We start from the raw sequence: 115,343 nt of genomic DNA on the forward strand, positions 1-115,343 counted from the left end.
GGGTGGCGCTGGATAACTGATCCACGCTGGCTGCACTGAAAAGGCCGCGTCCTGAGAGGGGGCGCGGCCTTGTTTGTTGCCTGGGCCGGCCCTTTCGCGGGCATGCCCGCTCCCACCAGGGGCGGCGTTGCCCTCGGGCTTGTGCTTGACCTGTGGGAGCGGGCGAGCCCGCGAAGAGGCCGGTACAGGCTACATGGCCCTGTCAGCCAAACTGTTTTTGCTGCTGCTTGGCCACCAGCTCGGAGGCCGCTACATAGGCCGCCTGGAACTCATCGCTCTCCAGCCAGGCCATGGTCGCCTCTTCATCGGCGCCGTCGAGCCACGCGCGGTAGGCGGTGAACACCAGCACGATATAGTCGGTGGCGTGTTCTTCCTTGTGCCCCTTGAGAACCAGCGCCAGAAGCGGGTCTACCAGGAATACCGAAATCATCGGCACCAGGCCGCCGCTCTCCTGTGCTTCCTTCATTTTGGTGAACATGGCGTCGTAGCTGCCCGACTCCATCGCCTTGTTGTACACCTGCTCGACGCTGGCGCTGTCACCGGCACTGGCCTTGACCGCCTGCCCGCTGCGTACCATGCGGTTCTGCTTGGCCTTGCTGGCGGCACGCTTGGCGCGTTTTTGTTGCTTGGTAGGGGTGGCCATGAGGGCTTGAATCCTTGGGTGTGTTCGGTAGGTGCGCGTATTGAAGCGCAGTTGCCCAGGAAACCCAAGTGCAGCTGCTGGAGGGGGCAGGGCAGGGCCCCCCGCACAAACAGTTTGAAACAGCTACACATTGTCTGTAGTGTGAACTGTGGTTTACATTTCCTTCATTCATACATTAATCCAGACCGAAACCTACCGAAGGTGGTTCGTAGCACTGCGGGATCCGTGGGCGAAAGCTCGCATAAACGCCCGGTTGCGGCGGTTGGAGCTCGGAGTGAAGGGTGACTGTAAGCCAGTTGCTGATGGGGTGTCCGAGCTTCGGGTCGATTATGGTCCGGGCTATCGGGTGTATTTCGTTCAGCGAGGTTATGAAGTGATCATCCTTCTGGCAGGTGGCGACAAATCTAGCCAAGCCAGGGATATCAAATCTGCGCTCAAGCTGGCTCGTGACCTCTAGGAGACCATCATGACAAACATCAAACTGACCAAATGGGACGCTGTGGACCATTTGAAAACTGAAGAGGACATGGCCTTGTACCTTGAGGCCTGTCTGGAGGAAAACGACCCTGCACTGCTCGCTGCTGCCTTGGGTGATATCGCTCGCGCTCGTGGTATGGCTCAGTTGGCACGTGATACTGGGCTCACGCGGGAAGGGTTGTACAAGGCCTTGTCTGCTGAAGGTAATCCGAGCCTGGCGACCATCATGAAGGTAATGGCGGCGCTTGGCGTTCGGCTCCATGCCGAAGTGCTGCCACGCTCAGTGGGGTAAAGCTTATGGGGCCTTGGCGGCGAAATGCTTTAGCTGCCAAAGCTTGAGCAAAAACCGCAGACAACAAAAAACCCGCACTTGGCGGGTTTCTTGTTGTCGCTTCGGGTAACTTTGCAACCACCAGAAGCTTGAAGGTGGTGCCCAGAGACGGAGTCGAACCGCCGACACGAGGATTTTCAATCCTCTGCTCTACCGACTGAGCTATCTGGGCGACGAGGTGAATTAAATAGATTTTCTCCCGGGCCGTCAACGACTTTTTCAAAAAATTTTAAATTAATTCCGTCGCTTACGGTTCGTGGGGTCATTCCGAGGGTGGCACGTAGCCTTCCGCCTGGGCGTATTCCTCACCGGCGAAAAACTTGTCCATTTCAGCCTGGAGGAATTTGCGGTCCTCGGCGTTCATCATGTTCAGGCGCTTCTCGTTGATCAGCATGGTCTGGTGCTTCTGCCAGTCGGCCCAGGCTTTCTGCGAGATGTGTTCGAAGATGTCCTGGCCCTTGGCGCCGGGGTAGGGCGGGCGTTCCAGGCCTGGCAGTTCTTCTTGGTATTTGCGGCACATCACGGTGCGGGTCATCAGGCATCTCCTGCAATCAGTTCGTCGGCCGCGCGCTTAAGCAGTTTTTTCACCGGGGCGGCAAGGCCCAGGCGCGGCGGGGTGGCGAGGTTATACCAGAGCCAGTCAGCCTCGGCCACGTGCTCGCCAAGCGGCGCGACACGTACCAGCCAGGGCTCGATCGCCAGCTGGAAGTGGCTGAAGGTGTGGGTCAGGCCATCCATGGCCTGGCTGCCGGCCAGGCGCAAACCGTGCTGGTAGGCCAGGTCGTCGAGTTGGGCGATGTCGTCCAGCTCTGGCAGGCTCCACAAGCCACCCCACAGGCCGCTGGACGGGCGCCGATAAAGCAGAATGGCGCCCTCGTGGTTGGCCAGCAGTGGCATCAGCGTGCGGCGCTGCGGCAGCGCCTTGCGCGGTTTGGGTTCGGGGTAGCGGGTTTCTTCACCGTGCAGGTGGGCTTCGCAGCCACGTTGCAGCGGGCAGATCAGGCAGCTGGGCTTGCTGCGCGTGCACAGCGTGGCACCCATGTCCATCATGGCCTGGGTGTAGTGGTTGGCGCGCTGCTGCGGGGTAAAACGCTCGGCCGTGGCCCACAGCTGGTTGGCCACCTTCGGTTCGCCCGGGTAGCCGCCCTGGGCGGTGAAGCGGGCCAGCACGCGCTTGACGTTGCCGTCGAGGATCGGCGCGCGAATGCCCATGCTGATGCTGGCGATGGCACCGGCCGTGGAGCGGCCGATACCGGGCAGCTCGGTGAGCTGCTCGACACTGCGCGGGAACTCGCCACCATGTTGCGCCACGACGATCTTCGCGGCTTTTTGCAGGTTGCGGGCGCGCGTGTAGTAACCCAGCCCGGTCCACAGGTGCAGCACTTCGTCTTCGGGCGCTTCGGCCAGCGCCTGCACGGTCGGCAGCGCCTGCATGAAACGGTCGAAGTAGTTCAGTACGGTGCTGACCTGGGTTTGCTGCAACATGATTTCCGACACCCACACCCGGTACGGGGTTATGCCCTGTTGCCAGGGCAGGTCGTGGCGGCCGTGTTCGTCGTACCAGTCCAGCACAGCGCTGGAGAACTGCTCTGGGGTCATCGCTTGAACAGCCCCTTGAGCGCGTCTTTCAATTCCGGGCTCACTTTGTCTCCGAGTTTTTCATCGAGTTTTTCGTCGATCTTGTCTTTGAGGCGGTCACCGGCCAGCTTGGCTGCGACCTTGCCCAGGCCGTTCTGGTCCAGGCGGCAGGCCTTGGCGCCCAGCTCCAGCGGGCCGCGGCAATGCAGCGGTACTTCAACCCCCACATAGCGCTCGTTGACCTGGCAGGCCGGGTCCGGCATGGCACGCTGGTCGCCTTCGACGATCACGCCGATGTTGTAGTCCATACCCAGTACACGCAGGTCGAGGTCGCCATGGCCGTTCACGGTCAGGCCCGGGATGCGTGCCTTGAGGTCCGGGTTGCTGGCAACGCCATTGCGCACCACCAGGCTGCCACGCAGTTCCTGGAACGGGGTGTCCTTGCCGCGTGGCTCACCGGTGAGGGTTTTGCGGTTGAGGGTGGCGATGGCCTGGCACAGTTGCTGCTCAAGGTTGGCATTGACCAGCACACCGTCGTTGATGGTGAAGTTTGCACTGCCATTGAGCGTGTCTACCAGTGCCTTCTGGCTGTTGCCGGTGGCGGTCAGATCACTGGTCAGGGTCAGCAGGCCCTTGACCGGTGGTGCCTGCTCCTTGCCGTCGGCCTTGATGAAGTGCTCCACCGGCACCCGTTGGATGCGGGTGCTGACCCCCAGCTGTGGCACGGCAGGGCGCACATCGACCGTGCCCTTGGCGTCGAAGGTGCCGTTGTACAGGCCGCCGCGCAGGGTTTGCAGGGTCAACAGGCCGCCCTGGCCGCTGGCCTTGAGCTGGGCGTCGACGATCGGCAGTTTGTCGAGGGTCAGCGAGCCAAAGGCCAGCTCGGCCTGCAGGTCCAGCGTACGCAGGCGGTCGACCGGCAGCAGCTTGTCATCGCTCCAGGCTACCTGGGTCGGTGCGTTGGGCAGCGGTGTGGTGCCGGCACCGGCAACCGCGCTGGCTTCCTGTTGCTTGACCTCGGCCTGGCGCGCCGCCGTGGCGCCTTTGGCTTGTTCGCTCTTGGCTGGCAGGTAGCGGTCGGCGTCGAAGCTGTCGCCTTTCAGCTGCAGGCGCAGGGCTTGCTTGGCGAAGTCTTCGATGGCGACGCGGCCGCTGAACGAGCTGTCGTCCAGCTTCACCGCCAGGTCATCCAGGCTCAGGCTGCTGGGTGTGCCTTGCAGGCGGGTCACCAGCTCCAGCTTGCCGAAGGCTGCCGGGTCGTTGGTTGCCGGCAGCGGGTGGCCGATGCCGTCCAGGAAGGTGCGCAGGTCGAACTGGGCAATGGACAGGCCGCCGCTCAACTGGGGGGTCTTGTCCAGGTCGCGCAGGTTCAGTTCACCCAGGGCGCGCAGTTGGTTGGCCGAGACTTTCAGGCCGTTCCAGGAGGCGACATTGGCGGCCATGTCGACCAGCAGCTGGCCTTGGGCAACGAAGGCCACCGTTTTGCCGCCGGTCGGTTCACCCGAAGTTTCGCCCGACAGGCGCATGTCCTCGAAGTTGTAGCGCTTGAGCTTGCGGTCGAAACGCAGTTCGCCGGCCAGCTCGGTGCGTGCTTTGATATTCGGCTGGTTGGCACTGACAAAAGCACTGGCCTTGAGCGGGATGTTCGCGCCTTCATGCACGGGGCCGGTGCTCAGCTGGATGCTTTCAGCGCTGTAGCTCTGGCCGGTCTTGGCGTCGGTGTACTGCACCCGGGCGTTGTTGACGGTCAGGCTGTCGATGTCCAGCTTGACAGGGCGTTCGTTGCCGTCGGCGGCCGCGGGTTTCTGCTCGGAGGGGGCCTGGGCCGGCGCGTCGGTGGCAGTGCCAGGCTGCGCAGGCAGCGGCTTGCCAATGTCTTCCCAGTTGCCATGGCCTTGTTCGTCACGGGCCAGGGTCAGGTTCAGGCCCTCGACGCGCACGTCGCTCATTTGCACCTCGCGGCGCAGCAGCGGCAGTACCCGTACCGACAAGCCGAGCATCTGCAGGTCGGCGAACGGCTCTTTGGGTTTGGCCAGGGTGGCGATGCTGGCCTCGTGCAGCTCCAGGCCCAGCCATGGGAACAGGCTCCAGCCGATATCACCGTTGAGGGTCAGTTCGACATGTGCCTTGTCGCGCGCCAGTTGGCGAATCTCGTCTTTATAGTCGTTGGGATCGAATAGGTGGGTCAGGGCGAAGCCCAGCGCCACGATGATCAGCAGCAACCCGAGAAGCCCCAGTCCCAGGATTTTGCCGAACGCTTTCATGGGCGAATCCTTGTAGTCCGATTTTGAAATTCAAGCGGCTGAGTATAGCGCCGCCATGGATATCCCTGCGTATTCGACCAGAGATGCAGGATATTTCCTACGCTTTTAGTCGGTAGTACGGCTTCAAAAGGGGGACATGATCGATTCAGCCAAGCAAAAAAAACACGATATCAGATTGCTTTCACGCGACTCGATCCTGCTAACCTTGCGCCGCTTTGCCTGCCCTCACCCTATAAGAAAAGGATCACGTTCATGACCAGTACCGTCACGACGGGCGCCCCGGCGAGTACGCCAGGCTTCCTGTCGAAGGAGCGCATCATCGCCCGCCCGGGCTTCAACCGTTGGCTGGTTCCGCCAGCTGCCCTGGCCATTCACCTGTGTATCGGCATGGCCTATGGCTTCTCGGTGTTCTGGCTGCCACTGTCGCAAGCCCTGGGTATCACCGCCCCAGTGGCGTGCGCGGCCGACATGGGCTTCGTGGCCCGCCTGTTCAGCGCCGAATGCGACTGGCCGATTTCCATGCTGAGCTGGATCTACACCCTGTTCTTCGTCTTCCTGGGCTGCTCGGCGGCCGTGCTGGGTGGCTGGCTGGAGCACGCCGGCCCACGCAAGGCCGGCCTGGTATCGGCGCTGTGCTGGTGTGGCGGCATGCTGATTTCGGCCATTGGGGTCAAAACCCACCAACTGTGGCTGATGTGGCTGGGTTCTGGGGTGATCGGCGGTATCGGCCTGGGGCTGGGGTATATCTCGCCGGTGTCGACCCTGATCAAATGGTTCCCGGACAAGCGCGGCATGGCTACCGGCATGGCCATCATGGGCTTTGGCGGCGGCGCCATGGTCGGTGCGCCACTGGCCACCGCACTGATGGGCCACTTTGGCAACGCGCAGGAAGTGGGGGTGTGGCAGAGCTTCGTTGCCATGGCGGCGATCTACTTCGTGTTCATGACTGCCGGCGCCCTGGCCTACCGCGTGCCGCCCACCGGCTGGAAGCCTGAAGGCTGGACTGCGCCGCTGAAAAAAGCCGGCAACACCATGGTCACCGACCGCCACGTGCACGTCAGCGTGGCGTGGAAAACCCCGCAATTTGCGCTGATCTGGCTGGTGCTGTGCCTGAACGTGTCTGCCGGCATCGGTATCATCGGCATGGCTTCGCCGCTGCTGCAGGAAGTGTTCGCTGGCAAGCTGCTGGGCAACGAGCTCACCTTCAGCGAGCTGAACGCCGCGCAGCTGGCGCAGATCGCCGCGATCGCCGCCGGCTTCACCGGCCTGCTGAGCCTGTTCAACATCGGTGGCCGGTTCTTCTGGGCATCGTTCTCAGACTACATCGGGCGCAAGAACACCTACTTCGCTTTCTTTGCCTTGGGCGTGGGCTTGTACAGCCTGGTGCCGAACATGGGCCACCTGGGCAATGTGGCGCTGTTCGTGGCGGCGTTCTGCATCATCCTGTCGATGTATGGCGGTGGCTTCGCCACGGTGCCGGCGTACCTGGCCGACCTGTTCGGTACGCAGATGGTCGGTGCCATTCATGGGCGCCTGCTGACCGCCTGGGCGGCTGCAGGGGTGCTGGGGCCGGTGCTGATCACCTACCTGCGCGAGTCGCAGTTGGCAGCCGGGGTAGAACGCGCGGCAGCCTATGACATGACGCTGTATATCCTTGCCGGGCTGCTGGTGCTGGGCTTTATCTGCAACATGCTGGTGCGGCCGGTTGCCGACAAGCACTTCATGAGCGATGCCGAGCTGGCGGCCGAGCGGGCGTTGAGCCATGACAAGGGCGCCGATGGCGCACGCTCGCTGGAGTGGAAAGCCGCGCCGGGTAGCCTGCCACTGGTGCTGCTGGCCTGGGCAGTGGTGGTCGTGCCGTTGGCCTGGGGGGTGTGGATTACCCTGCAGAAGACGGCGGTACTGTTCCATTGATGAGTGATACAGCCGGCTGAATTTGCCGGCTGTACCGGCCCTATCGCCGGCAAGCCAGCTCCCACAGGCCCACCCTACGCTTTGAGCACGGTGTGGCCCTGTAGGAGCGGCCTTGTGTCGCGATGGACTGCAAAGCAGCCCCCTTCCCTCGGTTGTATAGACCTGTAGCGCTATCAACCCCCCGTCATTGCTCGCTTTGCCATATGTCATCCGCGTTTCAAGCTGGCGCGTTCTGGGCCTATAATGGCACCCTTTTCGCCCAATGATTTTGCGGAGCTGGTGATGGTCGAACGTAAGGCTTCCGTCGAGCGCAATACCCTGGAAACCCAGGTCAAGTGCTCGATCAACCTCGATGGCAGTGGCAAGGCCCGATTCGATATCGGTGTGCCTTTCCTGGAACACATGCTGGACCAGATCGCCCGCCACGGGCTGATCGATCTGGATATCGAGTGCAAGGGTGACACCCATATCGACGACCACCATACCGTCGAAGACGTTGGCATCACCCTGGGCATGGCATTCGCCCAGGCCATCGGTGACAAGAAGGGCATCTTCCGCTACGGCCACGCCTACGTGCCGCTGGACGAAGCGCTGTCGCGCGTGGTCATCGACTTCTCGGGCCGCCCAGGCCTGCAAATGCATGTGCCGTATACCCGGGCCAGCGTCGGCGGCTTCGATGTCGACCTGTTCCAGGAGTTCTTCCAGGGCTTCGTCAACCACGCCCTGGTTACCCTGCACATCGACAACCTGCGTGGCCACAACACTCACCACCAGATCGAAACCGTGTTCAAGGCGTTCGGCCGTGCCCTGCGCATGGCGGTCACCCTGGACGAGCGCATGGCCGGCCAGATGCCGTCCACCAAAGGGTGCCTGTAAATGCAGACGGTAGCCGTAATCGACTATGGCATGGGCAACCTGCACTCGGTGGCCAAGGCACTCGAGCACGTCGGTGCCGGTAAAGTGCTGGTTACCAGTGATGCGGCGGTCATCCGCGAGGCGGATCGCGTGGTGTTCCCTGGGGTAGGTGCGATTCGCGACTGCATGGCCGAAATCCGCCGCCTGGGCTTCGACAGCCTGGTGCGCGAAGTCAGCCAGGACCGACCGTTCCTGGGCATCTGCGTGGGTATGCAGGCACTGCTCGAACACAGCGAGGAGAACACCGGCGTCGACTGCATCGGTTTGTTCCCCGGCCAGGTGCGCTTCTTCGGCAAAGACCTGCAAGAAGACGGCGAGCACCTGAAGGTGCCGCACATGGGCTGGAACGAAGTCAGCCAGACCATCCACCACCCGCTGTGGCACGACATTCCGGACCGCGCACGTTTCTATTTCGTGCACAGCTACTACATCAATGCCGGCAAGCCTGGCCAGGTGGTCGGCCGTGGCCACTACGGCGTCGATTTCGCTGCCGCACTGGCCGATGGCTCGCGCTTCGCCGTGCAGTTCCACCCAGAGAAAAGCCATACCCATGGCCTGCAGCTGCTGCAGAATTTCGTCGCCTGGGACGGGCGTTGGTAAATGAGCAGGTCAAAGACCAAGGCCCCGATCATCACCCTGGCCCCTGAGCAGGAGCGCGACGCGCTCGCTACGCTCAAACGCTTCCTCGAAGACCGTTTCGAGCTGGAGCTGGGGTCTTTCGAGGTGGCTGAGGTCCTTGAGCTGTTCAGCAAAGAAATTGCACCCCATTACTACAACAGGGCGATTGCCGATGTTCAGCTGCACCTCAAGGAGCGGTTCGAGAGCATCGAAAGCGATCTGTGGGCGCTTGAAAAAAGCTGAAAGTTGCAAGCTTCAAGCTGCAAGCCGAAGCTGGATCGCCTATCGAATACACGACGCGCATTGCTTGCAGCTTGTCGCTTGCAGCTTGTCGCTTGCAACTTGCCGCTTGAATTGACGAAGGAAAGAGCATGCTGATTATCCCCGCTATCGATCTGAAGGACGGTGCCTGCGTGCGCCTGCGCCAGGGCCGTATGGAAGACTCCACGGTATTCTCCGACGACCCGGTGAGCATGGCCGCCAAGTGGGTCGAGGGTGGCTGCCGCCGCCTGCACCTGGTCGACCTCAACGGCGCCTTCGAAGGCCAGCCGGTCAACGGTGAAGTGGTCACTGCCATTGCCAAGCGCTACCCCACCCTGCCGATTCAGATCGGCGGCGGCATTCGTTCGCTGGAAACCATCGAGCACTACGTCAAGGCTGGCGTCAGCTATGTGATCATCGGCACCAAGGCGGTCAAGCAGCCAGCGTTCGTCGCCGAGGCGTGCAAGGCCTTCCCGGGCAAGGTCATCGTTGGCCTGGATGCCAAGGACGGCTTCGTCGCCACCGACGGCTGGGCCGAAGTCAGCTCGGTGCAGGTCATCGACCTGGCCAAGCGTTTCGAGGCCGATGGCGTTTCGGCGATCGTCTACACCGACATCGCCAAGGACGGCATGATGCAAGGCTGCAACGTGCCATTCACCAAGGCATTGGCCGAAGCCACCTCGATTCCGGTAATTGCCTCGGGCGGCATTCACAACCTGGGTGACATCAAGGCTCTGCTGGACGCCAAGGCCCCCGGCATCATCGGCGCCATCACCGGCCGTGCCATCTACGAAGGCACCCTCGACGTGGCCGAGGCCCAGGCCTTCTGCGACAACTATTGAATAGGAGCGGCAAGCTGCAAGCTGCAAGCTGCAAGAGAAAAGCCGGACCGCGTACTGCTTTATCTTGCAGCTTGCCGCTTGAAGCATGCAGCTGCCCCCAGGAGCTTCCATGGCTTTAGCTAAACGCATCATCCCTTGCCTGGACGTGGACAACGGCCGGGTGGTCAAGGGCGTCAAGTTCGAGAACATCCGTGATGCCGGCGACCCGGTGGAAATTGCCCGTCGCTACAACGAGCAGGGTGCCGACGAAATCACTTTCCTCGACATCACCGCCAGCGTCGATGGCCGCGATACCACCCTGCATACCGTCGAGCGCATGGCCAGCCAGGTGTTCATCCCGCTGACCGTGGGCGGTGGCGTGCGTACCGTGCAGGACATCCGCAACCTGCTCAATGCCGGGGCAGACAAGGTGTCGATCAACACCGCCGCGGTGTTCAACCCGGAGTTCGTGGGCGAGGCGGCAGACCGTTTTGGCTCGCAGTGCATTGTCGTGGCCATCGACGCCAAGAAGGTGTCCGGGCCGGGTGAAGAACCCCGCTGGGAAATCTTCACCCACGGTGGGCGCAAGCCGACCGGGCTGGATGCGGTGGCATGGGCGAAGAAGATGGAGGGCCTGGGTGCCGGCGAGATCCTGCTGACCAGCATGGACCAGGACGGCATGAAGAGCGGCTTCGACCTGGGTGTTACCCGGGCCATCAGCGATGCGCTGGGTATTCCAGTGATTGCCTCGGGCGGGGTGGGTAACCTGCAGCACCTGGCTGACGGTATTGTGCAAGGGCATGCCAGCGCGGTGCTGGCGGCCAGCATTTTCCACTTTGGCGAGTACACGGTGCCGGAGGCCAAGGCCTACATGGCAGCGCGCGGGATCGTCGTTCGCTGAAACATTGATTGGGGCTGCTTGGCAGCCCTTCGCGGGCACGCCCGCTCCTACACTGTGGGAGCGGGCGTGCCCGCGAAAGGGCCGCAACGCGGCCCCAATTGCATCACCCGTGGTTCTTGCCAAGCAGTGCGTGATAGAGCTCGGTATCCCCCAGAATCCCCACCAGTTTGTCGTTCTCCTGCAGCACCAGCTTGTTGCCGGTGTGGTAGCGAATCTGCAGCGCTTCACGCATGCCGATGTCCGCATGCACCAGCGTCGGCCGACGCCCCAGGCCTTCCACCGACTGCCCCGGCGCCCATTGCTGCATCTCCAGGCCGTTTTGCCCTTGGCGTGCGCGCTTGATCGAGTTGCCTTCGCCCAGGTCCAGCCACGAGTCGCCGCTCGGGTCGAGGCACACCGAACCATTGACCCGTTTGCAGTTGTCCAGGCTGCGCATCAGGCTGCGGCCGCAAAGTACGTTCAGCGGGTTGGTGTGGGCGACGAAGGTACGCACGTACTCGTCGGCCGGGTTTAGCACGATTTCTTCCGGCTTGCTGTACTGGATGATCCGGCCGTCTTTCATGATCGCGATACGGCTACCCAGCTTCAACGCCTCGTCCAGGTCATGGCTGACGAACACGATGGTCTTGCTCAGCTTGGCCTGCAGGCCCAGCAGTTCGTCCTGCAAGCCCTGGCGGATCAGCGGGTCCAGTGCCGAGAAGGGTTCGTCCATCAGCAGGATGTCGGCGTCCATCGCCAGCGCGCGGGCCAGGCCAACACGTTGCTGCATGCCGCCCGACAGTTCGTCCGGCTTCTTGTTGCGCCACTGGGTCAGGCCCACCAGCTCAAGCTTTTCGTCGACCAGCTTGCGCCGTTCCTTTTCCGGCCGGCCCTGCATTTCCAGGCCAAAGCTGATGTTCTCGCGTACCGTCAGCCAGGGCATCAGGGCGAACTTCTGGAACACCATGGCAATGCGCTTGGTGCGCATCATTTTCAGCTCGGCCGGGGTGCAGTGGGCGATGTCGATGTGCTTGCCTTCATGTTCGACAAACAGCTTGCCGCGGCTGACGGTGTTCAGGCCGTTGATGCAGCGCAGCAGGCTCGACTTGCCCGAACCGGACAGGCCCATCAACACGCAGATCTCGCCCTTCTGGATGTCCAGGTTGGCTTTTTCGACGCCCACCACCAGGCCGGTCTGCTTGAGGATCTGCTCGCGAGTCTGGCCTTTGTCCAGCAGTGCCAGCGCCTCGCGTGGCTTGTTGGAAAAAATGACGTCGACGTCTTCGAAACGAATGATGCTCATGCTTCACCCCTTACCGGCAGTTCCGGTTGCTTGCAGATACGGTCGAGCATGATCGCCAGCAGCACGATCGCCAGGCCCGCTTCGAAGCCCAGGGAAATATCGGCGGTGTTCAGTGCGTTGACCACAGGTTTGCCCAGGCCGTCAGCGCCGACCAGGGCGGCGATCACCACCATCGACAGCGACAACATGATGCACTGGGTAACGCCGGCGGCGATGCTGGGCATCGCATGCGGCAGTTCGATACGGGTGAGCAGTTGGCGGCGCGAGCAGCCAAACGCCTTGCCGGCGTCCATCAGCTCCTGCGGTACGTCGCAGATGCCCAGATAGGTGAGGCGGATAGGGGCGGCAATGGCGAACACCACGGTCGAGATCAGCCCTGGCACCACGCCCAGGCCGAACAGCGTCAGGGTGGGGATCAGGTACACGAAGGTGGGTACCGTTTGCATCAGGTCGAGCACCGGGCGCATGGCGGTGTAGAACATGGGTTTGTGCGCGGCAACGATGCCCAGCGGCACACCGATGGCCACGCACACCACAGTGGCGAAGGTCACTTGTGCCAGGGTTTCCATGGTTTCCTGCCAGTAACCCAGGTTGAAGATCAACAGGAACGACAGGGCGACGAATGCGGTCAGCGACCATTTACGCTGGATGAGGTGCGCCAGGGCGGCGAACAGGGCGGTGAGGACGAACGGGTTGAACCAGGTCAAGGCACTGGTGACGCCGTGGATCATGAACTCCAGGCCCTGTGCGATGGCGTCGAAGTAATTCGCGCCGTGCAGGGTCAGCCATTCAACGAACGAGGCGATGTACTGACCCAGCGGTATTTTCTGATCGATAAGCATGATAGCGAGCTTCCACCTGCATAGATTGAACTCAACCCGGGACAGGCACGGTCCTGCCCCGAGGTAGCGCTATGGCGAATTGCGTTATTGCGTCAGCTTGGCCTTGGCCGCCTCCAGGCCGGGTTTGCCATCCACGGTAGTCACGCCGGCCAGCCAGGTGTTCAGCTTGCCTGGGTTGTCCTTGAGCCATTTCTTGGCAGCGGCCTCGGGCTTCATCTTGTCGTCCAGGACGTAGCCCATCATGGTGCTTTCATCCTTGAGCTCGAACGACAGGTTCTTCAGCAGTTGGCCAACGTTGCTGCACTCCTGCACGTAGCCTTTGCGGGTGTTGGTGTATACGGTCGCCTTGCCGAAGTCGGGGCCGAAGTAATCGTCCCCGCCGGTCAGGTACTGCATCTTGAAGCGGGTGTTCATCGGGTGCGGTTCCCAGCCCAGGAACACCATGGCTTCGCCACGCTTCTGCGCCCGGTCGACCTGCGACAGCATGCCGGCCTCGCTGGACTGCACCAGCTTGAAGCCGGCGTCTTTCAGGCCGAAGGCGTTCTTGTCGATCATGCTCTGGATGGTGCGGTTGCCATCGTTGCCGGGTTCGATGCCGTAGATCTTGCCGCCCAGCTCCTGCTTGAACTTGGCAATGTCGCTGAAATCCTTCAGGCCCTTGTCATACAGCGCCTGGGGCACGGCCAGGGTGTACTTGGCGTTTTCCAGGTTGGCGCGCACGGTGTCCACAGTGCCGGCGTCGCGGTACTGCTTGATATCGTTTTCCATGGTCGGCATCCAGTTGCCGAGAAACACGTCCAGGTCCTTGCCGGTAGCCAGCGACTTGTAGGTCACCGGTACCGAGATCATGGTGGTGTGGGTTTTGTAACCCAGTGCTTCGAGCACAACGCTGGTGGTCGCAGTGGTGACCGTGATGTCGGTCCAGCCGACATCGGAGAAACGGACCGTCTGGCACTGCTCGGGCTCGGCGGCCTGAGCCAGCAACGGTGCGGACAGCAACGCAACCAGCAACAGCGAGGGTGTACCTTTCATGGGTGGACTCCTGAGATTTTGTCTTCGGGTTCGCGTGGGTCGCCGAACGTTCTGACGGTCCGGTCGACCAGGCCTGCAGAGGGCAGGATGCGTGGCCGTGCTTTACGAGTCGCTTTCGATAATCCTCCACCGCCGGGCAATCGCCTACTGGTAGGGTCGTATCCAGTACGGAACGGGTCGTATCCAGTATGGGCGATGTCGCTTATGGATTTTTCCAACCCCTCGCCCGCATTTTTGCGTCACCAGGCCGATGGAAAACGGCGTGCCGGGCCCATTCCCCCGGTAAAACCGGTGCGGCGCTGCTGGACAAAATGGCGTCGGTTGCAGACGGCGAGGCGGCCGGTAAAAGCCCGATGATGCTGGCAATTCAAGGCGGCCCTGCTTGAGCCTAGCAGCTACCCCGCCGTGCGCATGGCGCGCACAGACAAGCCCAGCAAGAGGTGATTCGGTAATGGCCATCAGCGTGTTCGACCTGTTCAAGATCGGTGTCGGGCCTTCCAGCTCCCACACCGTCGGCCCCATGCGTGCTGGCGCCCTGTTTGTCCAAGGGCTGCGCGAGCGCGGCGAGTTGGAACGGGTACGGCGGGTCGAGGTGCGCCTGTATGGCTCGCTGTCGGCCACCGGCGTCGGCCACGGCACCGACAACGCCACCATCATGGGGCTGATGGGCGAGTGGCCAGACGCCATTGACCCGACCCAGATCGTGCCGCGCATCGCCGACCTGCGCGAAACCAATACCCTCAAGCTGGACGGGCGCCTGCCTGTCGAGTTCGTGTGGGCGCGCGACATGCTGTTGCTGGACGAGAACCTGCCCTACCACCCCAACGCCATGACCTTGATTGCCGAAGGCGAGCAGGGCGAGTTACACCGAGACACCTATTACTCGGTGGGTGGCGGCTTTGTGGTGGATGCCGCGCAGGCCGCCAGTGGTGTGCTGGATGCCGACCAGACGGTGCTGCCGTACGATTTCAACAGCGCCGCCGAGCTGCTGCAGCTATGCAAGCAAAACGACCTCAGCGTGTCGCAATTGATGATGGCCAACGAAAAGGTCTGGCGCAGTGAAGAAGAGATTCACGCCGGCTTGCGCAAGCTCTGGCAAGCCATGCAGGAATGCGTCAACAACGGCCTGAAATACGAGGGCACGTTGCCCGGTGGGCTCAATGTGCGCCGCCGCGCCGCCAAACTGCACCGCAGCCTGCAGGAAATCGGCAAGCCTAACGTGATCGGCTCGACCATGAGCGCCATGGAGTGGGTCAACCTGTTCGCCCTGGCTGTCAACGAAGAGAACGCTGCAGGCGGGCGCATGGTGACGGCGCCTACCAACGGCGCGGCGGGCATCATCCCGGCGGTGTTGCACTACTACATGCGCTTCAGCGATGAGGTGGACGAGTCCAGTGTTACCGATTTCTTCCTGGGCGCTGCGGCGGTCGGCATCCTGTGCAAGAAGAACGCCTCCATCTCCGGCGCCGAAGTAGGCTGCCAGGGCGAGGTCGGCTCTGCCTGCGCCATGGCCGCGGCCGGCCTTGCGCAAGTGTTGGGCGCGACCCCGGCGCAGCTGGAAAACGCCGCGGAAATTGCCCTGGAGCACAACCTGGGGCTCACCTGCGACCCGGTGGGCGGGTTGGTGCAGGTGCCGTGCATCGAGCGCAACGCGATTGCTGCGGTAAAAGCCATCAACGCGGTGCAAATGGCCCTGCGTGGCGATGGCGAGCACTTCATTTCCCTCGACCAGGTGATCCGTACCATGCGCGACACCGGGGCCGACATGCACGACAAGTACAAGGAAACCTCCCGCGGTGGCCTGGCGGTCAGTGCCATCGAGTGCTGATGTTTCAGTAGGTACCCAGGGCCTCTTGGCGGTTGAACCCGGCAAGAGGCCTTCGAGTTTCAAGGCAGCGCAAAATGCCTGCCAATGCTCCTTTATGGTGCACTCGAATCTGCCAATTGCCGGATGTCGTAATCAGTGTGGGGCTTGTCGGTGACACTAAACAGTGTCGTTTCTGGGCAACTGCCCCATGGCGTGTCACCAAACTGCTCAGCCGTTACCCGCACGGCGCCTAGCACGGCTGTTTGAGACAACTTGGCCAGCACATCCAAAGCCTATGATTTGCCTGACAAAGGGGTCGTTTTCAGGTTTTTTTGGATGGCCATTCAATTTCAGGCACGGCGTTTGCGTAGGTAATGGTCACCCACCCCCCGGCATGTGGCGGGGGCAATAACAAGAAAATGAGTGCCCGCCTGAGGCACATCCAGCATTTGTGTGAGGAGAAACCGCGATGACGTCCTACACCTCCGGGACCCCGTCCCAGAACCGCACAGCACCCCAGTCCATCGGGTTTCTTCTATTGGACAATTTCACCCTGATTTCCCTGGCTTCGGCTGTGGAGCCCCTGCGCATGGCCAACCAGCTGTCCGGCCGCGAACTGTACCGCTGGCACACGCTGACGGTCGATGGCGGCCAAGTGTGGGCCAGCGATGGTTTGCAGATTACCCCGGACGCGGCCATGCACAGCGCCCCTGCGATCGACACCGTTATTGTCTGCGGTGGTGTAGGCATTCAGCGCACCGTTACCCGCGAGCACGTGACCTGGCTGCAAGCGCAGGCGCGTCAGTCGCGGCGCCTGGGTGCCGTGTGCACGGGCAGCTGGGCCTTGGCCTGCGCCGGCCTGCTCGACGGCTTTGATTGCAGCGTGCACTGGGAATGCCTGGCCGCCATGCAGGAGGCCTACCCGCGGGTCAACATGAGTACCCGCCTGTTCACCCTCGACCGCAACCGCTTCACCAGCTCTGGCGGCACCGCGCCGCTGGACATGATGCTGCACCTGATCAGCCGCGACCACGGCCGCGAGCTGTCGGCGGCCATTTCCGAAATGTTCGTCTACGAGCGCATTCGCAATGAGCAGGATCACCAGCGCGTGCCGCTCAAGCACATGCTCGGCACCAACCAGCCGAAACTGCAGGAAATCGTCGCGCTGATGGAAGCCAACCTGGAAGAGCCGATCGACCTGGACGAGTTGGCGGTGTATGTGTCGGTGTCGCGGCGCCAGCTCGAGCGGTTGTTCCAGAAGTACCTGCACTGCTCGCCGTCGCGCTACTACCTGAAGCTGCGCCTGATCCGTGCCCGGCAGCTGCTCAAACAGACACCCATGTCGATCATCGAAGTGGCATCGGTGTGCGGTTTCGTCTCCACGCCGCACTTCTCCAAATGCTACCGCGAGTACTTCGGCATTCCGCCGCGTGATGAGCGCGTGGGCTCCAACACCACGCAGCAGGTGGCAATGATGCCGATTCCGCAGGCCATGACCTTGTCGCCGCACAGCGGGCCGATGGCTGCCCTGAGCCAGGCGCGTAACGAATCGACCTTTGCCAGCGTAAGGCTCTGAAACGGCACTGGCCTTATCGCCGGCAACAACTGCTTGTCGATGGCCTGGCGTACCGCCGGCAGAATCGTCGCGCTACCGGTATACATCTGTTCCACCATTCCCTTCAGGGCCCGTGCATTGGGCTCGGTCAGCCCGCGCACCACTGCCTCGCAGGCCTGCTCGGCAGTGGCCCCGGCTGGAATGTCGAACCCACGCGCCCGCAGGTGGCCTGCCAGGTCGTCCTGATCAATCAAATCCGCATGCATCATGGCTGTTGTCCCTTTTATCGCGAAGAGAGTGCTGCTGTGATTTACGACCGATTCTGTGACGCGGGCGACAGACCCGCAACAACAGAATGCCGGCATGGCTGCCATGGCTAAGAACAGGTCGTTTACGGCTAAATCCAGCGCCTTCCCAGGCCCCACACTGAGGCCATTCACGGTACCAGGGGGTTTGGTCACCCTCGTTCATGCACAGTGGATGTTGCTCGCTCTTGGCCCCGGATGCTCACGGCTTTCCGGGGTTATTTTTTGTTTTAAACCAACTGCGTGTTCCTGCACATCCATCCACCTGGCATTTTTGTCAGGTGACAGTAAAGCTGCGCTAGTGATCTGCTGAGGGTGATGAGTATCCTCAGGAGCGGCAATGTGAAAACGGCAATCTGGAACAGGATCCTGCTGGCTTCAACGGTGATGTTTTTTGGGGGATGTTCGTCCTCTGGCCCCACCGTGACTGCAGCCACAAGTACCCCAGCCCAACTGTTCACCCTTGAACCCACCCCTACGCGCAAAGGCCTGCTAGACACGGCTAGCGGCAACCTGGCCACATTGCTGGCCGACCCTGCGAACGCAGAGGTTACGCTGGTGAAGATCAACCCGGCTCTTATCAGCCAGCAAACGCAGGATTTGGCGGTGAGCTTACCGGACGGTAAAACCGCGCAGTTTCATTTACGCGATTTCACCACCATCACACCGGGTATTGACGGTTGGGTGGGCTACAAGCATTCGGCATGGAAAGCGGCCCATGCGGCATCTGCTTCGGAGATCGAAAACGATCCGCTTTACTACCTCTCTTTGGTGCGTGAGGGGGACAAGTTGGTGGGCCGCGTAGTTGTCGAAGGGCAGCGTTATCGGCTGGATTCAATCGGCTCGGGTCAGTATGTGCTGATCAAGGTTGATGAATCCAAGCTTCCTGCGGAAGGCGAACCCCTCGTCGACCCAGCAGGGCAGGCGCGCGCTGATACCCAAGGGAAAGCTCCGCTGTCAGCGCACAGCACAATACGCGTGATGTTTCTGGCCACTAATCAACGAAGGGCCAAAAGCCCGTACTATCGGCTTGAGATCGCCCTGGCGCTGTTCAATGCTAACCAGTACATGAAAAACAGCGACGTGCAGATCACATATGAGCTGGCCGGTTTTTTTGATGAGCCTTACGACGAAACCGGAAGAGATTACAAGCAGCAACTGGATGATATCCGTCTAGCCCAACCATTCGCGGGGAATGTCTTGCGCAGGAGGGAAGCGTTGGGAGCGGATATGGTTTCAATGTATTCTGCAGCGACTGCGCTATGCGGTAAGGCCTGGATTGCGCCAAGTAAAGCCCAGGCTCACTCGGTCATTAGTTGTACCGACTCGCTTGCTCACGAACTCGGTCATAACTTGGGCGCCGATCATAACTGGGAGGAAGGCAAGGGCGAGGGCAGTCCGCCCTATAAGTTTGGCTATCGCTATACAGGAACGCCCAGGTTCAGCACGCAGATGTCGTATGGATGCTCGCCAGCGTGCCCGAGGGTTGCGTACCACTCAAACCCTCGGCTGACGTACCAGGGCATTCCTCTTGGGACTGAGGCACATCATGATGTCGCGCGCCTCTTTAACGAAGCCAGGGAAAAGGTAGAGAACTTCTATCCCGTGCCGCTTGCGCCACCTATGGAGTTGGAATTTTACCCCGAAAAGAATTTTTCTGGGCGCCATTGCAGCCTAGAGTTTCTCCCCAATGACATACGCCCCAACTGCAATGAAGTACATTCGGTTAAAGTTAAGAATTTCAAAGCTGGAATGAGGTTGTGTTTCTACGCCACCGATTTTGACTTTGCCTGTTACCGCGGTTCTTACACGGGTGCTTTTCAGGTGGCGGACCTTGATGCGTCAGGCACATTGCCTGATGGGCTGGAGCGAGAAATCCCTCCTGGTAGTACACCTTTGATCGGAAAAATTCGAAATATCGTGTACACGCTGGACACGTCCGTAACTATTCAACTTTATTCTCTTGCAGACTATCGAGGTGATACCTGCACATTCCGCCTGTCCCATGGCTATGTGCGCAAGATTTCAGACTTTCCAGGATGCGATGCAGTAGCCAGCGGAAAATCACGCTCCGCGAAGGTGTACGCTTTCCCCGGTGGCAACTCCAAGCTTTGTTTCCTTAACACCGACGACCGTCGAAGTCTTTGCTTCACAGGGAGCTATCAGGGCAACTTCCAGATCAGAAATTGGGACGTGGGCAGTGATTTGCCGCAGGGGCTTGTTCGCACGCATGCAGGGGGTGGTTACATGAACGGCTCCGTTCACCGTGTTTCCTTCGGCAGGCAATAGCCCTGGTTGGATCCCCGCTGCTTGAAGGTCGTACCAGTGCAGACGGAATCAATTAGTAACCCGTCTGCGCTGGTTTGGCAGCTGCTGCCGTTCAAGATAACGTGATTTGGCGGCCTACGAAGCAAGCTGCCATCTGGTCGCGTTGGTCATGAAGCAGCTCTTGGAGTATCTGAATACTTATTGGGCTCAACGGTGCCGCCTTAGGCCCTGCCAGGTCGACGTGCAGCAGCATCTGCTCGCTAGCCGCCAATACTCCGTCGAATCCCTTCCTATGCAGGCTGTGGTAGATGTGTAGGCGCTTTTGATCAAAACCGATGATCTGCGTCTGCACCCACACCTCGGTGCCAAGCTTCACCTCATGCAGGTAGTTGATATGCGCCTCCAGGGTGAACAGCGAATGCCCACTCTGCCCTCGGCTGTCGGCATCCAGGCCGATGCGCTCCATCAGCGCATCGGTGGCGTAGCTGAAAATCAGCAGGTAAAAGGCATCGCGCAGGTGCCCGTTGTAGTCCACCCAGTCCTCCTGGACCGGGGTGCGGTAGGTGATCAGTGCGGGCATTGTGGGCTCCTCATTCGCCGAACGACATGCCGTGCTTTTGCTTGCTTCTCTTTACGGCTTCAAGCACTGCAAGCAGGGTGTCATCACGATAGCGTTCCAGGGCGGCAATGCTGCGTTCACCCAGTTGCGCCGAGGTGCCGTCCACCACATCGTCAATCAGCTTGTCGGTCAGTTCCGGTGCGGGCAGGTAGGTCCACGGCAGTTTCAGCGCCGGGCCGAACTGCGACATGAAGTGGCGCATGCCTGCATCGCCACCGGCCAGGGTGTAGGTGAGGAAGGTGCCCATGAACGACCAGCGCAGGCCGGCGCCAAAGCGGATCGCGTCGTCGATTTCACCGGTGGTCGCCACGCCGTCGTTCACTAGGTGCAGGGCCTCGCGCCAGAGTGCTTCGAGCAGGCGGTCGGCAATGAAACCTGGCACTTCCTTGCGCACGTGCAGCGGGCGCATGCCCAGGGCGGTATAGATGACCTTCGCCGCCTCGATGGCTTCGGGCGCGGTACGTTTGCCACCGACGATTTCCACCAGCGGCAGCAGGTACACCGGGTTGAACGGGTGGCCCACCACGCAGCGCTCCGGGTGCGTGGCAGACTCGTAGAACTCGCTGGGCAGCAGGCCGGAAGTGCTGGAGCCGATGATGGCCTCGGGCTTGGCCGCGGCGCTTATTTTTGCGTGCAGGTCGAGCTTCAGGTCCAGCCGCTCTGGCGCGCTTTCCTGAATGAAATCGGCATCGCGTACGCATTCCTCGATGGTGGCGACGAACTTCAGGCGGGCTTGTGACGCGCCGGCCGCCAGCCCCTGCTTCTCAAGCGCTGGCCAGGCATTGGCAATACGCTTGCGCAGCGCCGGTTCCGCGCCAGGTGCAGGGTCCCAGGCGATCACGTCCAGGCCGTGGGCCAGGGCGCGGGCCACCCAGCCGCTGCCGATCACGCCGCTACCCAGGGCGGCGAAGGTCTTGATCTCGGTGATGAAGGGCATATCGAGTCCTCAGGCTAAAAGAATGCTCAGGATTGGCGCCAGTCCTTGTGGGGGCGGGCGGGATCAGCGGCGCTTGAGGTTCATTTTTTCCCGGCCCTCGGCCGGGGTCAGTACACGGGCGCCAAGGCGCGAGATGATCTCCACCGCCCGTTCGACCAGCTGGCCATTGCTGGCCAGCACGCCACGGTCCAGGTACAGGTTGTCTTCCAGCCCCACCCGCACGTTGCCGCCCAGCAGCACGGCCTGTGCTGCCATCGGCATCTGCATGCGGCCGATGCCGAAACCCGCCCAGGTAACATTGGCCGGCAGGTTGTCGACCATGGCTTTCATGGTGGTGGTGTCGGCCGGCGCGCCCCACGGGATGCCCAGGCATAGCTGGAACAGAGGGTCGTCCAGCAGGCCCTCCTTCATCATTTGCTTGGCGAACCACAAGTGGCCGGTGTCGAAGATTTCCAGTTCCGCCTTTACGCCCAGTTCGGTGATGCGCTTGGCGCCGGCGCGCAGTTGCGCAGGGGTGGACACGTAGATCGAGTTGCCGTCGCCAAAGTTGAGGGTGCCGCAGTCGAGGGTGCAGATTTCCGGCAACAACGCTTCCACATGGGCCAGGCGCTCCAGCGGGCCGATCAGGTCGGTGCCGGTGCCGAATTCCAGTGGCGTTTCACCCGGGCCGATTTCCAGGTCACCCCCCATGCCGGCGGTGAGGTTGACGATGATGTCCACGTCGGCTTCACGAATGCGCTCCATGACTTCGCGGTACAGCGCCACGTCACGGCTGAAGCGGCCGGTTTGCGGGTCGCGCACGTGGCAGTGGACCACGGTGGCGCCCGCCTTGGCAGCCTCTACGGCAGCGTCGGCGATTTGCCGGGGGGTGACGGGGACAAGGTGGCTTTTCGAGGCGGTATCACCGGCACCGGTAAGGGCGCAGGTGATGATGACGTCGTGGTTCATGGTGCGGTTCCTTGTGGTGTATGTGCTGGCCTTTTCGCGGGCAAGCCCGCGCCCACAGGGGACCGTGATGGCCCTGCCCAGGTATGCCCTGTGGGAACGGGTTCAGCCGCGAAGAGGCCCTGTCAGTTGGCGGTAAGCTTGAGGTTGTCCGCAGCCGGCTTGCCATCGAAGGTGGTCACCCCTTCCAGCCAGCGCGCCTTGTCTTCCGGGTGGTCTTTCAGCCACTGGCGGGCCGACTCCAGCGCGTCCTTGTGGTCGAGCAGCGGCTGCATCATGCGGCTCTCGTCCTCGGCGCTGAATTTCAGGTTGGCCAGCAGGCGGTTGGCGTTGGGGCAGCGTTCGGCGTAGTCCGGCGCGGTCACCGTCCACACCGTGGCACGGCCTTCGTCGGGGCCGAGGGCGTCCTGGCTGTCACCCAGGTAGGCCATGTCGATGTTCACGTTCATCGGGTGCGGTGCCCAGCCGAAGAACACCACGGCTTCCTTGCGCCGCACGGCGCGGTCGACCGCGGCGAGCATGCCCGCTTCGCTGGACTCGACCAGCTGGAATTTGCCCAGGCCAAACTGGTTCTTGGTGATCATGGCCTTGATCTGCGTATTGGCCCCCGAGCCTGGCTCGATGCCATAGATCTTGCCGCCCAGTTCCTTTTCGAACTTGTGGATATCGGCAAAGGTTTTCAGGCCCTTGTCATACAGGTATTTCGGCACGGCGAGGGTGGCGCGGGCGTCTTCCAGGCTTGGCTTGTCGAGCACCTTGACCTGCCCGGCGTCGACGAACGGGGTGATGGTCTGGGTCATGATCGGGTTCCAGTAACCCAGGAACATGTCCAGGCGCTTGTCGCGGATGCCGGCAAAAATGATCTGCTGCGAAGCGCTGGTCTGTTTGGTCTGGTAGCCCAGGCCATCGAGCAGCACCTGAGCCATGGCGCTGGTGGCAATGACGTCGGTCCAGTTGACCACGCCCAGGCGAACGTTCTTGCAGGCCGCGGGTTCGGCGGCCAACAGTGGGGAAGTGGCGATGCTGCTCAGGGCAAGGGTCAACAGGCTGCGGCGGATCAAGCTGTGCATGGTGGCTCTCCATCGGCAGGGCATATTGTTATGGGGTTCGGTCTCTCTGGGCCGTGTGAATACGCTACGCTGGCGCCATCTTGCCCAAGCGCACGCTAGCGACAGGAATTAGCACCTGGGCGACCAGTTTCTGTGGAGGGGGATGATGGAGACGATTGCCTTTCTGTTGGTGCCCGGTTTTTCCGCCATGGGGTTCATTTCTGCGGTGGAACCACTGCGGGTAGCCAATCGTTTTGGCGGGCCGTTGTACCGGTGGCAGGTGCTGAGCCTGAACGGTGAGGCGGTGCTGGCGAGCAATGGCATGTCCATCAATGCCGATGCCGCTCTGGGGGAGGGCGAGCCGCCCGACATCCTGCTGGTGGTTGCGGGCTTCGAACCACTTGCCCATGTCGCGCCCAAACTGCTGCATGCGCTGCGCCGGCTCAACCATGACGCTGTCATGCTTGGGGGTATCGACACCGGTGCGATGATGTTGGCCGAGGCGGGGCTGCTTGAGGGTTACCGGGCGACGTTGCATTGGGAGGCGCTGGAGGCCTTCAAGGAACGCTATCCAGGTCTTCAGGCCACCCAGGAGCTGTTCGAGATTGACCGCAGCCGCATCACCTGCGCAGGCGGAACGGCCTCGATCGATCTGATGCTGTACTTGATTGCCCAGGCTCATGGCAGCGAACTGGCGGTCAAAGTGTCCGAGCAGTTCGTGCTGGGGCGTATCCGTCAGCGCCAGGACCACCAGCGCATGCAGATCGGCGCGCGTTACGGCATCAGTAACAAGAAGCTGATCCATGCCATTGGCGAAATGGAAAAACACTTCGAGCCACCACTGACCACGCTGGATCTGGCGGCCGCGATCAAGGTCACGAGGCGTCAACTGGAGCGGTTGTTTCGCATACACCTGGATACCACACCCAGCAGTTTCTATCTCGCGTTACGGCTGGACAAGGCGCGTCAGCTGTTGGCCCAGACCGACATGTCGGTGACCCAGGTCAGCATTGCGTGCGGGTTTGAACTTCCATCGTATTTTACGCGGCGCTACAAGCTGAAGTTTGGGCGGTGCCCGCGGGAGGAACGTCGGCCGGGCGGCCCCAAATGAGCGTCACTCAAGCTCGCGCTCGAGAATCGCCCTCAGTTTTTCCCGGTTGCTCGCTTGCAGGTCCTTGCGAAGCGGGGCAAAACCTTCTGCATTGAAGCGTGCACCCAGATGGTCGAATGTCAGGTTCAACTTTCGGGTGGGCTCGACCGGGTCGGTAACGCAGTAGGTATAAAACAGGATCGCCACCGGAACCTGGTCACCTTCATGGTCCATTTCGATACTTAGATGTGAAGAAGCGTTCATGACGGTGAATTTACGTGCACCCGCCGACTGCAGGGCGTTTTGAATATTTTCTTCCAGGCTTTTGAACCATGGCCCTTTGGCGCGCGGTGGCGGTAGAAAGCCATTGTATACATCGCTGAGCGCAAGCAAGTGCGGCTCATACACAATGGTTTTGTGTGTATGTTCACACAGGCTGAATTTCAATGATTTCAAGGTGGCGAGGGCGTGCGCGAACCATTGCCGAGGCTGGGTCTCCATCGAGTAGCTTTCATTGGCCAATGCTTGTGAATGACGCAGGCATAGCTGCAAATCTTCCCATGTCTCGAGTGTCAGCCAGGGGGCAGGCTTTATTCTTAGCCGCTCCTCGAATATTCGGGTGTCCAGGCTTGTATCGCTCATGTGGCATTGTTCCTCGATGGCTGCACATGACCAGAACCGGGTACCAGCACCTTCTGGTACCCGGCCTCGCTCATCAGCTAGTGAAAAACTCGCCCAGGTCTTTTTTGACTTTCTCGTTCACAAGTTCCCGCGCAGCGTCGAAGTGACGAACGCTGAACGTGCCTTGTTGCGAAGCGCGGTAGACGCGGGTAGACGTTTTGTCGACCTTGCGGGTCAGGGCGCCCTCACGCTCGATCTTCGAGTCGTAGCTGGCCTGGAAGCTGGTCATGTACATGGCGGGCAGGCCTTGTGGCGTCATTTCGCACTGGGCTACCACGAAGTTGCTCGATTTGCCGGATTCGCTATGGCTGTGCTTTTCCAGGTGTGCCTTGACTTCCGGCTTCTGCACGACAACCTGCAGAGCACGCCTGGCGCAGGCGGCGCGGCGAGGGTCCGCGGCAACGCTGATGGTGACGGACTTGGTGATCAGATCTGCCAGGGTCAGGTTGTCCTCATCAATGGCATCTTCGGCATGTGCAGTACCTGTCATGGTCCAGCCGAATTTGATCAGGCCATCGTTGTAGAAGTTGTACCACTCGCGCTGCTGGGTTTCCTTGTTGAACTTCTTGTTGGCCAGTGCGGTCATCAAGCCCAGGCCGGACAGGATGTCTTGGGCAACGTCGGCAGGCACATTGTCAGCGAAAACGCAGATGGCCTGGCCGGTAGCGGCAACGCGCTCCTGGCCCTCTTTGCGGATTTTTTCCATTTCAACTTTGATGTCAGCCACTTTGTAATTCCTTGATAGTTTTGAATTTCAAGACACACATGCTGAGCACGTGGTCGGAGGGCACTATCGAGCAATGACGCACGGGGCATCAGCGGCATGTTGTTCCTCGGGCGTTGGTCCTTCTCTGGTGCTGATCAATCTTCGGGGGCTGGTTCGTCACCGTCTTGCAGGCCCAGGCTGCGCAGGTATTCCGCCCGCTCATCGCTGCGCTGTGCAATGCAGCTGTTCCAGGCGGTCTGGTAGGCCTTGCTGCCTGGCTGTTCAGCGTGGGTTTCGACCTTGCAGTCTGCATCACGCAGTTGACGCCAGAGTTGCTCGGCTGCCTCTATTCGCGACATCAGGCCGGCTTCGTCGCCGAACTGGTCACGCATGCGCGCGGCGAGTTCGTCGTAGGCCGACTGCAGCTCACGCTCGGCGACCTGCTTGTTGAATGCTGCACAGGCGAAGGTTTGCTGGTCGGTTTCCACATTGTCGCAAGGTGTGCTTTCTTCCTCGCTGGCCTGGGCTCCGCTCACAACGGCCAGCAGCGCCAGCCATGCCATTGATTTCATCCTTTTTCCCCTCACCTGGCTGTCGAATCGCAGGGATTCTCGCTCAGCCTGCGCTCTGGTGGTAGCTACCTGACCAAATGTTCATGAAGTGGCCGCAAATGCCGTTGTCGAGACTGTCTCGCATCGCCAGCCCGCGCGCCAGATGCCCTGTTGTCGCGCATTGACGCTTTCGGCAAACCCCCTGTCGTTTTTGCATCGGGGCGCCTTTGGGCACAGGCATATGCTGGCCCCAAAGCGCCGGCACAAGGTTTGGCGCCAACCAATTCGATAAAAGGGGACAGCCTGATGAGCCCAGCCGAACTTCACGCCGACAGTATCGTCATTGACGGCCTGATCATTGCCAAGTGGAACCGCGAGCTGTTCGAGGACATGCGCAAAGGCGGGCTCACTGCGGCCAACTGCACGGTATCGGTGTGGGAAGGGTTCAAGGCAACCGTCGACCAGATCGCCGCCAGCCAGAAGCTGATCCGCGACAACAGCGACCTGGTAATGCCGGTGCGCACTACCGCCGACATCCGCAAGGCCAAGGAACTGGGCAAGACCGGCATTCTCTTCGGCTTCCAGAACGCCCACGCCTTCGAAGACCAGATCGCCTACGTCGACGTGTTCAAGCAGCTGGGCGTTGGCATCGTGCAGATGTGCTACAACACCCAGAACCTGGTGGGCACCGGTTGCTACGAGCGCGACGGCGGCCTGTCGGGCTTTGGTCGCGAGATCGTCGCCGAAATGAACCGCGTCGGCATCATGTGCGACCTGTCCCACGTCGGCTCCAAAACGTCCGAAGAAGTCATCCTCGAATCGAAAAAGCCGGTGTGCTATTCGCACTGCCTGCCATCGGGCCTCAAGGAGCACCCGCGCAACAAGTCCGACGCCGAGCTGAAGTTCATCGCCGACCACGGCGGCTTCGTTGGCGTGACCATGTTCGCCCCGTTCCTGGCCAAGGGTATCGATTCGACCATCGACGACTACGCCGAAGCCATCGAGTACACCATGAACATCGTGGGTGAAGACGCGATCGGCATCGGTACCGACTTTACCCAAGGCCACGGCCAGGACTTCTTCGAGTACCTGACCCACGACAAGGGTTACGCCCGGCGCCTGACCAACTTCGGCAAGATCATCAACCCGCTGGGTATCCGTACCGTGGGTGAATTCCCCAACCTCACCGAAACCTTGCTCAAGCGCGGCCACTCCGAGCGCGTGGTGCGCAAGATCATGGGCGAGAACTGGGTCAACGTCCTCAAGGACGTGTGGGGCGAATAAGCCGCTCTCCAAGCCTGAATGCCCCTGCCAGCAACGCCGGGGCACCCAAACAAAAATTTTTATGGAGTTGAGTTTCCATGGCCAAAATCGCCCCGCAATTGCCAATCGAAGTCGACAGCGAGACCGGTGTCTGGACCAGCGACGCCCTGCCGATGCTGTACGTGCCGCGCCATTTCTTCGTCAACAACCACATGGGTATCGAAGAGGTACTGGGCGCCGACAAGTACGCCGAGATTCTCTACAAGGCCGGCTACAAGTCCGCCTGGCACTGGTGTGAAAAAGAAGCCGAGTGCCATGGCCTGGAAGGCGTGGCGGTGTTCGAGCATTACATGAAGCGCCTGAGCCAACGTGGCTGGGGCCTGTTCGAAATTCAGGACATCGACCTGGATAAAGGCACCTGCAGCGTCAAGCTCAAGCACTCTGCGTTCGTGTACGTCTATGGCAAGTGCGGCCGCAAGGTCGACTACATGTTCACCGGCTGGTTCGCCGGCGCCATGGACCAGATTCTCGCTGCCCGCGGCAGCGCTATCCGCACTGTGGCCGAACAGGTCTATGGCGGGTCGGAAGAAGGCCACGAAGATGGCCTGTTCGTTACGAAGCCGTTGTAAGCCGGAGATAGCGTCATGGCATTCGAAGCAATGTTCCAGCCGATCCAGATCGGCAAACTGACCATCCGCAACCGCGTGCTCAGCACCGCGCACGCCGAGGTCTACGCCACTGACGGCGGCATGACGACCGACCGCTATGTGAAGTATTACGAAGAAAAGGCCAAGGGCGGTATCGGCCTGGCGATCTGCGGCGGTTCGTCGGTGGTGGCCATCGACAGCCCCCAGGAATGGTGGGCATCGGTCAACCTGTCCACCGACCGCATCATCCCGCACTTCCAGAACCTGGCCGACGCCATGCACAAGCATGGGGCCAAGATCATGATCCAGATTACCCACATGGGCCGTCGCTCGCGTTGGGACGGCTTCAACTGGCCGACCCTGATGTCGCCTTCGGGTATTCGCGAACCGGTGCACCGCGCCACCTGCAAGACCATCGAGGTGGAAGAGATCTGGCGGGTGATCGGTAACTACGCCCAGGCCGCGCGTCGCGCCAAAGAGGGCGGCCTGGACGGTGTCGAGCTGTCGGCAGTGCACCAGCACATGATCGACCAGTTCTGGAGCCCGCGGGTCAACAAGCGTACCGACGAATGGGGCGGCACGTTCGAGGGCCGCATGAAGTTCGGCCTGGAAGTGCTGAAGGCTGTGCGCGCCGAAGTCGGTGACGATTTCTGCGTGGGCATGCGTATCTGTGGCGACGAGTTCCACCCCGATGGCCTCAGCCACCAAGACATGAAGCAGATCGCGGCCTACTACGACGCGACCGGCATGCTGGACTTCATCGGTGTGGTCGGCTCGGGTTGCGACACCCACAACACCCTGGCCAACGTCATCCCGAACATGAGCTACCCGCCAGAGCCGTTCCTGCACCTGGCGGCCGGTATCAAGGAAGTGGTCAAGGTCCCCGTGCTGCACGCACAGAACATCAAGGACCCGAACCAGGCCACGCGCATTCTCGAAGGCGGCTACGTGGACATGGTCGGCATGACCCGTGCGCACATGGCCGACCCGCACCTGATCGCCAAGATCAAGATGGGCCAGATCGACCAGATCAAGCAGTGCGTCGGTGCCAACTATTGCATCGACCGCCAGTACCAGGGCCTGGATGTGCTGTGCATCCAGAACGCCGCCACTTCCCGTGAATACATGGGCGTGCCGCACATCATCGAGAAGACCACTGGCGTGAAGCGCAAGGTGGTGGTGGTAGGTGCCGGCCCGGCGGGCATGGAAGCGGCCCGCGTGGCCGCCGAGCGTGGCCACGATGTGACCCTGTTCGAGAAGAAGGACCAGATCGGCGGGCAGATCACCATTGCCGCCAAGGCACCGCAACGTGACCAGATTGCCGGTATTACCCGCTGGTACCAGCTGGAGCTGGCGCGCCTGAAGGTTGACTTGCGCCTGGGCACCGCCGCCGACGTGGCGACGATCCAGGACCTGCGCCCGGACGTGATCGTGCTGGCGGTAGGTGGCCACTCGTTCCTTGAGCAGAACGAACACTGGGGCGCCGCCGAAGGGCTGGTGGTCAGCAGCTGGGACGTACTCGACGGCAAGGTTGCGCCGGGCAAGAACGTGCTGGTGTACGACACCATCTGCGAGTTCACCGGCATGTCGGTGGCCGACTTCATCGCCGACAAGGGCAGCCAGGTCGAGATCGTCACCGACGATATCAAGCCGGGCGTCGCCATGGGCGGTACTACCTTCCCGACCTACTACCGCAGCATGTACCCGAAAGAAGTGATCATGACCGGCGACATGATGCTGGAAAAGGTCTACCGCGAAGGCGACAAGCTGGTGGCAGTGCTGGAGAACGAGTACACCGGCGCCAAGGAAGAGCGCGTGGTTGACCAGGTGGTGGTGGAAAACGGCGTGCGCCCTGACGAGCAGCTGTATTACGCGCTGAAGGAAGGTTCGCGCAACAAAGGCCAGATCGACGTGGAGGCGCTGTTCGCCATCAAGCCACAGCCGATCCTCAGCCAGCCGGGCGAAGGCTACCTGCTGTACCGCATCGGTGACTGCGTGGCCCAGCGCAACGTGCATGCGGCGATCTACGACGCCTTGCGCCTGTGCAAGGACTTCTGATCGCACCGTCTATCTAGAGACGGGACTGGCCCCCCTGTAGGAGCGGCCTTGTGTCGCGAAAGGGCTGCGAAGCGGCCCCAGCAATTCATCAGCGCTGATGAATTGCTGGGGCCGCTTCAGGGCCCTTTCGCGACACAAGGCCGCTCCTACAGGGGTCCGCGCCGCCCTTGAGGTGGCGCAAGAATCCAGCTGTTGTGGGAGCCTCCCATGTTGAACACCCTGTTACCCATCCTGCTGTTCGCTGCCCTTGGCCTGGCAGTGCTCGGCGCCTTGCGCCGGGTGCGTATGTGGCGACGTGGCCGGGCCTCCAAGGTCGACCTGATCGGCGGCCTACTGGCCATGCCGCGCCGCTACCTGGTGGACCTGCACCATGTGGTCGAGCGCGACAAGTACATGTCCAAGACCCACGTGGCCACCGCAGGCGGCTTCGTGCTGTCGGCCGTGCTGGCGATCCTGGTGCACGGCTTTGGCCTGCAGAGCAAGATCCTTGGTTACGCGCTGCTGGTCGCCACGGTGATCATGTTCAGCGGTGCCATTTTTGTCTTCAAGCGCCGTCTCAACCCGCCTTCGCGCCTGTCCAAGGGCCCGTGGATGCGCCTGCCCAAGAGCCTGCTGGCGTTTGCCGTGAGCTTCTTCATCGCCACCCTGCCGGTTGCTGGCATCCTGCCGGCCAACACCGGTGGCTGGGTGATGGTCGGCATCCTTGGCCTGGGCGTGCTGTGGGGCGTGTCCGAGCTGTTCTTCGGCATGACCTGGGGCGGCCCGATGAAGCACGCCTTCGCCGGTGCCCTGCACCTGGCCTGGCACCGCCGCGCCGAACGCTTTGGCGGTGGCCGCTCCACCGGCCTCAAGCCGCTGGACCTGGAAGACCCCAACGCGCCGCTGGGCGTGGAAAAACCGGTGGACTTCACCTGGAACCAGTTGCTTGGCTTCGATGCCTGCGTGCAGTGCGGCAAATGTGAAGCCATGTGCCCGGCCTTTGCCGCCGGCCAGCCGTTGAACCCGAAAAAGCTCATCCAGGACATGGTGATCGGCCTGGCCGGTGGCACCGACGCCCAGTTCGCCGGCAGCCCGTACCCTGGCAAGCCGATTGGCGAGCACGGCGGCAGCCCGCACCAGCCAATCGTCAATGGCCTAGTCGACGCTGAAACGCTGTGGTCGTGCACCACCTGCCGTGCCTGTGTCGAAGAGTGCCCGATGATGATCGAGCACGTCGATGCCATCGTCGACATGCGCCGCCACCTCACCCTGGAGAAGGGTGCCACGCCGAACAAGGGCGCCGAGGTGCTGGACAACCTGATCGCCACCGACAACCCTGGCGGGTTCGCGCCTGGCGGGCGTATGAACTGGGCCGCCGACCTTAACCTGCAACTGCTGTCGGAGGTGAAAACCACCGAGGTGCTGTTCTGGGTGGGCGATGGCGCATTCGACATGCGCAACCAGCGCACCTTGCGCTCGTTCGTCAAAGTGCTGAAGGCCTCGGGTGTCGACTTTGCCGTGCTTGGCCTGGAAGAACGCGACAGCGGCGACGTGGCGCGCCGCCTGGGCGACGAAGCGACCTTCCAGCAACTGGCCAAGCGCAATATCCAGACCCTGGCCAAGTACAAGTTCCAGCGTATCGTCACCTGCGACCCGCACAGCTTCCATGTGTTGAAGAACGAATACGGTGCATTGGGCGGCGACTACCAGGTGCAGCACCACAGCACTTACATTGCCGAGCTGATCGCGGCCAACAAGCTGAATTTGGGCCAGCACAAGGGTGGCAGTGTCACCTACCACGACCCGTGCTACCTGGGCCGTTACAACGGCGAGTACGAAGCCCCGCGTGCGGTGCTCAAGGCGCTGGGTATCGAAGTGCGCGAAATGGAGCGCTCGGGCTTCCGTTCCCGGTGCTGTGGCGGTGGCGGCGGTGCGCCGATCACCGACATCCCCGGCAAGCAGCGTATTCCGGACATGCGCATGGACGACATCCGCGAAACCAAGGCTGAGCTGGTAGCCGTGGGTTGCCCACAGTGCACTGCCATGCTCGAAGGCGTGGTCGAACCGCGCCCACAGATCAAGGACCTGGCCGAGCTGGTGGCTGATGTGTTGATCGAAGAAGACGCGCCTGCCGCCGCCAAGCCGCAAGCGGCCAAACGTGAACCTGCGGAGGTGCACTGATGAGCGACATTGTCCGCCGCGACCCACGCGCCGAGTGGATCGCCCGTAACCGTCTGCATCCGCTGCATGCTGCGATGCAGACGCAACAGACCAGCTGGATGGGCCCCAACGGCATCATCCGCAAGAACCCACATGCGCTCGCCGCAGGCTTTGTGGGCCCGGCCGGCCTCAAGCGTATCGACCGCAGTGGCGCCCAGCAGGGCACGGCTGTGGGCGGCCGACGCACCGCGGCGGCCGAGGTCAAGTTGCCGCTGCACCAGGTGCCTGAGCCGGCGTTCTACATTGCCGTAGTGCCAGACATGGTCGGCGGCCGCCTGAGCAGCCACGACCGCGACCTGCTCGGGTTGGCCCATAGCCTGGCCGGCAGCGACGGCGCCGTGCTGGCAGTGGTGTTTGGCGAACACAAGGAAAGCAACTTTTCCACAGCCGGTGTCGATCGCCTGCTGGTGCTCGAAGGCGAGGAATTTGCAGGTTATGCGCCGGAGCAACTGGTGCAGGGCCTGCGCGCTGTGGATAACCAGTTCAATCCGCGCCACTGGCTGCTGCCCGACAGCCGCAGCGGTGGCGGCGAGCTGGGCCGGCGCCTGGGTGCGTCCCTCGGCGAGCGCCCGGCGACGCGGGTCTGGCAGGTCAAGGACGGCCAGTGCATTGGCCGTGCCGGTGCCGGCCAGCAAGACCTGCAACGCGCCGTGCCACGGCTTATCCTGGCGGCGGCCGAGTGTGCCGAGCCGGTCAGCGAAACCCGCCATGAAGCGTTGCCGGTGGAGTTGTCCACAAGCATCGCGCGCAGCCTGTCGCGCATCGAGGACCTTGGCTCGGTGGCTGTAGACCCGGCCACCATCGCCATGGCCGAAGCCGAGTTCATCGTATCGGGCGGCAACGGCGTCAAGGACTGGGACCTGTACCATAAAGCCACTGCCGCCCTCGGTGCGACCGAAGGCGCCTCGCGGGTGGCGGTGGACGATGGCTTCATGCCGCGTAACCGTCAGGTGGGTGCCACCGGCACCTGGGTCACTGCACGGGTTTACGTGGCTGTGGGTATCTCGGGCGCGATCCAGCACCTGCAGGGCATCGGTGCCTGCGACAAGGTGGTGGCGATCAACATGGACCCGGGCTGCGACATGATCAAACGGGCTGACCTGTCGGTAATTGGCGACAGCTCGGCGATTCTCAAGGCGTTGATCGAAGCTGTGGACAACTACCGCAGCGGCGGCCAGCGCGACGCGGCATAAGGGCACGAGCATGAGTACGAAAGTGATCAGCCTGGTTTCCATCGGTGCCCACCCCAGCTCCGGCCGCGCCCGCCGCGCCGAACAGGATGCCCGCGCCGTGGAGCTGGGTTTGCAGCTGGCTGGGGATAACTTGCAGGTGGTGCATGCCGGCGACCCTCGTGAAGAAGCGCTGCGCGCCTACCTGGGCATGGGCCTTGAGCACCTGGACGTGCTGGAGCAACCGGCCGGTGCCGATGTGCTGGGCGTGCTGGGGGATTACCTGCGCGATGCCGGGGCGCAACTGGTACTGACCGGCAGCCAGGCAGAGACGGGCGAGGGGTCGGGCATGTTGCCGTTCCTGCTGGCGGAGAAGCTGGGTTGGCCGTTGATTGTAGGGCTGGCCGAGGTGGAGTCGATCGACAACGGCACCGCCCAGGTCCTGCAGGCTCTGCCACGCGGGCAGCGGCGCCGGCTGAAGGTTCGCCTGCCGCTGCTGGCGACTGTGGATAACGCCGCACCCAAGCCACGCCAGAGTGCCTTTGGCCCGGCACGCCGGGGCGTATTGGCGGCGCGTAACGTGGCCATCGTCGAAGACGAACTGCTGGCCGAGGCCGACTTGCAACCGGCCCGCCCACGGCCCAAGCGGTTGAAGGTGATCAAGGCCAAGAGCGGTGCCGACCGCATGAAGGCAGCGACGGCCAAGGCCAGTGGTGGCGGTGGCAAGGTGTTGAAGGACGTTTCTCCACAGGAAGGCGCCGAGGCCATCCTCAAGCTGCTGGTGGAAGAGGGCGTGCTGCGTTAAGGCTTCACGCGATCCCTTGTAGGAGCGGCCTTGTGTCGCGATGGGCTGCGCAGCAGCCCCGGCAATCTTGAGTCAGGCTCGAAATCCAGGGGCTGCTGCGCAGCCCATCGCGACACAAGGCCGCTCCTACAATGAATCGCGCAGGCTTGATCAGCGCTGACTCGGCTTATAAGTCATAGATGAGCCTGGCTCTATAGGGTTTTGCCCACAATCACTGTTAGCTGCTCTGTGGATAATCTGTTCGGTACTATCTGAAACCCGCGCAGGTCGTGGCTTGAGAAGAATTGATCAAAAAATAATCAAATTGAATCGGTGGCCTTCTGATTCATGATTATCAAGGTCTTGAATCGCTTATCCACAATCCAATCGCTGCGCTTTCGCGTTTTGCCCACAAACTCTGTTGGTGTTTCTGTGGGTAAGGTGTACGGAGTCTTCTGTAGCCCTACAGTCATGGCGCCTTGGTGGATTTGACCAAAAAATGATCAGCCATTTCCCCTGACATTTATGCCAGTAGGCAAACCTTCCTGTGACCGCTACGGTATTCCTGCCAGCTCATACCTGTGGATAACCTATGGCAACTTATTTACTGACGACAGATCTACAGCGCTCGGTGTTGCCAAGTCTGCACGCTTATTCACCCTACGGCTTCCGGAAAACCAGCCCAGCACCCGTCCTGGCTTTTGGTGGCTGGCACGTACCGGTCAAAATGTAGTGAAGCGCAGAGCCGCTTTTCGGGAAGCAGCTACCAATCGGGGGATGGAGAGTGGCGCTACTCATAGCGAGTTGCCCCATTTCAGCAGGGTTGCAAACCAGCAATTCCTCTTTACAGGGGGCACTGGTACTGCAGCGCAGCTGTACGCTGCGATCTCTGGTCTGAGCCCGGCCTCTCAGACGGCAACGGATGTACTGGGCTTGTTCAATGCAGGCACTAATCTGAGCGGCGGATACTTTGGCAACTACGTGTCAGCCAGTGACCTGGTCAAGTACCTGTGGCAATACCCGAGGGAAATCCCAGGAGTAGCTCTGGAGACGGTCATGGATGTCACGATGTTGGATGAGATGCTATCTAGCGTAGGCCGCGCATTTACATATGTAGGGCGAGGGGTTGCAGCAGCTGCGGCCAGGATAAGGTCTTGGAGGACGGGCCCCTATGACGTCCCTGAATAGCAGTGATTTACAGTGATTTGGGCAAGCCTGACGCGCTCCGCCCAAAGCAGGCAGAGCGTTGTCAGGTGGCGGGTGATTCTTACTGCGCCTGCACTTCCTTCAGGTACGGCGCCGGCTCCGCTCCCAGGTTGTTCAACACCCGCTGGCTGTACCAGTCGATGAAGTTGACCACGCCAAACTCGTAAGTCTTCGAGTACGGCCCAGGCTGGTAAGCGGTGGAGTTGATCCCACGCTGGTTCTCTTCGGCCAGTCGACGGTCCTGGTCGTTAGTGGCGTCCCACACCTTGCGCATGTTTTCCGGGTTGTAGTCCACACCTTCCACAGCGTCCTTGTGCACCAGCCACTTGGTGGTGACCATGGTTTCCTGGGCACTGATCGGCCATACGGTGAACACGATCATGTGGTCGCCCATGCAGTGGTTCCACGAGTGCGGCAGGTGCAGGATGCGCATCGAGCCCAGGTCCGGGTTCTTGATGCGACCCATCAGTTTCTGGCAGGCCTGCTTGCCGTCCATGGTCATCGACACGGTGCCCTTGAGCAGCGGCATGCGCACGATACGGTTACGCAGGCCATGGCTCTTGTGCAGGTAAGGGATCTTCTCGGCTTCCCAGGCGGCGGCAGAGGCGGCCACGTGGTCCTTGAATTCCTGGCTGGCGCGCGGGTCGTTGGTGTCGTCCCATTCCAGCAGGGTTTGCAGCAGCTCCGGGTGCGAACCGTTGCAGTGGTAGCACTCGCGGTTGTTTTCCAGTACCAGCTTCCAGTTGGCCTTTTCCATCAAGGTGGTCTGCACCGCCACCTTGGTGTTTTCCATGTCGTACGGTTCCATGTAGTGGTCCAGGGTGGCCAGGAACTCGTCGATGGCTGGCGGGTTCTGCGCCAGGCTGATGAAGATGTAGCCGCCTGCGACCTTCACGTTCACGGGCTTGAGGCCATACTGGTTCATGTCGAAGTCGGCACCCATCTCGGTGCCGGCGAACAGCAGGCGGCCGTCCAGCTCGTAGGTCCACTGGTGGTATGGGCACACCAGCTTGGCCACCTTGCCTTTTTCGCTGACGCACAGGCGTGAGCCGCGGTGGCGGCAGACGTTGTGGAAGGCATGCACCTTGCCTTCGGCACCGCGCACCACGATGATCGGATTCTTGCCGATCTGCAGGGTGATGTAGTTGCCCTTGGCCGGGATCTCGCAGGTCATGCCGGCAATCAACCATTCCTTATGGAAGATTTCCTGCATGTCGATCTGGAACAGACGCTCGTCGGTGTAGAACGGCTGGGGCAGCGAGTAGGTGCGCTCGCGGGTCTGCAGCATCTCGGCGGTAGCCTTGCGTGCAGGTTCAAGTGGATCGCCCAGGCTCAGGGTTGCGGTGACGTCCATCGTGTATTCCTCGGGGCCGTGCGCGGCCGGCAAAAGGTGGCTAATCGTTGTGGTGGTGCCGCAAGGCTGTCGTTGAAAAAACAGCATGTTGTTTTGCCGTGGAGTGTGCGTCCGAAGACGTCGTGAACCGTATCCATGGGCGACATGGCCGAATTGAATAACGACGCGCCAGGCCTTGTGCCACGGGCCTGGTCGCGATAAGCACGTCGATGTCGCAGGCAGGAATGTGCGTCGTGTTCAGCTTGCGCATTATCGCAGCCATAAAAAGGGCCATAGTCGGCCGCTGGAGATGAACATGTCCAATACCTTCCTCAATCCGGTCACTACCCAGACCTGGGCCAATGGCCGCCACATCGTGCGCTGCGTCAAGGTCATCCAGGAGACCTGGGACGTGCGCACCTTCTGCTTCATGGCCGACCAGCCAATCATGTTCTTCTTCAAGCCAGGGCAGTTCGTCACCCTGGAGCTGGAGATCGAAGGCAAGCCGGTGATGCGTTCCTATACCATCTCCAGTTCGCCATCGGTGCCGTACAGCTTCTCGATCACCGTCAAGCGCGTGCCGGGCGGGCTGGTCTCGAACTTCCTGCACGACACCATGCACGAAGGCCTCGAGGTGCCGGTGCACGGCCCTGTGGGCCTGTTCAATGCCATCGACTTCCCTTCGGGCAAGGTGCTGTACCTGTCGGGCGGGGTGGGCATTACCCCGGTGATGTCGATGGCGCGCTGGTTCTACGACACCAACGCCAATGTCGACATGGTGTTCGTGCACAGCGCCCGCTCGCCGAAGGACATCATCTACCACCGCGAGCTGGAGCAGATGGCTTCGCGCATCCCCAACTTCAGCCTGCACATCATTTGCGAAAAGCATGGCCTGGGTGAGCCGTGGGCGGGTTACCGCGGGTACCTGAACCAGCGGCTGATGGAACTGATCGCGCCGGACTACATGGAGCGCGTGGTGTTCTGCTGCGGCCCTACGCCGTACATGAACGCGGTCAAGCGCCTGCTCGAAGCGGTCGGCTTCGACATGGCCAATTACCACGAGGAATCGTTCGGCGCCACGCCGCCGGAGGCCAAGGCCGACGCCGTGGAACACGCCGAGCAGGCGGCCGATGCCCCAGAGCTGGACGTCTCCGACCTCAACCTGGTGGAGTTCATCGGCAGCGAGAAGAGCATTCGCATTGCCCCGGGCGAGACCGTGCATGCCGCGGCAGCCAAGGTTGGCCTGATGATCCCGAAAGCCTGCGGCATGGGCATTTGCGGTACGTGCAAGGTGCTCAAGCTGGGTGGCGAAGTGGAAATGGAGCACAACGGCGGCATCACCGAAGAGGACGAAGCCGAGGGCTACATCCTGTCGTGCTGCAGCGTGCCGAAAGGGGATGTGCGGATCGATTACTGATCCGAAATTGGAGGGCTGCTGCGCAGCCCATCGCGACACAAGGCCGCTCCCACAGGCGATCGCGGTCCCTTGTAGGAGCGGCCTTGTGTCGCGATGGGCCGCATAGCGGCCCCGGCTGTTTCAAGTACGAAACCGCGCTACAAGGCCATTGAGATCCACGGCGAGGCGCGACAGTTCGGCACTCGCTGCACTGGTCTGATGCGCCCCGGTCGCACTCTGCACCGACAGGTCATTGATATTCACCAGGTTGCGGTCCACCTCCCGCGCCACCTGTGCCTGTTCTTCGGCGGCGCTGGCGATCACCAGGTTACGCTCGTTGATTTGCGCCACCGCCCCGGCAATGGTGTCCAGCGCCAGGCCGGCCCCCCTCCTGGCTTAGGGTGCGCATACGCGACTCAAGTTGGCGGTACTGGCCGAGCAACTGGCCGAACTGGTCGAAGGCTGCCTGTTCGTCGTCGGCGCGGATCATGGGCACGTAGGCCTCGCGGGCGCGGTCCATCTGGGCATTGCGCTGGTCGAGCAGGTTCAGGGTATCGCGCTGGGTCTGAGCATCGCGGTTGACTAGCAGGCGGTACGAGAGCGTGCGCATGCGCAGGTTCAGCCCGGTCAGCTCATCCAGAATCTTGATGCTCGGTACGTTGTCCTGCTCGATGACCTCGCCTGCCTGGCGGATGTTGCCCATTTGGACCAGCGAAAAGATGCCGAGGCCGAGCATCAACAGGCCAATCAACGCGAAGCCAAGTAGCGCGCGCGGGGCGATATTCATGTTGCGTAGAGACATGGCAGAAGGGTTCCAGGCAAGGAAGAGGAGGGGTGCTGGAGGTGCGACGAAATGGGACTTGCCGGGCTATTGGACGTGGCCGCCGAGTCTTGAGCGCGGCTGCGAAATAATTATGAGGGCGCTAACCATTTCCTGACCGGCGGTTGACCCAGGTCGGAACAAGGGGGTGGTTCCTCTGTCAATCTGCGGGTCAGCAACCTTGTGAATCCGATATTTAATGGCGATGGGCGGCAGTTTTCTTTATCGTGTGCGCCCCTCGCAACAACCTGAGATAGACCCATGCTGGAAGCTTCCCTGAATCAAATCGAGCAACTGGTCAGCGACCTGATGCAGAAGAACGCTCAACTTGCCGAGCAGAACACCGCCCTTGGCCAGGAACTGGCCCAGGCCAAGGAAGAAAACGAAACCCTGCAGCTGTCGCTGATGGAGCAGGAAGAAAAGAACGGCGCCACCGCCGCACGCATCCAGGCCCTGGTTGAGCGCGCCAGTGCGGGCGTTGTCGGCGCATGAGATTGCAAGAGCAGCCGATCAATGTCGTGTCGATTCTCGGCATCGACTATTCGATCAAGGCGCCCGAAGGCCAGGAAGAAACCTTGGCCCAGGCGGTACGGATGCTCAACACTGCCCTTAACGAAACCAAGCGCCAGTACCCGACATTGATCGGTGACAAGCTGTTGGTACTGGCTGCCCTCAACCTTTGCTCCAGGCAGGTCGAGTTGCAGAAAGAACACCAGCAAACCCTGGCGCGCACCCAGGCGCAGATCGACGCGACGGTGGATGCCATCGTCCGCACAATCGCAGAGTCCTGATCGGTCGTTTGGGCGCTACGTGCCCCTTTCGCCACACAAGGCCGCACCTACAGGTTGACCCGACCCCTGTAGGAGCGGCCTTGTGCCGCGATGGGCTGCAAAGCAGCCCCAAGTTCCAGTGCATTGTCCCCAATGACTGGATTAACTGAATACTCAAGTGTATACACTTCTCGCAAAACAATAATGTTGCGGGGGGTAGGGCATGGGTTTCTGGCGCAAGAGCATCCAGTGGCAATTGATAACCAGCATGGGTGGTGCCTTGCTGGCGAGCATCCTGGTGGTGGTCATCATCTTCACCGTGGCACTCAATCGCCTCACCGAGCGTTACCTGATAGATACCGCCCTGCCGGCCAGCATCGAGGCCATCCGCAACGAAATCGAACACATGCTGGGCCAGCCGCTGGTGGCAGCGGCGGACATTGCCGGCAATACCCTGCTGCGCGACTGGCTTGCCGCCGGTGAAGACCCCGCCCAGGTCCCGCAGTTTCTCGAATACCTCACGGCAGCCAAGCAGCGCAACCGGGCGTTCACCACCCTGTTCGTGGCGACCGAAACCGGCCATTACTACAACGAAAATGGCCTGGACCGAACCCTCGACCGCAGCAACCCCAAGGACAGCTGGTTCTACGGCTACGTCGACAGCGGTGCCGAGCGGTTCATCAACATCGATGTCGACGGCTCCACGGGCGAGCTGGCGCTGTTCATCGACTACCGCGTGGAAAAGAACGGCCGGTTGGTCGGCGTGGCCGGTATGGGCCTGCAAATGACCGAACTGTCGAAACTGATCCATGACTTCAGTTTCGGCGAGCATGGCAAGGTATTTCTGGTGCGCAACGATGGCCTTGTCCAGGTGCACCCGGAAGCAGCGTTAAGTGGCAAGCGCCAGCTCGGCGAGCAGCTTGGCGCCCAGGCCGCCAAGGCGGTAATGAGCGGCGGCGCCAGCCTGCGCAGCGGCCGCTTCGAGCGTGACGGCGAACAATACCTGGCCTTTGGCTTGCCTTTGCGTGACCTGAACTGGACCTTGGTCGCCGAAGTGCCGGAAGCGGAAATTTACGCCCCCATGCAACAGGCGGTATGGCTGACCAGCCTGATTGGTGGCGCCGTGGCCCTGGTATCGTTGCTGCTGGTGGTGTTGCTGGCACGCGGCCTGGTGCGGCCGCTGCGGCGCGTCACCGCTGCGCTGGTGCAGATTGGCAGCGGTGCGGGCGACCTCAGCCAGCGCCTGGATGACTCACGCCCGGATGAGCTGGGCGACCTGGCCCGTGGCTTCAACCGCTTCCAGGGCAGCCAGCGCGACCTGATCGGCGAGGTACTGAATACTTCCGAGCGCCTGCACCGGGCTGTGGAGCAGGTGACGCAGGTAGTGGACAACACCGCCGAGCGCTCTGGGCGCCAGCAAGACATGACCGCAATGGTCGCCACCGCCGTGCACGAGATGGGCCTGACCGTGCAGGACATTGCGCGCAACGCCGGTCAGGCAGCTCAAGCGTCGCAGGCGGCACGGGATGAGGCATTGCAGGCGCGCGAGGTGGTGCAGCGGTCGGTCCGGGGCATTGAGGGCATGTCGGGCGACATTGGCAAGGCCGCCGATGCAGTCAGCCAGTTGGCCGATGAAGTGGCCTCGATCGATGAAGTATTGGCGGTAATCCGCAGTATTTCCGAGCAGACCAACCTGTTGGCGCTGAATGCTGCCATCGAAGCTGCGCGGGCAGGGGACATGGGCCGCGGGTTTGCCGTGGTCGCCGATGAAGTACGGACGCTGGCCCGGCGCACGCAGTTGTCCACCGATGAAGTGCAGCAGATGATCCAGCGCCTCAAGCAAGGGGCAGGTTCTGCAGTGACTTCGATGCAGGCAGGGCAACAGGCGACGGGCACCGGTGTGGAAGCGAGCCAGCGTACAGGGGCGTCGCTGGGTGCGATTACTGATCAGGTGGAGCACATCAGCGACATGAACCACCAGGTGGCTACGGCGACTGAAGAGCAGTCGGCGGTGACCGAGGAAATCAACCGCACGGTGCAGGGGATTTCCGATCTGGCGCGGGATACGGCGGCCGAGGTGCAAGGGTGCCGGGAGGAATGTCAGGCGTTGCGTAGCTTGGCTGATGACCTGGCGCGGCAGATGGGTGGGTTCAAACTTTAGTTGGGGGTTGGCCTCTTCGCGGGCTTGCCCGCTCCCACAGGTACTGCACAGCGCTCGAAGGCGGCGGTAACCCTGTGGGAGCGGGCATGCCCGCGAATGCAATCTGTCAGGCGGTGATTATGCTGCGGATATCCGCCGCCAGCTCACGCACCCGCTCTTGCTCGGTATCCCACGAGCACATGAACCGCGCCCCGCCGCTGCCAATAAAGGTATAGAACCGCCAGCCTTTGCCGCGCAGTGCTTCAATGGCGTGCTCCGGCATCTGCAGGAACACCCCGTTGGCCTCCACCGGGAACATCAGCTCGACCCCCGGCAAATCACTCACCAAAGATGCCAGCAGCTGCGCGCACTGGTTGGCGTGGCTGCCATGGCGCAGCCAGGCGCCACCTTCCAGCAGCCCCACCCACGGCGCCGACAGGAAGCGCATTTTCGACGCCAGTTGCCCCGCCTGCTTGCAGCGGTAGCCGAAGTCCTCGGCCAGCTGGCGATTGAAGAACAGGATCGCCTCGCCCACCGCCATCCCGTTCTTGGTGCCGCCAAAGCACAGCACGTCGACGCCGGCCTTCCAGGTCAGCTCCGCCGGGCTGCAGCCCAGGAACGCGCAGGCATTGGTGAAGCGCGCGCCGTCCATGTGCAGGTTAAGGCCCAGTTCCTTGCAGGTGGCGCTGATGGCCTTGAGTTCGTCGGGGCGGTAGACCGTGCCGACCTCGGTGGCCTGGGTGATGGTGACCACGCGGGGTTTGGGGTAATGGATGTCCTGGCGCTTGAGCGCCACTTCGCGGATGGACGCCGGCGTCAGCTTGCCGTGCACGCTGGCTGCGGTCAGCAGCTTGGAACCGTTGGAAAAGAACTCGGGTGCGCCGCATTCGTCGGTTTCGACGTGGGCGGTCTCGGAGCAGATCACGCTGTGGTAGCTCTGGCACAACGAGGCCAGGGCCAGGGAGTTGGCGGCAGTGCCATTGAAGGCGAAAAACACTTCGCAATCGGTTTCGAACAGCTTGCGGAAGTACTCGGCCGCGCGCTCGGTCCATTGGTCGTCGCCATAGGCGCGGTCGTGGCCGTGGTTGGCCTTCTCCATCGCCGCCCAGGCTTCGGGGCAGATGCCGGAATAGTTGTCGCTGGCGAATTGTTGGCTCTTGTCTGTCATGACACTACTGTCCTGTGAACGACGCAGATCAGCACTCTAAACCATCGATTCGGCGGTTGCCTATACAAGCTGTGCAACAGTCGGTTGCTGGGTTGCCTGCGCTGGCCGCTTCGCGGGCATGCCCGCGAACGGGCCGGCAGCAACGGTAAAAAAACGAATGTCGTAAACGCGCCATTGCAAGGCGTGCGCAGGCATCTGACCTACCCCGCCCAGTCATAACATCGCCACAAAGGGCCGCAGTGCCCCACGACAAAAAACGATCGCTGCCGGGAGATACACGATGTTCAGCAAGCAAGACCAGATCCAGGGTTACGATGATGCACTGCTGGCGGCGATGAATGCCGAAGAGCAGCGCCAGGAAGACCACATCGAGCTGATCGCCTCGGAAAACTACACCTCCAAGCGCGTGATGCAGGCCCAAGGCAGCGGCCTGACCAACAAATACGCCGAAGGCTACCCAGGCAAGCGCTACTACGGCGGCTGCGAGCACGTCGACAAGGTAGAGGCCCTGGCCATCGAGCGCGCCAAGCAACTGTTCGGCGCCGATTACGCCAACGTTCAGCCGCACTCCGGCTCGTCGGCCAACGGCGCTGTCTACCTGGCGCTGCTGCAGGCTGGTGACACCATCCTCGGCATGAGCCTGGCCCACGGCGGCCACCTGACCCACGGCGCCAAAGTGTCGTCCTCGGGCAAACTGTACAACGCTGTGCAATACGGCATCGACACCAATACTGGCCTGATCGACTACGACGAAGTCGAGCGCCTGGCCGTCGAGCACAAGCCGAAAATGATCGTCGCCGGTTTCTCGGCCTACTCCAAGACCCTGGACTTCCCGCGCTTCCGCGCCATCGCCGACAAAGTGGGCGCACTGCTGTTCGTCGACATGGCCCACGTGGCAGGCCTGGTCGCCGCTGGCCTGTACCCGAACCCGATCCCGTTCGCCGATGTGGTGACCACCACCACCCACAAGACCCTGCGTGGCCCGCGTGGTGGCCTGATCCTGGCCAAGGCCAACGAAGAGATCGAGAAGAAGCTCAACGCCGCGGTCTTCCCGGGCGCCCAGGGCGGCCCGTTGATGCACGTAATTGCCGCCAAGGCCGTGTGCTTCAAGGAAGCCCTGGAACCTGGCTTCAAGGCCTACCAGCAACAAGTGATCGAAAACGCCCAGGCCATGGCCCAGGTGTTCATCGACCGTGGCTATGACGTGGTGTCCGGCGGTACCGACAACCACCTGTTCCTGGTCAGCCTGATTCGTCAGGGCCTCACCGGCAAGGATGCCGACGCCGCCCTGGGCCGCGCGCACATTACCGTTAACAAGAACGCCGTGCCGAACGACCCGCAATCGCCGTTCGTGACCTCGGGCCTGCGCATCGGCACCCCGGCCGTCACCACCCGCGGCTTCAAGGTCACCCAGTGCGTGGCCCTGGCCGGCTGGATCTGCGACATCCTCGACAACCTCGGTGACGCAGACGTGGAAGCCGATGTGGCGAAGAACGTCGCGGCGCTGTGCGCTGATTTCCCTGTTTACCGCTGAGTGGAGTAAACGACAATGCAACGCTATTCGGGCTTCGGCCTTTTCAAACACTCCCTCAGCCACCACGAGAACTGGCAGCGCATGTGGCGCACGCCGACCCCTAAAAAGGTCTACGACGTGGTGATCGTTGGCGGTGGCGGCCATGGCCTGGCCACGGCCTACTACCTGGCCAAGGAACACGGCATCACCAACGTGGCCGTGATCGAAAAAGGCTACCTGGGCGGTGGCAACACTGCGCGTAACACCACCATCGTGCGCTCCAACTACCTGTGGGACGAGTCGGCCCACCTGTACGAGCACGCCATGAAGCTGTGGGAGGGCCTGTCCCAGGACCTCAACTACAACGTCATGTTCTCCCAGCGCGGCGTGTACAACCTGTGCCACACCCTGCAGGACATGCGTGACTCCGAGCGTCGCGTATCGGCCAACCGCCTGAACGGCGTGGATGGCGAGCTGCTGAACACCGCCCAGGTCGCGGCCGAAATCCCCTACCTGGACTGCTCGAAGAACACCCGCTACCCGATCCTTGGCGCCACCGTGCAGCGCCGCGGCGGCGTGGCCCGTCACGACGCCGTGGCCTGGGGCTTTGCCCGTGCCGCTGATGCCCTGGGTGTGGACCTGATCCAGCAAACCGAGGTGATCGGTTTCCGCAAGGAAAACGGTGCCGTCATCGGCGTGGAAACCAACAAGGGCTTCATCGGCGCCAAGCGCGTCGGCGTGGTCACCGCCGGTAACTCGGGGCACATGGCCAAGCTGGCCGGCTTCCGCCTGCCGCTCGAATCGCACCCGCTGCAAGCCCTGGTTTCCGAGCCGATCAAGCCAATCATCGACAGCGTGATCATGTCCAACGCCGTGCACGGCTACATCAGCCAGTCCGACAAGGGCGACCTGGTGATCGGTGCCGGTATCGACGGCTGGGTCGGTTACGGCCAACGCGGTTCGTACCCGGTGATCGAGCATACCCTGCAAGCCATCGTCGAAATGTTCCCCAACCTGTCGCGCGTTCGCATGAACCGCCAGTGGGGCGGCATCGTCGATACCTCGCCGGACGCCTGCCCGATCATCACCAAGACCCCGGTCAAGAACATGTTCTTCAACTGCGGTTGGGGTACTGGCGGCTTCAAGGCGACCCCGGGTTCGGGCAACGTCTTTGCCGCGAGCCTGGCCAAGGGCGAAATGCACCCACTGGCTGCGCCGTTCTCCATGGACCGCTTCTACAACGGCGCACTGATCGACGAACACGGCGCCGCCGCCGTCGCCCACTAACCGGAGACACCGTCATGTTGCATATTTTCTGTCCCCACTGCGGCGAGCTGCGCTCCGAAGAAGAGTTCCACGCCTCTGGCCAGGCGCACATCGCCCGCCCGCTGGACCCGGCTGCCTGCTCCGACGAGGAGTGGGGTACCTACATGTTCTACCGTGACAACCCACGCGGTATTCACCACGAACTGTGGGACCACGTTGCCGGCTGCCGCCAGTACTTCAACGTCACCCGCGACACCGTGACCTACGAAATTCTGGAAACCTACAAGATTGGCGAAAAGCCGCAAGTGACCGCCAACGGTAAAGCTGCCAGCGCACCGTCCGCCGTCAAAGGCCAAGGGGAAAAAGTATGAGCCAGACCTATCGCCTCGCCAGCGGCGGCCGTATCGACCGCAGCAAGGTCCTGAACTTCACCTTCAACGGCAAGACCTACCAGGGTTATGCCGGTGACAGCCTGGCCGCCGCGTTGCTGGCCAACGGCGTCGACATCGTTGGCCGCAGCTTCAAGTACTCGCGCCCCCGCGGCATCATCGCCGCCGGTACCGAAGAGCCGAACGCCATCCTGCAGATCGGCTCCAGCGAAGCCACCCAGATCCCCAACGTGCGTGCCACCCAGCAGGCGCTGTATGCAGGCCTGGTCGCCACCAGCACCAACGGCTGGCCGAACGTCAACAACGACGTCATGGGCATCCTGGGCAAGGTCGGCGGCAGCATGATGCCGCCGGGCTTCTACTACAAAACCTTCATGTACCCCAAATCGTTCTGGATGACTTACGAGAAGTACATCCGCAAGGCAGCCGGCCTGGGCCGTGCACCGCTGCAGAACGACCCGGACAGCTACGACTACATGAACCAGCACTGCGACGTGCTGATCGTCGGTGCCGGCCCTGCTGGCCTGGCAGCAGCCCTGGCCGCCGCGCGCAGCGGTGCCCGGGTGATCCTGGCCGACGAACAGGAAGAGTTCGGCGGCAGCCTGCTCGATACCCGCGAAACCCTGGACGGCAAGCCTGCCGCCGAATGGGTCAGCGCCGTGGTCAAAGAGCTGGAAGGCCTCCCGGAAGTGACCCTGCTGCCACGTGCCACGGTCAACGGCTACCACGACCATAACTTCCTGACCATTCACGAGCGCCTCACCGACCACCTCGGCGACCGCGCCCCGATCGGCCAGGTACGCCACCGCGTGCACCGTGTGCGCGCCAAGCGCGTGGTACTGGCTGCCGGCGCCCACGAGCGCCCGCTGGTGTACGGCAACAACGACGTGCCGGGCAACATGCTGGCCGGTGCCGTGTCCACCTACGTACGCCGCTACGGCGTGGCCCCGGGCCGCAAGCTGGTGCTGTCGACCAACAACGACCACGCCTACCGCGCGGCGCTGGACTGGCACGATGCCGGCCTGCAAGTGGTCGCCATTGCCGATGCCCGCCACAACCCGCGTGGTTCGCTGGTTGAAGAAGCGCGTGCCAAAGGCATCCGCATCCTTACCTCCAGTGCCGTGATCGAGGCCAAGGGCAGCAAGCACGTGACCGGCGCCCGTGTGGCGGCGATCGATGTGCAGGCGCACAAGGTCACCAGCCCTGGTGAAACCCTCGAGTGCGACCTGATCGCCTCGTCGGGCGGTTACAGCCCGATCGTTCACCTGGCATCGCACCTGGGCGGTCGCCCGGTATGGCGTGACGACATCCTCGGTTTCGTACCGGGCGATGCGCCGCAAAAACGCGAATGCGTGGGTGGCATCAATGGCGTCTACGCCCTGGGCGATGTGATTGCCGATGGTTTCGAAGGCGGCGTTCGCGCGGCCACCGAAGCTGGTTTCAAGGCCACCGTTGGCACCCTGCCGAAAACCGTTGCGCGCAAGGAAGAGGCCACCGTGGCGCTGTTCCTGGTACCGCACGACAAGGGCACCAAAGGGCCGAAGCAGTTCGTCGACCAGCAGAACGACGTGACCGCCGCTGGTATCGAGCTGGCTACCCGTGAAGGTTTCGAGTCGGTCGAGCACGTCAAACGCTACACCGCGCTGGGCTTTGGTACCGATCAGGGCAAGCTGGGTAACATCAACGGCCTGGCCATTGCTGCGCGTTCCATCGGCATTACCATTCCGGAAATGGGTACCACCATGTTCCGCCCCAACTACACGCCGGTCACCTTCGGCGCGGTAGCGGGCCGCCACTGTGGTCACCTGTTCGAGCCCGTACGCTTCACCGCCCTGCATGCCTGGCACGTGAAGAACGGCGCCGAGTTCGAAGACGTCGGCCAGTGGAAGCGCCCTTGGTACTTCCCCAAGGCTGGTGAAGATATCCATGCTGCCGTGGCCCGCGAATGCAAGGCCGTGCGTGACAGCGTGGGCCTGCTGGACGCCTCCACCCTGGGCAAGATCGACATCCAGGGGCCGGATGCCCGTGAGTTCCTCAACCGCATCTACACCAACGCCTGGACCAAGCTCGACGTGGGCAAGGCCCGCTACGGCCTGATGTGCAAGGAAGACGGCATGGTCTTCGACGATGGCGTAACCGCCTGCGTCGGCGACAACCACTTCATCATGACCACCACCACCGGCGGCGCTGCACGCGTGCTGCAGTGGATGGAGCTGTACCACCAGACCGAATGGCCAGAGCTGAAGGTGTACTTCACTTCGGTCACCGACCACTGGGCCACCATGACCCTGTCCGGCCCCAACAGCCGCAAGCTGCTCAGCGAGCTGACCGACATCGACATGGACAAGGAAGCCTTCCCGTTCATGACCTGGAAGGAAGGCAACGTAGGCGGTGTACCGGCGCGGGTGTTCCGTATTTCGTTCACCGGCGAGCTGTCGTACGAAGTGAACGTGCAGGCCAACTACGCCATGGGCGTGCTGGAACAGATCATCGAGGCGGGCAAGAAGTACAACCTGACCCCGTATGGCACCGAGACCATGCACGTTCTGCGCGCCGAGAAGGGCTTCATCATCGTCGGTCAGGACACCGACGGCTCGATGAACCCGGACGACCTGAACATGAGCTGGTGCGTAGGCCGCAACAAGCCGTTCTCGTGGATCGGCCTGCGTGGCATGAACCGCGAAGACTGCGTGCGTGAAAACCGCAAGCAGCTGGTGGGCCTGAAGCCGATCGACCCGACCAAGTGGCTGCCGGAAGGCGCCCAGCTGGTATTCGATCCCAAGCAGCCGATCCCGATGGACATGGTTGGCCACGTGACCTCCAGCTATGCGTCCAACTCGCTGGGCTACTCGTTCGCCATGGGCGTAGTCAAAGGCGGCCTCAAGCGCATGGGCGAGCGCGTCTACTCGCCGCAGGCGGATGGCAGCGTGATCGAGGCGGAAATCGTGTCTTCGGTGTTCTTCGATCCGAAGGGTGAGCGGCAGAACGTTTGACTCCGGGCCCTGTGGGGGCAGGCCAGGCCCAATCGCCGGCAAGCCAGCTCCCACAGGATCGATGCAGCTTTGAAGGTTGGTGAGTTCCCTGTGGGAGCTGGCTTGCCGGCGACAGGGCCGGTAGCCCCAACACAAACGCTGCGTCGCATCGACGAACCAGAATTCAAGGCAGGTAAGAAATGAGCGCTATCAACGTCTTCCAGCAAAACCCCGGCGCCGAGGCCAAGGCCCAGTCGCCACTGCACCACGCCGACCTGGCCAGCCTGGTTGGCAAAGGCCGCAAGAACGCAGGCGTAACCCTGCGCGAAAAGAAGTTTCTCGGCCACCTGACCCTGCGCGGCGATGGTCATGACCCGGAATTCGCCGCGGGTGTACACAAGGCCCTGGGCCTGGAGTTGCCTGTAGCGCTGACCGTGGTGGCCAACGGCGACACGTCGCTGCAATGGGTCGGCCCCGATGAGTGGCTGCTGATCGTGCCTGGCGGCCAGGAACTGGCGGTCGAGCAAAAGCTGCGTGCAGCCCTCGAAGGCCAGCACATCCAGGTGGTCAATGTGAGCGGCGGGCAAAGCCTGCTGGAACTGCGCGGCCCCCATGTACGTGAAGTGCTGATGAAGTCCACCAGCTATGATGTTCACCCGAACAACTTCCCGGTGGGCAAGGCCGTCGGCACCGTGTTCGCCAAGTCGCAACTGGTGATCCGCCGTACTGCCGAAGACACCTGGGAACTGGTGATTCGCCGCAGCTTCGCCGACTACTGGTGGCTGTGGCTGCAGGACGCTTCGGCCGAGTACGGCCTGAGCATCGAGGCTTAAGGAGCGCAGAACATGAGTCGGGCACCGGATACCTGGATTCTCACCGCCGACTGCCCGAGCATGCTCGGCACCGTCGACGTGGTGACGCGTTACCTCTTCGAGCAGCGCTGCTACGTGACGGAGCACCACTCCTTCGACGACCGGCAGTCGGGGCGTTTCTTCATTCGCGTGGAGTTTCGCCAGCCGGACGATTTCGATGAAGCCGGCTTTCGCGCCGGCCTTGCCGAGCGCGGCGAAGCGTTCGGCATGGTGTTCGAGCTGACCGCCCCGAATCACCGCCCCAAAGTGGTGATCATGGTGTCCAAGGCCGACCACTGCCTGAACGACCTGCTGTATCGCCAGCGCATTGGCCAACTGGGCATGGACGTGGTCGCGGTGGTGTCCAACCACCCCGACCTCGAACCCTTGGCGCATTGGCACAAGATCCCGTATTACCACTTTGCCCTCGACCCCAAGGACAAGCCTGGGCAAGAGCGCAAGGTGTTGCAGGTCATCGAGGAAACCGGTGCCGAGCTGGTGATTCTTGCGCGCTACATGCAAGTGCTGTCGCCTGAGCTGTGCCGGCGCCTGGACGGCTGGGCGATCAACATCCACCACTCGTTGCTGCCGGGTTTCAAGGGCGCCAAGCCATATCACCAGGCGTACAACAAGGGGGTGAAGATGGTCGGTGCCACGGCGCACTACATCAACAACGACCTCGACGAAGGGCCGATCATTGCCCAGGGCGTCGAGGTGGTGGACCACAGCCATTACCCGGAAGACCTGATCGCCAAGGGCCGCGACATCGAATGCCTGACCCTGGCGCGGGCGGTGGGGTATCACATCGAGCGGCGGGTGTTCCTCAACGCCAACCGGACTGTAGTTCTGTAATAACCTGTACCGGCCTACAGGTATTGCGTGAACTCAAAGCCAGCGCACTACCTGTGGGAGCGGGCAAGCCAGCTCCCACAGGGATATCACAGGCCTCGAAGGCTGTGATTTACCTGTAGGAGCGGCTTCAGCCGCGAAGAGGCCGGTACAGGCCAGCACCTCTGTTTGCCCCCCATACCTTCCAACGACAAACCTGCCGCTAAATGGCATCTCCCTGTCGCTCCCAGTCAGTGCACCCGGCCCCATCCGGCCCACAATTCCCCTCATCCAGAAACACATGCCGCCCAAGGATGGCGGCGCGTTCAACCACCGCTGCATAAATAAAAATCAAGCGAGGTAAGAGCATGTCTGGCAATCGTGGAGTGGTATATCTCGGCGCCGGCAAGGTCGAGGTGCAGAAGATCGACTACCCGAAAATGCAGGACCCACGCGGCAAGAAAATCGAGCATGGCGTGATCCTGAAGGTGGTCTCCACCAACATCTGCGGCTCCGACCAGCACATGGTCCGCGGCCGCACCACTGCCCAGGTCGGCCTGGTTCTGGGCCATGAAATCACCGGTGAAATCGTCGAGAAAGGCAGCGACGTCGAGCGCATGCAGATCGGCGACCTGGTTTCGGTACCGTTCAACGTTGCCTGCGGCCGTTGCCGCTCGTGCAAAGAGATGCACACCGGTGTGTGCCTGACCGTCAACCCGGCCCGCGCCGGCGGTGCCTACGGCTACGTCGACATGGGCGACTGGACCGGCGGCCAGGCGGAATACGTGCTGGTGCCCTATGCCGACTTCAACCTGCTGAAACTGCCCGAGCGCGACAAGGCCATGGAGAAGATCCGTGACCTGACTTGCCTGTCCGACATCCTGCCAACCGGCTACCACGGCGCCGTCACTGCCGGCGTAGGCCCAGGCAGCACCGTATATGTCGCTGGCGCCGGCCCGGTCGGCCTGGCCGCCGCTGCCTCGGCGCGCCTGCTGGGCGCCGCTTGCGTCATCGTCGGCGACCTCAACCCGGCCCGTCTGGCTCACGCTAAGTCGCAGGGCTTTGAGGTGGTCGACCTGTCCAAGGACACCCCGCTGCACGAGCAGATCGTCGATATCCTCGGCGAGCCGGAAGTGGACTGCGCCGTTGACGCCGTTGGCTTCGAGGCCCGCGGCCATGGCCATGAAGGTGCCAAGCACGAAGCCCCGGCCACCGTGCTGAACTCGCTGATGCAGGTTACCCGCGTAGCCGGCAACATCGGTATCCCGGGCCTGTACGTGACCGAAGACCCGGGCGCGGTGGACGCTGCCGCCAAGATCGGCGCGCTGAGCATCCGCTTCGGCCTGGGCTGGGCCAAGTCGCACAGCTTCCACACCGGCCAGACCCCGACCATGAAGTACAACCGCCAGTTGATGCAGGCGATCATGTGGGACCGCATCAACATTGCCGAAGTGGTGGGCGTGCAGGTGATCAACCTGGACCAGGCGCCGGAAGGGTACGGCGAGTTTGATGCCGGAGTGCCGAAGAAGTTTGTGATCGACCCGCACAAGATGTGGGGCGCTGCTTGATTGCGTGATGTAACAAAGAGCCCCTCATCTTGAGGGGCTCTTTTTTATGGCTGCTTGACTGAGCCTTGCACGGCAAGCACCGAGCCCATCTGATCGGTTGCCAGCGGGCCGCCGGCTTTGGTGTCGTCTGTACTCAGCTCTGCCAGCGGTTGTTCCGCATTGCGCACGATGGTGCGACCCTTACCGCCTTCTTTTACGGTAAAGAGCTTGTCGCCCTGGTAGAAGAACAGCGTACTGTTTGATGCTTTGCTCATTGTTCAAGTCCCTACCGTGCTGGATGAATGGAGGTCGCTTGAAACCCATTGTGAACAGCGGCAGGGATTTTGATACTGGCAGAAATACTAGTTTTACAGCCTCACACGAAACCTGTGGGAGCGGGCGTGCCCGCGAAGAGGCCAGACCTACCAACCCATCACTTAGCGCATCATCCCCAACTCAGCATCATCCATCAGCGCCTTGGCCAACGCGCTCAGGTAATGTGAAGCCCAGAGCAACTGCGGTTTGTTGTCCATCAGGCCGTCAATGGTCAAATCCCGCACATAGCCCATCAGTTCCGAGGCTTGCTCTCGTGCATCCTGGCAAGGGATGCCTGGGGCGATGCAGAACAATGCGTGGGTCTTGTTTTCGCCTTGGTAAAACGTGGTTTTGCCAACGGTGGTATTGGGTTTGGTGTTTTCTGTTGTCATTGTTTATTCCCTTGAACTTAGCTGCGCCTGTTCCGGCCTCTTCGCGGGTGAACCCGCCCCCACAGGTCAGGTTCGTCACAGGCGCAAAGCGGAGCGCAAAATCCCTGTGGGAGCGGCTTTAGCCGCGAAGAGGCCAGCTCAGGCAACGCAAGGCTTGAAGCTCTTAATGCAACGTCCGCGGCTCAGAAGGCAACTGGACCTGGATCAAGGCTGCCTCAAGCAGCGCTCGCAACGCCTCGAGTTCATGCATCGTCGCCATGATCAGAACCGAGCCTGGCGACTTGGGCTGCAGCAGCACCGCCTGCTGCGCGACCGTTTGCGCGCACAGGGCGTACTCCGCGGCCTGGATGAGTGTGTCTTCTAGGGAATGGTAAGTGTGGGGTGGATCGGGGACGATCTTAAGCATGATGGAACACCTTAAATGGAGGCCATCACCATCTGCTGTCAAACAATTGGTGGCAGCGGTACATGGGTTGACAGACCGGTAGGTGAACCAAAACCCGGCGCACACAAAGTGCCCCATGCACAGCTGCCATAACAGCGAAGCCATGTGATTCATACCAAGGCGGCCTGTCAAAGCCGGTCGCTGATTTCGCAGCGACCGCCCGAGACTAGAGCCCAACCCAGATCATCGCAATGGCTTGTGCGACTCGGGACTGTAATTCAGAAACGTCCTACAGGTAAGTGGAAAAAACGGAATAGGTTGTCGAGATAGGCACGCTGCAATACTGGTGGGGCAGGGCCTAAATCAGTTTGGTTTTTGTTGCCCGGCGCCACGATGGGGCCCATGCAGTGCTGCCATAAAAGTGAACCATGTGAGTCACTGTCCCGTCGTTTTCATGTAGAAACTTAACAATTTTTATCAACGCCGGCGAGTCGAAATATTTTGTTCGGATACGTTGGTTCTGTAATTTTTGTCGTCATATGGGTCGTCACGAGTTCTTGTTGGACTGGCCCAGTTTCCTTCTTTCCTGGTATTGCCTTGTGGGGTATAGGCAGGTTTTGGGGCTGCGTCTAATGCTTGCTTGGCAGCTGTAAGGTGGGGGAATAGATACCTGTGGTCTTTGTCTTGATATTTGTTTACTCCTTCTGCCTTTCTTTTGCTTCTTTTGTAAATTTTTTCAAGTTGTTCTGCGGTGCTGTCAATATAGGGCTGTATTATGTCTCCTCGGTAAGGTCTTTTCGCAACTAAGTTGTTGAGGGCGTTGGTTTTACTTATTACTTCAGTTTTTTGGTCTGCTATGACTCCACGGCGTTGGCGTATTTTTGTTTCGGTATTACGAAACCACGTTCTAGGCTTAAAGATAGACCACATGCCCGTTTCGTCTTTTCGATTCATGGGGTCATTCAGGCAGTACGTGAAAGTGTTTATCCCGCCTCTGCCAAATGGGCTTCCAGCGTTGTCCGGGGCGATAAATCGTCCAATTTCAGTGCTGAATCCACGGTGTCCTTGGCCTAGAAGATAAAGGTGCGTGTTTTCCAGCATGAACTCGCCGTTGTATCCTATAGCTGCGAATTCTGCTGGTAGTTTGTGGTTGTATCCAAAGGCGGTGTAGCTGTGATTGATTTGCATATCGTCAGGCGTTCTCACGATAAGCACTGAGCCCATTTCATCTGTTGCGAGAAGCTTGGTGCTGCTTGCTTCTTTTTCAGATAATTCAGCAAGCGGGAGCGCTTCAATTCGCAGCATTGAACGCTTTTGATCGTTTCCAATGACAGTCGTTAGTTTGCTGGTCTGGTAGAAATATTTGGCGGTACCAGGACTGATTTTCATCGGCGTGCTCCCGTTTCTGCAGTAGGCCCCAAAAATGTATGAGGTGGGTACTGCGATTATCTTGAGTACTTTGAGCAATTGGCTACTGGCAGAAATATCAGGTGTGCGCCTGTCTGGGCTCGGAACAATCACTCAGATTTCCAGTCAAATCCGCTGTTTCCCAGGCCATGCCGGCCAACGAGGTCCCTCCCGATGAAAGTACTCACCCTGGCAACCCTGATGACCCTGGCCGCAAGCCCGGTGTTCGCCTTCAACCTCAGCGACGCCGCCAACGCCGTATCCGCCATGCAAAACCAGCAACAGCAAGGCCAGGTACAGGCGCCCCAGGCGCAGGCCGATTTGCTCAACACCCTGGGCAGCCAGTTGAACATCACCCCCGAGCAGGCCGTGGGCGGGGCGGGGGCGATGTTGGGTTTGGCACGCAACAGCCTGAGCAGCGAGGACTATGGCCAGCTGACCAAGGCGGTACCGGGCCTGGACCTGTTGTCGGGTGCCAATGCCCTGGGCGGGCTAAGTGGCTTGGGTGATTTGCTGGGCAGCAACAAGGGTAGCCAGTCGGCCTTGGACAAGGCATTGGGTAACGACGTGCAGAACCGTAGCGACCTGGACAATGCCTTCAAGGCGCTGGGGATGGATATCGGGATGATCGGCCAATTTGCGCCGTTGATTCTGCAGTATCTGGGGCAGCAGGGGATTGCCGGGTCGTTGTTGCAGAATCTGGGGAGTTTGTGGACTGCACCGGCGCCGTTGGCCCATCCTTCGGTCTGATCGTTTTGTAGCGCCAGTGTCGGCCTATCGCCGGCAAGTCGGCTTCCCACTGGGATATCACTGGCTTCAGGCGTGGCGCTACACCTGCGGGAGCGGCCTTGCCGGGGCGCCGAACCAATCGGAAAGGACCCCTTACTTACAGATAACTATGCAGCGTGTAGGATTTCATCAAAGTCGACTTTCATTAGATTAATCCAATTCATTAGTAATGCATATAAGTTTTCAGCGCGTTATTAAGTCTTCGGATTCGATATTGTGCATCCTCCAGCCATACGGCGAGTTTGAGTTTTTCTATGTTGTAACCATTTTCATCGAAACCTTGGCTTAGGGCGAAGTGCAATGTAGAAGGATCATTGAGTTCGTTGAGCATGCGCTTCTTTCGCTTAATGCGCTTGCGGAACGCTTCAATATAAATAGATAAAGACTGAATTTCTTTCTCGCGAAATTTTATGTCGGCGATTGGTTCTGCGGGGTATCTATGGGTCTGTGGCTGCAGATTAAAACTAACAGTCTTCTTTTTCGTCTTAAGGGCTAAGGCTGGGGCGCTGGCTTTCAACGGACGGTTTGCGATTGCCTGCACCGCAGGCTTGATTGTACGCGGCGCTACCTGCTGAATTGGCTGGCGTGACTGACTCTCCCAAAAATGCTGTAAACGAGCGAAGGTTCGATGTTGGCCTGTATCATCCCGGAAATTGAGAGGGTCACAGGCACAGTATGCGTAGGCGTTATAGCCGCCTTTCCCGAATGGGCTGAGATGATCGGGGCTATAGAAACGCATCGGGGCGGGGCTGTAATACCGGTAGCCTTGCCCCAATGCATAGGTGCCCGCGGGCGGATCGTACCGATTTCCATTGAAACCAATCAGGGCTGCTCGAGGTGTTTGTTCGCCGGTGTAGCCATAGGGGCTGTAGATAAAAGCTGACAATTTCAATGAAAGAACCTCGCTATAAGAAGTTATGTAAGTGCCCGTCTTTGCAAGGCCAAGTACGACTAGTGAAATTATCTTAACGTGGCTTCAGATGAAGATCGGGTACGGGCAGTCTGCACCGTTGATTTGTGATACCTGGGGCAGTAGCGGATTGCTGGGTCACTGCTGCAGAGATTGGGCAGCCTCGGACTTAACCGGCACCAGTGAATGCGCGATCGGTACGATTTAACTGGACATGGGAGGAGTCAGGAATGGAACCAACTGGCCATCGCCCTGTTCACTCGGTCTTCTTGTTTTGGCACTTCACGACGGATTCTAGCGAGACTAGCAAGGTACTCCGAACGCATTTCCGGGTTATGCAGTTGCTTCAGATACTCTGGGGCACGCGCAAGTGCCAGATTCGCCTCGTGCAGCTCCCTGGCCAGAGTTACGACTTCACCCAATGTCACGCTTGGATTTCTCCGATCTTCAAACGGCATCCGACCACCGTTTGCCAATGGATTTCTATTGGCACGTGGCTGCTGATTGTTCGGTGTTGGCGGTGATGGATCGGTGTGCGAATTGTTTCCGGTCTGCAAGCGCTGCCTGTTGAGGGAGCGATTGAGGTGCTGGGCCGTTTGTGGGGGAGGAGCATCGGCTGTCAGTATTGTGGGATGGCGGCGTATTCGATTGAAACCGGCATGCCCGTCTGGATCTACGTTGTTTATGGAGTCTCCCACGCAATAGCTATAGGCATTCACTCCCCCTTTGCCGAACGGGCTCCAGCTATCAGGTGCAAGAAATCGCCTCAGGCCTGGGCTGTAGGCGCGATAACCATTGCCTAGCAGGTAGTTGCCGGTAAGGCTGTCTTCTCGCTCGCCATTGAAGCCAAGCATGGACACCTTGCTTACTTGATTCCGGTGGTGCCCGTAAGGGCAATAAGCACGCAGAGCTGCTGACATAGAGCCTGGCCTTGCAAGACGGTGATCCCTAGTCTTGGTCTTTCCGACGCCTGGCACAACTAGCAGAATTATCAGTACATACCGCTGGCAGCAATCTACTTTGAAGCGCCAGCACGCCTAACGAGCTCCGGTGCCGGTAGTACAATCACGAATGTGAATTTTTGGAGGGGTCAGTGCTGGTATCGCAGCCCTGAAGCTTGGTGCAGTACCTGTAGAAGCGCCCCAGCAAGCCCGCTCCTACACGAGATCGCGCAAGCCCGAGTAAGCGGAGTTAGGCTGTTTCTGTGAAGTCCACCAGGCGCACCGGGCGGCGGAAGCCCGCGGTCAGTACCGCCAGGTAAGCCAGGCCCAAGGCAAACCAGCACAGCCCGATCACCAACGTCAGTGCCGACAGGCTGGTCCACAGCCACAGGGTCAGCGCCAGGCCCACCAGCGGCACCAGACCGTAGCACAGCAGCCCCTTGAGGTTGCGCTGCGCCCCGTCATCCATCAGGTGGGTCTTCACCACCGCAAGGTTCACCGCCGAGAACGCCACCAGTGCCCCAAAGCTGATCAGCGAGGCCAGGGTAGCCAGGTCGATCACCAACGCCAGCAGCGAAAACGCCGACACCAGCAAAATGGCGAACACCGGGGTGCCGAACCGTGGCGACAGGTAACCGAAGCTGCGCCGCGGCAGCACGTTGTCACGGCCCATGGTGAACAGGATGCGTGACACTGCCGCCTGCGAGGCCAGCGCCGAGCCCAGGCTGCCGGCAACAAAAGCTGCGGTGAAGAAGTTGGCCAGGAACTGCCCACCCGCCTTGAACATCACCTCGTTGGCCGCCGCATCGGCATTGGCGAAGGTGGTGCCCGGCATGACCAGCTGGCTGACATAGGCCAGTACGGTGAACAGTACGCCAGCGAACAGGGTGGTGAGGATGATCGCCCGTGGCACGTCGCGGCGGGCATCGCGGCATTCTTCAGCCAGGGTCGAAACGGCATCGAAGCCGAGGAACGACAGGCACAACACCGCCGCACCGGCCATCAGCGCGCCAAAGCCTGGTTGTGAGCCGTCACCCAGCAGCGGCGACAGCAGGTCGAGCGGCTGGCCGGCCAGCGTTTGGCATGACAGCGCCACGAATACCACGATGAAGACGATCTGCGCGCCGACGATCAGGTTGCTGGTTTTGGCCACCGAATGGATGCCGACCACGTTGAGCACGGTAACCAGGGCGATCGAGGCCAGCGCAATGGACCACGCCGGGATGGCCGGGAAGGCGATATTGAGGAACAAGCCGATCAACAGGTAGTTGATCATCGGCAGGAACAGATAGTCGAGCAGCAACGACCAGCCCGCGAGGAAGCCGATGTTGGGGCCGAAAGCCATGTTGGTGTAGGAGTACGCCGAGCCTGCCACTGGGAAACGCTTGACCATGAAGCTGTAGGACGCGGCGGTGAACAGCATGGCCACCAGGGTAACCATGTAGGCGCTGGCGGTGCGGCCGCCGGTCAGCTCTGTCACGATGCCATAGGTGGTGAAGATGGTCAGCGGGACCATGTACACCAGGCCGAAGAACACCAGGGCCGGAAGGCCGAGAACACGGCGAAGCTGAGCGGAGTTGAAGCTGGGTGGGTTGGCCATCGATCGATCCAGAGCGTTTTTTTAGTTGTGCTTTGGTCGATTTTTATCCACTTAGGTGGGGGATGACAAAAAAGTAATCCTTATGTTGATTATTAGCCTGGGTTTTAATCGGATTGTTGGGCTACCTGAGCGGGCCGCGGGTGGCAGCGCAAGCTCGAAGGTAGCACCACCCTGTGAGGTGCGGGTTCACCCGCGAAGAGGCCCCATCAGGCGGTAAAGACCTCAGCCCATCTCCCCCCGCAGTTGCTCGATCCGCTGGTCCTTGTCCAACCACAACTGGTTCACCCAGGCCTGCACGGTCTGGCGGAATTCAGGATCGTTCTCGTAATCCCCCGCCCACAATCCAGGGTCCAGCTCACGCACCTGAATGTCGATAATCACCCGGCTAATGCTGCCATTGAGCAAATCCCAGAACCCCGGCGCCTTGTTGCCTGGGTACACGATGGTCACGTCCAGCAGCGCATCGAGCTGATCACCCAGCGCCGCCAGCACGAACGCCACGCCACCGGCCTTGGGCTTGAGCAGGTAACGGTATGGCGACTGTTGCGCCTGGCGCTTGGCGTCGCTGAAGCGCGTGCCTTCGAGGTAGTTGACCACGGTCACCGGCTGGCGCTTGAACAGCTCGCAGGCGGCCTTGGTGATCTCCAGGTCCTTGCCCTTCAGCTCGGGGTGCTTGGCCAGAAAGGCCTTGCTGTAGCGCTTCATGAACGGGTAATCCAGCCCCCACCAGGCCAGCCCCAGCAGCGGTACCCAGATCAGCTCTTTTTTCAGGAAGAACTTGAAGAACGGCGTGCGCCGGTTGAGGCTTTCGATCAGGGCCGGAATGTCCACCCAGGACTGGTGGTTGCTCACCGCCAGATAGGAAGTGTCCTTGCGCAGGTTCTCGACGCCGCGGATGTCCCACTGGGTGGGGATGCACAGGGCAAAGATGGCCTTGTCGATTTCCGACCAGGTTTCGGCCACCCACATCACCGCCCACGAGGCATAGTCACGGCCACGGCCCGGCAACACCAGTTTGAGCAGGGCGAAGACCAGCAGTGGGCAGATCAGCACCAAGGTGTTGAGCAGCAGCAGGGTGGTCGTAAGAATGCCGGTAAGCAGGCGACGCATAAGGAAACTCTTGTTGTATGAAGTTGGCAGGGCGCAATGATAAGCAGCGCCGGGGCCTACGCCAAATGTCCAATGCCCGGCGGCAGGAACAAATGTTTCACAACATGTTGGATAACCTTGTGACAACGAACCTATCCTGCCAGTGCAGTCTAAGCACTGACCTCTTTGAAGGAAGCCTGCCTGTGAAACCTTTGCTTGCCCTGTTGTCGTTGTTGTCACTGCCGGTAATGGCCGCCGACCCTACCCTCTACGGCCGCTACGAGAACATCGCCCTGCCCGAGCTGGGCGAAACGTTGAAAGCCAAGATGGATACCGGCGCCTTTACCGCCTCGCTGTCGGCCAAGGATATCGAGTTGTTCACCCGCGATGGCGATGAGTGGGTGCGCTTTCGCCTGGCGACCAAGGACGCCGATGGCAAAGTTTACGAGCACAAGGTCTCGCGTATCAGCAAGATCAAAGGGCGGGCCGATGAGGAAGACGAAGGGGATACGCCGGAAGTTTCCAAGCGCCCGGTGGTCGACCTGCAGTTGTGCCTGGGTGACGTGAAACGCACTGTTGAAGTGAACCTGGTGGACCGCAGCAACTTCAACTACCCGCTGTTGATTGGCTCCAAGGCGCTGCGCGAGTTCAAGGCGGCGGTCAACCCGGCGAAGAAATTTACTGCTGGCAAGCCAGACTGCTGATACGTAGCTTGAGGAAGGGCAAACAGGTCGGGCGCTGATTGGGTCAGGATTGGGCAGTTGTTTCCTGTGGGACCCCGGTGAGGCATTCGCGGGCATGCCCGCTCCCACAGGTACTGCACAGCTCTCGAATACTGTGATGTCCCTGTGGGAGCGGGCGTGCCCGCGAAGAGGCCCTTCAGGCCTGCGGAGAAGTGGCGACCATCGACGGCCGCTTGCTCACCTCGGCATACCACGCGGCCAGCCCGGGCTGGTGCTCGCGCCAGCCGAACTCGGGCTGACGCAGGTCCAGATACCCCAGCGCACAGGCCACGCCAATCGCTGCCAGGTCGAACCCGGACATCAGCTCAGGCAAATGCTCCTGCTCCAGGTTGGCCAGGCTACGGCGAATCTTGTCGCCCTGCGCCTGCAGCCAACCGTCCCAGCGCTTGTCTTCAGGCCGCAGGAAGCTTTCATAACGGCACGATACCGCTGCATCCAGGATCGCATCGGCCTGCGACACCAGCGTCAGGCGCCGCCAGCGTGCTGAGCCTTCGCGTGGCAGCAGCGGCAAGCCGACGTGCTGCTGGTCCAGGTACTCGCAGATCACCCGGCTGTCGTGCAGCACGGTGCCGTCCTCCAGGCGCAGCGCCGGGATCTTGCCGATCGGGTTGTCCTGGTTCAGCTGCGGGTCGCCGCTCACCGGGCTGATGTTGACCGGCTGCAGTTGCACCCGCTGCAACTGGCCGGTTTCGTGCAGCACAACCATCACCTTGCGCACGAACGGCGACAAGGGCGAGTGGAACAGCGTCATCGTGCTCATGCTTCAGTTACCTTGCAGGCTGGGTGGCAGGCACACGCCGGTGCCGCCGATGCCGCAGTAGCCGTCCGGGTTCTTGGCCAGGTACTGCTGGTGGTAGGCCTCGGCGAAGTACACCGTCGGTGCCTGGTCGATTTCGGTGGTGATTTCGCCGAACCCGGTCTTGTTCAGCTCGGCCTGGAAGGCGTCACGGCTGGCCTTGGCCTGTTCCAGCTGTTCCGGGCTGGTGCAGTAGATGGCCGAGCGGTATTGGGTGCCGACATCGTTACCCTGGCGCATGCCCTGGGTCGGGTTGTGCAGCTCCCAGAACATCGCCAGCAGTTCGCGGTAGCTGACCTTGTCCTTGTCGAACACCACCAGCACCACTTCGGTGTGGCCGGTCAGGCCCGAGCAAACCTCTTCGTAAGTTGGGTTCGGGGTGAAGCCGCCGGCATAGCCCACCACGGTGCTGACCACACCTTCGCGCTGCCAGAAGCGGCGCTCTGCGCCCCAGAAGCAGCCTAGGCCGAAGATGGCGAAGTCGATGCTGCCTTCGAAGAACGGGCCGAGCAGTGGGGTGTCCTTGAAGACGTAGTGGAACTCGGGCAGGCTCATTGGCGTTTCGCGGCCAGGCAGGGCCTGTTCCGCGGTAGGCATGACGTTTTTGTTCACCAGGATTTCCGAACGCAGGACCATGGCCGTTCCTCTGTGTTTAATCAGTTGGATAGGTGTTGGGGCTTTCGCGGGCATGCCCGTTCCCACAGGATCTGAACGTTGTGGGGAGCCTGTGGGAGCGGGCGTGCCCGTTAAGGGGCCCGAATGGCTTCTATAGTGCCCGAGGTTTACGCCGCTGTCAGGCCACCGGTCCACGCGGATAGCGCTTCAACCGCTCGGCCAGCTCGCGCCCCGGGATCGGCCGATCGAACAGGTAACCCTGGCCCACATCACACCGGTGCCTGCGCAAGAATGCCAGCTGCTCCGGGGTTTCGATGCCCTCGGCCACCACCTTCAGCTTCAGGTTGTGGGCCATGGCGATCACTGCCGAGGTGATTTCCATGTCGTCCTGGTTGTCGGGGATCTCGTTGATGAAGCTACGGTCGATCTTGAGGATGTCGATCGGAAACTTCTTGAGGTAGCTCAGCGACGAGTAGCCGGTGCCAAAGTCGTCCATGGCCAGGGTCAGCCCAAGGGCCTTGAGTTCCTCCAGCTGGCGGTGGGTGTCTTCGCTGGCTTCCAGCAGCAAGCCTTCGGTCAGCTCCAGCTCCAGCAGGTGCGGGGGCAGGGCTTCTTCCTTGAGGATGCTGCTGATCGATGCCACCAGGTCCGGGTCGGAAAACTGCTTGGGCGACAGGTTGATGGCCACATGCAGGTTACCCATGCCAGCGGCGCGCAATTCCTGGCTCATGCGGCAGGACTGGCGCACGACCCACTTGCCAATGGGGATGATCAGGCCGGTTTCCTCGGCCACGCTGATGAACTGGTCCGGACGGATCATGCCGCGCTCGGGGTGGTTCCAGCGCAACAGCGCCTCCAGGCCCAGCAGGCGACCGCTGCGCAGGCACAGCTTGGGCTGGTAGAACACCTCCAGCTCGTTCTGGGTCAGTGCGCGCCGCAGGTTGTTCTCGACGAACAGCTTGTAGCTGGCCTCGGCATTGAGCACTTCGGTGAACACCTGCACCTGGTGCTTGCCGTTGGCCTTGGCCTTGTGCAGCGCCAGGCCGGCGTTTTTCATCAGGCTGGCCGGGTCGCTGCCGTGCAAGGGTGCGTAGGCCAGGCCGACCGAGGCGGTAACGTTGATCAACTGGTTGTCGACGAACATCGGCTTGTCGAGGGTACGCAGCAACTGCAGGGCCACGCCCTGGCCATCTTCCAGGATGGTGTTGTCCAGCAGCACGGCGAACTCGTTGCTGGCAAAGCGTGCCAGGATACCGCCGCTGTGCAGGCTGTTGCGCAGGCGCCGGGCCAGGCTGATGAGCAGCTTGTCGCCGGTCTGATGCCCAAGGCTGTCGTTGATGCGCTTGAAGTTGTCGATGTCTACCAGCAGCAGGCACATCGAGTGTTCGCCGTCGCGGGCAAAGCGCTCATCCAGGCTGCGAATGAACGCCGGGCGGTTGCCCAGGTTGGTCAGGTTGTCGGTGTACGCCAGGCGTTCGATGCGCTGCTGCGCCAGTTTGGTCTGGGTGATGTCTTCATAGATGCCGATGTAGTGGGTCAGCTCACGGTTGTCGCCGTACACCTTGGAAATCGACAGCTGCCCCCAGTAGGGCTCGAGGTTCTTGCGCCGGCTCTTGAATTCGCCTTGCCAACTGTTGCCCATGGCCAGGCTCGACGGTGAGTCGAACAACAACTCATTGAGGTTTTCCAGCGCCGGCAGCTCGCCGAGGTGGCGGCCTTGTACTTCGTCGGTGCTGTACTGGGTAATGGCGGTAAAGCTTGGGTTGACGTACTCCACCCGGCCATCGCGGTTGACCAGCAGGAACGCGCTGGCGCTTTGTTCGACCGCACGCTGGAACAGGTGCAGGGCGTTGGCTGCAGCGCGCCGGTTGTGGTTGGTGATGACCTGGGCGAACTGGTCGGCCAATTCGCCGGCGAAGGCGATTTCATCCGACTGCCAGGCCCGCGGCTGGCCGGTCTGTTCCAGGCACAGCACACCCACCACCTGGCCGTCGACACGAATGCTGGCGTCGAGCATGGCCTTGTTTTCCGGGCACAGACTTCGTGCCAGCTCACGGGTGCGCGGGTCATGGCCGGCGTTATGGGCATCGATGGCGCGGCTGGCGTGCAGCGCGTCGAGGTAGTCCGGGAAACGGCTGGCGTCGATGGCTTCGGGGCGGCGGTGTTCCTGGGTGTCGCGTTTCCACGCGGTGATCGGCTCCAGGCGCTGGTCTTCCAGGTGCCAGATGCTGGCGCTGTCGACGTTGTAGATTTCGCAAGCGCTCTGGGTGATCAGCTGGGCGGCTTCCAGCAGCGAGTTTTCGGCACTGTAACGTTGGCGGGCCAAACGCAGGATCAGGTCCTGCTGGCCGCGCACGCGTTCCAGGTGCTCAAGTTGCTCCTGCTGGGCGCGCTGGTTCAGTTGCAGGGCCAACTGCAGGCGGTTGTTGCGCGACTCCAGGTCGTTGGCATCCTGCTCGGCGGCGTCGTGCGGCTGGTCGTCGAGCACGCTCAGGTAGCCACGCAGCAGCAGGCGGTTGTGCTGCTTGTAGGCTTCACCCGCCTCCAGCAGGCGCAGTGCGGTATTGGGCGTATGCAGGGTATAGCGCACCCGGTAGTAACCGCGCTGGGCCAGTTGCTGCTGGATCTCGTCGTGCAGGCGGTAGCGTGCCTCGGGCTCCATCAGGCTGGCGTAGGGCGCATCGAACTGTGCGCACAAGGTGCCGGCATGTAGGCCGAACTGCCGCTCGCAGGCTGGGTCCAGGTAAAGCATGGCCCAGCTGGCTTCGTTGAGCCTTTCGAAACGCAGCATGCCCAGCCGCGAGGGCACGGGTAACTGCGTGACGACCTCGGCCGCCACACGGCTGGCGGCATCGGGTTGGCTTTTCATCGAAGACTCGCTTGAAGAGGGAATGCTGCGTAGGGCCGCTGCGGGTCTGGCAAGGTTGCATCATGTGCCGAGGGCTGGCAAGCAGCCATGTGTGATGCCGTGTAGGGGTTATCGGCGGTCTGGCCGGAATCTGTAGTTTGGCGTGCTTGTTCAGCGGGCAAAAAAAGCCCCGCCAATCGACGGGGTTGAGGTACGAGCGTGGCAGCTCGAAAAAGGAACTGCCCCTGCATGCAGGGGCAGTGGGCCGCCTTACAGCAGCATGGTGCGGATGTCGCCCAGCACGTCGCCCAGGCGCTTGGTGAAGCGCGCGGCGGCAGCGCCGTTGATCACACGGTGATCGTAGGACAGCGACAGTGGCAGCATCAGCTTGGGCTGGAAGGCCTTGCCATCCCAGACCGGCTGCATGGTTGCCTTGGACACGCCAAGGATCGCCACTTCCGGCGCGTTGACGATCGGCGTGAAGCCGGTGCCGCCAATGTGGCCGAGGCTGGAGATGGTGAAGCAGGCACCCTGCATCTCGTCCGCCGAGAGCTTCTTGGTACGGGCTTTTTCAGCCAGTGCCGCAGCTTCGGCAGCCAGTTGCAGCAGGCTCTTCTGGTCGACGTTCTTGATCACAGGGACCAGCAGGCCGTCCGGGGTGTCCACGGCGAAGCCGATGTGCACGTACTTCTTGCGGATGATGGCCTTGCCGCTTGGCGCCAGCGAGCTGTTGAAGTCTGGCAGTTCCTTGAGCAGGAATGCGCAGGCCTTGAGCAGCAGTGGCAGCACGGTCAGCTTCACGCCAGCCTTTTCGGCTACGGCCTTCTGCGCCACGCGGAAGGCTTCCAGCTCGGTGATGTCGGCGGAGTCGAACTGAGTCACGTGCGGCACGTTCAGCCAGCTGCGGTGCAGGTTGGCGGCACCGACCTGCATCAGGCGGGTCAGGGCCACTTCTTCCACTTCACCGAACTTGCTGAAGTCCACGGCAGGGATCGGCGGGATGCCGGCGCCACCGGTCGCGCCGGCAGCTGCCGGGGCGCTCGATGCCTTTTGCATCATCGCTTTGACGTAGACCTGCACGTCTTCCTTCAGGATGCGGCCGTGCGGGCCGGTGGCCGCGACTGCGCCCAGGTCGACACCGAATTCACGGGCCAGTTGGCGCACCGCCGGGCCTGCGTGGACCTTGGCGTTGCTACCGGCAGCCGGCGCGGTGGTAGCCGGCGCAGGGGCTGCCGCCGGGGCGGCAGCAGCAGGTGCGGCAGCCGGGGCAGCCTCAGCCTTGGCCGGGGCAGCGGCGGCAGGTGCCGGGGCAGCAGCAGGTGCTGCGCCAGCGACCTTCAGCTTGAAGATCAGGTCGCCAGTGCCGACTTCGTCTTCCAGCTTGCACAGGACTTCTTCGACCACGCCGGCGGCCGGCGACGGGATTTCCATGGAGGCCTTGTCGGACTCCAGGGTCAGCAGGCTCTGGTCAGCCTCGATACGGTCACCGACCTTGACGAACAGCTCGATGATTTCACCTTCACCGCTGCCGATGTCAGGTACGCGAATGAGTTCGCTCACTTAAAAATACTCCTCAGCAGTCCAGTGGGTTGCGCTTGTCCGGGTCGATGCCGAACTTGACGATAGCGTCTGCAACAACCTTGGGTTCGATCTCGCCACGGTCAGCCAGGGCTTCCAGGGCAGCCAGCACCACGAAGTGGCGGTCAACTTCGAAGAAGTGACGCAGCTTCTTGCGGCTGTCGCTGCGACCGTAACCGTCGGTACCCAGGACCTTGAACTCTTTGCTCGGTACCCACTGGCGAATCTGCTCGGCGAACAGCTTCATGTAGTCGGTAGAGGCAATGACCGGGCCTTTGCGACCGGCCAGGCACTGCTCGACGTAGGTCGCTTGTGGCTTCTGGCCAGGCTTCAGGCGGTTGGCGCGCTCTACGGCCAGGCCGTCGCGACGCAGTTCGTTGAAGCTGGTGACGCTCCACACGTCGGCACCGACGTTGAACTCTTCACGCAGGATCTTCGCCGCCTCGCGCACTTCGCGCAGGATGGTACCGGAGCCCATCAGCTGTACGTGGTGTGCCGCTTCGCGGGTGTCTTCTTCGAGCAGGTACATGCCCTTGATGATGCCTTCCTCGACACCGGCCGGCATGGCTGGCTGCTGGTAGGATTCGTTCATCACGGTGATGTAGTAGAAGATGTCCTGTTGCTCTTCGGTCATCTTCTTCATGCCGTCCTGGATGATCACCGCCAGCTCGTAGCCGTAGGTTGGATCGTAGGTGCGGCAGTTCGGGATGGTGCCCGCCATCATGTGGCTGTGACCGTCTTCGTGCTGCAGGCCTTCACCGTTGAGGGTGGTACGGCCGGCAGTACCGCCGATCAGGAAGCCACGGGTGCGGCTGTCGCCAGCGGCCCAGGCCAGGTCGCCGATACGCTGGAAGCCGAACATCGAGTAGAAGATGTAGAACGGCAGCATCGGCTGGTTGTGGCAGCTGTACGAGGTACCGGCAGCGATGAACGACGACATGGCGCCGGCTTCGTTGATGCCTTCTTCCAGGATCTGGCCCTTCTTGTCCTCGCGGTAGAACATCACCTGGTCTTTGTCGACTGGCTCGTAGAGCTGGCCGACCGACGAGTAGATACCCAGCTGGCGGAACATGCCTTCCATACCGAAGGTACGGGCTTCGTCCGGGATGATCGGCACGATGCGCTGGCCGATGTCCTTGTCCTTGACCAGCTGCGCCAGAATACGCACGAAGGCCATGGTGGTGGAGATTTCGCGGTCGCCCGAGCCGTCCAGGATCGCTTTCAGCGTTTCCAGTGGCGGGGTTGGCACGCTGAAGCTCTTGGCCCGGCGCTGAGGCACGAAGCCGCCCAGGGCAGCACGGCGCTCGGCCAGGTACTTGGCTTCGGCAGAACCTTCTTCGGGCTTGTAGAACGGCAGGTTCTCGAGGTCGGCATCCTTGACCGGGATGTCGAAGCGGTCACGGAAGTGACGCAGGCTGTCGACGTCGACCTTCTTGGTGTTGTGCGCGGTGTTCTTGGCTTCGCCGGCACCGGTACCGTAACCCTTGATGGTCTTGGCCAGGATGACGGTCGGCTGCTCTTTGTGGTTCACCGCCTGGTGGTAAGCCGCGTAGACCTTGTACGGGTCGTGGCCGCCACGGTTGAGCTTCCAGATCTCGTCATCGGACAGGTCTTCGACCATGGCCTTGAGTTCCGGGGTGTTGAAGAAGTTCTCACGAACGTACGCGCCGTCTTTGGCTTTGTAGTTCTGGTACTCGCCGTCGATGACTTCGTCCATGCGGCGCTGCAGAGCACCGTTGGTGTCCTTGGCCAGCAGTGGGTCCCAGAAGCGGCCCCAGACGACCTTGTTGACGTTCCAGCCACCGCCACGGAACACGCCTTCGAGTTCCTGGATGATCTTGCCGTTGCCGCGAACCGGGCCGTCGAGGCGCTGCAGGTTGCAGTTGATGACGAAGATCAGGTTGTCCAGCTTCTCGCGGCCAGCCAGGGCGATTGCACCCAGCGATTCCGGCTCGTCGCACTCGCCGTCGCCCATGAAGCACCAGACTTTCTGCTTGCCGGCAGGGATGAAGCCGCGCGCTTCCAGGTACTTCATGAAGCGGGCCTGGTAGATGGCCTGGATCGGGCCCAGACCCATCGAAACGGTCGGGAACTGCCAGAAGTCAGGCATCAGCCATGGGTGCGGGTACGAAGACAGGCCGTTGCCGTCCACTTCCTGGCGGAAGTTGTTCATCTGTTCTTCGCTGATGCGGCCTTCCATGAAGGCGCGGGCATAGATGCCTGGGGAGGCGTGGCCCTGGAAGAAGATCAGGTCGCCGCCATGTTCTTCGGTCGGGGCCTGGAAGAAGTAGTTGAAGCCGATGTCGTACAGGGTGGCGCTGGAGGCGAAGCTAGAGATGTGTCCGCCCAGGTCCGAGTCTTTCAGGTTGGTACGCATGACCATGGCCAGGGCGTTCCAACGCACCATCGAGCGAATGCGGCGTTCCATGAACAGGTCGCCAGGCATGCGTGCTTCGTGGGTGACAGGGATGGTGTTGCGGTATGGCGTGGTGATCGCATACGGCAGCTGGGAACCACTGCGGGTGGCCAGCTCGCCCATACGGGTCATCAGGTAATGAGCGCGGTCTTCGCCTTCTTTGTCGAGGACCGACTCCAGGGCATCCAGCCATTCCTGGGTTTCGATTGGATCGAGGTCTTGCATGGCTTGCTCCAGGGCGGAAAGGCAACCAGAATCGATTGCCTGAGATTGCGACTGGCCTTATGGGCAGACGTCGTGAATTCTTGGATTACCGGGGTGTCGTCCGGCGCGTTGTAGTTTTACTACATTTGCTTGCGCATTTCATGCTTTTACACGACACGAGTAGTAGTAAAACTACAATTGTGCGACGTTTGGTCGCACGTTGGCTTGTGAGGAAAAACGTTCATGTTGGTTGGCATTGTGTCGCGAACGGGTGTTTCTTGATGTTTGTTGCCAATTTTGCATTTTTTTCAGCTATTTCCAACTTTTGTACGACAGTCCAACCGTGGTCCGGCTTCCCCTTGGCCGCTTTTTTCCCTCTATTTCACGCCGATCAAGGATAGACCATGCGCCTACCTTTGCCCTCCGATCTGCCTGCCAGCTTGCAGCCGCTGGTTTCTCGCAACCAGCAGTTCCTGCGCGATGCCGTGGCGGCTCACCCCGAACTGGACCTGAACGATTGCAGTGCGGCCCAGCGGCACCAGTTCGACCAGGTGGCCGCGGCCAGCGACTTCGTGCTGGGCGTGGCCCAGCGCGACCCGGCCATGCTGTTTGCCCTGCTGGCCAGCGGTGAGCTGGAACGGCGCTATGCCCCGGGGGAGCTGCGCGGGCAAATTGCCGCGGCGGCGCAGGCGGCGCAAAGCGAAGAGGAACTGGCGCGCAACCTGCGCCGCGCGCGCAACCGGCAGCAAGTGCGCATCATCTGGCGTGACATTACCCGCCAGGCGGAACTTGGCGAAACCTGCGGCGACCTGTCGGACCTGGCCGATGCCTGCATCGACGAAGCCTACCAATGGCTTTACCCGCGCCACTGTCAGCAATTCGGGACGCCCATCGGCAACCGCAGTGGCCAGCCGCAGCACATGGTTGTGCTGGGCATGGGCAAGCTGGGCGCGGTCGAACTCAACCTGTCCTCGGACATCGACCTGATCTTCGGTTTCCCCGAGGGCGGTGAAACCGAAGGGGTCAAGCGCTCGCTGGACAACCAGGAGTTCTTTACCCGCCTGGGCCAGCGCCTGATCAAGGCATTGGACCCGGTGACCGTCGACGGCTTCGTGTTCCGCGTCGACATGCGGTTGCGCCCTTACGGCTCTGCCGGGGCCCTGGTGCTCAGCTTCAATGCCCTGGAGCAGTATTACCAGGACCAGGGGCGCGACTGGGAACGCTACGCCATGATCAAGGCTCGGGTGGTGGCCGGCGATCAGGCTGCTGGCGCGCAGTTGCAGGAAATGCTGCGCCCGTTCGTGTACCGCCGCTACCTGGACTTTTCCGCCATCGAAGCGCTGCGCACCATGAAGCAGTTGATCCAGCAGGAAGTCCGGCGCAAGGGCATGGCCGACAACATCAAGCTCGGTGCTGGCGGCATTCGTGAGGTCGAGTTCATCGCCCAGGCGTTCCAGCTGATCCACGGTGGGCGTGACCTCAGCCTGCAGCAGCGGCCGTTGCTCAAGGTGCTGGCCACCCTCGAAGGCCAGGGCTACCTGCCGCCGGCTGTGGTGGCTGAGCTGCGCGAAGGCTATGAGTTCCTGCGTTATACCGAGCACGCCATCCAGGCCATCGCCGACCGCCAGACACAGATGCTGCCCGAGGGCGAGACCGATCAGGCGCGGGTCGCCTTCATGCTTGGCTTTGCCGACTGGCAGAGCTTCCACGACCAGCTGACCTACTGGCGTGGCCGCATCGACTGGCATTTCCGCCAGGTCATTGCCGACCCGGACGATGAAGACGGTGAAGGCGAGTTGGTGGTGGGCGGTGAGTGGTCGCCGCTGTGGGAGCAGGCCCAGGACGAGGAAGCGGCTGGTCGCCAACTGGAGGAGGCCGGTTTCAAGGCGCCTGTGGACGCTTTGCGGCGCCTGGCCGCGTTGCGCTCAAGCCCGCAGCTGCGCTCCATGCAACGCATCGGGCGTGAGCGCCTGGATGCCTTTATTCCACGCTTGCTGGCGCAAGCGGTGGAGCACGACAACCCCGACCTGGTACTCGAGCGGGTATTGCCGCTGGTGGAGGCGGTGGCGCGGCGTTCGGCCTACCTGGTGCTGCTGACGGAAAACCCGGGTGCACTGCGCCAACTGTTGACCCTGTGCGCCGCCAGCCCCTGGATCGCCGAGCAGATGGCCCGCTACCCGCTGCTGCTCGATGAGTTGCTCAATGAGGGCCGCCTGTTCAGCCCCCCACTGGCGCCAGAGCTGGCCAGCGAGCTGCGCGAGCGCCTGACGCGCATCCCCGAAGACGACCTTGAGCAGCAGATGGAGGCGCTGCGCCATTTCAAGCTGGCCCACAGCCTGCGCGTGGCGGCCTCGGAAATCAGCGGCAACCTGCCCTTGATGAAGGTCAGCGACTACCTGACCTGGCTGGCCGAGGCCATCCTCGACCAGGTGCTGGCGCTGGCCTGGCGCCAGACCGTGGCCCGCCACGGTCAGCCCAAGCGCAGTGACGGCAGCCTGTGCGACCCGGGGTTCATCATCATCGGCTACGGCAAGATGGGTGGGCTGGAACTGGGCCACGGCTCGGACCTGGACCTGGTGTTCATCCACGATGGCGACCCGCAGGCGGAAACCGACGGGGCCAAGCCGATCGACAGTGCGCAGTTCTTTACCCGCCTTGGCCAACGCATCATTCACCTGCTGACCACCCAGACCAACTCGGGCCAGCTGTATGACGTGGACATGCGCCTGCGCCCGTCAGGGGCTTCGGGCCTGCTGGTCAGTTCGCTGGGGGCCTTCGAGCGCTACCAGCAGAACGAAGCCTGGACCTGGGAGCACCAGGCCCTGGTGCGGGCCCGTGTGCTGGTCGGTTGCAAGCAGGTGGGGGCTGCGTTCGAGGGCGTTCGCGCCAAGGTGCTGGGCCAGGCCCGTGACCTTGGGAAGCTGCGCAGCGAAGTGAGCGAAATGCGCGCCAAGATGCGTGACAACCTGGGCACCAAGGCCACCGCCGCCGGGACTGCAGCCAATGCCTTCGAGGCTGGCATGCCGTTCGATATCAAGCAGGATGCCGGCGGTATCGTCGATATTGAATTTATGGTGCAATACGCCGCTTTGGCCTGGGGCCACGAGCACCCGGCCATACTCCGATGGACCGATAACATCCGCATTCTGGAAGAGCTGGAGCAAGCAGGTTTGCTGCCGGCCAGTGACGCGGTGCTGTTGCGTGAAGTGTACAAGGCGTTCCGCTCGGCCTCGCACCGCCAGGCCCTGCAGAAACAGGCCGGGGTGATCGATGCGGCGCAGTTTGCCGATGAACGCCGTGAGGTGCGGCGGATCTGGGGTGAGCTGGGTTTGACTTGAGAATGTTGGGGCCGCGTTGCGGCCCATCGCGACACAAGGCCGCTCCTACAGGAGAACGCATTCCCTTGTAGGAGCGGCCTTGTGTCGCGATGGGCTGCAAAGCAGCCCCAAAGGCTCATGCTTCACCACCGGTGGTACACTGTCCGCCACATAGCCTGAATATAAAGAGGGGAGGCCAGGCTGAACCGCAGCCTGTAGCCTCCCCGAGCGTTTCTGGACTAAGCATGAGAATACTGATCATTGGCCCCAGCTGGGTCGGCGACATGGTGATGGCGCAGACCCTGTTCCAGTGCCTGAAACAGCAGCACCCCGACTGCGTGATCGACGTTCTGGCCCCCGAGTGGAGCCGGCCGATCCTCGAACGCATGCCCGAAGTGCGCCAGGCCTTGAGCTTTCCGCTCGGCCACGGCGCACTGGAGCTGGCCACGCGGCGGCGTATCGGCAAGTCCCTGGCCGGCCAGTACGACCAGGCCATCCTGCTGCCCAACTCGTTGAAGTCGGCGCTGGTCCCCTTCTTCGCCGGCATTCCCAAACGCACCGGCTGGCGCGGCGAAATGCGTTTCGGCCTGCTCAATGACGTGCGCAAGCTGGACAAGGCCCGCTACCCGCTGATGATCGAGCGTTTCATGGCCCTGGCCTACGCCCCTGGCGCCGAATTGCCGCAACCGTACCCGCGCCCGCACCTGCAAATCGAAGCCCAGAGCCGCGAGGCCGCCTTGGCCAAGTTCGGCCTGGAACTCGACCGCCCGGTACTGGCGCTGTGCCCCGGTGCCGAGTTTGGCGAGGCCAAGCGCTGGCCGGCCGAACACTATGCCGCCGTGGCGGATGCGATGATCCGCCAGGGCTGGCAGGTATGGCTGTTCGGCTCGAAAAACGACCACCCGGTGGGCGAGCAGATCCGCGACCGGCTGATTCCGGGGTTGCGCGAAGAGTCCGCCAACCTGGCTGGCGAAACCTCGCTGGCCGAGGCTATCGACCTGATGTCGTGCGCGCAGGCCGTGGTGTCCAACGACTCGGGGCTGATGCACGTGGCGGCTGCGCTCAACCGCCCGCTGGTGGCCGTGTATGGCTCCACCTCGCCCGGCTTCACCCCACCGCTGGCCGAACAGGTGGAGGTGGTGCGCACCGGTATCGAGTGCAGCCCGTGCTTTGACCGCACTTGCCGCTTCGGCCACTACAACTGCCTGCGCCTGCTGGAGCCCGGTAAAGTCATCGCCGCCCTGCACAGCCTGAGCGGGCCGGACCTGATCGATGCCGTGGCCGAGGTCGACTAAGTGCGGGTACTGATCATCAAGACCTCATCCCTGGGTGACGTGATCCATACCCTGCCGGCACTGACCGATGCCGCCCATGCGCTCCCGGGCATCCGGTTCGACTGGGTGGTGGAAGAAGGCTTCGCCGAAATCCCCAGCTGGCACCCGGCGGTTGACCAGGTCATCCCGGTGGCTATCCGCCGCTGGCGCAAGAACCTTTGGCAAACCCTCAAGAGCGGCGAGTGGAAGGCCTTCAAGCAGCGCTTACGCGCGCGCAAGTACGACCTGGTGATCGACGCCCAGGGCCTGGTCAAGTCGGCCTGGCTCACCCGCTACGTGAAGGCCCCGGTGGCTGGCCTGGACCGCTATTCGGCCCGTGAGGGGTGGGCCAGCCGCTTTTATGACCGGCGCCTGTCGGTTGCTACCGGCCAGCATGCGGTCGAGCGGGTGCGCCAGCTGTTCGCCATGGCCCTGGCCTACGACCTGCCCGAAGGCATCGGCAACTACGGCCTGGACCTCGAGCGCCTGCAACTGCCGCCAGCGGCGCCCTATGTCGTGTTCCTGCATGGCACCACCTGGGCGACCAAGCACTGGCCGGAAGCCTACTGGCGCGAACTGGCCGAGCGCATGGGCCGGCGCAAGCTGGAGGTGCGCCTGCCGTGGGGCAACCCGGCGGAGAAGGCGCGGGCCGAGCGCATTGCCCAGGGCTTGAACAATTGCCAGGTGCTCCCCAAATTGAACCTTGCTGGTGTGGCCCGCGTGCTGGCAGCGGCAAAGGCCTGCGTGGCGGTCGATACCGGCCTGGGCCACCTGGCCGCGGCACTCGATGTGCCGACCATTTCGTTATTCGGCCCGACCAACCCGGGCCTGACCGGCGCCTACGGACGGACCCAGATTCACCAGGCCAGTGACTGGCCCTGTGCGCCCTGCCTGCAGAAGAAGTGCACCTACAAACCGAGCGCCGATGACCTGGCCCGGTTCGATCTCAAACGCGAGTGGCCACTGTGCTTCACTCGCCTGAATCCCGAGCATGTGGCGAGCCGCTTGAGCGCGTTGCTGCTGGCTGAGGATGTCCGTTGATGCAACTGGCTTTCGTACTTTACAAATATTTCCCCTTTGGCGGGCTGCAACGCGACTTCATGCGCATTGCCCTGGAGTGCCAGAAGCGCGGCCACCAGATCCGTGTGTACACGTTGATCTGGGAGGGCGACATTCCCCCCGGCTTCGAGGTGCTGGTGGCGCCGGTCAAGGCGGTCTTCAACCACCGGCGCAACGAGAAGCTCAGTGCCTGGATGGCCGCCGACCTGGCCAAGCGCCCGGTCGACCGCCTGATCGGCTTCAACAAGATGCCGGGGCTGGACGTGTACTACGCCGCCGACGGCTGCTTCGAGGACAAGGCGCAAACCCTGCGTGGTGGCCTGTACCGCCGTTGGGGCCGCTACCGGCACTTTGCCGAGTACGAGCATGCGGTGTTCGCCAAGGACGCGCATACCGAAGTGCTGATGATTTCCGAAGTGCAGCAGCCGCTGTTCATCAAGCATTACGGCACCCCGCTGGAGCGCTTCCACCTGTTGCCGCCGGGCATTTCCCAGGACCGCCGCGCGCCGGCCAATGCCGCCGAGATTCGCGCCGAGTTCCGCAAGGAGTTCAACCTGGGCGAGGGTGACCTGCTGCTGGTGCAGATCGGCTCGGGCTTCAAGACCAAGGGCGTGGACCGCAGCCTCAAGGCGCTGGCGGCACTGCCGTCGGCGCTGCGCAGGCGCACCCGGTTGATGGTCATCGGCCAGGACGACCCCAAGGTATTCCAGCTGCAAAGCGCTACCCTGGGCCTGGGCGATCAGGTGCAGTTCCTCAAGGGCCGTAGCGACATCCCGCGTTTTCTGCTGGGTGCCGACGTGCTGATTCACCCGGCGTACAACGAAAACACCGGTACAGTGCTGCTCGAAGCGCTGGTGGCCGGTTTGCCGGTGCTGGTGTCCAGGGTGTGCGGCTATGCCCATTACATTGCCGAGGCCGACAGTGGCCTGGTGCTGGACGAGCCATTCGAGCAGGACCAGCTCAACAGCTACCTGCAGCGCATGCTGGAAGACCCGCAGGCCCGCGCCAGCTGGTCGCGCAACGGCCTGGCATTCGCCGAAACCGCCGATCTGTACAGCATGCCGCAGCATGCTGCCGACGTGATCCTGGGGCAGAAAACCGCATGAAGCTGATACTGGCCGAACCCTTCAAACACCTGTGGGCCGGGCGCGATGCCTTCGACGCCGTGGAGGCGCTGCAAGGTGAGGTCTACCGCGAACTCGAAGGCCGCCGCACGCTGCGTACCGAGGTGGCTGGCGAGGGCTTTTTCGTCAAGATCCACCGCGGTATCGGCTGGGGCGAGATCTTCAAGAACCTGCTGACCGCCAAGCTGCCGGTGCTCGGTGCCGGCCAGGAGTGGCAGGCGATCCAGCGTTTGCATGAAGTGGGTGTGCCGACCATGACCGCGGTCGCCTACGGTGAGCGCGGCAGCAACCCAGCCGCGCAGCATTCGTTCATCATCACCGAAGAGCTGGCGCCGACCATCAGCCTGGAAGACTTCAGCATCGACTGGGCCAGGCAGCCGCCCGAGCCGCGCCTGAAGCATGCGCTGATCGCCGAGGTGGCGAAAATGACCGGCGGCATGCACCGCGCCGGGGTCAACCACCGCGATTGCTACATCTGCCACTTCCTGCTGCACACCGACCGCCCGGTGACGGCGGATGATTTCAAACTGTCGGTGATCGACCTGCACCGCGCGCAAACCCGGGCGACAATCAGCCGGCGTTGGCGTGACAAGGACCTGGCGGCGCTGTACTTCTCGGCGCTGGACATCGGCCTTACCCAACGCGACAAATTGCGCTTCCTGCGCGCGTACTTCCAGCGCCCGCTGCGGCAAGTCCTCAAGGACGAAGCCGCGCTGCTGGCCTGGCTGGAGCGCAAGGCGCAGAAACTCTACGATCGCAAGCAACGCTATGGGGATGCACTCTAATGGCGAGTTGGACACTGGCGCCGGGTTACCAACACCTGGCGGCGGACTTCGGCAGCCTCGATGCGGTATTTGCCATTCAGGGCGAACGCCTGACCCGCGACCCGCTCAGCGAGGTGGTGCGCATCGAGCGTGATGGGGTCAACTATTACGTCAAGCGGTACACCGGTGCCGGCAAGCACATGCGCCGCTACCTGGGCCGTCCGCGCATCAAGGCCGAATGGCAGAACCTCAAGCAGTTCGCCAAGTGGGGCATTCCCACCGCCGAAGTGGTGGCCTGGGGCCTTGAGCGCAATGGCCTGGCTTTTGGCCGCGGGGCGATGATCACCCGCGAGCTGCCCAACACCGAAGACCTCTCGGCCCTGGCCGAGCGCAACGATTCGCGGCTGGCCGATCGCACCTGGGTCGACCATATCAGCCGCCAGTTGGCCCGCCATACCCGGGTGATGCACGAACACCGTTTCGCCCACAACGACCTGAAGTGGCGCAACCTGCTGGTCGATGACCAAGGCACGCTGTTCTTCATCGATTGCCCCACTGGCGATTTCTGGCGCGGGTTCATGTGGCGGCACCGGCTGATCAAAGACCTGGCCTGCCTCGACAAGGTGGCCAAGTACCACCTCTCGGCTACCCAGCGCCTGCGTTTCTACCTGCAGTACCGTGACCGTAACCGGCTTGATGCGCGCGACAAGAAACGCATCCGCCAGGTACTGGGCTTTTTCGAGGGAAGGGAATGACCGACTACCTGGCCAGCGCAGAACTCGCGCTGCTCAAACGCCATGGGCTGGATGACTTCGAGGCGCTGTGGGCGCTGCAACTGGACGCCGTGGACGAGCCCAACACCGGCCGTGGCGGCTGGAGCAGCGTGTTCCGCCTGGAGCTCGAAGGCAAGGGGTACTACCTCAAGCGCCAGTGCGACTACCTGACCCGCACCCTGCACCGGCCGTTTGGCGAGCCAACCTTCGCCCGCGAATTCCGCAATATCAGCCGTTATCAGAAGTTGCACATTCCGGCCTTGCAGGCGGTGTTCTACGGTGAGCGCAAGCAGGGCGGCCAGCACCGGGCGATTCTGATGACCCGTGCCCTGGACACGTGGGCCGACCTCGACAGCCTGCTGGGCCAATGGCCGCAGTTGGGCGAGGCCGAGCGCAACGGCATCCTGCAGGCGTGCGGCCAGCTGGCGCGTACCCTGCACGGCGCCGGCCAGGTGCACGGCTGCTTCTACCCCAAGCACATCTTTCTGCGCCAGCGCCGCGAGGGGTGGGACGCCCAACTGATCGACCTGGAAAAGACCCGGCCGTTGCTGTTCGGCATGCGTGACCGCCTCAAAGACCTGGAGCCGTTGCTACGCCGCGCCCGGGCCTGGAGCGAGGCCGATGTCCGCACCTTGCTGGCCAGCTACCTGGCGCAGCCCGCCGAAGGCACGCTGGTCGACACCTGGCTGCAACGCCTGACGCAACGCCGTCGTGAAAAAGAGGCCCGCTGATGCGTTTGTCTGAACTCAAGGCTGCCGGGCGTAGCCCGTCACTGCCGCTGACCCTGACCTTGGCCGATGCCGCCGGCAGCGCCGACCTGCAGCTGCTCAGCCTGTTGCGTGTGCTACCGGGCCAGCGCTATGTCGGCGCCGGTGTATGGCGCGGGACGCCGGTACTGGCCAAGTTGTTGGTGGGTGCTAACGCGGCGCGGCATTTCCAGCGCGAATTGCAGGGCGTGAAACTGTTGGCCGGGCAGGGGCTGACCACGCCCAGGCTGCTGGCCGACGGGCTCAGGGAAGGCGAAGGTGGCTGGCTGCTGTTCGAATTCCTCGACGGTGCCCAGAGCCTGGCCGATGCCTGGGGCGCGGTGGAAAACCTGCCGGTGCTGGCCGACGCGCAGCATCAGGTGCTGGGTGAGGCGCTGACGGCCGTGGCGCACATGCACGCCAAAGGCCTGTGGCAGGAAGACCTGCACCTGGACAACCTGCTGCGCCACGCCGGCAAGCTGTACCTGATCGATGGCGCCGGCATCAAGGCCGAAACCCCTGGCCAGCAACTGTCGCGCCCGCGGGTGCTGGAAAACCTCGGGGTATTCTTCGCCCAGTTGCCCAAGCGCCTGGAGCCGTTCATCGAAGAGTTGCTGGTGCATTACCTGCTGGCCAATGCCGAGCACGCGCTGCCACTGGAAGCCTTGCAGAAGCAGGTGGACAAGGTGCGCAGCTGGCGGCAGAAGGACTACCTGGAAAAGGCCGGGCGCGAATGCAGCCTGTTCAGCGTACAGCGCAGCTTGTCGGGCTTGCGTGCGGTTCGCCGCAGCGAGGTGGGCGCCATGCTGCCAGTGCTGGAACAGGCCGATGCCTTGATCGACCAAGGCCACCTGTACAAGACCGGTGGCGCCGCCAGTGTGGCGCGTATCGAGGTGAATGGCCGGCAGTTGGTGCTCAAACGCTACAACATCAAGAACACCGCGCACTGGCTCAAGCGCTTCTGGCGCCCGAGCCGGGCCTGGCATTCGTGGATCGAAGGGCACCGCCTGGAGTTTCTCGACATCGCCACGCCACGCCCCTTGGCGGTGCTGGAGCAGCGGGTGCTGGGCCTGCGCAGCCGTGCCTACCTGGTCACCGAGTATGTCGATGGCCCAGACCTGACCGCGTGCTTTGCGCCCTACGTGGAAAGTGGCGAGGCACCGCAAGAACAGCTCGATGCGTTGGTGCAGGTGATGCAGCAACTGATCCGCGAACGCATCAGCCACGGCGACTTCAAGGGGCACAACCTGTTCTGGGACAACGGGCGCTGGTCGCTGATCGACCTGGACGCCATGTGCCAGCATGCCACCCAGCTCAGCTTCGCCCCCGCCTATGCCCGCGACCGGGCACGGCTGCTGCGCAACTGGCCAAGTGGCAGTGCCTTGCATCAGCGGTTGGACGGGCTGTTGCCGCGGCTTACCGAATAACAGTCTGGAAACGCCAGCCAGTCACTGCTTCGGCCGGGCTGGCGAACCCGGATGCGCCACTGGTCCCCCTGCCAACGGACAATGGCCCAGGCGATGGGCCTGCGGTCCGGTTGCCCGGGCATCAGCAAATGGTAATGGTTGTCCAGCAAGTGCGCGCGCAGCGGCAACGCCTGGCTGCCTGCGACCAGAAAGTACTCCCGGCCCAGGCGGTACAGTCCAGCGGTGTCGGTTGGCTCGGCGCCAGCCGGGTACGTGGGCAGTTGGCACGCTTCGAACAGCGCCTGCAAGTCGGGTAGCCCGTCATGCCACAGCACCACCGAGTCCACTACCCATTCGCCGTCTTCGCGGCGTTTGACCGGTACCTTGGTATAGGCGTCCGGCATCCGCGGGTCTACTACACGCCAGCGGTAGCCGTCGAAAGCGACCTGGTACGTAGCCCCGCTGGCATCCCTGATGTAGTAGAAGCTCAGGCCAGGGTACGGCGAGGGTTGCTCGTAGATACCTTCTTTGTGAATGCCATCGACGCGGTAACGCAGTTTTTCACGGTTGATGTTCACGCTTGCCGAAGGCGGCAACTTCAGCGGTGGAGGCGAGGGTATTCCACGCAACGCGCGGCGCATCACGGTTGTTCCACCCAGGTTGTTGACGGCGTCGTTGGCGTAGGTGAAGGCGTCGACGATGTGTTTCAACACGTCAACGCGTTGCCCTTGTTTGAAGGCCTTGTGCGCATCGATCACCGACAGGATCGAACGCCCCAACGATACCGCCACCAGTGCCCGGTTGGGCAACACGAAGCTGATCAAGTCCAGAATGAGCGTCAGCCCGCGCAGGCCGAGCTCGCCCAGCAGTTCCCGCCGGGTATTGGTGCTGGCATCGACCGCGGCCAGCATGGCATTGACTTCAGCGAGGTAGCGGGCCTGGTGGAAATCGCCGGTGATCGTCGGGCGTAGTACATGGGGCCCCATGCCGCCTTTGGTCAGCCATAGCTCGATTTGCTCACGGTCGGCCAGCGGCAGGCGGTCTTTCAGGTAATCGCGCAGGGCAGGTTGTTTGCGCAGGGTCTTGAGCATGTGCCGGGTATTGCGAAACTCACGCCAGGCACGGCGGTCGGGGGCGTCCGGGGTGTAGACGATGAAGCGGGCGAAGCCTGGGCTGTCTGGGGTGACCAGCATGATGCCTTGCAGCGTATGCCCACCGATCAGCAACTGGCGCACGCTCAGTTGCGCTACGTCTGCCTGTTGGCGGGCATGGCTTTGCGGGTATTCGAGCAAGGTGGTGATCCAGGTGAACCCGCGCTCGAACGGGTCTTCGAGAAGGTGGCCGGCATAGTGCGCCTTGGCCGCTTCGGCGCGCATGCGCGCATGGCTGATGGCGACATAACTGTCCTGCCGCCACTGTGCCTGCGGCGATGTCAGCAAGTGGGTGCGCAAGTACTGGCTGTAGCTTTCACCCACATCCAGCTCACGGACCAGCTGCTTGACCTGGCTTGGGCTGACGCCATCGACGGTCACGCCCTGCTTGTCGTGCACCCTCGCCGTCAACCAGTAGTCGATATCGAGCAAGCTGACGTTGATCAGCGCCAGCTCGTCGATGCGGTAGGTCTGCTGGACCAGCTCGATGCTGTCGCCAACCTGCGGGCGGCTGGCGACGGGTATCCACGGGCCGGTGATGCTGGGCGGCAACACGGGGCCTATGGGCCTGGCCAGGGTGACACTGACATACAGGCCGAGCGGGTCGATATCCAGCTGGTGACGTTGGCGCAGTTGCGTGCGCAGGCGTTCACGCGTCCAGGCGAGCAGGCCATTGTGGTCGACGAATTGCTCAAGGCTGAGGATACCGGGTGCCGCCGCCTTGTCGATGGCGATCACCAGCTCTTGCAGGGTTTGCATGATGTGCGTGAGGCCCTGTGCCGAGGCGTTTTTCAGCCAGGCTGGCGAGTTGCGCTCCAGCAGCAGACCGTAGCGTGTCTGTAGCGCAGAGCGGCTGTCGGCCCATGGCAGCAGATCGGCGGCCGCGGCCAGGTCCGCTGTCAGCTTGGGCCAGTCCACCGTCGCCTGCTGCGCAGCTTTCTGCCAGGCCTGGGTCAGCGCGGCGTGCTGGCCGTCGATCAAGGCCTGAACCTGCGCCTGGATCATGTCCTCGTTGAACCATTCATAGCGCAGGCGCTCGGCGTTGCGGGCGTTGTCGCGGTCGTGTTCGTTGCTCATGTGCCGCAGCAGTGGCCGGCTTTGCTGCACGTCGTCCAGGCGTTCGCAAAGCTCGGTGTGCAGCTCGGCAAGGCTATCGAATGCTTCGATGCCATGGGACAGACTGCACAGCAGCGCGTAGTCGGTGGTGTTGCGAGGGTCTGGCATGCGGCCCTCGGGCCCGCCTTCGACGATCACGAAGGTGCCGGGCAGGTAGCTACGCCAATTGGGTGTGGTGATGTCCAGTACGGGGCGGTAGATCTGCGGCCGTTGCGCGGCTGGTAAATGCTGGCGCTGCGAGGGCAGCGGCCTGTTGGCGCAGCAGGTGACCAGCTCGGCATGGCTCGAACCCAGCGTGTGGTCATCGCTGCGCAACGCGATTTGCGCCAGCAGTTGCTGGCGCAGCAGCGTAGCCAGGCGTGCCCGCCGGCTATCACCGCTCGCGGTGCCAAGCCAGTACTGCGCAAGGTCGGCGAAGTAGCGCTGCCGTGCGTTCAGCAGCGGCAGCGACGGCTCGGGCGCCGGGGGTGGGGTGAGCAGGGCGCTCAGTTGCGCATCGAAGGACTTGAAGTGTGTCAGGCTCATGGCGGGCTCCACGGTGAACAGGCCATGCAGCTTGGTGCCAGCTGGTGATACAGGCGTGTTAGCTGTTTACCTCATTTGCCGCTCAGGCCACGGAACCCGAGCCAGGCCGGAATGCCCAGCCCCAGCCAGGCCAGGGCGTCCCAGGCGCCGTCCCCGAGCAGCGCGGCGAACAGGCCGGCTGCGCCCAGTGCGGCGATGAGCCCAGGCCAGGCGAAGATCTGCCTGGTGCTGCGTGACGTGTGGCTCACGGGCGCGCCCCCCTGCTGCTGCGCAGCTTGGTCCACCACAGGTAGAGGCCGCTGCCGAGCACGATGATGGTCAGCACGTCCAGTGCTGCCCACAGCACCTGCATGGGCCGCCCGCCGTAGTCGCCAAAATGCAGGGGTTGCGACAGGCCCATGGCATCCATGTACCAGGGGCGTTCGCCGACGGCGGTCACTTGCAGCGTGCGTGCATCGATCAGGACCGGGGTCAGCAGGTGCGAAGTGAGGTGCGTGGCACCTTTCATGAACACCGCGTAGTGGTGCTCACTGGAGAAGCGTGTACCGGGGAAGGCGATGAAGTCTGGGCGCATGCCGGGGGCGGCCTGTTCGGCGATGGCCAGCAGGTCGCTGGCCGCAGCGCGTTCGCCCAGCGGTGGGGCGTTGCGGTAGGGGGCCACCATCGCCGCCAGGCTGTCGTTGCGCCAGGCAGCGATCACCAGGTCGGACAGGGCGCTGATCACGCCGGTTACACCGACAGTCAGTGCCCAGGCCAAGGTGACGATGCCGATCAGGTTATGCAGGTCGAGCCAGCGCAGGCGCCGGGATTTGTCGTGGCGCACGCTGGCGAAGCCCAGCCGGCGCATGAACGGGGCGTACAGCACGGTGCCGGACACGATCGCGACGACGAACAGCACGCCCATGAAGGCCAGCAGCAACTTGCCCGGCAGGCCGGCGAACATGTCCACGTGCAGGCGCAGCATCAGCATCATGAAACCACCGTTGGCGGCGGGCATGGCTACCGCTTCGCCTGTGCGGGCGTCGAGCATGAAGGTGTGCGACAGGTTGGGTTCGGTACCGGCGGTGGCGGCGGTGATGGCCACCACGCCGTCGGGTTGGTCTTCTTCATAGCCAAAGTACTGCATGACCTCGCCGGGGCGGTGCTGCTCGGCCTTGAGCACCAGCTGTTGCAGGTCGAGGTGCGGGGTGCCGGGCGGCATTTCGCGCAGTTCGGCGGCGTCGCCCAGCAGGTGTTCGAGTTCGTGGTGGAAGATCAGCGGCAGGCCGGTGAGGGCGAGCAACAGCAGGAACAGGGTACAGACCAGGCTGCTCCAGGTGTGGACCGCTGACCAGCGGCGGATGGTTGGGCTTTTCATCACGGTACCGTTTATTGCCTGAGGAATTGGAGGGGGCCGCAACGCGGCCCCGGCTCACTCAGAACTTGTAGGTGGCGCTGGCCACGACACTCCGCTCGTCCCCGTAGTAGCAGTAGTACGAGTCACAGGTGGAGAGGTAGTCCTTGTCCAGCAGGTTGTTCGCATTGAGCGCTACCGACGCCCCTTTCAGGCTGTTGTCGAGGCGGCCCAGGTCGTAATGCACCGAGGCATCGAACACCGTGTAGGCATTGGCCTTGCCCAGCCAGGTGTTGCCTTGGTCACCATAGGTATTACCGGTGTAGCGTGCCCCCAGGCCGATGCCGAAGCCGTCCAGTACGCCCGAGTGGAAGGTATAGTCGCCCCACACCGAGGCTTGCTGGTTAGGCATCAGTTGCAGGCGGTTGCCCTTGAACTGACCATCCTGCACTTCGGATTTGGCCAGGGTATAGGCGGCAATTACCTTCAGGTTGTCGGTAACGTCGGAAACCGCTTCAAGCTCCAGGCCGCGGACTTTCACTTCGCCGGTTTGGCTGGTGACACTGGTGTTGCCATCGTTGCTGGTGACCAGCACATTCTTTTGAGTCAGGTCATACACCGCGGCCGAGAGCAACGTATTTGAACCGGGGGGCTGGTATTTGACACCCAGTTCCCACTGCTTGCCTTCGGTTGGTTTGAACGACTTCAGTGGGTCCGCATCGGCCTTGCTGGCGGGCTGGAAAGATTCTGCATAGGACAGGTAAGGCACAAACCCCGAATCGAAGACGTAACTGATCGCCGCGTTGCCGCTGAAGTTACTGTCGCGCTGGGTGTTGGTAGCGTCGCCTTTGTTGAAGAACGTTGTACCGGTGTGTACCCAGTCCTCCCGACCACCCAAGGTCAGCCGCCAGTTGCCCAGCGCCATCTGGTCCTGCACGTACAGGCCGGTCTGAATGGTCTTCTGGTCGTAGTCGTAGTAGGCAGTGGAACGGTCCGGTCTGCTGATCGGCAAACCGTAGACCGGGTCGTTGACATTGATGGGCGGCGCAGCGCCATAGATCGTCAGGAAATTGTTGTTGGTACGTTGGTGGTCCAGGCCGACCAGCAAGGTGTGGTTGATGGCGCCTGTGCTGAAATCACCCTGGAAGTTGTTGTCGACGGCGAACTGGCTGATGTCCTCGTCAACGTTGGTGGTACTACGCCCCACGTTGCCTTGGTCGTCCACGACCATGCCGAACTCCGGCAAGTAGCTATTGACGGTGATCGTCTGGAACGACAGCTCGGACTTGGTATAGCGCAAGTTTTGCCGGAACTGCCACACGTCGTTGAAACGGTGCTCGAACGCGTAACCCAGCGCGTAGTAAGTACGGTCGTAGAATTCGTAATTCGGGTCACCCAGGTTCTTGTGGTGCGAGATTTTGCCGAACGGCATGTCGATCTTGGTGCCCTGGATCGGTCGGAACTGGCTGGTGACCCCGGTATCGTCGCGGGTGAATTGGGAGAGGAAGGTCAGCGAGGTATCTTCGTCCAGGTTCCAGGTCAGGCTCGGGGCGATGTTGTAGCGCTTGTTGTCGATGTGATCGACCTGCGTACCGCTGTCACGGATCACACCGCTCACGCCATACAGCAAGCGGCCGTCGTCATCGATCCTGCCGGTGCTGGCGAAGTTGATCTGGCGGTGGTTGTCACTGCCATATTGCAGTTCGATTTCATGCGCGCTTTCGGCTTGCGGGCGGCGGCTGACCATGTCCAGCAGGCCGCCGGGTGGGGTCTGGCCATAGACCGAAGAAGCCGGGCCACGCAGCAGCGCCAGGCGGTCGAGGTTCCAGGTTTCGGCTTTCGGGTTGGCGTACACGCCACGTGGCAACGGCAGGCCATCCAGGAACTGGGTGGGCTCGAAGCCGCGCACACGCATCCAGTCATAGCGGGTGTCGCTGCCGAAGCTGGCAGAGACGATGCCTGGCATATAGCGCACGGCATCGTCGAGGCTGTGCACGCCGCGGTCTTTCATCTGCTCGCGGGTCGCCACGGAAATGGACCGTGGGACTTCGACCAGGGCGGTGTCGGTCTTGGTGCCGGCGGCCGTGCGCTGGGCCAGGTAGCCGTCGACCGGGCCCCACGCGCTTTCACTGGCGCTGTTGGCGTTCACGGTGATTTCCGGCAAGGCCAGGCTGCCCTCCGGCACCGCGACCAGGCTGTAGCTGCCCGCGCTGCTCTGCTGCAATTGCAGGCCGCTGCCCAGCAGCGCTGCCTGCAAGGCGCCGAGGCCGTCATAGCGGCCGTTGACCGGCGCCGAGGTGCGGCCACTGACCAGCGCGGGGTCCAGGGCCAGGGCGATACCGGCCTGGCTGGCGATCTGGTTCAGGGCAGTGGCCAGCGGTGCGCTGGGCAGGTTGTATGCGCGCAGCGCGGACTGCTCGGCGGCGAACAAGGCAGGGCTGACCAGCGGCGCGGCCATGCCGATGGCCAGGGCCATCAGGCTGGGGCGCAGGATACGATCTACGGCACGGGACATGCGGCGGTTCCTCGACGGGTAAGTGCTTGCTGCATCCTTGCCGAGCGAGAATCGAAAAGTGACAGGGCGAATCTGAAAAAAAGTGAGAATTGTTTGTAAAAGCAGGGGCGCCTGCGATCAGGCTGCTACAGCGCTACCTGGGCGTGACCTTCACCCACCACTGGGTATGCCGCTCGACCTTCACCGGCAGCACCGGCTCCAGTGAGGCCAGTGCCAGGTCGGTATCGGTCAGCGGGAAGCTGCCGCTTACCCGCAGGTCGGCGACCGCTGCATCCACGCCCAGGTAGCCGCTGCGGTACTTGCCCAGCACCGCCAGCAAGTCGTCAAGGCGTACGTCGTCGACCACCAGCATGCCGCGCGTCCAGGCATCGGCACCGGCCGGCACTGCGCTGACCTGGCCCAGGCCATCGGCATGCATCAGCACCTGCTGGCCTTCGCGCAACACCTGCTCGTCACCGCTGTTATGCGGCATGGCCGCGACCGACGCTTGCAACACTTCAAGGCGCGTGCCTGCGGCTTCACGACGTACCAGGAAGCGCGTGCCCAGTGGGCGCAAGCGGCCATCGTCGGTGCGCACCAGCAGCGGGCGTGGGTCCTGGTGGCCGGTATCGACCGAGATTTCACCCTGGTGCAGCACGATCACCCGTTGCGCACCGGCGTAGTCGATGTCTACCGCGGTGTGGGTATTGAGGCTCAACAGGGTGCCGTCGGCCAGGCGCAAGGTGCGCAACTCGCCGGTGGCGGTACGCTGGTCGGCAAGCCAGTAGCTGGGCGCCAGTGACGGTGCGCCGACCCACGCCAGCAGCGAGCCGAGCAGGAACATGCCGGCCAGGCCGCCGCCCACCTTGCCGATGCGCCGGCGCAGGCTGGCGCGCGACTGCAGCAACGCCTGGCGCGCCGGGCCGGCGGCTGCGCTGAGCCGCTGGTCCATGGCGCCGAGCTGTCGCCAGGCGCGCGCGTGTTCTTCGCTGGCGGCATGCCAGCGCATGAACTCGCCACGTTCGGCAGGGCTGTCGCTGCCGCCGTCGAGGTTGAGTTTCCAGGCAATGGCAGCTTCCAGTACACGCGACGAGACCGGTGCGTTGCTCACGTCGGCTCCCCGTACAGGGCCACGTAGCACTGGCGCATACCCTGGGCGAGGTACTGGCGCACCCGCGACACCGAAACGCCCAGGCGCTCGGCGATTTCGGCATGGCCCATGCCATCCAGGCGGTTGTGCAGGAACGCCGCGCGGGCTTTGCTCGACAGCTTGCCAAGCAGGCGGTCGATGGCTTTGAGGTCTTCCAGAATCAGGTGCTGTACTTCGGGGGAGGGGTGTTCGGCTTCCGGCACCAGTGCCAGTTCCGCGAGGTAGGCCTGTTCCAGTGCGGCGCGCCGGAAGTGGTCGAACATCAGCCCCTTGGCCACGGCTGCAAGAAAGGCACGCGGTTCGCGGGGCGAGGCCAGCTGCTCGCGGCCTAGCAGACGCACGAAGGTGTCCTGGCTCAGGTCTTCGGCACGTTGGTGGCAGGCCATGTTGCGTTGCAACCAGGCGAGCAGCCAGCCGCGGTGATCGCGGTACAGCGTACCAACCAGATCGGCGTGTGGGCTCTGTGCAGAAGGCAAGCAGCGTCCCCCCGGAACGTATGCATTAACTAACGATAATTATTCGCGATTGTTGCAGAGGGGAGGGGGTGGGTGCAATGGACGCTTATCGGTTCGCCTGCATGGGGTTGGCCAAGGGCCTGCGGTTTCACCGGCGCTGCGTAGCCCTGGCCTTACATGCCATGGCTCTGCACCTTGCGTCGCCGCCAGCCGCGCAGGCGCTGTTCCAGTTGCAGCGGGCTGTCCAGTTGTTGGCGCCGGGCCTGGCTGAACAGGATCAGCACAAGTTCTGCGGTGACCTGGGCATCAGCGCTGGCGTGGTGGCGTTCTTCCACCTGTAGCCCAAAGCGCGCCACCCAGTCATCCAGGCCCGCCTCGCGCAGAACCGTGTCGGGGTTGAGCATCGGCGCCAGCTCGGCCACATCCAGAAACGGCGACTGCAAGCGGTAACCCAGGCTTTCTTTCAGTGCCCGCGCCAGCATGCGCTGGTCAAACGGAGCATGGAATGCCAGCACCGGGCTGTCGCCAATGAAGTCGAGCAGGTCCAGCAAGGCTTCGGCGGGCTCGCAACCGGCCGCCAGGGCGCTTGGCCCCAGCCCGTGAATCAGCACGCTGGCGTTGGTTTTCAGCAGTGGCCGCTGCAGGGTGCGTTCGAATTGCTGGGCAAAGTCGATGGCCCCGTCCTCGATGGCCACTGCGCCGATCGACAGTACCTGATCACGGTTGGGGTTGAGCCCGCTGGTTTCCAGGTCCAGCACCACCCAGCGCTGCTCACGCAACGTGCACACACCCAGGGGCGCGGGTTTAGGTTGCCGGGCCAGGCGCTGGCGCGTGGCAGGGTCCAGCTCGGGTGTGCCGGGGCGCAGCCAGGCGAACAGGCTCATAACTGGTACCGCAGGGCCAGGCTGCTTTGCAGGCGCTGGGCCTGGCGCAGGGACTCGCGCAGGATACGCCGGTCCAGGTGGTTGAGGCTGTCCGGGTCAAGCCGGTTGGAATACGGCAGGTTGGCGCGGGCCTGGCGTTGATGCTGTTGCATGCGGGTCTGCTGGATGAAGTGATACGCCTCTTCGTAGGCCGCGCCGTCCAGTGCTTCGATTACCCCTTTGGCGACCAACTGGCGCAGGCGCTCCAGGGTATTGCAGGCGCCGATGCCGTTGGCCAGCGCCAGCAGCCGGGCACCATCGACGAAGGGCGTCAGGCCCTGGACCTTCAGGTCGAGTGTGGCCGCCTTGTCATTGCCTTGGCGGGTCAGCACGAACTCGCGCAGGCGGCCCACTGGCGGGCGCTGGCGCAGGGCGTTTTCCGCCATCATGCGCTGGAATATACGGTTGTCGGCCACCTGCGCCAGCACGCCTTGGCGCAGTTGCTCGCAGCCCTGATCGTCGCCCCACACCACCCGCAGGTCGAAGTAGATGCTTGAGCCCAGCAGGTTTTCCGGGCTGGCTTCGCGGACAAAACCGGCAAAGCGCCGCGCCCACTCGGCACGCGACAGGCACAGCGCAGGGTTGCCGGCCATGATGTTGCCCGTACACAAGGTGAAGCCACACTGGGCCAGGCATTGGTTGATGTACTGTGCCAGCGGCAGCAGGCGGGCACGGATGGCGTCGGCCTCGGCACTGTCCAGCGCCTCGAAAAGGATGCCGTTGTCCTGGTCGGTGTGCAGGGTCTGTTCGCGACGCCCTTCGCTGCCAAAGCACAGCCAGCTGAAAGGCACCCCAGGGTCGCCGCGTTCAGCCAGGGCCAGTTCGATGACCCGGCATACCGTGTGGTCGTTGAGCAGGGTGATGATCTGGGTGATCTGGGTGGACGAGGCGCCGTGGGCGAGCATCCGTTCGACCAGTTGGCTGATCTCGCCGCGCAGCGAGACCAGGCTGTCCAGCCGCGGCGCATGGCGAATGGTGCGCGCCAGGTGCACAAGGTCGACCCGTTGCAGCGAGAACAGGTCGCGCTCCGAAACCACGCCACACAGCCGGCCGTTTTCCACCAGGCACACGTGGGCAATGTGCCGCTCGGTCATTGCCATGGCTGCATCGAAGGCACTGGCCTGTGGGCTGAGGTAGAACGGCTTGGCGGTCATGTGCCGGGCAATCGGCGCACCCAGCTCGGCGTCCGCCGCGGCCACCACCTGGCGCAGGTCGCGCAGGGTGAAGATGCCGGTGGGGTAGCGCTGCGTGTCAACCACGACAATGCTGCCCACCTGCTGCTCGTGCATCAGCCGCACGGCTTCGCGCAGCGGCGTATCCGCGTTGCACACCACCGGGTGCCGCATGGCCAGTTCGCCCAGCGGCGTGTTCAGCGAGTACTGGGTACCCAGGGTTTCCACCGCACGCTGGCGAACCTGCTGGTTGACCTGGTCGAGCAGGCTGCTGACCCCGCGCAGGGCAAAATCCCGAAACACTTCAGACATCGAGAACACGCGGATGAACGCTGCCTTGTTCAGTTGCAGGCAGAAGGTGTCTTCGCCGGCCAGATGCTCGGTGCGGGTGGCGCGTTCGCCGAGCAGGGCGGCCAGCGGGAAGCACTCGCCGCTGGTGATTTCGAAGGTGGTTTCGACCCCCGGTTTCACCAGATGCTGACGCTCGCCCACCACCCGGCCCTGCTTGACGATGTAGAAATGCTCGACCGGCCCGTCTGCCGGCTTGACGATGCTTTCGCCGCTGGCATAGAAGCGCAGCTGACACTGCTCGACCAGGTAGGCCAGGTGGCTGTGCTCCATCTGGTTGAACGGCGGAAAGCGCTGCAGAAACTGCAGCGTGCCCTGAATGTTCTGCAGCACTGCGGTCCTGCCCGCCTGGCTGTAGGCGTCCTTTTTGCTCATGAAACTGACCGTATCGCTATGCCGAACTATATATATCTATATATAGGTGCCGGCCATGTTGTTCTCTGCCTCCATGGTCGGCTTGCGGCGGGGTGGTGCCCATTGGACGTAAGTCTATGAGCACCCCTGTCAAAGACCCGACGAAAGGCGAATCGGGCGACGCAAGTTCTGCGGTCCTATGGGTGAAGCGGAATTTTTTTGACGAGATGGCCATGCCTGAGCAAATCGATATTTTAAGCGACGAAGAGCGCGAGGCATTGGGTATGGCCAGTGCGCCGGTAGTCGTAAAGCCGTTGGTGCTGGTGGTGGACGACAACGCGGTGAACCGTGAGGCTTTGATCCTGTACCTGAAAAGCCGGGGCATTGATTGCGTGGGCGCGGACGGGGCCGAGGAGGCCAGGTTGTACCTGCATTTCCAGCAGCGCATCGGCTTGATGATTACCGATTTGCGCATGCAGCCAGAGGATGGGCTGGAGCTGATCCGCAAGATTCGCGGGTCGGAGCGGGCGGCGTTGTCGATCATCGTCGTGTCGGGCGACACCGATGTGGCAGAGGCGGTGGACGTGATGCACCTGGGGGTGGTGGACTTCCTGCTCAAGCCGGTGGACCTGGGCAAGTTGCTGGAGCTGGTGAAGAAAGAGCTGAAAATTGATTGAGGCAGAGAGGGGCTGCTTTGCAGCCCTATCGCGACACAAGGCCGCTCCTACAGGTGCAGCGCAAGTTTTGATATTTGCGATATCCCTGTAGGAGCGGCCTTGTGTCGCGATTGGGCCGCAAAGCGGCCCCCGTACGCAGGTGTAACTTACAACCCGTTACGCGCCTTGTACTCGCGGCGACGGCGGTGCAGCACTGGCTCGGTATAGCCATTGGGCTGCTTGCCACCTTCGACCACCAGCTCCACTGCCGCCTGGAACGCAATGTTGTCGTCGAAGTTCGGCGCCATCGGGCGGTACAGAGGGTCAGCGGCGTTCTGCTGGTCGACCACCACCGCCATACGCTTGAGGCTTTCCAGCACCTGCGCCTGGCTGACCACGCCGTGGCGCAGCCAGTTGGCCAGCAGTTGCGCGGAGATGCGCAGGGTGGCGCGGTCTTCCATCAGGCCGACGTTGTTGATGTCCGGCACCTTCGAGCAACCGACACCCTGGTCGATCCAGCGCACGACATAGCCGAGGATGCCCTGGGCATTGTTGTCCAGCTCGTTGCGGATCTCTTCGGCCGACCAGTTGGTGTCGGCAGCCAGCGGGATGGCCAGGATATCGTCCACCGACGCCGGGGTGCGTGAGGCCAGTTCACGCTGGCGTGCCTGTACGTCCACCTTGTGGTAGTGCAGGGCATGCAGGGTGGCGGCAGTTGGCGACGGCACCCAGGCGGTGTTCGCACCGGCCAGCGGGTGGGCGATCTTCTGCTCGAGCATGGCGGCCATCAGGTCGGGCATGGCCCACATGCCTTTGCCGATCTGCGCACGGCCTTGCAGGCCGGTCGCCAGGCCGACATCGACGTTGTTGTTCTCGTAGGCACCGATCCACTTCTCGTTCTTCATGGCACCTTTGCGCACCACGGCGCCGGCCTCCATCGAGGTGTGAATTTCATCGCCCGTGCGGTCGAGGAAGCCGGTGTTGATGAACGCGACGCGCTCGGCAGCGGCCTTGATGCAGGACTTGAGGTTGACCGTGGTCCGGCGCTCCTCGTCCATGATGCCGACCTTCACGGTGTTGCGCGGCATGCCCAGCAGGTCTTCGACCTGGCTGAAAATCTCGGCGGCAAACGCCACTTCCTCAGGGCCATGCATCTTCGGCTTGACGATGTACACGCTGCCACTGCGGGTATTCTTGCGGCTGGTGTTGCCGTTGAGGTTGTGCAGGGCGATCAGGTTGGTGAACAGGCCATCCTGGATGCCTTCCGGAATTTCGTTGCCCTGGGCGTCGAGAATTGCCGGGTTGGTCATCAGGTGGCCAACGTTACGCACGAACAGCAGCGAACGGCCGTGCAGGGTCACGCTGCCACCGTTGGGCGCAGCGTACTCGCGGTCGGGGTTCATGGTGCGAGTGAAGGTCTTGCCACCTTTGCTCACGCTTTCGGCCAGGTCGCCCTTCATCAGGCCCAGCCAGTTGCGGTAGACGATGACCTTGTCGTCGGCATCGACAGCGGCGACCGAGTCTTCGCAGTCCATGATGGTGGTCAGTGCCGACTCCATCAGGATGTCTTTGACGCCAGCGGCGTCGGTGCTGCCAACCGGGGTGCTGGCATCGACCTGGATTTCGAAATGCAGGCCGTTGTGTTTCAGCAGCACGGCGGTCGGTGCCGCGGCATCACCCTGGAACCCGATCAGTTGGGCGTCGTCACGCAGGCCGGTGTTGGTGCCGCCCTTCAGGGTGACCACCAGCTTGCCGGCTTCGATGCGGTAGGCGGTGGAGTCGACGTGCGACCCAGCCGCCAGCGGCGCGGCTTCGTCAAGGAAGGCGCGGGCGAAGGCAATCACCTTGTCGCCACGCACTTTGTTGTAACCCTGGCCTTTTTCGGCGCCGCCTTCATCGCTGATGGCATCGGTGCCATACAGCGCGTCGTACAGCGAACCCCAACGGGCGTTGGCGGCGTTGAGGGCAAAACGGGCGTTCATCACCGGCACGACCAGCTGCGGGCCGGCCATATGGGCGATTTCTTCGTCCACGTTCTGGGTGGTGGCCTGGAAATCGTCGGCTTGTGGCAGCAGGTAGCCGATTTCCTGGAGGAATGCTTTGTAGGCTGCGGCGTCATGGGCCTGGCCTTTGCGTGCCTGGTGGTAGGCGTCGATCTTGGCTTGCAGCTCGTCGCGCTTGGCGAGCAGGGCTTTGTTCTTTGGAGCGAGGTCATTGATGATCTTCTCTGCACCCGCCCAGAACTGCTCGGCGACGATGCCGGTCCCGGGGATGGCTTCGTTGTTCACGAAGTCGTACAGGACCTTGGCGACCTGAAGGCCACCGACTTGAACGTATCCAGTCATTGCTTGCCTCACTCTGCTCAGCTATTTCGCTCTTCTGTATTAAGCCTGTAGCGCTTCTCTAAACACGTACCAGTACTTGCCCCCGGGGAAGACCCCGAGCGCGGCTGGGTGCAGCCCGCCAGACTGGCTGGCAGACAGTGTGCGTATTTTCACAGGCGCCTTGGCAGACATCCAAACGACGTTTTGTAGTCCGCGCCACGGGATACTACATGAAGCAGTAGACGGGGCAAAATCAGACTAAAAGCGCCGTTGTGCGACCCATTGGTCGCGTATGGTCACGCTGGGAGCAGGTATGTTCGCAAAAAAAGGGTGGATTGTTCCAGATAAATCTTGAAACAGTACACGATTGGCTGTGCGGATTGCCCTGCGGCAGGTTGTCGCGCCTTGCCTATACTGAGCCGACCCCCCGATTTTCTGCGCCTGGCGCGGTTCGACACGAGGAACGGCTTGTGGATCATCTTGTACTGACTGTTATCGCCCCTGACAAGGCCGGCCAGGTGGAACGTGTTGCGCAGTGCATCGCCGACCACAGCGGCAACTGGCTGGAAAGCCGCATGTCGCGCATGGCCGGGCAGTTTGCCGGGATCCTGCGGGTGGCGGTGCCGGCTGAACATCACGATGGGCTGGTGGCGGCGTTGCAGGGGCTGGCCCAGTACGACATTCGTGTGCTGGTTGCAGAGAGCGGAGTGGAACCCTCTTGTACCTGGAAGCCGATTGCCATGGAACTGGTCGGCAATGACCGGCCGGGGATCGTGCGGGACATTACTCGTTTGCTGGCGGAGTTGCAGGTGAACGTGGAACGGTTCACGACAGAAGTGCGGCCGGCACCGATGAGCAGCGAGCCGTTGTTCCATGCCGATGCCTTGTTGGCCTTGCCTCTGGCCTTGCCGCTGGACGAGCTGCAGCAGCGGCTGGAGAGTCTGGCGGATGACTTGATGGTGGAGTTGCGGTTGCGGGCGGAGGATTGAGTGGATTGGCCGGGGGCCGCTTTGCGGCCCATCGCGACGCAAGGCCGCTCCTACAGGGGATTTGGTAAAGACATCTCTTGCGGTTATCCCAGTATCACGGGGAAGGCCCTGTGGATAACCTGGGGGTTCACCTCCCCAGCCCAGGCAATGCGCCCGCTGCAGAGGTTTGCTCAAAAAACACCCAAAAATCAGCAGCTTGTGCACAAAGCACGGGGACGAGGGTGTGGATAACCTTTGGAGATGTCTCTGCAGGCCAGGTACTGCATGGCCTGCAGAGTTTTGATCGTTTTTTGATCAGGCGCGCTTGCGCAAACTTAGCCAGGCATCCACGCTGTAAATGGCCAGGCCAGCCCAGATGAACATGAAGGCTACCAGGGTGCTGGAGGACAAATGCTCATCGAACAGCAGCACCGCCTGCAGCAGTACCAGGGTTGGCGCCAGGTATTGCAGGAAGCCGAGGGTGGTGTAGGGCAGGTGCCGCGCTGCGGCGTTGAAGCACACCAGCGGTACCAGGCTCACCGGCCCCGCAGCCATCAGCCAGAGCGCTTCGCTGCTGGTGTAGAACGCGCCTTGTGCACTCATGGCCGTTGGGTGCAGCAGCAACCAGCCCAGGGCCAGCGGTACCAGCATCCAGGTTTCCACAACCAACCCCGGCAGCGCCGCAACCGGGGCCTGTTTGCGGATCAGCCCGTAGAAGCCAAAGCTCAGCGCCAGCGCCAGCGACACCCAGGGCAGGCTGCCCACCTGCCATACCTGCTGGGCCACGCCAACTGCAGCCATGCCCACTGCCAGCCATTGCAGGCGGCGCAGCCGCTCGCCCAGCAGCAGCATACCCAGCAGCACGTTGATCAGCGGGTTGATGTAGTAACCCAGGCTGGCCTCGAGCATGCGCCCGTTGTTGACCGACCACACATAGGTCAGCCAGTTGAAGGCAATCAGCGCCCCGCTCAGGGCCAGGACCCCCAGCCGGCGCGGGTTGTCGCGCAGCTCGCGCCACCAGCCGGGGTGTTTCCACAGCAGTAGCAGCAGCGAGCCGAACAGTGCCGACCAAAGCACCCGGTGGACGATGATCTCCACCGCCGGGACGCTCTGGATTGCCTTGAAGTAAATCGGGAACAGGCCCCAGATGATGTAGGCGCTCAGGCCCAGGATATACCCGCGACGCGGGTTTGCGGCGTGCATGCAGAATCCTTGCTTAGGTAGCTAAATAAAGCGACCCCTATTGTAGACAGAGGCGTGCACCGTTTTAGAACAATTTCAGCGGGGCTTCATCCAGCGCCGCCATTTGTTCACGCAGGGCGAGGATCTGATCGCCCCAATAGCGCGGCTGGCCGAACCAGGGGAAGCTGGGCGGGAATGCCGGGTCATCCCAGCGCCGCGCCAGCCACGCGCTGTAATGCAACTGGCGCAGCGCCCGCAGCGGTTCGATCAGGGCCAGCTCGCGCGGGTCGAAATCGTGGAACTCGTTGTAGCCGTCGATCAGTTCGGCCAACTGCCCCAGGCGCTCCTGGCGGTCGCCGGCCAGCATCATCCACAGGTCTTGTACGGCGGGGCCCATGCGGCAGTCGTCGAGGTCGACCACGTGGTACACGTCTTCGCGGTGCATCAGGTTGCCGGGGTGCAGGTCGCCATGCAGGCGGATGAGCTGGTGCGGGGTGCGGGCGTAGATGTCCTCGACCCGCTTGAGCAGGTCGCGGGCGACTGACGCGTACGCCGGCAGCAGCTCGCGGGGTACAAAACCCCCATTGAGCACAGTGTTCAGCGAGGCATGGCCGAAACTGTCCACAGTCAGCGCTTCACGGTGAGCGAACGGTTTGCAGGCGCCGACGGCATGCAGGCGGCCAAGCAGTTGCCCCAGGCGGTAGAGCTGGTCGAGGTTGCCAGGCTCCGGGGCATGGCCGCCACGGCGCGGGAACAACGTGAAGCGAAAGCCCTGGTGCTCGAACAAGGTGCGGCCGGCGTGCTGCATGGGCGCTACGACCGGCACTTCGCAATCGGCCAGTTCAGCGGTAAAGCTGTGTTCTTCGAGGATGGCCGCATCGCTCCAGCGGCCAGGCCGGTAGAACTTGGCGATCAGCGGCTGCGCTCCCTCGATGCCCACCTGGTAGACGCGGTTCTCGTAGCTGTTCAGTGCCAGCACCCGGGCATCGCTGAGAAAGCCGAGGCTTTCCACGGCGTCCAGGACCAGGTCAGGGGTGAGGGTATCGAACGGATGGGACATGTGAGCTCCGGGGGTATACGGCATGAGCTCCATGGTACAGGGTTATCCCTGTAGCGTACCCGTAGGGTTTACCCGCGAACCGCCTGCGCCACGGCCGGCCTAGGCAGGCACCCCGAGCAACACATAGGCAGGGTGGAACTGAACCCGTACCTGCTGGCCGGCCAACCAACCCGCCTCTGCCATGGCACACAGCGTTTGCCCGTTGCCCAGCGCCAACCGGACTTCATTGGGCCCGTCGGCCTCCACCAGCACGTCTTCTACCGTGGCCCGCAGGCAATTGCTCCCCGCTTCAGGCTTGTCCCCCTCGGCCAGCAACTGCACCCAGCCTGCCTTGAGTAGTGCCACCACCCTGCTGCCCAAGGTCAGCTCCAACCGCGCGGTGCTGTCGTGGGTGATCAGCGCGTCGATCTCCAGCCCGCCACCCAGCGCCAGGCTGACCCGGTCATAGCGGCCCTCACGGCGCAGGCCGCTGACCTGGCCCTGCAGCTGGTTGCGCGCGCTGGTGCGTAGCATCAGGCGCCCAAGCAAGTCGAGGTCGCTGGAGTCTTCCGCGGCCTCGAGAATTTGCGCCTGTAGGGCCTGCAGCCTTTGGTACAGGCGCAATACGCGCTGACCCTCCACCGACAGCCGGGCGCCTCCACCCCCACGCCCGCCAGTGCTGCGCTCGACCAACGGCTGACTGGCCAGGTTGTTGAGCTCATCGATGGCGTCCCAGGCTGCCTTGTAGCTGATGCCCGCCGCCTTGGCCGCACGGGTGATCGAGCCTTGCTCGGCAATGTGCTGCAGCAGTGCGATGCGCTGCGGGCGCCGGGCGATGTGCTGGGTGAGTAGAGTGGGCAAGGACATGGGCATCCGGTCGCTGTAGGGGCCTGGGGCGAATAGTGTGGCGTAGCGGCAGGGTTATACATACCCCGGCTTCGGCGTACGCGCCAGGCAATACACATCCACCCGCTGTGCCCCGGCTTTGCGCAACACCTGGGCAATGGCCTGGGCGGTAGCGCCAGTGGTCAACACGTCATCGACGATGGCGACGTGCTTGCCTGGCAGGTCACCGGCGACCGCAAAGGCCTGGCGCAGATTGCGCCGCCTGCCTTTGGCACTCAACCGCTGCTGCGCGGGGGTTTCCCGAGTGCGCAGCAGTACCCGCTCATCGCACGGTATGCCCACGTGCGCCGCCAGCCAGCGGGCCAGCAGCCCGGCCTGGTTGAACCCACGCTCGCGCAGTCGACGCCTGGCCATGGGCACAGGCAACAGCAGTTCAGGGCGTGGCAACCCCTCGGCATAGCGGTAGCGTAGCCCTTGCCCAAGCAACTCGGCCATCAAACGCCCCAACGGCCACTGCCGGTTGTGCTTGAAGCGGCTGATCAACGTGTCGACCGGAAAGCCGAAATGCCACAGGGCAAAGACCTTTTCGAACGCCGGCAAGCGGCGGCTGCACTGGGCGCAGGCGAGGCCGGCCATGGGCAGTGGCAGGGCGCAGTAGCGGCAATGGTCGCCCAGCCAGGGCAGCTCTTGCTCACAACCGACGCACAGCGGGTAGTGTTGCCCGGCAGGCGCGTCGCACAATAAACAGATCTGGTTAATAAGTGAGCACTTGTAAACCAGTCGTTTCCAGTTGAGTTGACAGTTCATAGGCCATCCGTGACTATGCGAGTTATCCGTGATGCGCTGGCGGGCTTTCCTGTCCCCGCGCCAGCTTAAGCCTAAACAAGGAAACGCCGATGAGCGCCAGCACAACTGCAACAACACGTCACGACTGGTCCCTGGCCGAGGTCAAGGCCCTGTTCCAGCAGCCTTTCAATGACTTGCTGTTCCAGGCGCAGACGGTGCACCGCGCGCATTTCGACCCCAACCGCGTGCAGGTTTCGACGTTGCTGTCGATCAAGACCGGAGCCTGCCCGGAAGATTGCAAATATTGTCCACAGTCCGGCCACTACAACACTGGGCTGGAAAAACAGAAGTTGATGGAAGTGCAGAAGGTGCTGGAAGAAGCAGCACGCGCCAAAGCCATTGGCTCGACCCGCTTCTGCATGGGCGCGGCGTGGAAGCACCCGTCGGCCAAAGACATGCCTTATGTGCTGGAGATGGTCAAAGGGGTGAAGGCCTTGGGCCTGGAAACCTGCATGACCCTGGGCAAGCTCGACCAGGAGCAGACCCAGGCCCTGGCCCAGGCAGGCCTCGACTACTACAACCACAACCTCGACACCTCGCCGGAGTTCTACGGCAGCATCATCACTACGCGCACCTACAGCGAGCGCCTGCAGACCCTGGCCTACGTGCGCGATGCGGGCATGAAGATCTGCTCGGGCGGCATCCTGGGCATGGGCGAGTCGCTGGACGACCGCGCCGGGCTGCTGATCCAGCTGGCCAACCTGCCCGAACACCCCGAGTCGGTGCCGATCAACATGCTGGTCAAGGTGGCCGGTACGCCGCTGGCCGAGGAGGAAGATGTCGACCCGTTCGACTTCATTCGCATGCTGGCCGTAGCCCGCCTGTTGATGCCCAAATCGCATGTGCGCCTGTCTGCCGGCCGTGAGCAGATGAACGAGCAGATGCAGGCCCTGGCCTTCATGGCCGGTGCCAACTCGATTTTCTACGGTGAAAAACTGCTGACCACTGCCAACCCGCAGGCTGACAAGGACATGCAGCTGTTCGCGCGCCTGGGCATCAAGCCTGAAGCACGCGAGGAGCACGCCGACGAAGTGCACCAGGCCGCCATCGAGCAGGCGCTGGTCGAGCAGCGCAGCAGCGAGATGTTCTACAACGCCGCGACCGCCTGAGATGGCTTTCGACCTGGCGGCGCGCCTGGCCGAACGGCGCGCTGCGGACCTGTACCGGCAACGGCCACTGCTGGAAAGCCCGCAAGGCCCGGAGGTGGTGGTCGACGGCCAGCGCTTGCTGGCCTTCTGCAGCAACGATTACCTGGGCCTGGCCAACCACCCTGAGGTGGTTGGCGCCTGGCAGGCCGGTGCCGAGCGCTGGGGTGTCGGTGGCGGTGCGTCGCACTTGGTGATCGGCCATAGCACCCCACACCACCAGGTCGAAGAGGCGCTGGCCGAGCTGACGGGGCGCCCTCGTGCGCTGCTGTTTTCCACCGGCTACATGGCCAACCTGGGTGCCATCACCGCGCTGGTGGGGCAGGGCGACACGGTGCTGCAGGACCGCCTGAACCATGCCTCGCTGCTCGATGGCGGGCTGCTCAGCGGTGCGCGGTTCAACCGCTACCTGCACAACGACCCGGCCAGCCTGGCCAGCCGCCTGGACAAGGCCGTTGGCAATACTCTGGTGGTCACTGACGGTGTGTTCAGCATGGACGGCGACCTGGCCGACCTGCCGGCCCTGGCCGAGGTCGCCCGGGCCCGGGGTGCCTGGCTGATGGTCGACGATGCCCATGGCCTGGGCACCCTTGGCGCTCAGGGCGGTGGTATCGTCGAGCACTTCGGCCTGGGCGTGGACGATGTACCGGTGCTGATCGGTACGCTGGGCAAGGCCTGCGGTACTTCCGGTGCCTTTGTTGCCGGGAGCGAGGAACTGATCGAGGCGCTGGTGCAATTCGCCCGCCCCTACATCTACACCACCAGCCAGCCACCGGCACTGGCCTGCGCCACGCTGAAGAGCCTGGAGCTGCTGCGCCGCGAAAGCTGGCGCCGCGAGCACCTGGCCGCATTGATTCGCCAGTTCCGTGAAGGCGCGCAGCAGATCGGCCTGGAACTGATGGACAGCCCCACACCGATCCAGCCGATCGTGATTGGCGACAGCGCGCAGGCCTTGCGCCTGTCGCGCATGTTGCGCGAGCGCGGCTTGCTGGTCACCGCCATCCGCCCACCGACCGTACCGGCGGGCAGTGCCCGTCTGCGCGTAACATTGAGCGCCGCCCACAGCCAGGCGCAGGTGCAGCTATTGTTGAATGCATTGGCCGAGTGTTATCCACAATTGGAGAACGCCGATGCGTAATCGTCTTGTACTGCTGCCCGGCTGGGGCCTGGGCACTGCCGCACTGGAACCGCTGGCCGCCAGCCTGCGCGCCCAGGACCCCCGTCTGCAGGTAGAGCTGATGCCCCTGCCGGAATTGCCCCACAGCGATGTTGAGGGCTGGCTTGAGCACCTCGACCGTAAATTGCCGGGCGATGTCTGGCTAGGTGGCTGGTCGTTGGGCGGCATGCTCGCCAGCGCCCTGGCACACAAGCGTGGCGACCACTGCTGCGGCTTGCTCACCTTGGCCAGCAACCCCAGTTTCGTTGCCCGTGGCGACTGGCCGCATGGCATGGCCGAAGACACCTTTGGCACTTTCCTCGACGGCTGCCGCAGCCATACCCAAGTCACCCTGAAGCGCTTTCGCAGCTTGTGCAGCGATGGCGCCCAGCAGCCGCGTACCCTGCTGCGCCAGCTGGGTGTCGGCGTACCGGACACCGACCCTCTGTACCTCGCCACCGGCCTTGAAGTGCTGGCCAAGCTGGATACCCGCGAAGCCCTGCAGGCTTACGGCGGCCCGCAACTGCACCTGTTCGCCGGCAGCGATGCGCTGGTGCCGGGCGAGGCAGCCAAGGCCTTGAGCGAGCTGCTGCCCGATGTGGAGGTGGGCCTGGTAGAAGACAGTTCCCACGCCTTCTTGCTGGAGTACCCGCAAGAGCTGGCGGCTGGCATCAAGAGTTTCCTGCATGAGAGTGGCGATGACTGACCTTTCCTGTCCGACCCTGCCCGGCGCTTTGCCCGACAAACGCCAGGTAGCGGCTTCGTTCTCCCGCGCTGCAGCCAGCTACGACAGCGTAGCCGCGTTGCAGCGCGCCGTGGGCTTGAGCCTGTTGGGGCAAATGCCGGCCGGCTGGCAGCCATTGCGCTGGCTGGACCTGGGCAGCGGTACCGGCCATTTCAGCCGTATCCTGGCTGAGCGGTTCGCCCAGTCCAGCGGTGTGGCGGTGGATATCGCCGAAGGCATGCTGCGCCATGCCCGCAATGAACAACGCGGTGCGCACTACCACGTGGCCGGCGACGCCGAGCGTTTGCCATTGCGCGATGCCAGCGTCGACCTGGTGTTCACCAGCCTGGCCGTGCAATGGTGCGACCAGTTCGCCAGTGTGCTGGCCGAAGCGCTGCGGGTACTGCGCCCGGGCGGCGTGCTGGCCTTCAGCAGCCTGTGCGTAGGTACCCTCGACGAACTGCGTGCCAGCTGGCAGGCGGTGGACGGCCTGGTGCATGTAAACCGCTTCCGCCGTTTCGAGGACTACCAGCGCCTGTGTGCCGCCAGCGGTTTTGAGCAGCTTGAGCTGCATCGCTGTGCGCATGTGCTGCATTACCCGGACGTACGCAGCCTGACCCACGAACTGAAGGCGTTGGGCGCGCACAATCTCAACCCTGGGCGACCGTCCGGGTTGACTGGCCGGGCACGCATGCAGGGCCTGTTGCAGGCGTACGAGGCATTTCGCCAGCCTGCCGGGCTGCCAGCCACCTATCAGGTGGTCTATGGTGTGTTGCGCAAGCCACAGGCGTAAGGGGAGCAAGATGAGCAGGGCCTATTTCATCGCCGGTACCGATACCGATGTCGGCAAGACCACCGTCGCGGCCGGTTTGCTGCATGCGGCGCGGTTGCAAGGCTTGAGCACCCTGGGTGCCAAGCCGGTGGCCTCTGGGTGCACGATGACCCCCAACGGCTTACGCAACAGCGACGCCCAGGCGCTGATTGATGAAAGCACCATCAAGTTGCCCTATGGGCAGGTCAACCCGTTTGCCTTCGAGCCTGCAATTGCGCCGCATGTGGCCGCCCGCGAGGCGGGGGTGACTTTGGAGGTGGCAGAATTGCTGGCGGCCATGCGCAATGTGCTGCAACAAAATGCCGATTTCACCTTGGTCGAGGGGGCTGGGGGCTGGCGTGTGCCGCTTTCGGGGCTGGAGAACCTTTCAGATCTGGCGGTGGCCCTGCAGTTGCCGGTGATTCTGGTGGTGGGGGTGCGGCTGGGGTGTATCAGCCATGCCTTGCTCAGCGCCGAGGCGATCGAGCGCGACGGGCTGCAGTTGGCAGGCTGGGTGGCGAACATCATCGAGCCGCGCACTTCACGGCTTGAAGAGAACCTGGCCAGCCTGGCCGAGCGCTTGCCAGCGCCTTGCCTGGGGCGGGTGCCCAAGCTGAAGCAGGCCAGTGCAGACAAGGTGGCTGAGCATTTGCAGCTGGATTTGCTGGATTAGGTGCTGGAATACTCAGGGCCTATCAACTGGCACCGGGCCATTAGCGATTTAAACGGGCCTTTTTACCGACGGCCTGTTTTAATGGGTTGTGTTCCTATCCAGCGTCAATGGAGTCCTGACATGGAAATCACCGGTAGCTCCGCCTATTACGCGGGGCTGAGCGCTATACAAGCCGGCCAGAACCGCGTCGATCAGGCTGCCAGCCAGATCGCCAACACCACCGCCGAACGTACCGCCACCAGCCAGTCCAGCGACTTCCAGGCCGAACGCCTGCGTGCGGTCGACCGCAGCCAGCAGATGGACCTGGCCACCAGCCTGGTGCAACAGGCGGTCGGCAAGACCGAAGTCGAGCTTGGCGCAAAGGTCGTCAAGGCATCCGACGAAATGCTCGGCCGGATCATCGATACCTACGCCTGACAGAGTGCCGATTTCGAATAACACATAGCCCCTGTAGGAGCGGGCGTGCCCGCGAAAGCGTCAGCTCAGGCAACCCATTGCCTGGCCGGGCCCTTTCGCGGGCATGCCCGCTCCCACAGGGTATTGTTTTTATTGAGCTTGGCATAAACGCCATTTTTCGCGGCGTAAATGGCACTATCGTCCCTCCTTGACAGAAGCCGGAGCTAAACGTAAGTTTCAAACAACTGTTTGACAGACGCCGCGGCGCACGCGGGTCACCCCACAGAACTCACCTAGAGGTTCATCGCAATGCCTGACTACAAAGCCCCCTTGCGTGATATCCGCTTCGTTCGCGACGAGCTGCTCGGTTACGAGGCGCACTATCAGAGCCTGCCGGGTTGCCAGGACGCAACGCCCGACATGGTCGACGCGATTCTTGAAGAAGGTGCGAAGTTCTGTGAGCAGGTGCTGGCGCCGCTGAACCGTGTGGGTGACCAGGAAGGCTGCACCTGGAGCGAGTCGGGCGTGAAAACCCCAACCGGCTTCAAGGCGGCTTACGAACAATTCGTCGAAGGCGGCTGGCCCAGCCTGGCACATGATGTGGAACACGGCGGCCAGGGCCTGCCAGAGTCGCTGGGCCTGGCCCTGAGCGAGATGGTCGGTGGTGCGAACTGGTCGTGGGGCATGTACCCGGGCCTGTCCCACGGCGCCATGAACACCATTTCTGCGCACGGCACCGCCGAGCAGCAGCACACCTACCTGACCAAGCTGGTGTCGGGCGAATGGACCGGCACCATGTGCCTGACCGAGCCACACTGCGGTACCGACCTGGGCATGCTGCGCACCAAGGCCGAACCGCAGGCTGACGGCAGCTACAAGGTGTCGGGCACCAAGATCTTCATTTCCGCCGGTGAGCACGACATGGCCGAGAACATCGTGCATATCGTTCTCGCGCGCCTGCCGGATGCACCGGCCGGTACCAAGGGCATTTCGCTGTTCATCGTGCCGAAGTTCCTGCCCAATGCCGAAGGCGGTGTGGGTGAGCGCAATGGCGTGAGCTGCGGCTCGATCGAACACAAGATGGGCATCCACGGCAACGCCACCTGCGTGATGAACTTCGATGGCGCCACCGGCTACCTGATCGGCCCGGCCAACAAAGGCCTGAACTGCATGTTCACCTTCATGAACACCGCGCGCCTGGGTACCGCGCTGCAGGGCCTGGCCCACGCCGAAGTCGCGTTCCAGGGTGGCCTGAAGTACGCCCGCGAGCGTTTGCAGATGCGCTCCCTGACCGGCCCCAAGGCACCGGACAAGGCCGCCGACCCGATCATCGTCCACCCGGACGTGCGCCGCATGCTGCTGACAATGAAAGCGTTCGCCGAGGGCAACCGCGCGATGGTCTACTTCACCGCCAAGCAGGTGGACATCGTCAAGTACAGCCAGGATGAAGAAGAGCGCAAGAAGGCCGATGCCCTGCTGGCCTTCCTCACCCCGATCGCCAAGGCGTTCATGACCGAAGTCGGTTTCGAAGCGGCCAACCATGGCGTGCAGATCTATGGCGGTCACGGCTTCATCGCCGAGTGGGGCATGGAGCAGAACGTGCGTGATAGCCGTATCTCGATGCTGTACGAGGGCACCACGGGCATCCAGGCCCTCGACCTGCTCGGCCGCAAGGTGCTGATGACCCAGGGCGAAGCGCTGAAGGGCTTCACCAAGATCGTGCACAAGTTCTGCCAGGCGCAGGAAGGTGTCGAGGCGGTCAAGGAGTTCGTCGAGCCGCTGGCAGCCATCAACAAGGAATGGGGCGAGCTGACCATGAAAGTGGGCATGGCTGCCATGAAAGACCGCGAAGAAGTGGGTGCGGCCTCCGTCGATTACGTGATGTATTCCGGCTACGCCTGCCTGGCCTACTTCTGGGCCGACATCGCCCGCCTGGCCGCTGAAAAGCTGGCCGCCGGCACCAGCGAAGCGGCGTTCTACACCGCCAAGCTGCAGACCGCGCGCTTCTACTTCCAGCGCATCCTGCCGCGTACCCGCACGCATGTGGCGGCCATGCTGTCGGGCGCCAACAACCTGATGGACATGGACGAAGAGAGCTTCGGCCTGGCGTACTGATTCAACCGCTGTTGCCAGAACCCGCCTGCCCTCACCGGCAGGCGGGTTTTTTTGTTCAGGCCCAGGCCACTCGACAACCCTGGCCGATTTGAAATTCAACTGTTCGGGTACGCTGCCGATGAAATAAGGGCACAATGCCACTATTGATCTGCCGGGTCGGAGATTACCCTTGTTTCGTTTTAACGCTGTACGTGCCAGCCATTTCCTGCCCTCGCTGCTGCTGCTGTTGGCAGGGCTCGCCGCAGCTTATGTGAGAGACCTCAGTGTGTTTTTCACATCGCTGTTCAATGTTCTGCCCACCTTGGTGCTGCTGCTGGGTGGCGCTTACTGCGCGGTGTATCGTCGCCAACGTGAGCTGTTTCTGATGCTTACGGTATACATCGCCTACTTTCTGCTCGACACCCAGACCGACTTCTACCGCGACCACGGCCGTGTGCGCGAGGATGCAGCGGTGGTCTTCCACCTGGTATGCCTGCTGTTGCCGGCATTGTTCGGCCTGTATGGTGCCTGGCAGGAGCGCACCCACCTGCTGCAAGACCTGGTGGCCCGTGGCGCCGTGCTGTTTGCCGTGGGCAGCGTGGCAGTGGCCCTGGAGCAAAGCTACCCCGAGGCGCTGTTGACCTGGTTGGCGGAGATTCGCTGGCCGACCTTGCATGGCCAGTGGATGAGCCTGATCCAGTTGGCCTACCCGCTGGTCGCGGGGGTGTTCATCCTGCTGGTGGTGCAGTACCTGCGCGCGCCGAGGCCGTTGCACGCGGCCCAGATCATCGGTCTGCTGGGCATTTTCTGGATGCTGCCGCAAACGTTCATCCTGCCGTTCACGCTGAACATCATGTGCAGCCAAGTGATGTTGATGATCGCCGCAGCAGTTGCGCACGAGGCCTACCAGATGGCCTTCCGCGACGAGCTGACCGGTTTGCCCGGCCGGCGTGCGTTGAACGAGCGCATGCAGCGGCTGGGTCGCAACTATGTCATCGCCATGACCGACGTTGACCACTTCAAGAAATTCAACGACACGCACGGTCACGATGTCGGCGATCAGGTGTTGCGCCTGGTGGCCAGCCGTTTGGCCAAGGTCACCGGTGGTGGGCGTGCCTACCGCTATGGGGGAGAGGAGTTCGCCTTGGTGTTCGCGGGCAAGACCGCCGAGGAATGCGTGCCCCATGTGGAAGCGGTGCGCGAGGTGATCGCCAACTATGTGATGCACCTGCGCGACAAGTACAACCGCCCGCAAGACGATACCGCCGGGCGCCAACGCCGCGCCGGCAGCAGCGGCGGCACAGTTTCGGTGACCATCAGCATTGGCGTTGCCGAGCGCCAGGCCGATCACCGTAACCCCGAAGCCGTGCTCAAGTCGGCCGACCAGGCGCTCTACGACGCCAAAGGCGCAGGGCGCAATTGTGTGGTGGTGCATGGCCAGCAATCGCGGCGTGGGGCTGTACGTACTGCGTGACCAAAATAGACTAAGCGGTCTATTGATGACCCTATGTCTCGTAAATGTTGTTCGGTTACACTGGCATCAACCCCAGTGTCGCGGTACCCCGAGACCGCCCAGCCCCCACTTGCGAGAGGTTGTCATGGCTGACTATAAAGCGCCCGTGCGCGACATGCGCTTCGTACTGAATGAAGTGTTCAACGTGGCTGAGCAGTGGGCGCAATTGCCCGGGCTGGCCGAAGTCGTCGATGCCGATACGGCCATGGCCGTACTGGAGGAGGCTGGCAAGGTGACCGCCAAGACCATCGCACCGCTCAGCCGCGCGGCCGATGAAGAGGGCTGCCACTGGGACAATGGCGCGGTGCGCACACCGGCCGGCTTCATCGAGGCCTACAACACCTACGCCGAAGGTGGCTGGGTGGGCGTGGGTGGCGACCCGCTGTTTGGCGGCATGGGTATGCCCAAGGCCATTTCGGCGCAGGTCGAGGAAATGGTCAATGCCTCGAGCCTGGCCTTTGGCCTGTACCCGATGCTGACCGCCGGCGCCTGCCTGTCGATCAACGCCCACGCCAGCGAGGCGCTGAAGGAAAAGTACCTGCCCAACATGTACGCCGGTGTATGGGCTGGCTCCATGTGCCTGACCGAACCGCATGCGGGTACCGACCTCGGCATCATCCGCACCAAGGCCGAGCCACAGGCGGACGGCAGCTACAAGGTCAGCGGCACCAAGATCTTCATCACCGGCGGCGAGCACGACCTGACCGAGAACATCATCCACCTGGTGCTGGCCAAGTTGCCGGATGCGCCGGCGGGGCCGAAGGGCATCTCGCTGTTCCTGGTGCCCAAGTTCATGGTGAACGAGGATGGCAGCCTCGGTGCGCGCAACCCGGCCACCTGTGGCTCCATCGAGCACAAGATGGGCATTCAGGCGTCGGCTACCTGCGTCATGAACTTCGACGAGGCTGTGGGCTATATCGTCGGTGAGCCGAACAAAGGCCTGGCAGCCATGTTCACCATGATGAACTACGAGCGCCTGGGGGTGGGTATACAGGGGCTGGCGACGGCCGAGCGTTCCTACCAGAATGCCGTGGAGTACGCGCGCGACCGTTTGCAAAGCCGTGCCCCCACCGGCCCGCAAGCCAAGGACAAAGCCGCCGACCCGATCATCGTCCACCCGGATGTGCGGCGCATGCTGTTGACCATGAAGGCACTCATCGAGGGCGGCCGCGCGTTTTCCACCTATGTGGCCATGCAACTGGACAGTGCCAAGTACAGCGAAGACCCTGGCGTGCGCAAACGCAGCGAAGAACTGGTGGCATTGCTTACGCCGGTGGCCAAGGCCTTCCTGACCGACCTGGGCCTGGAGTGCGCGGTGCACGGCCAACAAGTCTTCGGCGGGCATGGCTACATCCGTGAATGGGGCCAGGAGCAACTGGTGCGTGATGTGCGCATCACCCAGATCTACGAGGGCACCAACGGCATTCAGGCCCTCGACCTGATGGGCCGCAAGGTGGTGGCCAGCGGCGGCGCCTACTACACGCTGTTCTCCGACGAAATTCGCCAGTTCATGGCCAGTGCGGGTAGCGAGCTGGATGAGTTCACCCGCCCTCTGGGTGCTGCGCTCGGCCAGCTGGATGGGCTGACTGAATGGGTACTGCAGCAGGCCAAGGGCAACCCGAATGAAATTGGCGCAGCATCGGTCGAGTACCTGCATGCCTTTGGTTATGTCGCCTATGGCTACATGTGGGCATTGATGGCGCGGGCGGCGAAGGCGGGGGAGGGCGACGAGGCGTTTTATTCGGGCAAGCTGGGCACGGCGCGGTTCTACTTCGCGCGCTTGCTGCCACGGGTGGATTCGCTGGTGGCCTCGGTGAAGGCGGGCAGTGAGTCGCTTTACCTGCTGGATGCCGAACAGTTCTAGCTGATTCAGGGGCCGCACAGCGGCCCCTGTGCTTCGCGTATCTGCGAATGCCTCTCTTGTGTAAGCCTTTTCCTACACAACGTGGTGACTTTTCACCACTGTTCTCAGATTGGATCCACGGCTAATCTTTACCACATGGACGTTGCGCAGGAAGCGCAAAGGACAGATCAAGGATGGCGACGAAGGACCACCTGCCAGGATGGCGGGGCGATACGGATGCCACAGGGAAACAGTCTGGAAAACCCCGCTTCGGCGGGGTTTTCTTTGCGCGCGTGTTTTATCAGGCCAGCACATCCAGCGGTGATGCGCCCAGCTGTCGCGCGTCTGTCTCTTCTTCCAGCAGCGTACGCAGCAGTTCGACCGATGCCTGCTGGCGCTGGGCATCGCGGAACACCAGCCCTACCTTCAACGGTACTCGCGGCTCGCTCAGCGGCTTCCACAACAGCCCTGGGTCGTCCTCGGCGGCGTCTTTGGCCCGGCCTGGCAGAATGGTTGCCAGCGCGGTGTGCGCCAGGCTGTCGAGAATACCCGCCATGTTGTTCATCTCGGCCTGCACCTGCGGCCGCCGGCCCTGGCTGGCTAACTGGGCCTGCCAGATCTGGCGGATCTGAAACTCCTCGCCCAGCATCAGCATGGGCAACTCGGCCGCCTGGCGGATGGACACCTTCTTGAAATCCTTCAGTGGGTGGGTGGCGGGTATCACCAATTGCAGCTCGTCCTCGTACAGCAACAGGCCATGCAGGCCGGGCTGGCGTGGCGGCAGGTAGCTGATGCCGATGTCCAGGTTACCGCTGAGCAGGCGCCGCTCGATCTCCAGCCCCGATAACTCGTAGATCTGCACCACCAGGTGGGGTTGGGCCTTGCGCAGCCGTTCGAGCAATTGCGGCACCAGGCTGGGGCGTACCGTTTGCAGCACACCGATGGCCAAGGTGCGCAAAGACTGGCCCTTGAAGTTGCGCATGGCCTCGTGGGCACGCTGCAGGCCATCGAGCAGCGGCAGGGCATGGTTGTACAGGGTATGGGCCGCCAGGGTCGGCAGCAGGCGCTTGTTGCTGCGCTCGAACAGGCTCAGGTCCAGGCTGTGTTCCAGTTGGCGGATCTGTTGTGAAAGCGCTGGCTGTGACAGCGACAGGCGCTCGGCGGCGCGGCCGACGTGGCCCTCTTCGTACACCGCGACGAAATAACGCAGTTGGCGAAAATCCATAAGTGATGCTTATCAAAATTGCTGGAAAATCGAAATGGCGGTAACCCCTCGTGGCGCCTAGTCTATCGCCGTATTCCAACGGGTTACAGCGCTGAATCAGTCGATTGTTACCGTGGATGAGAAACACTTTTGATAGGCAAGACAAAATAATGAGCGGCGGCGCCAAGACCGCCCTGTGCTCGCCCCTTACCGTGCATTGGCTGGAGCCCCGATGAACCTGTTCAACCTGCGCCGCTCGGCCCCGACCGCCGCGGCCGAGCCCAAGCCTGTGCCGGTGCGTGTGCCACCTGCTGCCGAGTTGTCGCGTGACTGCCTGATGCCCGGGATCGAACGGCCTGCGCAGGTGTTCGTGCGCGGGCAGGGCTCCTGGTTGTGGGACGATGCCGGGCATGCCTACCTGGACTTCACCCAGGGCGGCGCAGTGAATAGCCTGGGCCATAGCCCCAGCGTGCTGGTCAAGGCGTTGGGCAGCCAGGCCCAGGCGCTGGTCAACCCAGGCGCGGGGTTTCATAGCCGTGGCCTGCTGGCGCTGGCCAACCGCCTGTGCCAGAGCACCGGTAGCGACCAGGCCTACCTGCTCAACAGCGGTGCCGAAGCCTGTGAAGGGGCGATCAAGCTGGCGCGCAAGTGGGGCCAACTGCACCGCAATGGCGCCTATCACATCATCACCGCCAGCCAGGCCTGCCATGGCCGCAGCCTGGGCGCGCTGTCGGCGTCCGACCCATTGCCCTGCAACCGCTGTGAACCGGGCCTGCCCGGGTTCAGCAAGGTGCCGTTCAATGACCTGGCGGCGCTGCACGCCGAAGTGGATTCGCGCACTGTGGCCATCATGCTGGAGCCGGTGCAGGGCGAGGCCGGGGTAATTCCGGCGAGCCGCGAGTACCTCAAGGGCGTGGAAACCCTCTGTCGTGAGCTGGGCATCCTGCTGATCCTCGATGAGGTACAGACCGGCATCGGGCGCTGTGGCGCATTGTTGGCCGAGGAGACCTATGGCGTGCGTGCTGACATCATCACCCTGGGTAAAGGCCTGGGCGGTGGTGTGCCACTGGCCGCGTTGCTGGCCCGCGGTACGGCGTGCTGCGCCGAACCGGGCGAGCTGGAGGGCAGCCACCATGGCAATGCGCTGATGTGCGCTGCGGGCCTGGCCGTGCTGGATACCGTACTGGAGCCCGGCTTCTTCGGCCAGGTGCAGGACCACGGCCGCCACCTGCGCGACGGCCTGAGCCGCCTGGCGGGGCGTTATGGCCAGGGCGAAGTACGCGGGCAAGGGCTGCTGTGGGCGCTGCAGCTGAAGGAAAACCAGGCGCGTGAACTGGTGGCTGCCGCCCTGCACGAAGGCTTGCTGCTCAACGCCCCACAAGCGGATGTGGTGCGTTTCTCTCCGGCGCTGACCGTGAGCAAGGGCAATATCGACGAAATGCTGCTGCGCCTGGCCCGCGCCTTTGCCCGCTTGCATGCGCAGCAGCATGCGCGCCGCGAAGTGTCGGCCTAAGTGTCGGGGTAAGTGGCACGTTAACCAATTCTACGAACCGTCTGGCGTTCCTGCGCATCGCCCCTGGCCTGTTCCATTCGGCCCGGGGCGTTTTTTTGCCTGTGGAACCTCCAGGACCAGCGGCTAGTCTGTGTTGTAACCCCTTCAGGAGAGACTCACATGGACTTTATCCGCATTATTATCGCCATTATCTTGCCGCCGCTCGGGGTGTTTCTGCAGGTTGGGTTTGGCGGGGCGTTCTGGCTGAACATTCTGCTGACCCTGCTGGGGTACATTCCAGGGATCGTGCATGCGGTGTACATCATCGCCAAGCGTTAGCCTGCCCAGGCTTCATTACCGGCAAGCCGGGCTCCCACAGGTTGGTGCAGCATTTAACCCCTTCGCTGTACCTGTGGGAGATTCTATGGTTCCTGGCATGGGTAGCCGGAGCATCTTCAGCGCCTGTGAGATCGAGCGCCGCCCGCGCGGCGCAATCGCGAGCTGCGCTCGCTCCTACGTTTGTTTCGGGCCAATTATTCCTGTGGGATTCGCGCGCGAACGCCTTGGTGCATGCCTCAATATCGCGCCGTACAAACAAGGCGGCCGCGCGCGCCTGTAACAGGCGTTACTGGCCCGAAACAAACGTAGGAGCGAGCGCAGCTCGCGATTGCGCCGCGCGGGCGGCGCTCGCTCTAACAGGCGCTGCCATACCTTGTGGCAAACACCTGTCAGCCCTAAGGCGATCCCTGTGGGAGCTGGCTTGCCGGCGATTGGGCTGCAAAGCAGCCCCCAAGGGTCAGCCTTCCAACACCCGGCAATAGAACTTCCACTCTTCTTCCAGCGCATGCGCCAGGTTCTGCGCCTTGCGGAACCCATGCCGCTCGCCCGCGTAGAAGTGCCCTTGCGCCTCGATCCCGTTGGCCTGCAACGCCGCCAGCATCGACCGGGTCTGCTCTGGCACCACCACCGCATCCAGCTCGCCCTGAAAGAAGATCACCGGCACCCTGATCTGCCCTGCATGCAGCAGCGGCGTGCGTTGGCGGTAGCGCTCGGCATCCAGGGCGGGGTCGCCAATCAGCCAGTCCAGGTAATCACCCTCGAACTTGTGCGTGGCACGCCCTAGCGCTATCGGGTCGCTGACCCCGTACAGGCTGGCACCGGCACGGAACACGTCATGGAACGCCAAGGCGCAGAGCGTGGTATAGCCCCCCGCGCTGCCACCGCGGATGAACGCCTTGTGTGGGTCGACCAGGCCCTGTGCTGCCAGGTGCCGGACCGCTGCACAGGCGTCGGCCACATCGCTCTCACCCCAGCGCAGGTGCAGTGCCTGGCGGTACGCCCGGCCATAGCCGGTGCTGCCCCGGTAGTTCAGGTCGGCCACGGCAAAGCCGCGTTGGGTCCAGTACTGGATGCGCGGGTCGAGCACCGGGTAGCAGGCCGATGTCGGGCCGCCGTGGATGAACACCACCAGCGGTGCGGCCCCCTGCGAACGGGCCGCTGGGTAGAAGAAACCATGCGCCTGGTCACCGTCACTGGCGTAGTGGAACGCCTGTGGCAGGCTGACGTCGTCGGCTGGCAGCACTTCGGCCCCACCGGCCAGCACGCGAACCTCGTGGTTGCTGCGGTCGATGGCAATCACCGCCGGCGGGCTGATGGGCGAGGCGGCGATGGCATAGAGGTGGTCGCTGTCTATGGCCAGGTTGCGAAAGCGGGTGTAGGCACTGGCGAAGCGCTCGGTGCGGCCATCGGCCCCGCGCACCCCCAGTTGGCCGAAGCCGTTTTCGAACCAGCTGGCCAGGTAGCTGTGTGGGCCCAATGGCAACCAGGTGCAGGTGCCCAGCTGCCAGGGGGCCGCCGCGTGGTCTGCCTGCTCGGCAGGCATCGCCTGCCACTGGCCATCGACTTCGCCCCAGGGTTGCCAGAACCCATTGCGGTCGGACAGGCAGTACAGCCGGCCTTCGCCATCGAAGCGCGGCTGCTGCAGCGATTCCTCGGCTGCCGCCACGCACTGCGCGGGCAACCAGTGGCCACTGGCATCGCGCATGCGGCGCATCAACCGGGTCACGGTCCATGGCTGTGCCGGGCGGTCCCATTCGATCCACGCCAGGCGCTGGCCGTCGCCACTCACCGTCGGTGCAGCATAGAAGTCGGCGCCTTCGGCAAGCACTTCGCAGCCGCCGTCGCGCAGCGCGACCAGGCGATGTTCGACCTGGTCGGCGTGGCGTTCTTCAACCGCCAGTACCTGGCCGTCGTGCCATTGCACATCGCCATAGCGGCAGTTGGCATTCTGCGTCAGGGCCCGCGGTTCCAGGTCGTCCAGCGGTTGGGTATAGACCTGCTGGTCCTGCTCGTTGACGAACACCAACCCGTCGCCGCCCAGGCAGAAACTGCCACCGCCATACTCGTAGACCCGGCTGCGCACGCTGAAGCCATCCGGGGTCAGGCAGCGAGCCTGGCAGTACAACCAGTGCCAGATGCGGCAAGCCCCATCGGCTGGGCGAAATTCCAGCCAGAACAGCCCGTCGGCACTGACCTTGAGTTCGGCAAAGTCGGTGCCGGCGGCCACGGCCTGGGCCGCGCTGAATTCAGCCGCGGGCGATGACACGGGAGTTACGTTCATTGCGGAAGGTCATCTGTTCAATGGCGAGCTGGGCGCTTTCGGCCTCCTCGCGGGCCTTGAGAATGATGCCGTGGTCGGCCGACTTGGCGCACACCGGGTCGGCGTTGCGGGCGTCGCCGGTCAGCATGAAGGCCTGGCAGCGGCAGCCGCCGAAGTCCTTTTCCTTTTCGTCGCATGAGCGGCACGGTTCGCGCATCCACTCGTAGCCACGGAAGCGGTTGAAGCCGAACGACTCGTACCAGATGTGGTGCAGGTCGTGCTCACGCACATTAGGGAACTGCACCGGCAGCTGGCGGGCGCCATGGCAGGGCAGTGCGGTACCGTCAGGTGTGATGGTGAGGAACAGGTTGCCCCAGCCATTCATGCAGGCCTTGGGGCGCTCTTCGTAGTAGTCCGGGGTGACGAAGATCAGCTTGCACGGGTTGCCTTCGGCCTTGAGTTTTGCGCGGTACTCGTTGGTGATGCGCTCGGCACGCTCCAATTGCGCGCGCGTTGGCAGCAGGCCAAGGCGGTTGAGGTGCGCCCAGCCATAGAACTGGCAGGTGGCAA

At 62.5% G+C, this 115,343-nt stretch carries 98 protein-coding genes, 1 tRNA gene and 4 pseudogenes (2 of these 103 cut by a window edge); 54 read left to right on the top strand and 49 right to left on the bottom strand.

Annotated elements, in window-relative coordinates:
* On the top strand, positions 1–20 hold the end of the coding sequence (gene gabP / locus AACG97_RS01830) for a GABA permease (protein ID WP_197885736.1). It extends 1,366 nt beyond the left edge of the window; 20 of the gene's 1,386 nt are visible here — the last part of the coding sequence; the start codon falls outside the window, past its left edge; the stop codon is at positions 18–20.
* A 182-nt stretch (positions 21–202) separates the two neighbouring features.
* Here gabP and AACG97_RS01835 read toward each other — a convergent pair whose 3' ends face one another.
* Entirely contained in the window at positions 203–643 is a 441-nt protein-coding gene (locus tag AACG97_RS01835; protein ID WP_009682874.1) for a hypothetical protein, read from the bottom strand.
* Between the two features lie 166 nt (positions 644–809).
* On the opposite strand from AACG97_RS01835, the gene AACG97_RS01840 reads away from it, so the two are divergent.
* A complete protein-coding gene (locus AACG97_RS01840; RefSeq protein ID WP_197885740.1) occupies positions 810–1,100 on the top strand; it encodes a type II toxin-antitoxin system RelE/ParE family toxin in 291 nt (96 codons plus the stop codon).
* A 9-nt stretch (positions 1,101–1,109) separates the two neighbouring features.
* Entirely contained in the window at positions 1,110–1,412 is a 303-nt protein-coding gene (locus tag AACG97_RS01845) for an addiction module antidote protein (RefSeq protein ID WP_029887656.1), read from the top strand.
* A 135-nt stretch (positions 1,413–1,547) separates the two neighbouring features.
* Here the strand turns inward: AACG97_RS01845 and AACG97_RS01850 are convergent.
* From AACG97_RS01850 to AACG97_RS01865, 4 genes are all read right to left on the bottom strand, one after another.
* Positions 1,548–1,623, bottom strand: a tRNA-Phe gene (locus tag AACG97_RS01850).
* A gap of 90 nt (positions 1,624–1,713) precedes the next feature.
* On the bottom strand, positions 1,714–1,986 hold the full coding sequence (locus tag AACG97_RS01855; RefSeq protein WP_009682876.1) for an oxidative damage protection protein: 273 nt from the start codon (positions 1,984–1,986) through the stop codon (positions 1,714–1,716).
* Positions 1,986–3,050, bottom strand: a complete 1,065-nt coding sequence (gene mutY / locus AACG97_RS01860; protein WP_009682877.1) for an A/G-specific adenine glycosylase — start codon at positions 3,048–3,050, stop codon at positions 1,986–1,988. Before mutY ends, AACG97_RS01855 begins: the two co-directional genes overlap by 1 nt.
* A complete protein-coding gene (locus AACG97_RS01865; protein ID WP_009682878.1) occupies positions 3,047–5,293 on the bottom strand; it encodes an AsmA family protein in 2,247 nt (748 codons plus the stop codon). The genes mutY and AACG97_RS01865 overlap by 4 nt, the downstream gene beginning before the upstream one ends.
* 252 nt (positions 5,294–5,545) lie before the next feature.
* Between AACG97_RS01865 and AACG97_RS01870 the strand changes: the two genes are divergently transcribed.
* The 6 genes from AACG97_RS01870 (at position 5,546) to hisF (ending at position 10,723) form a co-directional block, all read left to right on the top strand.
* The gene (locus AACG97_RS01870; protein ID WP_047150101.1) at positions 5,546–7,207 is read left to right on the top strand and encodes an OFA family MFS transporter; all 1,662 of its coding nucleotides are present in this window, start codon (positions 5,546–5,548) and stop codon (positions 7,205–7,207) included.
* A gap of 282 nt (positions 7,208–7,489) precedes the next feature.
* Positions 7,490–8,083, top strand: a complete 594-nt coding sequence (gene hisB, locus AACG97_RS01875; RefSeq protein ID WP_009682881.1) for an imidazoleglycerol-phosphate dehydratase HisB — start codon at positions 7,490–7,492, stop codon at positions 8,081–8,083.
* Positions 8,084–8,722 (top strand): imidazole glycerol phosphate synthase subunit HisH, encoded by a 639-nt coding sequence (gene hisH, locus AACG97_RS01880; protein WP_009682882.1) that lies wholly within the window; start codon positions 8,084–8,086, stop codon positions 8,720–8,722. It abuts the gene before it with no gap.
* Positions 8,723–8,983, top strand: a complete 261-nt coding sequence (locus AACG97_RS01885) for a DUF2164 domain-containing protein (RefSeq protein ID WP_009682883.1) — start codon at positions 8,723–8,725, stop codon at positions 8,981–8,983.
* Positions 8,984–9,111: 128 nt separating this feature from the next.
* Positions 9,112–9,843 (top strand): 1-(5-phosphoribosyl)-5-[(5-phosphoribosylamino)methylideneamino]imidazole-4-carboxamide isomerase, encoded by a 732-nt coding sequence (hisA, locus tag AACG97_RS01890; protein ID WP_009682884.1) that lies wholly within the window; start codon positions 9,112–9,114, stop codon positions 9,841–9,843.
* 109 nt (positions 9,844–9,952) lie between these two features.
* Positions 9,953–10,723: an imidazole glycerol phosphate synthase subunit HisF gene (gene hisF, locus AACG97_RS01895; protein WP_029886410.1), complete on the top strand. Its 771-nt coding sequence runs from the start codon at positions 9,953–9,955 to the stop codon at positions 10,721–10,723.
* A 103-nt stretch (positions 10,724–10,826) separates the two neighbouring features.
* Here the strand turns inward: hisF and choV are convergent, their stop codons facing one another.
* The 3 genes from choV to AACG97_RS01910 form a co-directional block, all read right to left on the bottom strand.
* Positions 10,827–12,005 (bottom strand): choline ABC transporter ATP-binding protein, encoded by a 1,179-nt coding sequence (gene choV, locus AACG97_RS01900; RefSeq protein WP_009682886.1) that lies wholly within the window; start codon positions 12,003–12,005, stop codon positions 10,827–10,829.
* Positions 12,002–12,850 carry a choline ABC transporter permease subunit gene (choW, locus tag AACG97_RS01905; RefSeq protein ID WP_173891635.1) on the bottom strand — a complete coding sequence of 283 codons (849 nt, stop codon included), beginning with the start codon at positions 12,848–12,850 and terminating at the stop codon, positions 12,002–12,004. Before choW ends, choV begins: the two co-directional genes overlap by 4 nt.
* An 81-nt stretch (positions 12,851–12,931) precedes the next feature.
* Positions 12,932–13,879, bottom strand: coding sequence for a choline ABC transporter substrate-binding protein (locus AACG97_RS01910; protein ID WP_197886610.1), 948 nt, complete (start codon positions 13,877–13,879; stop codon positions 12,932–12,934).
* A gap of 451 nt (positions 13,880–14,330) precedes the next feature.
* On the opposite strand from AACG97_RS01910, the gene AACG97_RS01915 reads away from it, so the two are divergent.
* Entirely contained in the window at positions 14,331–15,707 is a 1,377-nt protein-coding gene (locus AACG97_RS01915) for an L-serine ammonia-lyase (protein WP_009682889.1), read from the top strand.
* Positions 15,708–16,155: 448 nt separating this feature from the next.
* On the top strand, positions 16,156–17,262 hold the full coding sequence (locus AACG97_RS01920) for a GlxA family transcriptional regulator (protein WP_009682890.1): 1,107 nt from the start codon (positions 16,156–16,158) through the stop codon (positions 17,260–17,262).
* A gap of 14 nt (positions 17,263–17,276) precedes the next feature.
* On the opposite strand, the pseudogene AACG97_RS01925 reads toward AACG97_RS01920, so the two are convergent.
* Positions 17,277–17,510 (bottom strand): annotated as a pseudogene (locus tag AACG97_RS01925) (hypothetical protein); the annotation flags it as partial.
* Positions 17,511–17,888: 378 nt separating this feature from the next.
* On the opposite strand from AACG97_RS01925, the gene AACG97_RS01930 reads away from it, so the two are divergent.
* Positions 17,889–19,835 carry a reprolysin-like metallopeptidase gene (locus tag AACG97_RS01930; RefSeq protein ID WP_232555118.1) on the top strand — a complete coding sequence of 649 codons (1,947 nt, stop codon included), beginning with the start codon at positions 17,889–17,891 and terminating at the stop codon, positions 19,833–19,835.
* Between the two features lie 91 nt (positions 19,836–19,926).
* Here AACG97_RS01930 and AACG97_RS01935 read toward each other — a convergent pair whose 3' ends face one another.
* The 4 genes from AACG97_RS01935 to choX form a co-directional block, all read right to left on the bottom strand.
* Complete coding sequence (locus tag AACG97_RS01935) at positions 19,927–20,394, bottom strand: thioesterase family protein (RefSeq protein ID WP_009682893.1); 468 nt, start codon at positions 20,392–20,394, stop codon at positions 19,927–19,929.
* A 10-nt stretch (positions 20,395–20,404) separates the two neighbouring features.
* The gene (locus AACG97_RS01940; protein WP_009682894.1) at positions 20,405–21,370 is read right to left on the bottom strand and encodes an L-carnitine dehydrogenase; all 966 of its coding nucleotides are present in this window, start codon (positions 21,368–21,370) and stop codon (positions 20,405–20,407) included.
* Positions 21,371–21,433: 63 nt separating this feature from the next.
* Positions 21,434–22,318 carry a 3-keto-5-aminohexanoate cleavage protein gene (locus AACG97_RS01945; protein ID WP_197886424.1) on the bottom strand — a complete coding sequence of 295 codons (885 nt, stop codon included), beginning with the start codon at positions 22,316–22,318 and terminating at the stop codon, positions 21,434–21,436.
* Between the two features lie 122 nt (positions 22,319–22,440).
* On the bottom strand, positions 22,441–23,385 hold the full coding sequence (gene choX, locus AACG97_RS01950; RefSeq protein ID WP_054905538.1) for a choline ABC transporter substrate-binding protein: 945 nt from the start codon (positions 23,383–23,385) through the stop codon (positions 22,441–22,443).
* Positions 23,386–23,527: 142 nt separating this feature from the next.
* Here choX and AACG97_RS01955 point away from each other — a divergent pair, with 142 nt between their 5' ends.
* Positions 23,528–24,475: a GlxA family transcriptional regulator gene (locus AACG97_RS01955; RefSeq protein WP_033690410.1), complete on the top strand. Its 948-nt coding sequence runs from the start codon at positions 23,528–23,530 to the stop codon at positions 24,473–24,475.
* 3 nt (positions 24,476–24,478) lie between these two features.
* Here the strand turns inward: AACG97_RS01955 and AACG97_RS01960 are convergent, their stop codons facing one another.
* The 3 genes from AACG97_RS01960 to AACG97_RS01970 all read right to left on the bottom strand — a co-directional run bounded on the left by AACG97_RS01960 (position 24,479) and on the right by AACG97_RS01970 (position 26,413).
* Positions 24,479–25,096 (bottom strand): hypothetical protein, encoded by a 618-nt coding sequence (locus AACG97_RS01960; RefSeq protein WP_115293263.1) that lies wholly within the window; start codon positions 25,094–25,096, stop codon positions 24,479–24,481.
* Positions 25,097–25,169: 73 nt separating this feature from the next.
* On the bottom strand, positions 25,170–25,862 hold the full coding sequence (locus AACG97_RS01965) for a hypothetical protein (RefSeq protein WP_115293264.1): 693 nt from the start codon (positions 25,860–25,862) through the stop codon (positions 25,170–25,172).
* Between the two features lie 134 nt (positions 25,863–25,996).
* Complete coding sequence (locus AACG97_RS01970; RefSeq protein WP_033690412.1) at positions 25,997–26,413, bottom strand: lysozyme inhibitor LprI family protein; 417 nt, start codon at positions 26,411–26,413, stop codon at positions 25,997–25,999.
* Between the two features lie 285 nt (positions 26,414–26,698).
* Between AACG97_RS01970 and AACG97_RS01975 the strand changes: the two genes are divergently transcribed.
* The 6 genes from AACG97_RS01975 (at position 26,699) to etfB (ending at position 34,533) form a co-directional block, all read left to right on the top strand.
* Complete coding sequence (locus AACG97_RS01975) at positions 26,699–27,676, top strand: dipeptidase (RefSeq protein WP_009682902.1); 978 nt, start codon at positions 26,699–26,701, stop codon at positions 27,674–27,676.
* 77 nt (positions 27,677–27,753) lie between these two features.
* Positions 27,754–28,284 (top strand): DUF5943 domain-containing protein, encoded by a 531-nt coding sequence (locus AACG97_RS01980; RefSeq protein WP_029886397.1) that lies wholly within the window; start codon positions 27,754–27,756, stop codon positions 28,282–28,284.
* Between the two features lie 15 nt (positions 28,285–28,299).
* Complete coding sequence (gene dgcA / locus AACG97_RS01985) at positions 28,300–30,360, top strand: dimethylglycine demethylation protein DgcA (RefSeq protein WP_232555117.1); 2,061 nt, start codon at positions 28,300–28,302, stop codon at positions 30,358–30,360.
* Between the two features lie 207 nt (positions 30,361–30,567).
* Positions 30,568–32,520 (top strand): dimethylglycine demethylation protein DgcB, encoded by a 1,953-nt coding sequence (gene dgcB, locus AACG97_RS01990; RefSeq protein WP_009682905.1) that lies wholly within the window; start codon positions 30,568–30,570, stop codon positions 32,518–32,520.
* The gene (gene etfA / locus AACG97_RS01995; protein ID WP_047150103.1) at positions 32,520–33,752 is read left to right on the top strand and encodes an electron transfer flavoprotein subunit alpha; all 1,233 of its coding nucleotides are present in this window, start codon (positions 32,520–32,522) and stop codon (positions 33,750–33,752) included. Before dgcB ends, etfA begins: the two co-directional genes overlap by 1 nt.
* A gap of 10 nt (positions 33,753–33,762) precedes the next feature.
* Positions 33,763–34,533 carry an electron transfer flavoprotein subunit beta gene (gene etfB, locus AACG97_RS02000; protein ID WP_009682908.1) on the top strand — a complete coding sequence of 257 codons (771 nt, stop codon included), beginning with the start codon at positions 33,763–33,765 and terminating at the stop codon, positions 34,531–34,533.
* A 1,246-nt stretch (positions 34,534–35,779) separates the two neighbouring features.
* On the opposite strand, the gene gbcA is transcribed toward etfB, so the two are convergent.
* Positions 35,780–37,072 carry a glycine-betaine demethylase subunit GbcA gene (gene gbcA, locus AACG97_RS02005; protein ID WP_009682910.1) on the bottom strand — a complete coding sequence of 431 codons (1,293 nt, stop codon included), beginning with the start codon at positions 37,070–37,072 and terminating at the stop codon, positions 35,780–35,782.
* 295 nt (positions 37,073–37,367) lie between these two features.
* Here gbcA and gbcB point away from each other — a divergent pair, with 295 nt between their 5' ends.
* The gene (gene gbcB / locus AACG97_RS02010) at positions 37,368–38,468 is read left to right on the top strand and encodes a glycine-betaine demethylase subunit GbcB (protein ID WP_232555057.1); all 1,101 of its coding nucleotides are present in this window, start codon (positions 37,368–37,370) and stop codon (positions 38,466–38,468) included.
* Between the two features lie 120 nt (positions 38,469–38,588).
* Here gbcB and AACG97_RS27930 read toward each other — a convergent pair.
* Positions 38,589–38,837, bottom strand: a pseudogene (locus AACG97_RS27930) (methyl-accepting chemotaxis protein); the annotation flags it as partial.
* Positions 38,776–39,249, bottom strand: coding sequence for an MCP four helix bundle domain-containing protein (locus AACG97_RS02015; RefSeq protein WP_437343449.1), 474 nt, complete (start codon positions 39,247–39,249; stop codon positions 38,776–38,778). The gene AACG97_RS02015 and the pseudogene AACG97_RS27930, both read right to left, overlap by 62 nt.
* Positions 39,250–39,528: 279 nt before the next feature.
* Between AACG97_RS02015 and AACG97_RS02020 the strand changes: the two genes are divergently transcribed.
* The 4 genes and pseudogenes from AACG97_RS02020 to AACG97_RS27940 all read left to right on the top strand — a co-directional run bounded on the left by AACG97_RS02020 (position 39,529) and on the right by AACG97_RS27940 (position 42,198).
* Positions 39,529–39,759 carry a hypothetical protein gene (locus tag AACG97_RS02020; protein ID WP_009683367.1) on the top strand — a complete coding sequence of 77 codons (231 nt, stop codon included), beginning with the start codon at positions 39,529–39,531 and terminating at the stop codon, positions 39,757–39,759.
* Complete coding sequence (locus AACG97_RS02025) at positions 39,756–40,058, top strand: cell division protein ZapA (RefSeq protein WP_029886391.1); 303 nt, start codon at positions 39,756–39,758, stop codon at positions 40,056–40,058. Before AACG97_RS02020 ends, AACG97_RS02025 begins: the two co-directional genes overlap by 4 nt.
* A gap of 247 nt (positions 40,059–40,305) precedes the next feature.
* Positions 40,306–41,334 (top strand): annotated as a pseudogene (locus AACG97_RS27935) (HAMP domain-containing protein); the annotation flags it as partial.
* A 135-nt stretch (positions 41,335–41,469) separates the two neighbouring features.
* Positions 41,470–42,198, top strand: coding sequence for a methyl-accepting chemotaxis protein (locus AACG97_RS27940; RefSeq protein ID WP_374982013.1), 729 nt, complete (start codon positions 41,470–41,472; stop codon positions 42,196–42,198).
* Positions 42,199–42,304: 106 nt separating this feature from the next.
* Here the strand turns inward: AACG97_RS27940 and AACG97_RS02035 are convergent, their stop codons facing one another.
* Positions 42,305–43,345: a threonine aldolase family protein gene (locus AACG97_RS02035; RefSeq protein WP_054906170.1), complete on the bottom strand. Its 1,041-nt coding sequence runs from the start codon at positions 43,343–43,345 to the stop codon at positions 42,305–42,307.
* 280 nt (positions 43,346–43,625) lie between these two features.
* Here AACG97_RS02035 and AACG97_RS02040 point away from each other — a divergent pair, with 280 nt between their 5' ends.
* The 7 genes from AACG97_RS02040 (at position 43,626) to fdhA (ending at position 52,732) form a co-directional block, all read left to right on the top strand.
* Positions 43,626–44,879, top strand: coding sequence for a serine hydroxymethyltransferase (locus AACG97_RS02040; RefSeq protein ID WP_009683372.1), 1,254 nt, complete (start codon positions 43,626–43,628; stop codon positions 44,877–44,879).
* Between the two features lie 15 nt (positions 44,880–44,894).
* A complete protein-coding gene (locus AACG97_RS02045) occupies positions 44,895–46,145 on the top strand; it encodes a sarcosine oxidase subunit beta family protein (protein WP_003255680.1) in 1,251 nt (416 codons plus the stop codon).
* Positions 46,146–46,159: 14 nt separating this feature from the next.
* Entirely contained in the window at positions 46,160–46,495 is a 336-nt protein-coding gene (locus AACG97_RS02050; protein ID WP_009683373.1) for a sarcosine oxidase subunit delta, read from the top strand.
* Entirely contained in the window at positions 46,492–49,506 is a 3,015-nt protein-coding gene (locus tag AACG97_RS02055) for a sarcosine oxidase subunit alpha (RefSeq protein WP_047150218.1), read from the top strand. The genes AACG97_RS02050 and AACG97_RS02055 overlap by 4 nt, the downstream gene beginning before the upstream one ends.
* A gap of 179 nt (positions 49,507–49,685) precedes the next feature.
* On the top strand, positions 49,686–50,318 hold the full coding sequence (locus AACG97_RS02060) for a sarcosine oxidase subunit gamma (protein ID WP_009683376.1): 633 nt from the start codon (positions 49,686–49,688) through the stop codon (positions 50,316–50,318).
* Positions 50,319–50,330: 12 nt separating this feature from the next.
* Entirely contained in the window at positions 50,331–51,188 is an 858-nt protein-coding gene (gene purU / locus AACG97_RS02065) for a formyltetrahydrofolate deformylase (protein ID WP_009683377.1), read from the top strand.
* A 344-nt stretch (positions 51,189–51,532) separates the two neighbouring features.
* A complete protein-coding gene (gene fdhA / locus AACG97_RS02070) occupies positions 51,533–52,732 on the top strand; it encodes a formaldehyde dehydrogenase, glutathione-independent (protein WP_009683378.1) in 1,200 nt (399 codons plus the stop codon).
* A gap of 44 nt (positions 52,733–52,776) precedes the next feature.
* Here the strand turns inward: fdhA and AACG97_RS02075 are convergent, their stop codons facing one another.
* From AACG97_RS02075 to AACG97_RS02090, 4 genes are all read right to left on the bottom strand, one after another.
* Positions 52,777–52,986, bottom strand: a complete 210-nt coding sequence (locus tag AACG97_RS02075) for a hypothetical protein (RefSeq protein WP_115293270.1) — start codon at positions 52,984–52,986, stop codon at positions 52,777–52,779.
* Between the two features lie 162 nt (positions 52,987–53,148).
* A complete protein-coding gene (locus tag AACG97_RS02080) occupies positions 53,149–53,418 on the bottom strand; it encodes a DUF3077 domain-containing protein (protein ID WP_115293271.1) in 270 nt (89 codons plus the stop codon).
* Positions 53,419–53,581: 163 nt separating this feature from the next.
* Complete coding sequence (locus AACG97_RS02085) at positions 53,582–53,824, bottom strand: hypothetical protein (protein ID WP_115293272.1); 243 nt, start codon at positions 53,822–53,824, stop codon at positions 53,582–53,584.
* Positions 53,825–54,280: 456 nt separating this feature from the next.
* The gene (locus tag AACG97_RS02090; RefSeq protein WP_225786154.1) at positions 54,281–55,192 is read right to left on the bottom strand and encodes an RHS repeat-associated core domain-containing protein; all 912 of its coding nucleotides are present in this window, start codon (positions 55,190–55,192) and stop codon (positions 54,281–54,283) included.
* A 192-nt stretch (positions 55,193–55,384) separates the two neighbouring features.
* On the opposite strand from AACG97_RS02090, the gene AACG97_RS02095 reads away from it, so the two are divergent.
* A complete protein-coding gene (locus tag AACG97_RS02095; protein ID WP_054904290.1) occupies positions 55,385–55,960 on the top strand; it encodes a DUF2780 domain-containing protein in 576 nt (191 codons plus the stop codon).
* 202 nt (positions 55,961–56,162) lie between these two features.
* Here the strand turns inward: AACG97_RS02095 and AACG97_RS02100 are convergent, their stop codons facing one another.
* From AACG97_RS02100 to AACG97_RS02115, 4 genes are all read right to left on the bottom strand, one after another.
* Complete coding sequence (locus tag AACG97_RS02100) at positions 56,163–56,891, bottom strand: RHS repeat-associated core domain-containing protein (protein WP_115293273.1); 729 nt, start codon at positions 56,889–56,891, stop codon at positions 56,163–56,165.
* 242 nt (positions 56,892–57,133) lie between these two features.
* Positions 57,134–57,829, bottom strand: a complete 696-nt coding sequence (locus AACG97_RS27945; RefSeq protein WP_197885493.1) for an RHS repeat-associated core domain-containing protein — start codon at positions 57,827–57,829, stop codon at positions 57,134–57,136.
* A 271-nt stretch (positions 57,830–58,100) separates the two neighbouring features.
* The gene (locus tag AACG97_RS02110) at positions 58,101–59,450 is read right to left on the bottom strand and encodes an APC family permease (protein ID WP_115293275.1); all 1,350 of its coding nucleotides are present in this window, start codon (positions 59,448–59,450) and stop codon (positions 58,101–58,103) included.
* A gap of 222 nt (positions 59,451–59,672) precedes the next feature.
* A complete protein-coding gene (locus tag AACG97_RS02115) occupies positions 59,673–60,560 on the bottom strand; it encodes an acyltransferase (protein ID WP_009682545.1) in 888 nt (295 codons plus the stop codon).
* A 182-nt stretch (positions 60,561–60,742) separates the two neighbouring features.
* Here AACG97_RS02115 and rloA2 point away from each other — a divergent pair, with 182 nt between their 5' ends.
* Positions 60,743–61,243: a retropepsin-like aspartic peptidase RloA2 gene (gene rloA2, locus AACG97_RS02120; RefSeq protein ID WP_009682544.1), complete on the top strand. Its 501-nt coding sequence runs from the start codon at positions 60,743–60,745 to the stop codon at positions 61,241–61,243.
* Between the two features lie 175 nt (positions 61,244–61,418).
* On the opposite strand, the gene AACG97_RS02125 is transcribed toward rloA2, so the two are convergent.
* The 5 genes and pseudogenes from AACG97_RS02125 to aceE all read right to left on the bottom strand — a co-directional run bounded on the left by AACG97_RS02125 (position 61,419) and on the right by aceE (position 69,760).
* Entirely contained in the window at positions 61,419–62,042 is a 624-nt protein-coding gene (locus AACG97_RS02125; RefSeq protein WP_115293276.1) for a glutathione S-transferase, read from the bottom strand.
* A 3-nt stretch (positions 62,043–62,045) separates the two neighbouring features.
* Positions 62,046–62,714 carry a peptide-methionine (S)-S-oxide reductase MsrA gene (msrA, locus tag AACG97_RS02130; RefSeq protein WP_197885494.1) on the bottom strand — a complete coding sequence of 223 codons (669 nt, stop codon included), beginning with the start codon at positions 62,712–62,714 and terminating at the stop codon, positions 62,046–62,048.
* Positions 62,715–62,871: 157 nt separating this feature from the next.
* Complete coding sequence (locus tag AACG97_RS02135) at positions 62,872–65,562, bottom strand: putative bifunctional diguanylate cyclase/phosphodiesterase (RefSeq protein ID WP_115293277.1); 2,691 nt, start codon at positions 65,560–65,562, stop codon at positions 62,872–62,874.
* Between the two features lie 249 nt (positions 65,563–65,811).
* A pseudogene (gene aceF, locus AACG97_RS02140) lies at positions 65,812–67,089 on the bottom strand (dihydrolipoyllysine-residue acetyltransferase); the annotation flags it as partial.
* A 25-nt stretch (positions 67,090–67,114) separates the two neighbouring features.
* The gene (aceE, locus tag AACG97_RS02145) at positions 67,115–69,760 is read right to left on the bottom strand and encodes a pyruvate dehydrogenase (acetyl-transferring), homodimeric type (RefSeq protein WP_029885038.1); all 2,646 of its coding nucleotides are present in this window, start codon (positions 69,758–69,760) and stop codon (positions 67,115–67,117) included.
* Positions 69,761–70,143: 383 nt separating this feature from the next.
* On the opposite strand from aceE, the gene glnE reads away from it, so the two are divergent.
* From glnE to AACG97_RS02185, 8 genes are all read left to right on the top strand, one after another.
* Entirely contained in the window at positions 70,144–73,077 is a 2,934-nt protein-coding gene (gene glnE / locus AACG97_RS02150; RefSeq protein ID WP_197885495.1) for a bifunctional [glutamate--ammonia ligase]-adenylyl-L-tyrosine phosphorylase/[glutamate--ammonia-ligase] adenylyltransferase, read from the top strand.
* Positions 73,078–73,301: 224 nt separating this feature from the next.
* Positions 73,302–74,351 carry a lipopolysaccharide heptosyltransferase II gene (waaF, locus tag AACG97_RS02155; protein WP_009683332.1) on the top strand — a complete coding sequence of 350 codons (1,050 nt, stop codon included), beginning with the start codon at positions 73,302–73,304 and terminating at the stop codon, positions 74,349–74,351.
* Positions 74,352–75,410, top strand: a complete 1,059-nt coding sequence (gene waaC, locus AACG97_RS02160; RefSeq protein ID WP_029885035.1) for a lipopolysaccharide heptosyltransferase I — start codon at positions 74,352–74,354, stop codon at positions 75,408–75,410.
* On the top strand, positions 75,410–76,534 hold the full coding sequence (locus AACG97_RS02165; RefSeq protein ID WP_009683334.1) for a glycosyltransferase family 4 protein: 1,125 nt from the start codon (positions 75,410–75,412) through the stop codon (positions 76,532–76,534). The genes waaC and AACG97_RS02165 overlap by 1 nt, the downstream gene beginning before the upstream one ends.
* The gene (rfaP, locus tag AACG97_RS02170) at positions 76,531–77,337 is read left to right on the top strand and encodes a lipopolysaccharide core heptose(I) kinase RfaP (RefSeq protein ID WP_029885033.1); all 807 of its coding nucleotides are present in this window, start codon (positions 76,531–76,533) and stop codon (positions 77,335–77,337) included. Before AACG97_RS02165 ends, rfaP begins: the two co-directional genes overlap by 4 nt.
* Complete coding sequence (locus AACG97_RS02175; RefSeq protein WP_197885496.1) at positions 77,337–78,071, top strand: lipopolysaccharide kinase InaA family protein; 735 nt, start codon at positions 77,337–77,339, stop codon at positions 78,069–78,071. The genes rfaP and AACG97_RS02175 overlap by 1 nt, the downstream gene beginning before the upstream one ends.
* Entirely contained in the window at positions 78,068–78,820 is a 753-nt protein-coding gene (locus AACG97_RS02180) for a lipopolysaccharide kinase InaA family protein (protein ID WP_029885031.1), read from the top strand. Before AACG97_RS02175 ends, AACG97_RS02180 begins: the two co-directional genes overlap by 4 nt.
* A complete protein-coding gene (locus AACG97_RS02185; protein WP_047150173.1) occupies positions 78,820–80,262 on the top strand; it encodes a lipopolysaccharide kinase InaA family protein in 1,443 nt (480 codons plus the stop codon). Before AACG97_RS02180 ends, AACG97_RS02185 begins: the two co-directional genes overlap by 1 nt.
* On the opposite strand, the gene AACG97_RS02190 is transcribed toward AACG97_RS02185, so the two are convergent.
* The 8 genes from AACG97_RS02190 to AACG97_RS02225 form a co-directional block, all read right to left on the bottom strand.
* The gene (locus AACG97_RS02190; RefSeq protein WP_054881577.1) at positions 80,223–83,033 is read right to left on the bottom strand and encodes a dermonecrotic toxin domain-containing protein; all 2,811 of its coding nucleotides are present in this window, start codon (positions 83,031–83,033) and stop codon (positions 80,223–80,225) included. The two genes, AACG97_RS02185 and AACG97_RS02190, sit on opposite strands and share 40 nt — an antisense overlap.
* A gap of 71 nt (positions 83,034–83,104) precedes the next feature.
* Positions 83,105–83,281 carry a hypothetical protein gene (locus AACG97_RS02195; RefSeq protein WP_009683340.1) on the bottom strand — a complete coding sequence of 59 codons (177 nt, stop codon included), beginning with the start codon at positions 83,279–83,281 and terminating at the stop codon, positions 83,105–83,107.
* The gene (locus tag AACG97_RS02200; protein WP_009683341.1) at positions 83,278–84,390 is read right to left on the bottom strand and encodes a PepSY-associated TM helix domain-containing protein; all 1,113 of its coding nucleotides are present in this window, start codon (positions 84,388–84,390) and stop codon (positions 83,278–83,280) included. Before AACG97_RS02200 ends, AACG97_RS02195 begins: the two co-directional genes overlap by 4 nt.
* Before the next feature lie 58 nt (positions 84,391–84,448).
* Complete coding sequence (locus AACG97_RS02205) at positions 84,449–86,881, bottom strand: TonB-dependent siderophore receptor (protein ID WP_225786153.1); 2,433 nt, start codon at positions 86,879–86,881, stop codon at positions 84,449–84,451.
* Positions 86,882–87,014: 133 nt separating this feature from the next.
* Positions 87,015–87,971, bottom strand: a complete 957-nt coding sequence (locus tag AACG97_RS02210) for a FecR domain-containing protein (protein WP_125854592.1) — start codon at positions 87,969–87,971, stop codon at positions 87,015–87,017.
* Complete coding sequence (locus AACG97_RS02215) at positions 87,968–88,486, bottom strand: RNA polymerase sigma factor (protein WP_009681518.1); 519 nt, start codon at positions 88,484–88,486, stop codon at positions 87,968–87,970. Before AACG97_RS02215 ends, AACG97_RS02210 begins: the two co-directional genes overlap by 4 nt.
* Positions 88,487–88,638: 152 nt before the next feature.
* On the bottom strand, positions 88,639–89,349 hold the full coding sequence (locus AACG97_RS02220; protein WP_009681519.1) for a 3'-5' exonuclease: 711 nt from the start codon (positions 89,347–89,349) through the stop codon (positions 88,639–88,641).
* A complete protein-coding gene (locus AACG97_RS02225) occupies positions 89,346–91,283 on the bottom strand; it encodes a DUF294 nucleotidyltransferase-like domain-containing protein (protein WP_125854591.1) in 1,938 nt (645 codons plus the stop codon). The genes AACG97_RS02220 and AACG97_RS02225 overlap by 4 nt, the downstream gene beginning before the upstream one ends.
* Positions 91,284–91,399: 116 nt before the next feature.
* Here AACG97_RS02225 and AACG97_RS02230 point away from each other — a divergent pair, with 116 nt between their 5' ends.
* Positions 91,400–91,939 (top strand): response regulator, encoded by a 540-nt coding sequence (locus AACG97_RS02230; protein WP_115293284.1) that lies wholly within the window; start codon positions 91,400–91,402, stop codon positions 91,937–91,939.
* 146 nt (positions 91,940–92,085) lie between these two features.
* On the opposite strand, the gene AACG97_RS02235 is transcribed toward AACG97_RS02230, so the two are convergent.
* A complete protein-coding gene (locus tag AACG97_RS02235; RefSeq protein ID WP_009681522.1) occupies positions 92,086–94,263 on the bottom strand; it encodes a malate synthase G in 2,178 nt (725 codons plus the stop codon).
* Between the two features lie 449 nt (positions 94,264–94,712).
* On the opposite strand from AACG97_RS02235, the gene AACG97_RS02240 reads away from it, so the two are divergent.
* Positions 94,713–95,231, top strand: a complete 519-nt coding sequence (locus AACG97_RS02240; protein ID WP_009681523.1) for a glycine cleavage system protein R — start codon at positions 94,713–94,715, stop codon at positions 95,229–95,231.
* Between the two features lie 294 nt (positions 95,232–95,525).
* Here the strand turns inward: AACG97_RS02240 and rarD are convergent, their stop codons facing one another.
* From rarD to AACG97_RS02260, 4 genes are all read right to left on the bottom strand, one after another.
* Positions 95,526–96,413, bottom strand: a complete 888-nt coding sequence (gene rarD / locus AACG97_RS02245; protein ID WP_232555058.1) for an EamA family transporter RarD — start codon at positions 96,411–96,413, stop codon at positions 95,526–95,528.
* A gap of 64 nt (positions 96,414–96,477) precedes the next feature.
* A complete protein-coding gene (locus AACG97_RS02250) occupies positions 96,478–97,452 on the bottom strand; it encodes a serine/threonine protein kinase (protein ID WP_197885971.1) in 975 nt (324 codons plus the stop codon).
* Positions 97,453–97,551: 99 nt separating this feature from the next.
* The gene (locus AACG97_RS02255) at positions 97,552–98,298 is read right to left on the bottom strand and encodes a TOBE domain-containing protein (protein WP_009681526.1); all 747 of its coding nucleotides are present in this window, start codon (positions 98,296–98,298) and stop codon (positions 97,552–97,554) included.
* A gap of 54 nt (positions 98,299–98,352) precedes the next feature.
* Positions 98,353–99,084 (bottom strand): ComF family protein, encoded by a 732-nt coding sequence (locus AACG97_RS02260; RefSeq protein ID WP_009681527.1) that lies wholly within the window; start codon positions 99,082–99,084, stop codon positions 98,353–98,355.
* 89 nt (positions 99,085–99,173) lie between these two features.
* On the opposite strand from AACG97_RS02260, the gene bioB reads away from it, so the two are divergent.
* From bioB to AACG97_RS02305, 9 genes are all read left to right on the top strand, one after another.
* Positions 99,174–100,232, top strand: coding sequence for a biotin synthase BioB (gene bioB, locus AACG97_RS02265; protein ID WP_009681528.1), 1,059 nt, complete (start codon positions 99,174–99,176; stop codon positions 100,230–100,232).
* 1 nt (position 100,233) lies between these two features.
* Positions 100,234–101,406 carry an 8-amino-7-oxononanoate synthase gene (gene bioF, locus AACG97_RS02270; protein WP_029886356.1) on the top strand — a complete coding sequence of 391 codons (1,173 nt, stop codon included), beginning with the start codon at positions 100,234–100,236 and terminating at the stop codon, positions 101,404–101,406.
* Positions 101,399–102,130 carry an alpha/beta fold hydrolase gene (locus tag AACG97_RS02275; protein WP_009681530.1) on the top strand — a complete coding sequence of 244 codons (732 nt, stop codon included), beginning with the start codon at positions 101,399–101,401 and terminating at the stop codon, positions 102,128–102,130. The genes bioF and AACG97_RS02275 overlap by 8 nt, the downstream gene beginning before the upstream one ends.
* Entirely contained in the window at positions 102,123–102,941 is an 819-nt protein-coding gene (gene bioC, locus AACG97_RS02280; protein ID WP_009681531.1) for a malonyl-ACP O-methyltransferase BioC, read from the top strand. Before AACG97_RS02275 ends, bioC begins: the two co-directional genes overlap by 8 nt.
* Positions 102,942–102,951: 10 nt before the next feature.
* Positions 102,952–103,632, top strand: coding sequence for a dethiobiotin synthase (bioD, locus tag AACG97_RS02285; RefSeq protein ID WP_115293290.1), 681 nt, complete (start codon positions 102,952–102,954; stop codon positions 103,630–103,632).
* Positions 103,633–103,752: 120 nt separating this feature from the next.
* Positions 103,753–104,049: a hypothetical protein gene (locus AACG97_RS02290; protein ID WP_009681533.1), complete on the top strand. Its 297-nt coding sequence runs from the start codon at positions 103,753–103,755 to the stop codon at positions 104,047–104,049.
* Between the two features lie 288 nt (positions 104,050–104,337).
* On the top strand, positions 104,338–106,143 hold the full coding sequence (locus AACG97_RS02295; RefSeq protein ID WP_029886352.1) for a phenylacyl-CoA dehydrogenase: 1,806 nt from the start codon (positions 104,338–104,340) through the stop codon (positions 106,141–106,143).
* Positions 106,144–106,312: 169 nt separating this feature from the next.
* A complete protein-coding gene (locus tag AACG97_RS02300) occupies positions 106,313–107,596 on the top strand; it encodes a GGDEF domain-containing protein (RefSeq protein ID WP_009681535.1) in 1,284 nt (427 codons plus the stop codon).
* Positions 107,597–107,720: 124 nt separating this feature from the next.
* Positions 107,721–109,499, top strand: coding sequence for an acyl-CoA dehydrogenase C-terminal domain-containing protein (locus AACG97_RS02305; RefSeq protein WP_029886351.1), 1,779 nt, complete (start codon positions 107,721–107,723; stop codon positions 109,497–109,499).
* A gap of 280 nt (positions 109,500–109,779) precedes the next feature.
* Here AACG97_RS02305 and AACG97_RS02310 read toward each other — a convergent pair whose 3' ends face one another.
* A complete protein-coding gene (locus tag AACG97_RS02310) occupies positions 109,780–110,703 on the bottom strand; it encodes a LysR family transcriptional regulator (RefSeq protein ID WP_029886350.1) in 924 nt (307 codons plus the stop codon).
* A 211-nt stretch (positions 110,704–110,914) separates the two neighbouring features.
* On the opposite strand from AACG97_RS02310, the gene AACG97_RS02315 reads away from it, so the two are divergent.
* Positions 110,915–112,195: an aspartate aminotransferase family protein gene (locus tag AACG97_RS02315; RefSeq protein WP_115293291.1), complete on the top strand. Its 1,281-nt coding sequence runs from the start codon at positions 110,915–110,917 to the stop codon at positions 112,193–112,195.
* A 159-nt stretch (positions 112,196–112,354) separates the two neighbouring features.
* Complete coding sequence (locus AACG97_RS02320) at positions 112,355–112,513, top strand: YqaE/Pmp3 family membrane protein (protein WP_009681539.1); 159 nt, start codon at positions 112,355–112,357, stop codon at positions 112,511–112,513.
* Between the two features lie 457 nt (positions 112,514–112,970).
* On the opposite strand, the gene AACG97_RS02325 is transcribed toward AACG97_RS02320, so the two are convergent.
* Together AACG97_RS02325 and pqqE are read right to left on the bottom strand one after the other, a co-directional pair.
* On the bottom strand, positions 112,971–114,794 hold the full coding sequence (locus tag AACG97_RS02325; RefSeq protein ID WP_197885476.1) for an alpha/beta hydrolase family protein: 1,824 nt from the start codon (positions 114,792–114,794) through the stop codon (positions 112,971–112,973).
* Positions 114,760–115,343, bottom strand: partial view of a pyrroloquinoline quinone biosynthesis protein PqqE gene (gene pqqE, locus AACG97_RS02330; RefSeq protein WP_029888064.1) — the 3' portion only. It continues 577 nt past the right edge of the window; only the last 584 of its 1,161 coding nucleotides appear in the window; its start codon lies beyond the right edge, outside the window; it ends in the stop codon at positions 114,760–114,762. The genes AACG97_RS02325 and pqqE overlap by 35 nt, the downstream gene beginning before the upstream one ends.

It is taken from the genome of Pseudomonas sp. Nvir (assembly GCF_963778085.1).
Taxonomy (GTDB): domain Bacteria; phylum Pseudomonadota; class Gammaproteobacteria; order Pseudomonadales; family Pseudomonadaceae; genus Aquipseudomonas; species Aquipseudomonas juntendi.

Coding starts and splice junctions, on each gene's coding strand:
- AACG97_RS01835 (WP_009682874.1), bottom strand. CDS start 643: ATGGCCACCCCTACCAAGCAACAAAAACGCGCCAAGCGTGCCGCCAGC.
- AACG97_RS01845 (WP_029887656.1), top strand. CDS start 1,110: ATGACAAACATCAAACTGACCAAATGGGACGCTGTGGACCATTTGAAA.
- AACG97_RS01855 (WP_009682876.1), bottom strand. CDS start 1,986: ATGACCCGCACCGTGATGTGCCGCAAATACCAAGAAGAACTGCCAGGC.
- mutY (WP_009682877.1), bottom strand. CDS start 3,050: ATGACCCCAGAGCAGTTCTCCAGCGCTGTGCTGGACTGGTACGACGAA.
- AACG97_RS01865 (WP_009682878.1), bottom strand. CDS start 5,293: ATGAAAGCGTTCGGCAAAATCCTGGGACTGGGGCTTCTCGGGTTGCTG.
- AACG97_RS01870 (WP_047150101.1), top strand. CDS start 5,546: ATGACCAGTACCGTCACGACGGGCGCCCCGGCGAGTACGCCAGGCTTC.
- hisB (WP_009682881.1), top strand. CDS start 7,490: ATGGTCGAACGTAAGGCTTCCGTCGAGCGCAATACCCTGGAAACCCAG.
- hisH (WP_009682882.1), top strand. CDS start 8,084: ATGCAGACGGTAGCCGTAATCGACTATGGCATGGGCAACCTGCACTCG.
- AACG97_RS01885 (WP_009682883.1), top strand. CDS start 8,723: ATGAGCAGGTCAAAGACCAAGGCCCCGATCATCACCCTGGCCCCTGAG.
- hisA (WP_009682884.1), top strand. CDS start 9,112: ATGCTGATTATCCCCGCTATCGATCTGAAGGACGGTGCCTGCGTGCGC.
- hisF (WP_029886410.1), top strand. CDS start 9,953: ATGGCTTTAGCTAAACGCATCATCCCTTGCCTGGACGTGGACAACGGC.
- choV (WP_009682886.1), bottom strand. CDS start 12,005: ATGAGCATCATTCGTTTCGAAGACGTCGACGTCATTTTTTCCAACAAG.
- AACG97_RS01910 (WP_197886610.1), bottom strand. CDS start 13,879: ATGAAAGGTACACCCTCGCTGTTGCTGGTTGCGTTGCTGTCCGCACCG.
- AACG97_RS01915 (WP_009682889.1), top strand. CDS start 14,331: ATGGCCATCAGCGTGTTCGACCTGTTCAAGATCGGTGTCGGGCCTTCC.
- AACG97_RS01920 (WP_009682890.1), top strand. CDS start 16,156: ATGACGTCCTACACCTCCGGGACCCCGTCCCAGAACCGCACAGCACCC.
- AACG97_RS01935 (WP_009682893.1), bottom strand. CDS start 20,394: ATGCCCGCACTGATCACCTACCGCACCCCGGTCCAGGAGGACTGGGTG.
- AACG97_RS01940 (WP_009682894.1), bottom strand. CDS start 21,370: ATGCCCTTCATCACCGAGATCAAGACCTTCGCCGCCCTGGGTAGCGGC.
- AACG97_RS01945 (WP_197886424.1), bottom strand. CDS start 22,318: ATGAACCACGACGTCATCATCACCTGCGCCCTTACCGGTGCCGGTGAT.
- choX (WP_054905538.1), bottom strand. CDS start 23,385: ATGCACAGCTTGATCCGCCGCAGCCTGTTGACCCTTGCCCTGAGCAGC.
- AACG97_RS01955 (WP_033690410.1), top strand. CDS start 23,528: ATGATGGAGACGATTGCCTTTCTGTTGGTGCCCGGTTTTTCCGCCATG.
- AACG97_RS01960 (WP_115293263.1), bottom strand. CDS start 25,096: ATGAGCGATACAAGCCTGGACACCCGAATATTCGAGGAGCGGCTAAGA.
- AACG97_RS01970 (WP_033690412.1), bottom strand. CDS start 26,413: ATGAAATCAATGGCATGGCTGGCGCTGCTGGCCGTTGTGAGCGGAGCC.
- AACG97_RS01975 (WP_009682902.1), top strand. CDS start 26,699: ATGAGCCCAGCCGAACTTCACGCCGACAGTATCGTCATTGACGGCCTG.
- AACG97_RS01980 (WP_029886397.1), top strand. CDS start 27,754: ATGGCCAAAATCGCCCCGCAATTGCCAATCGAAGTCGACAGCGAGACC.
- dgcA (WP_232555117.1), top strand. CDS start 28,300: ATGGCATTCGAAGCAATGTTCCAGCCGATCCAGATCGGCAAACTGACC.
- dgcB (WP_009682905.1), top strand. CDS start 30,568: ATGTTGAACACCCTGTTACCCATCCTGCTGTTCGCTGCCCTTGGCCTG.
- etfA (WP_047150103.1), top strand. CDS start 32,520: ATGAGCGACATTGTCCGCCGCGACCCACGCGCCGAGTGGATCGCCCGT.
- etfB (WP_009682908.1), top strand. CDS start 33,763: ATGAGTACGAAAGTGATCAGCCTGGTTTCCATCGGTGCCCACCCCAGC.
- gbcA (WP_009682910.1), bottom strand. CDS start 37,072: ATGGACGTCACCGCAACCCTGAGCCTGGGCGATCCACTTGAACCTGCA.
- gbcB (WP_232555057.1), top strand. CDS start 37,368: ATGTCCAATACCTTCCTCAATCCGGTCACTACCCAGACCTGGGCCAAT.
- AACG97_RS02015 (WP_437343449.1), bottom strand. CDS start 39,249: ATGTCTCTACGCAACATGAATATCGCCCCGCGCGCGCTACTTGGCTTC.
- AACG97_RS02020 (WP_009683367.1), top strand. CDS start 39,529: ATGCTGGAAGCTTCCCTGAATCAAATCGAGCAACTGGTCAGCGACCTG.
- AACG97_RS02025 (WP_029886391.1), top strand. CDS start 39,756: ATGAGATTGCAAGAGCAGCCGATCAATGTCGTGTCGATTCTCGGCATC.
- AACG97_RS27940 (WP_374982013.1), top strand. CDS start 41,470: ATGGTCGCCACCGCCGTGCACGAGATGGGCCTGACCGTGCAGGACATT.
- AACG97_RS02035 (WP_054906170.1), bottom strand. CDS start 43,345: ATGACAGACAAGAGCCAACAATTCGCCAGCGACAACTATTCCGGCATC.
- AACG97_RS02040 (WP_009683372.1), top strand. CDS start 43,626: ATGTTCAGCAAGCAAGACCAGATCCAGGGTTACGATGATGCACTGCTG.
- AACG97_RS02045 (WP_003255680.1), top strand. CDS start 44,895: ATGCAACGCTATTCGGGCTTCGGCCTTTTCAAACACTCCCTCAGCCAC.
- AACG97_RS02050 (WP_009683373.1), top strand. CDS start 46,160: ATGTTGCATATTTTCTGTCCCCACTGCGGCGAGCTGCGCTCCGAAGAA.
- AACG97_RS02055 (WP_047150218.1), top strand. CDS start 46,492: ATGAGCCAGACCTATCGCCTCGCCAGCGGCGGCCGTATCGACCGCAGC.
- AACG97_RS02060 (WP_009683376.1), top strand. CDS start 49,686: ATGAGCGCTATCAACGTCTTCCAGCAAAACCCCGGCGCCGAGGCCAAG.
- purU (WP_009683377.1), top strand. CDS start 50,331: ATGAGTCGGGCACCGGATACCTGGATTCTCACCGCCGACTGCCCGAGC.
- fdhA (WP_009683378.1), top strand. CDS start 51,533: ATGTCTGGCAATCGTGGAGTGGTATATCTCGGCGCCGGCAAGGTCGAG.
- AACG97_RS02075 (WP_115293270.1), bottom strand. CDS start 52,986: ATGAGCAAAGCATCAAACAGTACGCTGTTCTTCTACCAGGGCGACAAG.
- AACG97_RS02080 (WP_115293271.1), bottom strand. CDS start 53,418: ATGACAACAGAAAACACCAAACCCAATACCACCGTTGGCAAAACCACG.
- AACG97_RS02085 (WP_115293272.1), bottom strand. CDS start 53,824: ATGCTTAAGATCGTCCCCGATCCACCCCACACTTACCATTCCCTAGAA.
- AACG97_RS02090 (WP_225786154.1), bottom strand. CDS start 55,192: ATGAAAATCAGTCCTGGTACCGCCAAATATTTCTACCAGACCAGCAAA.
- AACG97_RS02095 (WP_054904290.1), top strand. CDS start 55,385: ATGAAAGTACTCACCCTGGCAACCCTGATGACCCTGGCCGCAAGCCCG.
- AACG97_RS27945 (WP_197885493.1), bottom strand. CDS start 57,829: ATGTCAGCAGCTCTGCGTGCTTATTGCCCTTACGGGCACCACCGGAAT.
- AACG97_RS02110 (WP_115293275.1), bottom strand. CDS start 59,450: ATGGCCAACCCACCCAGCTTCAACTCCGCTCAGCTTCGCCGTGTTCTC.
- AACG97_RS02115 (WP_009682545.1), bottom strand. CDS start 60,560: ATGCGTCGCCTGCTTACCGGCATTCTTACGACCACCCTGCTGCTGCTC.
- AACG97_RS02125 (WP_115293276.1), bottom strand. CDS start 62,042: ATGAGCACGATGACGCTGTTCCACTCGCCCTTGTCGCCGTTCGTGCGC.
- msrA (WP_197885494.1), bottom strand. CDS start 62,714: ATGGTCCTGCGTTCGGAAATCCTGGTGAACAAAAACGTCATGCCTACC.
- AACG97_RS02135 (WP_115293277.1), bottom strand. CDS start 65,562: ATGAAAAGCCAACCCGATGCCGCCAGCCGTGTGGCGGCCGAGGTCGTC.
- aceE (WP_029885038.1), bottom strand. CDS start 69,760: ATGCAAGACCTCGATCCAATCGAAACCCAGGAATGGCTGGATGCCCTG.
- glnE (WP_197885495.1), top strand. CDS start 70,144: ATGCGCCTACCTTTGCCCTCCGATCTGCCTGCCAGCTTGCAGCCGCTG.
- waaF (WP_009683332.1), top strand. CDS start 73,302: ATGAGAATACTGATCATTGGCCCCAGCTGGGTCGGCGACATGGTGATG.
- AACG97_RS02165 (WP_009683334.1), top strand. CDS start 75,410: ATGCAACTGGCTTTCGTACTTTACAAATATTTCCCCTTTGGCGGGCTG.
- rfaP (WP_029885033.1), top strand. CDS start 76,531: ATGAAGCTGATACTGGCCGAACCCTTCAAACACCTGTGGGCCGGGCGC.
- AACG97_RS02175 (WP_197885496.1), top strand. CDS start 77,337: ATGGCGAGTTGGACACTGGCGCCGGGTTACCAACACCTGGCGGCGGAC.
- AACG97_RS02180 (WP_029885031.1), top strand. CDS start 78,068: ATGACCGACTACCTGGCCAGCGCAGAACTCGCGCTGCTCAAACGCCAT.
- AACG97_RS02185 (WP_047150173.1), top strand. CDS start 78,820: ATGCGTTTGTCTGAACTCAAGGCTGCCGGGCGTAGCCCGTCACTGCCG.
- AACG97_RS02190 (WP_054881577.1), bottom strand. CDS start 83,033: ATGAGCCTGACACACTTCAAGTCCTTCGATGCGCAACTGAGCGCCCTG.
- AACG97_RS02200 (WP_009683341.1), bottom strand. CDS start 84,390: ATGAAAAGCCCAACCATCCGCCGCTGGTCAGCGGTCCACACCTGGAGC.
- AACG97_RS02205 (WP_225786153.1), bottom strand. CDS start 86,881: ATGTCCCGTGCCGTAGATCGTATCCTGCGCCCCAGCCTGATGGCCCTG.
- AACG97_RS02220 (WP_009681519.1), bottom strand. CDS start 89,349: ATGAGCCTGTTCGCCTGGCTGCGCCCCGGCACACCCGAGCTGGACCCT.
- AACG97_RS02225 (WP_125854591.1), bottom strand. CDS start 91,283: ATGAGCAAAAAGGACGCCTACAGCCAGGCGGGCAGGACCGCAGTGCTG.
- AACG97_RS02230 (WP_115293284.1), top strand. CDS start 91,400: ATGAGCACCCCTGTCAAAGACCCGACGAAAGGCGAATCGGGCGACGCA.
- AACG97_RS02235 (WP_009681522.1), bottom strand. CDS start 94,263: ATGACTGGATACGTTCAAGTCGGTGGCCTTCAGGTCGCCAAGGTCCTG.
- rarD (WP_232555058.1), bottom strand. CDS start 96,413: ATGCACGCCGCAAACCCGCGTCGCGGGTATATCCTGGGCCTGAGCGCC.
- AACG97_RS02250 (WP_197885971.1), bottom strand. CDS start 97,452: ATGTCCCATCCGTTCGATACCCTCACCCCTGACCTGGTCCTGGACGCC.
- AACG97_RS02255 (WP_009681526.1), bottom strand. CDS start 98,298: ATGTCCTTGCCCACTCTACTCACCCAGCACATCGCCCGGCGCCCGCAG.
- AACG97_RS02260 (WP_009681527.1), bottom strand. CDS start 99,084: ATGAACTGTCAACTCAACTGGAAACGACTGGTTTACAAGTGCTCACTT.
- bioB (WP_009681528.1), top strand. CDS start 99,174: ATGAGCGCCAGCACAACTGCAACAACACGTCACGACTGGTCCCTGGCC.
- bioF (WP_029886356.1), top strand. CDS start 100,234: ATGGCTTTCGACCTGGCGGCGCGCCTGGCCGAACGGCGCGCTGCGGAC.
- AACG97_RS02275 (WP_009681530.1), top strand. CDS start 101,399: ATGCGTAATCGTCTTGTACTGCTGCCCGGCTGGGGCCTGGGCACTGCC.
- bioC (WP_009681531.1), top strand. CDS start 102,123: ATGACTGACCTTTCCTGTCCGACCCTGCCCGGCGCTTTGCCCGACAAA.
- bioD (WP_115293290.1), top strand. CDS start 102,952: ATGAGCAGGGCCTATTTCATCGCCGGTACCGATACCGATGTCGGCAAG.
- AACG97_RS02290 (WP_009681533.1), top strand. CDS start 103,753: ATGGAAATCACCGGTAGCTCCGCCTATTACGCGGGGCTGAGCGCTATA.
- AACG97_RS02295 (WP_029886352.1), top strand. CDS start 104,338: ATGCCTGACTACAAAGCCCCCTTGCGTGATATCCGCTTCGTTCGCGAC.
- AACG97_RS02305 (WP_029886351.1), top strand. CDS start 107,721: ATGGCTGACTATAAAGCGCCCGTGCGCGACATGCGCTTCGTACTGAAT.
- AACG97_RS02310 (WP_029886350.1), bottom strand. CDS start 110,703: ATGGATTTTCGCCAACTGCGTTATTTCGTCGCGGTGTACGAAGAGGGC.
- AACG97_RS02315 (WP_115293291.1), top strand. CDS start 110,915: ATGAACCTGTTCAACCTGCGCCGCTCGGCCCCGACCGCCGCGGCCGAG.
- AACG97_RS02320 (WP_009681539.1), top strand. CDS start 112,355: ATGGACTTTATCCGCATTATTATCGCCATTATCTTGCCGCCGCTCGGG.
- AACG97_RS02325 (WP_197885476.1), bottom strand. CDS start 114,794: ATGAACGTAACTCCCGTGTCATCGCCCGCGGCTGAATTCAGCGCGGCC.